The organism is Kutzneria kofuensis (assembly GCF_014203355.1).
In the GTDB taxonomy this organism is placed as follows: domain Bacteria; phylum Actinomycetota; class Actinomycetes; order Mycobacteriales; family Pseudonocardiaceae; genus Kutzneria; species Kutzneria kofuensis.
Window position 1 is genome coordinate 6,463,255 of record NZ_JACHIR010000001.1, and the last position, 112,890, is coordinate 6,576,144.

Annotated in this window: 110 protein-coding genes, 3 rRNA genes and 2 pseudogenes (1 of these 115 only partly in view); 73 read left to right on the forward strand and 42 right to left on the reverse strand. The window is 70.2% G+C overall.

What is annotated here, in order from left to right; all coding sequences use genetic code 11:
• Nucleotides 1-4 precede the first annotated feature (4 nt).
• Nucleotides 5-346: an ArsR/SmtB family transcription factor gene (locus BJ998_RS29925; protein WP_184866688.1), complete on the reverse strand. Its 342-nt coding sequence runs from the start codon at nt 344-346 to the stop codon at nt 5-7.
• Nucleotides 347-594: 248 nt separating this feature from the next.
• Here BJ998_RS29925 and BJ998_RS29930 point away from each other — a divergent pair, with 248 nt between their 5' ends.
• The gene (locus BJ998_RS29930) at nt 595-2,214 is read left to right on the forward strand and encodes a discoidin domain-containing protein (protein WP_184866689.1); all 1,620 of its coding nucleotides are present in this window, start codon (nt 595-597) and stop codon (nt 2,212-2,214) included.
• Nucleotides 2,215-2,312: 98 nt separating this feature from the next.
• Nucleotides 2,313-4,040 carry a lipoxygenase family protein gene (locus BJ998_RS29935; RefSeq protein WP_184866690.1) on the forward strand — a complete coding sequence of 576 codons (1,728 nt, stop codon included), beginning with the start codon at nt 2,313-2,315 and terminating at the stop codon, nt 4,038-4,040.
• A gap of 6 nt (nt 4,041-4,046) precedes the next feature.
• Here BJ998_RS29935 and BJ998_RS29940 read toward each other — a convergent pair whose 3' ends face one another.
• Entirely contained in the window at nt 4,047-4,400 is a 354-nt protein-coding gene (locus BJ998_RS29940) for a YchJ family protein (protein WP_184866691.1), read from the reverse strand.
• Between the two features lie 108 nt (nt 4,401-4,508).
• On the opposite strand from BJ998_RS29940, the gene BJ998_RS29945 reads away from it, so the two are divergent.
• Nucleotides 4,509-4,832, forward strand: a complete 324-nt coding sequence (locus BJ998_RS29945; protein WP_184866692.1) for an ArsR/SmtB family transcription factor — start codon at nt 4,509-4,511, stop codon at nt 4,830-4,832.
• A 2-nt stretch (nt 4,833-4,834) separates the two neighbouring features.
• On the forward strand, nt 4,835-5,305 hold the full coding sequence (locus tag BJ998_RS29950) for an SRPBCC family protein (protein ID WP_184866693.1): 471 nt from the start codon (nt 4,835-4,837) through the stop codon (nt 5,303-5,305).
• Nucleotides 5,306-5,311: 6 nt separating this feature from the next.
• On the opposite strand, the gene sigI is transcribed toward BJ998_RS29950, so the two are convergent.
• A complete protein-coding gene (sigI, locus tag BJ998_RS29955) occupies nt 5,312-6,145 on the reverse strand; it encodes an RNA polymerase sigma factor SigI (protein WP_221338174.1) in 834 nt (277 codons plus the stop codon).
• A gap of 71 nt (nt 6,146-6,216) precedes the next feature.
• On the opposite strand from sigI, the gene BJ998_RS29960 reads away from it, so the two are divergent.
• Nucleotides 6,217-7,044: an NAD(P)H-binding protein gene (locus BJ998_RS29960; protein ID WP_184866694.1), complete on the forward strand. Its 828-nt coding sequence runs from the start codon at nt 6,217-6,219 to the stop codon at nt 7,042-7,044.
• Nucleotides 7,041-7,706: an NAD(P)-dependent oxidoreductase gene (locus BJ998_RS29965; RefSeq protein ID WP_184866695.1), complete on the forward strand. Its 666-nt coding sequence runs from the start codon at nt 7,041-7,043 to the stop codon at nt 7,704-7,706. Before BJ998_RS29960 ends, BJ998_RS29965 begins: the two co-directional genes overlap by 4 nt.
• Here BJ998_RS29965 and BJ998_RS29970 read toward each other — a convergent pair.
• Nucleotides 7,682-9,952, reverse strand: coding sequence for a beta-xylosidase/alpha-l-arabinosidase (locus tag BJ998_RS29970; protein ID WP_184866696.1), 2,271 nt, complete (start codon nt 9,950-9,952; stop codon nt 7,682-7,684). The two genes, BJ998_RS29965 and BJ998_RS29970, sit on opposite strands and share 25 nt — an antisense overlap.
• The gene (locus BJ998_RS29975; protein WP_312890393.1) at nt 9,937-10,944 is read right to left on the reverse strand and encodes a LacI family DNA-binding transcriptional regulator; all 1,008 of its coding nucleotides are present in this window, start codon (nt 10,942-10,944) and stop codon (nt 9,937-9,939) included. The genes BJ998_RS29970 and BJ998_RS29975 overlap by 16 nt, the downstream gene beginning before the upstream one ends.
• Nucleotides 10,945-11,077: 133 nt before the next feature.
• On the opposite strand from BJ998_RS29975, the gene BJ998_RS29980 reads away from it, so the two are divergent.
• The 4 genes from BJ998_RS29980 (at nt 11,078) to BJ998_RS29995 (ending at nt 14,565) form a co-directional block, all read left to right on the forward strand.
• Nucleotides 11,078-12,343: an ABC transporter substrate-binding protein gene (locus tag BJ998_RS29980; RefSeq protein WP_184866698.1), complete on the forward strand. Its 1,266-nt coding sequence runs from the start codon at nt 11,078-11,080 to the stop codon at nt 12,341-12,343.
• Nucleotides 12,340-13,221: a carbohydrate ABC transporter permease gene (locus BJ998_RS29985; protein ID WP_184866699.1), complete on the forward strand. Its 882-nt coding sequence runs from the start codon at nt 12,340-12,342 to the stop codon at nt 13,219-13,221. Before BJ998_RS29980 ends, BJ998_RS29985 begins: the two co-directional genes overlap by 4 nt.
• Entirely contained in the window at nt 13,218-14,093 is an 876-nt protein-coding gene (locus tag BJ998_RS29990) for a carbohydrate ABC transporter permease (RefSeq protein ID WP_184866700.1), read from the forward strand. The genes BJ998_RS29985 and BJ998_RS29990 overlap by 4 nt, the downstream gene beginning before the upstream one ends.
• Nucleotides 14,094-14,169: 76 nt before the next feature.
• Nucleotides 14,170-14,565: a hypothetical protein gene (locus tag BJ998_RS29995; RefSeq protein WP_184866701.1), complete on the forward strand. Its 396-nt coding sequence runs from the start codon at nt 14,170-14,172 to the stop codon at nt 14,563-14,565.
• Between the two features lie 8 nt (nt 14,566-14,573).
• On the opposite strand, the gene BJ998_RS30000 is transcribed toward BJ998_RS29995, so the two are convergent.
• The gene (locus BJ998_RS30000; RefSeq protein WP_184866702.1) at nt 14,574-15,218 is read right to left on the reverse strand and encodes a response regulator transcription factor; all 645 of its coding nucleotides are present in this window, start codon (nt 15,216-15,218) and stop codon (nt 14,574-14,576) included.
• A gap of 1 nt (nt 15,219) precedes the next feature.
• Entirely contained in the window at nt 15,220-16,338 is a 1,119-nt protein-coding gene (locus BJ998_RS30005; protein ID WP_184866703.1) for a sensor histidine kinase, read from the reverse strand.
• Between the two features lie 109 nt (nt 16,339-16,447).
• Here BJ998_RS30005 and BJ998_RS30010 point away from each other — a divergent pair, with 109 nt between their 5' ends.
• Entirely contained in the window at nt 16,448-17,116 is a 669-nt protein-coding gene (locus BJ998_RS30010) for an ABC transporter ATP-binding protein (protein WP_184866704.1), read from the forward strand.
• Nucleotides 17,113-19,446 carry an FtsX-like permease family protein gene (locus tag BJ998_RS30015; RefSeq protein ID WP_184866705.1) on the forward strand — a complete coding sequence of 778 codons (2,334 nt, stop codon included), beginning with the start codon at nt 17,113-17,115 and terminating at the stop codon, nt 19,444-19,446. Before BJ998_RS30010 ends, BJ998_RS30015 begins: the two co-directional genes overlap by 4 nt.
• Before the next feature lie 3 nt (nt 19,447-19,449).
• Here the strand turns inward: BJ998_RS30015 and BJ998_RS30020 are convergent, their stop codons facing one another.
• Nucleotides 19,450-19,812 (reverse strand): hypothetical protein, encoded by a 363-nt coding sequence (locus tag BJ998_RS30020; protein WP_184866706.1) that lies wholly within the window; start codon nt 19,810-19,812, stop codon nt 19,450-19,452.
• Between the two features lie 34 nt (nt 19,813-19,846).
• Here BJ998_RS30020 and BJ998_RS30025 point away from each other — a divergent pair, with 34 nt between their 5' ends.
• Complete coding sequence (locus tag BJ998_RS30025) at nt 19,847-20,269, forward strand: VOC family protein (RefSeq protein WP_184866707.1); 423 nt, start codon at nt 19,847-19,849, stop codon at nt 20,267-20,269.
• Here BJ998_RS30025 and BJ998_RS30030 read toward each other — a convergent pair.
• The 7 genes from BJ998_RS30030 to BJ998_RS30060 all read right to left on the reverse strand — a co-directional run bounded on the left by BJ998_RS30030 (nt 20,266) and on the right by BJ998_RS30060 (nt 27,423).
• A complete protein-coding gene (locus BJ998_RS30030; RefSeq protein WP_184866708.1) occupies nt 20,266-21,606 on the reverse strand; it encodes a protein kinase family protein in 1,341 nt (446 codons plus the stop codon). The genes BJ998_RS30025 and BJ998_RS30030 overlap by 4 nt on opposite strands.
• A 5-nt stretch (nt 21,607-21,611) precedes the next feature.
• Nucleotides 21,612-23,177 (reverse strand): AbeC-like domain-containing protein, encoded by a 1,566-nt coding sequence (locus BJ998_RS30035; protein WP_184866709.1) that lies wholly within the window; start codon nt 23,175-23,177, stop codon nt 21,612-21,614.
• A gap of 19 nt (nt 23,178-23,196) precedes the next feature.
• Nucleotides 23,197-23,868, reverse strand: coding sequence for a vWA domain-containing protein (locus BJ998_RS30040; RefSeq protein WP_221338175.1), 672 nt, complete (start codon nt 23,866-23,868; stop codon nt 23,197-23,199).
• A gap of 12 nt (nt 23,869-23,880) precedes the next feature.
• Nucleotides 23,881-24,888, reverse strand: a complete 1,008-nt coding sequence (locus BJ998_RS30045) for a hypothetical protein (protein ID WP_184866710.1) — start codon at nt 24,886-24,888, stop codon at nt 23,881-23,883.
• Nucleotides 24,885-25,967, reverse strand: coding sequence for a protein phosphatase 2C domain-containing protein (locus BJ998_RS30050; protein WP_184866711.1), 1,083 nt, complete (start codon nt 25,965-25,967; stop codon nt 24,885-24,887). Before BJ998_RS30050 ends, BJ998_RS30045 begins: the two co-directional genes overlap by 4 nt.
• A 212-nt stretch (nt 25,968-26,179) precedes the next feature.
• Nucleotides 26,180-27,004 carry an SGNH/GDSL hydrolase family protein gene (locus BJ998_RS30055; RefSeq protein ID WP_184866712.1) on the reverse strand — a complete coding sequence of 275 codons (825 nt, stop codon included), beginning with the start codon at nt 27,002-27,004 and terminating at the stop codon, nt 26,180-26,182.
• Nucleotides 27,005-27,144: 140 nt separating this feature from the next.
• Nucleotides 27,145-27,423 (reverse strand): hypothetical protein, encoded by a 279-nt coding sequence (locus BJ998_RS30060; protein WP_184866713.1) that lies wholly within the window; start codon nt 27,421-27,423, stop codon nt 27,145-27,147.
• A 43-nt stretch (nt 27,424-27,466) separates the two neighbouring features.
• Here BJ998_RS30060 and BJ998_RS30065 point away from each other — a divergent pair, with 43 nt between their 5' ends.
• Nucleotides 27,467-28,933: a catalase gene (locus BJ998_RS30065; RefSeq protein ID WP_184866714.1), complete on the forward strand. Its 1,467-nt coding sequence runs from the start codon at nt 27,467-27,469 to the stop codon at nt 28,931-28,933.
• On the opposite strand, the gene BJ998_RS30070 is transcribed toward BJ998_RS30065, so the two are convergent.
• The 4 genes from BJ998_RS30070 to BJ998_RS30085 all read right to left on the reverse strand — a co-directional run bounded on the left by BJ998_RS30070 (nt 28,885) and on the right by BJ998_RS30085 (nt 31,936).
• Nucleotides 28,885-29,847, reverse strand: coding sequence for a ketopantoate reductase family protein (locus tag BJ998_RS30070; protein WP_184866715.1), 963 nt, complete (start codon nt 29,845-29,847; stop codon nt 28,885-28,887). The two genes, BJ998_RS30065 and BJ998_RS30070, sit on opposite strands and share 49 nt — an antisense overlap.
• A 77-nt stretch (nt 29,848-29,924) precedes the next feature.
• Nucleotides 29,925-30,401, reverse strand: a complete 477-nt coding sequence (locus tag BJ998_RS30075) for a DM13 domain-containing protein (protein WP_221338176.1) — start codon at nt 30,399-30,401, stop codon at nt 29,925-29,927.
• A 90-nt stretch (nt 30,402-30,491) separates the two neighbouring features.
• The gene (locus tag BJ998_RS30080) at nt 30,492-31,412 is read right to left on the reverse strand and encodes an LLM class flavin-dependent oxidoreductase (protein ID WP_184866716.1); all 921 of its coding nucleotides are present in this window, start codon (nt 31,410-31,412) and stop codon (nt 30,492-30,494) included.
• Nucleotides 31,413-31,489: 77 nt separating this feature from the next.
• On the reverse strand, nt 31,490-31,936 hold the full coding sequence (locus BJ998_RS30085; protein ID WP_312890394.1) for a MarR family winged helix-turn-helix transcriptional regulator: 447 nt from the start codon (nt 31,934-31,936) through the stop codon (nt 31,490-31,492).
• Between the two features lie 154 nt (nt 31,937-32,090).
• On the opposite strand from BJ998_RS30085, the gene BJ998_RS30090 reads away from it, so the two are divergent.
• Genes BJ998_RS30090 through BJ998_RS30110 form a run of 5 tightly spaced genes read left to right on the forward strand, consistent with a single transcriptional unit; the run spans nt 32,091 to nt 35,929 of the window.
• On the forward strand, nt 32,091-33,008 hold the full coding sequence (locus BJ998_RS30090; RefSeq protein ID WP_184866717.1) for an alpha/beta hydrolase: 918 nt from the start codon (nt 32,091-32,093) through the stop codon (nt 33,006-33,008).
• Between the two features lie 13 nt (nt 33,009-33,021).
• The gene (locus BJ998_RS30095; RefSeq protein ID WP_184866718.1) at nt 33,022-33,876 is read left to right on the forward strand and encodes an MBL fold metallo-hydrolase; all 855 of its coding nucleotides are present in this window, start codon (nt 33,022-33,024) and stop codon (nt 33,874-33,876) included.
• Nucleotides 33,873-34,478: a CGNR zinc finger domain-containing protein gene (locus BJ998_RS30100; RefSeq protein ID WP_184866719.1), complete on the forward strand. Its 606-nt coding sequence runs from the start codon at nt 33,873-33,875 to the stop codon at nt 34,476-34,478. Before BJ998_RS30095 ends, BJ998_RS30100 begins: the two co-directional genes overlap by 4 nt.
• A complete protein-coding gene (locus BJ998_RS30105; protein WP_184869234.1) occupies nt 34,475-35,275 on the forward strand; it encodes a thioesterase family protein in 801 nt (266 codons plus the stop codon). The genes BJ998_RS30100 and BJ998_RS30105 overlap by 4 nt, the downstream gene beginning before the upstream one ends.
• A 15-nt stretch (nt 35,276-35,290) precedes the next feature.
• Complete coding sequence (locus tag BJ998_RS30110; RefSeq protein ID WP_184866720.1) at nt 35,291-35,929, forward strand: SDR family NAD(P)-dependent oxidoreductase; 639 nt, start codon at nt 35,291-35,293, stop codon at nt 35,927-35,929.
• 74 nt (nt 35,930-36,003) lie between these two features.
• Here BJ998_RS30110 and BJ998_RS30115 read toward each other — a convergent pair whose 3' ends face one another.
• Complete coding sequence (locus BJ998_RS30115; protein ID WP_221338177.1) at nt 36,004-36,792, reverse strand: Type 1 glutamine amidotransferase-like domain-containing protein; 789 nt, start codon at nt 36,790-36,792, stop codon at nt 36,004-36,006.
• Between the two features lie 70 nt (nt 36,793-36,862).
• On the opposite strand from BJ998_RS30115, the gene BJ998_RS30120 reads away from it, so the two are divergent.
• Nucleotides 36,863-37,435: an HhH-GPD-type base excision DNA repair protein gene (locus BJ998_RS30120; RefSeq protein ID WP_184866721.1), complete on the forward strand. Its 573-nt coding sequence runs from the start codon at nt 36,863-36,865 to the stop codon at nt 37,433-37,435.
• Nucleotides 37,436-37,470: 35 nt separating this feature from the next.
• Here BJ998_RS30120 and BJ998_RS30125 read toward each other — a convergent pair whose 3' ends face one another.
• Nucleotides 37,471-38,211, reverse strand: a complete 741-nt coding sequence (locus BJ998_RS30125) for an SDR family NAD(P)-dependent oxidoreductase (RefSeq protein WP_184866722.1) — start codon at nt 38,209-38,211, stop codon at nt 37,471-37,473.
• Nucleotides 38,208-39,077: an SDR family NAD(P)-dependent oxidoreductase gene (locus BJ998_RS30130; protein WP_184866723.1), complete on the reverse strand. Its 870-nt coding sequence runs from the start codon at nt 39,075-39,077 to the stop codon at nt 38,208-38,210. The genes BJ998_RS30125 and BJ998_RS30130 overlap by 4 nt, the downstream gene beginning before the upstream one ends.
• Before the next feature lie 235 nt (nt 39,078-39,312).
• Here BJ998_RS30130 and BJ998_RS30135 point away from each other — a divergent pair, with 235 nt between their 5' ends.
• Nucleotides 39,313-40,173 (forward strand): DMT family transporter, encoded by an 861-nt coding sequence (locus BJ998_RS30135; RefSeq protein ID WP_184866724.1) that lies wholly within the window; start codon nt 39,313-39,315, stop codon nt 40,171-40,173.
• 3 nt (nt 40,174-40,176) lie between these two features.
• On the opposite strand, the gene BJ998_RS30140 is transcribed toward BJ998_RS30135, so the two are convergent.
• On the reverse strand, nt 40,177-41,058 hold the full coding sequence (locus tag BJ998_RS30140) for a LysR family transcriptional regulator (protein ID WP_184866725.1): 882 nt from the start codon (nt 41,056-41,058) through the stop codon (nt 40,177-40,179).
• An 89-nt stretch (nt 41,059-41,147) separates the two neighbouring features.
• Here BJ998_RS30140 and BJ998_RS30145 point away from each other — a divergent pair, with 89 nt between their 5' ends.
• Both BJ998_RS30145 and BJ998_RS30150 read left to right on the forward strand, forming a co-directional pair.
• On the forward strand, nt 41,148-41,909 hold the full coding sequence (locus BJ998_RS30145; RefSeq protein ID WP_184866726.1) for an alpha/beta fold hydrolase: 762 nt from the start codon (nt 41,148-41,150) through the stop codon (nt 41,907-41,909).
• Between the two features lie 11 nt (nt 41,910-41,920).
• Nucleotides 41,921-42,721 carry an alpha/beta fold hydrolase gene (locus tag BJ998_RS30150; protein WP_184866727.1) on the forward strand — a complete coding sequence of 267 codons (801 nt, stop codon included), beginning with the start codon at nt 41,921-41,923 and terminating at the stop codon, nt 42,719-42,721.
• Here BJ998_RS30150 and rnhA read toward each other — a convergent pair whose 3' ends face one another.
• Complete coding sequence (rnhA, locus tag BJ998_RS30155) at nt 42,722-43,186, reverse strand: ribonuclease HI (RefSeq protein WP_184866728.1); 465 nt, start codon at nt 43,184-43,186, stop codon at nt 42,722-42,724.
• A 33-nt stretch (nt 43,187-43,219) separates the two neighbouring features.
• Between rnhA and BJ998_RS30160 the strand changes: the two genes are divergently transcribed.
• Complete coding sequence (locus BJ998_RS30160; protein ID WP_184866729.1) at nt 43,220-43,834, forward strand: DUF7711 family protein; 615 nt, start codon at nt 43,220-43,222, stop codon at nt 43,832-43,834.
• A 3-nt stretch (nt 43,835-43,837) separates the two neighbouring features.
• On the opposite strand, the gene BJ998_RS30165 is transcribed toward BJ998_RS30160, so the two are convergent.
• A complete protein-coding gene (locus BJ998_RS30165; RefSeq protein WP_184866730.1) occupies nt 43,838-44,461 on the reverse strand; it encodes a TetR/AcrR family transcriptional regulator in 624 nt (207 codons plus the stop codon).
• Between the two features lie 137 nt (nt 44,462-44,598).
• Between BJ998_RS30165 and BJ998_RS30170 the strand changes: the two genes are divergently transcribed.
• From BJ998_RS30170 to BJ998_RS30190, 5 genes are all read left to right on the forward strand, one after another.
• Nucleotides 44,599-45,486, forward strand: a complete 888-nt coding sequence (locus BJ998_RS30170; protein WP_312890578.1) for an MBL fold metallo-hydrolase — start codon at nt 44,599-44,601, stop codon at nt 45,484-45,486.
• Complete coding sequence (locus tag BJ998_RS30175; RefSeq protein ID WP_184866732.1) at nt 45,483-47,000, forward strand: MFS transporter; 1,518 nt, start codon at nt 45,483-45,485, stop codon at nt 46,998-47,000. The genes BJ998_RS30170 and BJ998_RS30175 overlap by 4 nt, the downstream gene beginning before the upstream one ends.
• Nucleotides 47,000-47,947: a fumarylacetoacetate hydrolase family protein gene (locus BJ998_RS30180; RefSeq protein ID WP_184866733.1), complete on the forward strand. Its 948-nt coding sequence runs from the start codon at nt 47,000-47,002 to the stop codon at nt 47,945-47,947. The genes BJ998_RS30175 and BJ998_RS30180 overlap by 1 nt, the downstream gene beginning before the upstream one ends.
• A gap of 130 nt (nt 47,948-48,077) precedes the next feature.
• Complete coding sequence (locus tag BJ998_RS30185; protein WP_184866734.1) at nt 48,078-48,356, forward strand: type II toxin-antitoxin system Phd/YefM family antitoxin; 279 nt, start codon at nt 48,078-48,080, stop codon at nt 48,354-48,356.
• Nucleotides 48,349-48,753, forward strand: coding sequence for a type II toxin-antitoxin system VapC family toxin (locus tag BJ998_RS30190; protein ID WP_312890395.1), 405 nt, complete (start codon nt 48,349-48,351; stop codon nt 48,751-48,753). The genes BJ998_RS30185 and BJ998_RS30190 overlap by 8 nt, the downstream gene beginning before the upstream one ends.
• A 447-nt stretch (nt 48,754-49,200) precedes the next feature.
• Here BJ998_RS30190 and BJ998_RS30195 read toward each other — a convergent pair.
• Nucleotides 49,201-49,392 (reverse strand): annotated as a pseudogene (locus BJ998_RS30195) (MBL fold metallo-hydrolase); the annotation flags it as partial.
• A 62-nt stretch (nt 49,393-49,454) separates the two neighbouring features.
• Between BJ998_RS30195 and BJ998_RS30200 the strand changes: the two are divergent.
• Both BJ998_RS30200 and BJ998_RS30205 read left to right on the forward strand, forming a co-directional pair.
• Nucleotides 49,455-49,724: a type II toxin-antitoxin system Phd/YefM family antitoxin gene (locus BJ998_RS30200; protein WP_184866735.1), complete on the forward strand. Its 270-nt coding sequence runs from the start codon at nt 49,455-49,457 to the stop codon at nt 49,722-49,724.
• Between the two features lie 16 nt (nt 49,725-49,740).
• Nucleotides 49,741-50,175, forward strand: a complete 435-nt coding sequence (locus BJ998_RS30205) for a type II toxin-antitoxin system VapC family toxin (protein WP_246488687.1) — start codon at nt 49,741-49,743, stop codon at nt 50,173-50,175.
• An 18-nt stretch (nt 50,176-50,193) separates the two neighbouring features.
• Here the strand turns inward: BJ998_RS30205 and BJ998_RS30210 are convergent, their stop codons facing one another.
• From BJ998_RS30210 to BJ998_RS30220, 3 genes are all read right to left on the reverse strand, one after another.
• A complete protein-coding gene (locus tag BJ998_RS30210) occupies nt 50,194-51,099 on the reverse strand; it encodes an HIRAN domain-containing protein (protein WP_184866737.1) in 906 nt (301 codons plus the stop codon).
• A 77-nt stretch (nt 51,100-51,176) separates the two neighbouring features.
• Nucleotides 51,177-51,854 carry an MBL fold metallo-hydrolase gene (locus tag BJ998_RS30215; protein ID WP_184866738.1) on the reverse strand — a complete coding sequence of 226 codons (678 nt, stop codon included), beginning with the start codon at nt 51,852-51,854 and terminating at the stop codon, nt 51,177-51,179.
• Nucleotides 51,855-51,923: 69 nt separating this feature from the next.
• Nucleotides 51,924-52,703 (reverse strand): maleylpyruvate isomerase family mycothiol-dependent enzyme, encoded by a 780-nt coding sequence (locus BJ998_RS30220; RefSeq protein WP_184866739.1) that lies wholly within the window; start codon nt 52,701-52,703, stop codon nt 51,924-51,926.
• Nucleotides 52,704-52,895: 192 nt separating this feature from the next.
• Between BJ998_RS30220 and uvrA the strand changes: the two genes are divergently transcribed.
• Complete coding sequence (gene uvrA, locus BJ998_RS30225) at nt 52,896-55,757, forward strand: excinuclease ABC subunit UvrA (protein ID WP_184866740.1); 2,862 nt, start codon at nt 52,896-52,898, stop codon at nt 55,755-55,757.
• Between the two features lie 49 nt (nt 55,758-55,806).
• Here the strand turns inward: uvrA and BJ998_RS30230 are convergent, their stop codons facing one another.
• Nucleotides 55,807-56,646 carry a C1 family peptidase gene (locus tag BJ998_RS30230; protein ID WP_184866741.1) on the reverse strand — a complete coding sequence of 280 codons (840 nt, stop codon included), beginning with the start codon at nt 56,644-56,646 and terminating at the stop codon, nt 55,807-55,809.
• Between the two features lie 94 nt (nt 56,647-56,740).
• A complete protein-coding gene (locus tag BJ998_RS30235) occupies nt 56,741-57,973 on the reverse strand; it encodes a hypothetical protein (protein ID WP_184866742.1) in 1,233 nt (410 codons plus the stop codon).
• 107 nt (nt 57,974-58,080) lie between these two features.
• Here BJ998_RS30235 and BJ998_RS30240 point away from each other — a divergent pair, with 107 nt between their 5' ends.
• From BJ998_RS30240 to BJ998_RS30250, 3 genes are all read left to right on the forward strand, one after another.
• Complete coding sequence (locus BJ998_RS30240) at nt 58,081-58,680, forward strand: hypothetical protein (protein ID WP_184866743.1); 600 nt, start codon at nt 58,081-58,083, stop codon at nt 58,678-58,680.
• Nucleotides 58,681-58,844: 164 nt separating this feature from the next.
• Entirely contained in the window at nt 58,845-59,390 is a 546-nt protein-coding gene (locus tag BJ998_RS30245; RefSeq protein WP_376776013.1) for a sigma-70 family RNA polymerase sigma factor, read from the forward strand.
• On the forward strand, nt 59,387-60,094 hold the full coding sequence (locus BJ998_RS30250) for an anti-sigma factor family protein (protein ID WP_184866745.1): 708 nt from the start codon (nt 59,387-59,389) through the stop codon (nt 60,092-60,094). The genes BJ998_RS30245 and BJ998_RS30250 overlap by 4 nt, the downstream gene beginning before the upstream one ends.
• Before the next feature lie 76 nt (nt 60,095-60,170).
• On the opposite strand, the gene BJ998_RS30255 is transcribed toward BJ998_RS30250, so the two are convergent.
• Entirely contained in the window at nt 60,171-61,751 is a 1,581-nt protein-coding gene (locus BJ998_RS30255; protein ID WP_184866746.1) for an AMP-binding protein, read from the reverse strand.
• Nucleotides 61,752-61,857: 106 nt separating this feature from the next.
• On the opposite strand from BJ998_RS30255, the gene BJ998_RS30260 reads away from it, so the two are divergent.
• On the forward strand, nt 61,858-62,625 hold the full coding sequence (locus BJ998_RS30260) for a dienelactone hydrolase family protein (RefSeq protein WP_184866747.1): 768 nt from the start codon (nt 61,858-61,860) through the stop codon (nt 62,623-62,625).
• Here BJ998_RS30260 and BJ998_RS30265 read toward each other — a convergent pair.
• From BJ998_RS30265 to BJ998_RS30275, 3 genes are read right to left on the reverse strand one after another with little or no spacing between them, the layout of a single operon-like run.
• Nucleotides 62,622-64,022, reverse strand: a complete 1,401-nt coding sequence (locus BJ998_RS30265) for a GntP family permease (RefSeq protein ID WP_184866748.1) — start codon at nt 64,020-64,022, stop codon at nt 62,622-62,624. The two genes, BJ998_RS30260 and BJ998_RS30265, sit on opposite strands and share 4 nt — an antisense overlap.
• On the reverse strand, nt 64,019-65,602 hold the full coding sequence (locus BJ998_RS30270) for an N-acyl-D-amino-acid deacylase family protein (protein ID WP_184866749.1): 1,584 nt from the start codon (nt 65,600-65,602) through the stop codon (nt 64,019-64,021). Before BJ998_RS30270 ends, BJ998_RS30265 begins: the two co-directional genes overlap by 4 nt.
• Nucleotides 65,602-66,867, reverse strand: coding sequence for an amino acid deaminase (locus BJ998_RS30275; protein WP_312890579.1), 1,266 nt, complete (start codon nt 66,865-66,867; stop codon nt 65,602-65,604). The genes BJ998_RS30270 and BJ998_RS30275 overlap by 1 nt, the downstream gene beginning before the upstream one ends.
• A 128-nt stretch (nt 66,868-66,995) precedes the next feature.
• Here BJ998_RS30275 and BJ998_RS30280 point away from each other — a divergent pair, with 128 nt between their 5' ends.
• From BJ998_RS30280 to BJ998_RS30290, 3 genes are read left to right on the forward strand one after another with little or no spacing between them, the layout of a single operon-like run.
• Nucleotides 66,996-67,961, forward strand: coding sequence for a sugar kinase (locus BJ998_RS30280; RefSeq protein WP_184866750.1), 966 nt, complete (start codon nt 66,996-66,998; stop codon nt 67,959-67,961).
• The gene (locus BJ998_RS30285) at nt 67,958-68,722 is read left to right on the forward strand and encodes an IclR family transcriptional regulator (RefSeq protein WP_184866751.1); all 765 of its coding nucleotides are present in this window, start codon (nt 67,958-67,960) and stop codon (nt 68,720-68,722) included. The genes BJ998_RS30280 and BJ998_RS30285 overlap by 4 nt, the downstream gene beginning before the upstream one ends.
• Nucleotides 68,709-69,086 carry a RidA family protein gene (locus BJ998_RS30290; RefSeq protein WP_184866752.1) on the forward strand — a complete coding sequence of 126 codons (378 nt, stop codon included), beginning with the start codon at nt 68,709-68,711 and terminating at the stop codon, nt 69,084-69,086. Before BJ998_RS30285 ends, BJ998_RS30290 begins: the two co-directional genes overlap by 14 nt.
• Nucleotides 69,087-69,123: 37 nt before the next feature.
• On the opposite strand, the gene BJ998_RS30295 is transcribed toward BJ998_RS30290, so the two are convergent.
• On the reverse strand, nt 69,124-69,384 hold the full coding sequence (locus tag BJ998_RS30295) for a hypothetical protein (RefSeq protein WP_312890397.1): 261 nt from the start codon (nt 69,382-69,384) through the stop codon (nt 69,124-69,126).
• A 169-nt stretch (nt 69,385-69,553) separates the two neighbouring features.
• Here BJ998_RS30295 and BJ998_RS30300 point away from each other — a divergent pair, with 169 nt between their 5' ends.
• The 3 genes from BJ998_RS30300 to BJ998_RS30310 are packed head-to-tail and all read left to right on the forward strand — an operon-like array spanning nt 69,554 to nt 72,815.
• Nucleotides 69,554-69,889, forward strand: a complete 336-nt coding sequence (locus tag BJ998_RS30300) for an ArsR/SmtB family transcription factor (RefSeq protein WP_312890398.1) — start codon at nt 69,554-69,556, stop codon at nt 69,887-69,889.
• Between the two features lie 48 nt (nt 69,890-69,937).
• Entirely contained in the window at nt 69,938-71,380 is a 1,443-nt protein-coding gene (locus tag BJ998_RS30305; protein ID WP_184866754.1) for an ABC transporter substrate-binding protein, read from the forward strand.
• A gap of 19 nt (nt 71,381-71,399) precedes the next feature.
• The gene (locus BJ998_RS30310; protein ID WP_184866755.1) at nt 71,400-72,815 is read left to right on the forward strand and encodes an amidase; all 1,416 of its coding nucleotides are present in this window, start codon (nt 71,400-71,402) and stop codon (nt 72,813-72,815) included.
• Nucleotides 72,816-72,923: 108 nt separating this feature from the next.
• Here the strand turns inward: BJ998_RS30310 and BJ998_RS30315 are convergent, their stop codons facing one another.
• A complete protein-coding gene (locus tag BJ998_RS30315) occupies nt 72,924-73,187 on the reverse strand; it encodes a DUF1844 domain-containing protein (protein ID WP_221339323.1) in 264 nt (87 codons plus the stop codon).
• A gap of 315 nt (nt 73,188-73,502) precedes the next feature.
• Here BJ998_RS30315 and infC point away from each other — a divergent pair, with 315 nt between their 5' ends.
• The 6 genes from infC to pheT all read left to right on the forward strand — a co-directional run bounded on the left by infC (nt 73,503) and on the right by pheT (nt 79,296).
• Nucleotides 73,503-74,108 carry a translation initiation factor IF-3 gene (gene infC, locus BJ998_RS30320; RefSeq protein WP_184866757.1) on the forward strand — a complete coding sequence of 202 codons (606 nt, stop codon included), beginning with the start codon at nt 73,503-73,505 and terminating at the stop codon, nt 74,106-74,108.
• A 73-nt stretch (nt 74,109-74,181) separates the two neighbouring features.
• On the forward strand, nt 74,182-74,376 hold the full coding sequence (gene rpmI, locus BJ998_RS30325) for a 50S ribosomal protein L35 (protein ID WP_184866758.1): 195 nt from the start codon (nt 74,182-74,184) through the stop codon (nt 74,374-74,376).
• A gap of 72 nt (nt 74,377-74,448) precedes the next feature.
• Nucleotides 74,449-74,829 (forward strand): 50S ribosomal protein L20, encoded by a 381-nt coding sequence (gene rplT / locus BJ998_RS30330; protein ID WP_184866759.1) that lies wholly within the window; start codon nt 74,449-74,451, stop codon nt 74,827-74,829.
• 32 nt (nt 74,830-74,861) lie between these two features.
• The gene (locus BJ998_RS30335) at nt 74,862-75,674 is read left to right on the forward strand and encodes a TrmH family RNA methyltransferase (protein ID WP_184866760.1); all 813 of its coding nucleotides are present in this window, start codon (nt 74,862-74,864) and stop codon (nt 75,672-75,674) included.
• Nucleotides 75,675-75,748: 74 nt separating this feature from the next.
• On the forward strand, nt 75,749-76,816 hold the full coding sequence (pheS, locus tag BJ998_RS30340) for a phenylalanine--tRNA ligase subunit alpha (RefSeq protein ID WP_184866761.1): 1,068 nt from the start codon (nt 75,749-75,751) through the stop codon (nt 76,814-76,816).
• 5 nt (nt 76,817-76,821) lie between these two features.
• Nucleotides 76,822-79,296 (forward strand): phenylalanine--tRNA ligase subunit beta, encoded by a 2,475-nt coding sequence (gene pheT, locus BJ998_RS30345; RefSeq protein ID WP_184866762.1) that lies wholly within the window; start codon nt 76,822-76,824, stop codon nt 79,294-79,296.
• Between the two features lie 178 nt (nt 79,297-79,474).
• On the opposite strand, the gene BJ998_RS30350 is transcribed toward pheT, so the two are convergent.
• A complete protein-coding gene (locus BJ998_RS30350) occupies nt 79,475-79,870 on the reverse strand; it encodes a VOC family protein (protein WP_184866763.1) in 396 nt (131 codons plus the stop codon).
• A gap of 209 nt (nt 79,871-80,079) precedes the next feature.
• Between BJ998_RS30350 and BJ998_RS30355 the strand changes: the two genes are divergently transcribed.
• The 24 genes and pseudogenes from BJ998_RS30355 (at nt 80,080) to BJ998_RS30465 (ending at nt 106,896) form a co-directional block, all read left to right on the forward strand.
• On the forward strand, nt 80,080-80,796 hold the full coding sequence (locus BJ998_RS30355; RefSeq protein WP_184866764.1) for a Clp protease N-terminal domain-containing protein: 717 nt from the start codon (nt 80,080-80,082) through the stop codon (nt 80,794-80,796).
• Between the two features lie 49 nt (nt 80,797-80,845).
• Nucleotides 80,846-81,793 carry an asparaginase gene (locus BJ998_RS30360; protein ID WP_184866765.1) on the forward strand — a complete coding sequence of 316 codons (948 nt, stop codon included), beginning with the start codon at nt 80,846-80,848 and terminating at the stop codon, nt 81,791-81,793.
• 72 nt (nt 81,794-81,865) lie between these two features.
• The gene (gene argC / locus BJ998_RS30365; RefSeq protein WP_184866766.1) at nt 81,866-82,885 is read left to right on the forward strand and encodes an N-acetyl-gamma-glutamyl-phosphate reductase; all 1,020 of its coding nucleotides are present in this window, start codon (nt 81,866-81,868) and stop codon (nt 82,883-82,885) included.
• Nucleotides 82,882-84,075: a bifunctional glutamate N-acetyltransferase/amino-acid acetyltransferase ArgJ gene (gene argJ, locus BJ998_RS30370; RefSeq protein WP_312890399.1), complete on the forward strand. Its 1,194-nt coding sequence runs from the start codon at nt 82,882-82,884 to the stop codon at nt 84,073-84,075. The genes argC and argJ overlap by 4 nt, the downstream gene beginning before the upstream one ends.
• Nucleotides 84,072-84,965: an acetylglutamate kinase gene (gene argB, locus BJ998_RS30375; RefSeq protein WP_184866767.1), complete on the forward strand. Its 894-nt coding sequence runs from the start codon at nt 84,072-84,074 to the stop codon at nt 84,963-84,965. Before argJ ends, argB begins: the two co-directional genes overlap by 4 nt.
• A 2-nt stretch (nt 84,966-84,967) precedes the next feature.
• Nucleotides 84,968-86,152, forward strand: a complete 1,185-nt coding sequence (locus BJ998_RS30380; RefSeq protein ID WP_184869043.1) for an acetylornithine transaminase — start codon at nt 84,968-84,970, stop codon at nt 86,150-86,152.
• A 4-nt stretch (nt 86,153-86,156) separates the two neighbouring features.
• Nucleotides 86,157-87,074 carry an ornithine carbamoyltransferase gene (argF, locus tag BJ998_RS30385; RefSeq protein ID WP_184866768.1) on the forward strand — a complete coding sequence of 306 codons (918 nt, stop codon included), beginning with the start codon at nt 86,157-86,159 and terminating at the stop codon, nt 87,072-87,074.
• 155 nt (nt 87,075-87,229) lie between these two features.
• Nucleotides 87,230-87,730, forward strand: coding sequence for an arginine repressor (locus BJ998_RS30390; protein WP_184866769.1), 501 nt, complete (start codon nt 87,230-87,232; stop codon nt 87,728-87,730).
• Nucleotides 87,723-88,178 carry an argininosuccinate synthase domain-containing protein gene (locus BJ998_RS30395; RefSeq protein ID WP_184866770.1) on the forward strand — a complete coding sequence of 152 codons (456 nt, stop codon included), beginning with the start codon at nt 87,723-87,725 and terminating at the stop codon, nt 88,176-88,178. The genes BJ998_RS30390 and BJ998_RS30395 overlap by 8 nt, the downstream gene beginning before the upstream one ends.
• Nucleotides 88,179-88,199: 21 nt before the next feature.
• Nucleotides 88,200-89,612, forward strand: a complete 1,413-nt coding sequence (argH, locus tag BJ998_RS30400) for an argininosuccinate lyase (protein WP_312890400.1) — start codon at nt 88,200-88,202, stop codon at nt 89,610-89,612.
• A gap of 21 nt (nt 89,613-89,633) precedes the next feature.
• Nucleotides 89,634-90,242 carry a DNA-3-methyladenine glycosylase gene (locus tag BJ998_RS30405; protein WP_184866771.1) on the forward strand — a complete coding sequence of 203 codons (609 nt, stop codon included), beginning with the start codon at nt 89,634-89,636 and terminating at the stop codon, nt 90,240-90,242.
• A 35-nt stretch (nt 90,243-90,277) separates the two neighbouring features.
• Entirely contained in the window at nt 90,278-91,552 is a 1,275-nt protein-coding gene (tyrS, locus tag BJ998_RS30410) for a tyrosine--tRNA ligase (RefSeq protein WP_184866772.1), read from the forward strand.
• A gap of 448 nt (nt 91,553-92,000) precedes the next feature.
• Nucleotides 92,001-93,517, forward strand: a 16S ribosomal RNA gene (locus BJ998_RS30415).
• Nucleotides 93,518-93,871: 354 nt separating this feature from the next.
• Nucleotides 93,872-96,984, forward strand: a 23S ribosomal RNA gene (locus tag BJ998_RS30420).
• 103 nt (nt 96,985-97,087) lie between these two features.
• Nucleotides 97,088-97,204, forward strand: a 5S ribosomal RNA gene (rrf, locus tag BJ998_RS30425).
• The 16S, 23S and 5S rRNA genes sit together here, the layout of an rRNA operon.
• Nucleotides 97,205-97,350: 146 nt before the next feature.
• A complete protein-coding gene (locus BJ998_RS49260) occupies nt 97,351-99,717 on the forward strand; it encodes a tetratricopeptide repeat protein (protein WP_312890401.1) in 2,367 nt (788 codons plus the stop codon).
• Nucleotides 99,714-100,712 carry an HAD-IIA family hydrolase gene (locus BJ998_RS30435; protein WP_184866773.1) on the forward strand — a complete coding sequence of 333 codons (999 nt, stop codon included), beginning with the start codon at nt 99,714-99,716 and terminating at the stop codon, nt 100,710-100,712. The genes BJ998_RS49260 and BJ998_RS30435 overlap by 4 nt, the downstream gene beginning before the upstream one ends.
• 169 nt (nt 100,713-100,881) lie before the next feature.
• Nucleotides 100,882-101,013, forward strand: a complete 132-nt coding sequence (locus BJ998_RS48705) for a hypothetical protein (protein ID WP_281393008.1) — start codon at nt 100,882-100,884, stop codon at nt 101,011-101,013.
• Nucleotides 101,014-101,017: 4 nt separating this feature from the next.
• The gene (locus BJ998_RS30440; protein ID WP_184866774.1) at nt 101,018-101,824 is read left to right on the forward strand and encodes a TlyA family RNA methyltransferase; all 807 of its coding nucleotides are present in this window, start codon (nt 101,018-101,020) and stop codon (nt 101,822-101,824) included.
• The gene (locus BJ998_RS30445) at nt 101,821-102,732 is read left to right on the forward strand and encodes an NAD kinase (protein ID WP_184866775.1); all 912 of its coding nucleotides are present in this window, start codon (nt 101,821-101,823) and stop codon (nt 102,730-102,732) included. The genes BJ998_RS30440 and BJ998_RS30445 overlap by 4 nt, the downstream gene beginning before the upstream one ends.
• Before the next feature lie 83 nt (nt 102,733-102,815).
• Nucleotides 102,816-104,609: a DNA repair protein RecN gene (recN, locus tag BJ998_RS30450; protein ID WP_184866776.1), complete on the forward strand. Its 1,794-nt coding sequence runs from the start codon at nt 102,816-102,818 to the stop codon at nt 104,607-104,609.
• 22 nt (nt 104,610-104,631) lie between these two features.
• The gene (locus tag BJ998_RS46665) at nt 104,632-104,901 is read left to right on the forward strand and encodes a hypothetical protein (protein WP_221338178.1); all 270 of its coding nucleotides are present in this window, start codon (nt 104,632-104,634) and stop codon (nt 104,899-104,901) included.
• 2 nt (nt 104,902-104,903) lie between these two features.
• Nucleotides 104,904-105,869 carry a LacI family DNA-binding transcriptional regulator gene (locus BJ998_RS30460; RefSeq protein ID WP_184866777.1) on the forward strand — a complete coding sequence of 322 codons (966 nt, stop codon included), beginning with the start codon at nt 104,904-104,906 and terminating at the stop codon, nt 105,867-105,869.
• Nucleotides 105,870-105,988: 119 nt separating this feature from the next.
• Nucleotides 105,989-106,896 (forward strand): annotated as a pseudogene (locus tag BJ998_RS30465) (IS5 family transposase).
• Here the strand turns inward: BJ998_RS30465 and BJ998_RS30470 are convergent.
• The 4 genes from BJ998_RS30470 to BJ998_RS49265 all read right to left on the reverse strand — a co-directional run bounded on the left by BJ998_RS30470 (nt 106,882) and on the right by BJ998_RS49265 (nt 112,053).
• Nucleotides 106,882-107,988, reverse strand: coding sequence for an MFS transporter (locus BJ998_RS30470; RefSeq protein ID WP_184866778.1), 1,107 nt, complete (start codon nt 107,986-107,988; stop codon nt 106,882-106,884). The pseudogene BJ998_RS30465 and the gene BJ998_RS30470 overlap by 15 nt on opposite strands.
• Nucleotides 107,989-108,103: 115 nt before the next feature.
• Nucleotides 108,104-108,616: a winged helix-turn-helix transcriptional regulator gene (locus BJ998_RS30475; protein WP_184866779.1), complete on the reverse strand. Its 513-nt coding sequence runs from the start codon at nt 108,614-108,616 to the stop codon at nt 108,104-108,106.
• A 55-nt stretch (nt 108,617-108,671) separates the two neighbouring features.
• Nucleotides 108,672-109,412, reverse strand: a complete 741-nt coding sequence (locus tag BJ998_RS30480) for a MerR family transcriptional regulator (RefSeq protein WP_184866780.1) — start codon at nt 109,410-109,412, stop codon at nt 108,672-108,674.
• A gap of 61 nt (nt 109,413-109,473) precedes the next feature.
• Entirely contained in the window at nt 109,474-112,053 is a 2,580-nt protein-coding gene (locus BJ998_RS49265) for an AAA family ATPase (RefSeq protein ID WP_184866781.1), read from the reverse strand.
• Between the two features lie 262 nt (nt 112,054-112,315).
• On the opposite strand from BJ998_RS49265, the gene steA reads away from it, so the two are divergent.
• On the forward strand, nt 112,316-112,890 hold the start of the coding sequence (steA, locus tag BJ998_RS30490; protein WP_184866782.1) for a putative cytokinetic ring protein SteA. 610 nt of this gene lie beyond the right edge of the window; 575 of the gene's 1,185 nt are visible here — the first part of the coding sequence; it begins with the start codon at nt 112,316-112,318; its stop codon lies beyond the right edge, outside the window.

Sequence of the window (112,890 nt, forward strand, 5' to 3'; positions counted from 1 at the left end):
CGGTTCACTCTATCGGAGGCTGATGTTTCTGGCGTTTACCCCGGGCGATCTCGGTGGCCAGCGCGTCCAGCGGCTGTCGCCAGAACCGCCGGTAGCGGTCCAGCCAGCCGTCGATCTCCTGCAGCGGGGTCGGGTCCACGGCGTAGAGGCGCCGGGTCCCGTCGGCGCGGACCGTGGTGAAGCCGTTCTCCCGCAGCACGCGCAGGTGCTGTGAGACGCCGGGCTGGGAGATGCCGAACTCCTCCCTGATCACCGCCGTGACCTGGCCCGAGGTCAGTTCCCCGTCGGCGAGCAGCTCCAGGATGCGGCGGCGGACCGGGTCGCCGAGAACGTCGAACGCGTGCACGGTCCGACCATGACACCGCCCACTTATATAACGCAACCCTGGCATAACGCCGGCCTGGGCGTTCTACCTGAGTGGCTTACGTGCCTCCAGGAGGCAAACAAGCCACTCACGTGCCCCGGGTGCTGCTCTGAACGGGTGACGTCGGGGGAATTGTTAGAGAACTTTCCTAACAATATTGACGTGACCCGTCCGCCGGGCGGAGTCTTCCCCCACCCCGCCGCCGCGTCCGCCCTGACCCCGGAGGCACCATGAGTCGGCGCAGGCTCGCCACGTCCGTGGCGACCGCTGTCCTCGTCGTCTTGTCCGCGCTGGCCGCGCTGTTCAGCAGCGTGACCGCGGAGGCGGCGACCACCGATCAGACGTTCCTGACCTTCTACGGCTGGTGGGACAACACCCCGCCGGGCGGCGACATCTCGTATCCGCAGATCCACGACACCGCCGGCGGCGTCGGCAGCTACGACGACCCGATCACGTTCGCCACCGACAGCGGCGAGTACAAGCCCGGCACCAAGGTGTGGGTCCCGCGCGTGCGCAAGTACTTCATCATGGAGGACAGCTGCGAGGAGTGCAGCGCCGACTGGAACGGCAAGGGCCCCAACGGCGGCCCCAAGCTGCACCACATCGACCTGTGGCTGGGCGGCAAGGGCGGCAACGCGATGGACGCCATCGACTGCGAGGACGCCCTCACCCACTACAACTCCGACAACACGCCGACCATGGAGCCGGTGGTGGTCAACCCGCCGTCGAACGAGGACTACGACTCGACGCCGATCTTCAACACCAAGACCGGCGCCTGTTACGGCGGCGCGCAGCCGAACAAGACCGTCGGCTCGTACAAGAACAACTCGACCGGCTCGTGTATCGACGACCCGGGCAACAGCTCGACCAGCGGCACCGCGCTGAAGACCGCCGCCTGCAACGGATCCGCCGAGCAGACGTTCACCTTCCACGGCGCGTTCCTGGTCATCAACAACCTGTGCGCGACGATCTCCGGCAGCACCGTCAAGCTGGGCAAGTGCGACGGCGGGCCGAACAGCCAGCTGTCCATCAACCCGGACGGCACCATCAACGACATCCAGAGCGGCAAGAAGTGCTTCCGCGACTCCGGCGGCTCGCTGACGACCGGCAGCTGCTCCGGCACGGTGAGCAAGTGGACCTTCAGCCCTGCCGGGCAGGCGGGCCTGAACGTCGCGGTGAACCCGGCGTCGGCCTCGGTCAAGGCCGGCGCCTCGACGACCGCCACGGTGGCGGTCACCGGCGGTAAGGGGAATGTGGCGCTGTCGGCGACGGGCGTGCCGGCGGGCGTGACCGTGACATTCGACCCCGCCTCGGTTTCCGGTAGCGGCAACTCCACGATGACCGTGGCGGCGTCGGACACCGCGAAGTCGGGCACGTTCACCGTGGTCGGCACCGTCGGCTCGGAAAGCAAGTCGGCCACGTTCACGCTGACGGTGAGCACCGGCGGCGGCTCGTCCTCGTTGCTCTCGCAGGGAAAGACCGCGACTTCGTCCTCTGTGGAGTCTTCGACGTACGCGGCGGCCAAGGCCTTCGACGGCAACCTGACGTCCACCCGCTGGGCCAGCAAGGAAGGCTCGGATCCGCAGTGGCTGCAGGTCGACCTCGGCGCCACGCACAGCGTCACCGAGGTGAAGCTGACGTGGGAGGCGGCGTACGGCAAGTCGTACACCGTCCAGACCTCCGACGACGGCACGACCTGGACGACGATCTACAGCACCACCACCGGCAACGGCGGAACCGACGACCTCACGGGATTGGCGGGATCCGGCCGGTACGTGCGGATGAACGGCACCGCCCGCGGCACCAGCTACGGCTACTCGCTCTACGAGATGCAGGTCTACGGTTCCTAAGTGCACAGTTGCGTGCCTGATAGTCCTATGTGGGCTCGGGCGCGCGGCAACTCCTGATTTGGTGGCGGTAGCCCCGCGCCAGCCTAGGAGTAACCGCGTTGCCCGAGTACCTCATCTCCCAGCACGACCCGCGCGGCGAGCGGGCCGACCAACTCGCCGCCGCTCGGCGTGAGTACCGCTACACCATGGACTTCGGCTTCCCGGTGTCCTCCACGCTCGGCGCCGAGCACGAGCCGGCGCCGGCCTGGCAGCTCAAGGCGCTGGCCAAGCAGGAGGAGTTGCGGCTGAACCTGCTGCGGCTCAAGCGCCAGGGCAAGTGGAACTTCGTCAACGACCTGCAGCCGCTGGCCCCGCACAAGCTGGCCACCATGGTGCGCGAGGGCGACATGGGCGGCATCGTCGAGTACTTCATGCCGCTGCCCGGCGGCGTCACCGGCGACCACCACGAGAAGACCGTCCAGGCGTTCCGGGACGTGTTCGCCCGGGTCGAGCAGCCGCCGGCGACCGTGGACTTCTCCTCCGACGAGTACTTCGCCGAGGTGATGGTCGCCGGTCCGGACCCGACGCGGCTGGTGCGGATGGACCGCGTGCCGGGGAAGTTCCCGCTGACGTCGGCGCATCTGGGCGAGGACCTGGACCACGCTCTCGCCGCCGGCCGGGTGTACTGGATCGACCACGAGGCGATGTCCGCTTTGGACAACGGCTCGCATCCGCAGTCGCCGAAGTACATGTACTCGCCGATGGTCGCGTTCTGCGTGCCGCGGGGCGGCGGTCCGCTGAAGCCGTTCGCGATCCAATGTGGACAGGATCCCGCCGGCCGCGACATCTACACGCCGGCGGACGGCTACTCGTGGCAGCTGGCGAAGAACTGTGTGCTGGCCGCGCACAACACGTACCACGAGGTGTTGACGCACCTGGGTTTCACGCACCTGATGAGCGAGCCGGTGCTGATCGCGGCGGTGCGGAACCTGGCCGTGAACCACCCGGTGTCGGTGCTGCTGCGGCGGCACTTCGAAGGCACCATGTCCATCAACAAGCTCGCCGTCGAGCTGCTGATCCAGCCCGGTCGGGCGGTCGAGTACCTGATCGGCTCCGACCTGAAGAGCACCTACCCGTGGCTGGCCGAGCACCGGTCCAAGCGCTCGTTCCGGGACAACTACCTGCCGACCAAGCTGGCCTCGTCGGGCACCGACAGCGTGAGCGCGCTGCCGCACCACCCGTACCGGGACGACGGCCTGCTGGTGTGGAACGCGATCTACCGCTGGGTCAGCGACTTCGTCGGCGGCTACTACAAGTCCGATGTGGACGTTCTCGGTGACGTCGAGCTGCAGGCCTGGGCGGCCGAGGTGGCGTCGTCCGAGGGCGGGCAGATCCGGGACTTCGGCGCCACGCCGGGGCAGATCCTCGACCGGAACGACCTCGTCGAGATCCTGACCATGGTCGTGTGGACCGCCGGGCCGCAGCACGCCGCCGTCAACTTCACCCAGGCCGACCACATGGCGTTCCTGCCGGCCAACCCGCTGGCCGGCTACACCGAGGAGCCGAAGGGGCTGGGGCACAGCGAGGCCGACTGGCTGGCCAACCTGCCGCCGCTGGACGTCGCCGTGCAGCAGTTCTGTGTGATGACCTTCCTCGGGTCCGTCCACCACACCGTGCTCGGTGACTACGGCGACGACTTCGCCGACAGTGCGGTTTCCGTTCCGCACAAGCGTTTCCGCTCCGAGCTCGCCGCCGTCGAGGACGAGATCGTCGCGCGCAACCGGCGCCGGTCGCGGCCGTACAGCTACCTGCAGCCGTCACTCATTCCCAACAGCACCAACATCTGAGGTCTCTCAGCCGGCGGCGTCCAGGTAGACCCACTTGCCGTCCTCCCGCACGAAGCGACTGCGCTCGTGCAGGACGCCGCCGGAGTAGTGAGCGTCGAACTCCACGACGCCTTCCTTGTCGAACAGGCCGCCCTTGTCCCTGTCGACGATCGTCAGCCCCGTCCACTCCGTGTCGTCCAGCGTGAGTCGGCGGGGCCTCGTCGTGCTGTGCCACGTGCGCAGCAGGTAGGCCCGGTCGCCGACCGCGAACGCGGCGTAGCGGGAGCGCATCAGCAGCTCCGCCGTCGGCGCGTTGCCCCCTTTGTGGAAGCGCCCACAGCAGTCCTCGTACCGGCCGCCCAGGCCGCATGGACACGTCATAGCGGCATTGTCTTTGCCGCGCGTTCCGCGCGGAGCTCGGCCCCCTTCAAGCCGGGCCGGGGCCACACCCGTTGACATGTGACCAAATGGTCACCTATTCTCGTCGGCGTGACGGAGGACGACGACCGGGTCTTCAAGGCGCTTGCCGACCCGACCCGCCGTTTCCTGCTCGACCTGCTGTTCGTCCGGGACGGTCAGACCCAGTCCGAGCTGGAGTCCGAGCTGGAGATGAGCCGCTTCGGCGTCGCCAAGCACCTCAAGGTGCTGGAGGAGGCCGGGCTCGTCGTCACCCGCCGGGTCGGCCGGGAGAAGCTGCACCACCTCAACGCCGTCCCGATCCGACTGATCCACGACCGCTGGATCGACAAGTACACCGAGCCCCGCCTGGCGGCGCTCACCGAACTCAAGGCGCAGCTCGAATCCGAGGAGTGAACATGGGCGTGCAGGTCAACCGGGTCTTCATCAACGCCAAGCCGCAGCAGGTGTGGGACGCCATCACCAACCCCGAGTTCAACGACAAGTACGCGTACCGCTGCGTCAGCGAGTACGACCTCAGGGTCGGCGGCGCCTTCCGCGCCCTGGCCAACAAGGAGATGCTCGAACACGGCGCCCCCGAGGTCGCCATCGACGGCGAGGTCCTCGAATGCGACCCGCCCCGCCGCCTCGTGCAGACCTGGCACGCCATGTTCAGCCCCGAGATCGCCGCCGAGCCCGCCACCACGCTGACCTGGGAGCTGGAGGAGCAGTACGGCTCCACCCGCCTCACCGTCACCCACGAGACCCCCGACGCGCCGCTCACCGCCGCCATGACCAGCGGCGACATCGCCGACGCCGGCGGCGGCTGGCCGTACCTGCTCAGCGACCTCAAGACCTTCGTGGAGACCGGCGCCCCGATGGGCGGCTGAGGGTCGTCACGGCAGTGCCGCCCCGGGCCGCTGGAAGTCCCGGCCCGGGGCGGCGACGATCTTCGTCACCAGGTCGCCGGTGACGGTGAGGCGGATGACCGCGAACTCGCGGCGGTGCAGGTAGGCGACGAGCAGGGGCGGCGCCGAGACAAGGGTGGCGCGGCCGAGGTAGCGGAGCAGGCCGGCGGCGACGTCGGCGGAGCCGCGGCGCAGGTAGTCGGAACCAGCGAAGGTGCCGGTGCCCCAGACGTCGGGGTGTAGGACCTGGAGCAGGGCGTCGAGGTCGCCGGTGGAACAGGCGGTGATGAAGCGCTCGGTCACGAGCTGGTGGTGGTCGAGGTCGACGGGCTGCCCGGCCCCGGAGGCGGCGATGTGGGAGCGGGCGCGGCGAGCCAGCTGACGGCAGGTGGCGATCGGGCGGCCGAGGGACCGGGCGACGGACTCGAAGGGCGTGCCGAACACGTCGTGCAGGATGAAGGCGACCCGCTCGGCCGGGGGCAGGCGCTGCAGGACGACGAACAGCGCCGTCCGGACCTCGTCGTCGAGGGTGATGCGGTCGGCGGGGTCGACGGGGGCGGAGCCGGCCAGCGGGGTGTGCGATTCGAGCACGGAGCCGGGCAGCTCGCGGCGGGAGTGGGCGGAGCGGAGCTGGTCGAGGCACAGGCGGCTGGTCACCACGGTCAGCCAGCCCCGGTCGTCGTCCACGTCGGGCGTGGCGGACCAGCGCACGAAGGCCTCCTGCACGACGTCCTCGGCCGCGCCGACGTCGCCGAGCATCCGGTACGCCAGGTTCACCAGGTACGGGCGGTTGGCCCGCCACACCTCTCCGAAACCAGTCACGACGAGTACGACGATACGGCGGCGCGGAAAGTGACATGTCACTTTTTGCCCGGCTGGGCCGTCGAGAAGACATGATGCTGGTAACCGGGGCGTCCGGCACGGTCGGCCGCCCACTCGTGGAACTGCTGGTGGCCGCCGGCGTGAAGGTGCGCGCGGTGGCACGGAACCCGGCGGGCCTGCCGGCCGTCGCAGAGGTGGTGGACGAGCCGGTGCTGGAGGGAGTCACCGGCTTGTTCGCCAATCCCCGCGCGATCGGCGACGGCGTCGACGACCTGATCGGGCAGGCGAAGGCGCACGGCGTGCGCCGGGTCGTCGCGCTGTCGGCGGCCAACGTGGACGATGATCCCGACCGACAGCCGTCACGCTTCCGAGGCGACCGGAATCGGGAGGTGGAGCGGGCGGTCACGGGCAGTGGCCTGGACTGGGTGGCGCTGCGGCCGACCACGTTCGCGGCGAACGCGTTCGGGCTGTGGGCGGAGCAGATCCGGCGGGGGGACGCGGTGTACGGCTCCTACGCGGAGGCGACCTGGTCGCCGATCCACGAGCTGGATCTGGCCGAGGTGGCGGTCCGGGCGCTCCTGGACGACGACCTGCTCGGCACGCGGCCCGTGCTGACCGGCCCCGAGTCGCTCACCCAAAGGGAAATGGTGCGGACCGTCGGCGACGCGATCGGCCGCGAGCTCAGCTACGTCGAGATGACGGCGGAAACGGCCCGGGTGGCACTGGTCGCCCGCGGTTTCCCGGACGGGTTCGCCACCGGCCTGCTGGCCATGCAGGCGCGCTCGGTCGGCGTGCCGGCGCTGGTCACCAACGAGGTGCACCGGGTGCTGGGCCGGCCGGCGCTGACCTTCGCCCGCTGGGCGGCCGACAACGCCTACGTCTTCGGGAGGGCGGCATGAAGATCACGGTTTTTGCGGCGACGGGCGGGATCGGCCGGTGTGTGGTGGATCAGGCGCTCGCGGCCGGGCACGAGGTGACGGCGGTGGTGCGGGACCCGGGCAAGGTGCCGTCGACCGTGCGTGCGATCAGGGCCGATCTGTCCGAAGTGGACCCAAACGCACTGGAAGAGGCGGTGTCAGGCGCGGACGCGGTGTTGTCAGGGCTGGGGCCGCGCAACGCGAGGCAGGCGGGGATCACGTCCCAAGGGACGGCGGCGATCGTGGCGGCGATGAAGGCGACGGGGACGCGACGGTTGCTGGTGGTGAGCGCGGCGCCGGTGTCGACGACGCCGTCGCCGGGTCGGCCGAATCCGCCACGGCACGACCCGGCGGAGGGCGTCATCATGCGGAACCTGCTGACGCCCATCGTGAAGCGGGTCCTCCGAGACCACTACGCGGACCTGGCGAAGACGGAGGACATGCTGCGGGCCAGCGGCCTGGACTGGACGTCGGTGCGGCCGCCGCGGCTGACCGACAAGCCGCTGACCGGCCGGTACCGCACGGCGATCGAGCAGAACATCCGGCGCGGGGCGTTCATCCCGCGCGCGGATGTCGCTCACTTCATGCTGGCGTCGATCGACGACCCGGCGACGTTCGGTCACGCGGTGGGCATCGCCACCTGAGTGGGCCGCAGCACGCGGTCGAAGCCGACGTATCGGCGCGAACCGGTGAGGTTCACCGACAGCGTCGACGAGATGTCCGCACTGGACCGTCCGATGCGGAGCTCGACCGCGCCCGGATCGACCTGCCGCCGACCGGAAAGCCCGGTGTAGCAGGTGAGATCGGCGTGCAGCGTGAAATCGACGCGCGTGGTGCCGCCGGGCGGCAGTGTGACGCGGGAATAGGCGATCAGCTGCTGCACCGGGCGGACCACCTCGGCGACCGGATCGTGCAGGTACACCTGGACGACCTCGGTCGCCGGCACGTCGTTGCCGTTGTGCAGGGTCACGGACAGCCGGCACACGCCGTCGGTCGGCCACTCGGGCGGGCACTCGGCGTCCAGCCAGGTCACGGGCGCGTAGCTGAGCCCGTGCCCGAACGGGAACAGCGGCGTCGGGTCGACGCTGCTCACCTCGGTCAGCCGGCCCAGCGTCGGCGCCAGGTAGGTGGACGGCTGGCCGGCGCCGGCGCGCGGGAAGCTGACCGGCAGTCGGCCGGAGGGATCGACCCGCCCGCTGAGCACGTCGGCGAGCGCGGTCGACCCCTCCTCCCCGGGCAGGAAGCCGCACACGATGGCGGCCAGGCGGTCCACCTGCCGGGAGATCTCGTAGGGACGGCCGACGAGCAGCACGAGCACGACCGGCTTGCCGGTGCCGAGCACGGCCTCCAGCAGCTCCTCCTGCCGCCCGGGCAGCCGCAGGTCGGCGACGTCGCAGCCCTCGCCGGACGTGCCGGCGCCGAACATGCCGGTCCGGTCGCCGAGCACGACCACGCAGCAGTCGGCGTCGCGGGCGACCTCGACGGCCTCGGCGATGTCGGCGTCGTCGCCGCCCAGCACCGGGCAGCCCAAGGCGTAGGTGACGTCGTAGTCGCGGCGCAACGCGTCCAGCACGGTCGGCACGGAAATCCCCAGGGGCACATCGGGATGGTGCGCGCCGACGTGCACGGGGAAGGAGTAGCACCCCATCACCGCGTGCGGGTCGTCGGCCCGCGGGCCGACGACGGCGATGCGTGAGCCCGGAGCAAGCGGCAGCGTGTCCTTGTTGTGCAGCAACACGATCGACTGCCGCGCCAGGTCCAGGGCCAAGGTGCGGGACGACTGGGGATCGAGGTCGACCGGGCCGACGGGCTCGGGGGAGTAGTCGTCGTCGAGCAGGCCGAGCTGCCATTTCTGGGTCAGCACCCGGGAGACCGCCCGGTCGATCAGCTCAAGATCCACCTCCCCGGCGTCCACTGCGGCCAGTAGTGGTGCGCCGTAACAGTTCACGGTCGGGAGCTCGACGTCGATGCCGGCCCGCAGCGCGAGGCCGGCCGCTTCCGCCGGCGTGTCGACAACTCCGTGCAGGGTCTGCAGGAACGACACGGCGAAGTAGTCGGCCACCACCGTGCCGGTGAAGCCGTACGACTCGCGAAGGCGGCCGGTCAGCAGGCTTTCGTCGGCGGCGACCGGGATGCCGTCGTTGTCGGTGTACGCGTTCATCACCGACCGGGCCCCGGCCCGCAGCGCCATCTCGAACGGCGGCAGCAGCACGTCCGCCAGCTCGCGCGAACCGATCGACACCGGTCCGAAGTTGCGGCCGGCACGGGAGGACGAGTAGCCGACGAAGTGCTTCAGGGTGGCCACCACCCCGGCCGACTCCAGGCCACGCACGTAAGCGCTGCCGACCGTCCCGACCAGGAACGGGTCCTCGCCGATGGTCTCCTCGACCCGGCCCCACCGCAGGTCCCGCACCACGTCCAGCACCGGCGCCAGCCCCTGGTGCACGCCGAGCGACCGCATGGTGCCGCCGATCGCCGCGCCCACGCGCTCGATGATGTCCGGGTCGAAGGTCGCGCCCCAGCACAGCGGCGACGGGAAGATCGTCGCCTGCCACGCGGTCAGCCCGGTGAGGCACTCCTCGTGCACCATCGCCGGAATGCCGAACCGGTTGGCGGCCATGATCTTGCGCTGGCTGCGGGCCACGGCCCGGGCGCCGAGCGCCGGATCCACCGGACGGGTGCCGAAGGCCCTGGTCAGCTGGCCGATGCCGTGCCGGACGGCGGCGTCGAAGTCGACCGGCTCGACGGCCATGTCGTGCTGGTGCGGCGCGACGGCGCCGGCCTCGTCCACGCCGACCCAGATGCCCTGCAGCTGGGCGATCTTCTCCGCGACGGTCATCCGCGCCAGCAGGTCGCGGACCCGGTCCGGCGGCTCTACCGCGGGGCGCATGTCGACCCCCGCACGACGAGGTGGGTGTCCAGGGTGAGGTGCGTCTTCTCGATCTCCTCGCCGCGCATCAGCTGCACGAGCATCTCGATCGCCTGCCGACCCATGACCTTGATCGGCTGGTCGACGGTGGTCAGCGGCGGCGAGTTCAGCGCCGACTCGGGGATGTTGTCGAAGCCGACCACGGACAGGTCCTCCGGTACCCGCAGGCCCAGCGACCGGGCCGTCTCGACGGTGGCGATCGCCGACACGTCATTGGCCGCGAAAACCGCACTTGGTGGCGTCTCCAGCGACAGAAGCAGCCTTGCCGCCGCCGCGGACACCACGGGGTCGTAGTCGCCGGGCTGCACCAGCGTCTCGTCCACCGGCACGCCGGCGTCGGCCATCGCCTCCCGGAAGCCGCGCTCGCGCAGCCGTGCCGACTGGAGGTCCTCCCGCCCGGTGAGCATGGCGATTCGCCGGTGTCCCAGCGAAAGCAGGTGTTCGACCGCCAGCCGCGCGCCGCGCAGATTGTCGGAGTCGACGGTCGGCAGCCCGGACGGCCCGGTGTGCGGGTCGACGGCCACCACCGGGGCGTCGAAGCGCACGTCGAGCACGCTGGGCGTGACCAGCACGGCCCCGTCGACCAGGGTGCCGGACAGCCGCGACAGGTAGCGTCGCTCCCAGCCGAGCTTGTCGCCGGTTCGGCCGCCGGCGGAGTAGACGACCAGCTCGTAGCCGGTGTCCCGGATCGCGTCAGCGGCGCCCTTGAGCAGCTCGGTGCTGAACGGCTCGATGTCGGCGACCAGGATGCCGATCACGTTGGTCTTGTGGTTGCGCAGGCTCTGCGCCACCAGGCTGGCTTCGTAGCCCAGTTCGGCGATGACCGCGCGGACCCTGGCCATGGTGTCGGCGGACACCCCGTAGCGGTCGTTGATGACCTTGGAGACGGTCGCGACCGACACGCCGGCGCGGGCGGCGACGTCCCGGATGGTGACCCGTGAGCTTGGCTGCACGGGCCCGACGGTACCCGTGTAAAACGTTATCGACAACGATTGACACGAGGTCTCGACCGTCGCAGACTCAGGCACCAATCTGGGCCCGGAAGCCCGGTCCGGTTCGGCCGACGTCGTCAGGAGTGGACCAGTCATGCGAAGGATCCGGCTGATCACGGTCACGATCGCCGCCGCGTTGCTCGCCGCCGCGTGCGGCTCGTCCGGAACCACCGGTTCCGGCGCGCTCACCTGGTGGCACAACGGCACGTCCGACCCGCTCAAGAGCCTGTGGCAGTCGGTGGCCGACGGCTATCACGCCGCGCACCCGGACGTCACGATCTCCATCGATCCGATCCAGAACGAGCAGTTCCAGACCAAGGTGCCGCTGGCGCTGCAGTCCGACTCGCCCCCCGGCGTCTACCAGCAGTGGGGTGGCGGCGGGGAGGCCAGCCAGATCAAGTCCGGCAAGGTGCTCGACCTGACGTCGGCGGTGTCGAGCTGGATCGGCACCCTCGGCAAGGCCGCCGAGGGCTGGCAGGTGGACGGCAAGCAGTACGGCGTGCCCTTCGACCTGCACGTGGTCGGTTTCTGGTACCGCAAGGACCTGTTCGCCAAGGCGCAGATCACCACACCGCCGGCGACCATGGCCGACTTCTACGCCGACATCGACAAGCTGCGCGCCGCCGGTGTCACGCCGGTCGCCATCGGCAGCAAGGACCGCTGGCCGGACGCCTTCTACTGGGACTACTTCGCGGTCCGCGAATGCTCAACGGACGTGGTCAAGCAGTCGATCAAGGCGCAGAAGCTGGACGACCCGTGCTGGCAGAAGGCCGGCGACGACCTCACCGCGCTGCTCGCCAAGAACCCGTTCCAGCAGGGCTTCCTCGGCACCCCGGCCCAGCAGGGCGCCGGCAGTTCGGCCGGCATGGTCGCCAACGGGCAGGCCGCGATGGAGCTGCAGGGCGACTGGGAGCCCGGCACCATGGCCGCCCTGACCGAGGACAAGGACTTCGCCAGCAAGCTCGGCTGGTTCCCGTTCCCGACGATCGAGGGCGGCGCCGGCGACCCGGGCGTCACGCTGGGCGGCGGTGACGGTTTCTCCTGCACCACGGTGGCCCCGCCGTCCTGCCCGGACTTCCTGAAGTACATCGACGGCGCCGAGGTGCAGACGAAGCTGGCCGCCGCCGGCATCGGCCTGCCGGTCAACCCGGACGCCGCTGGCGCCCTGAAGGACCCGACGCTGCGGCAGGTCTTCGACTTCAGCCGCAAGGCGACGTACATCCAGACCTACTTCGACATCGCCCTGCCGACCAACGTCGGGCAGGCGCTCGACGACGCCATCGCCAACTTCGTGGCGGGCAAGGGCACCGCGGCGAGCGTCGCGCAGTCGGTCGGCCAGGCGGCGACGGGGGACAAGTGATCCGCAGGCGGCTGGAACTGGTCCTGCTGCTCGGCCCGGCGCTGCTGCTGTTCGTCGGCTTCGTGTTGGCGCCGATCGTCGTCGCCGCGTACTACAGCCTCTACGAATGGCAGGGGTTCGGCTCGCTGACGGACTTCGTCGGCATCGGCAACTACCGGGACGTGGTGACCGGCGCCGTGTTCCAGGGCGCCGTGGTGCACAACGTCGTGATCGTGGTGCTGTCGCTCGTCGTGCAGCTTCCGGTCAGCGTGGCGCTTGCGCTGCTGCTGAACCGGAAGCTGCGCGGCCGGGGCGCGCTGCGGCTGGTGGTGTTCGCGCCGTACGTGCTGTCCGAGGCGACGACCGCCGTGATCTGGCTGCTCATCCTGCAACCCGGCGGCTTCGTCGACCAGGCTCTGACCTTTCTCGGCCTGCACGGCGCGATCCGCCAGTGGCTGGCCGATCCCAAGGTCGTGCTGCTGACGCTGTTCGTGGTGATCACGTGGAAGTACATCGGCTTCGGCATCATCCTGCTGCTGGCCGGGCTGCAGGGCATTCCCCGTGAGCTGCACGAGGCCGCCGCGCTGGACGGCGCGTCGGCCTGGCAGGCGACCCGGAGCGTGGTGCTTCCCCTGCTGGGGCCCACGATCCGGATCTGGATCTTCCTCAGCGTGATCGGCTCGCTGCAGGTGTTCGACGTCGTGTGGATCATGACCCTGGGCGGGCCGGCCAACGCATCGACGACGATGGCCACCTACCTCATCGACCACGGCTTCAAGCGCTACGAGTTCGGCTACGGCAGCGCGGTCGCGGTCGTCCTGTTCATCATCTGCTTCGCGTTCGCGCTGCTGTACCAGAGGTTCGCGCTGCGCAGGGACACCGAAGGGGCATTGAGGTGACCGTTGCCCACCTCCCGGCCGCATCACCCGCCGCTGTCACCGAGCGGCGTGCCACGGTGAAGCCCGCCACCGTACTCGCCTACCTGGCCGCGATTCTGGTCGTCGGCATCACCGTGGTGCCGCTGCTGTTCGTGGTGGTCGGCGGCTTCCGCACCACCGCGCAGGTCAACGCCGCTCCCGTGGGGTGGCCGAGCCCGTGGGTGATCGACAACTACGTGGCGATCCTCGGGACGTCGGCCTTCTGGCACTTCCTGTGGAACAGCGCGGTGATCGCCGTCATCGCCACCGCGCTGGCGGTCGGGTTGGGCGCGATGGCGGGATTTGCCCTGTCGCGCTACCGGTTCCGCGGCCGGGAGGCGTTGTACGGGCTGTTCACGGTCGGCCTGTTGTTCCCGCTGGCGGTGGCGTCGCTGCCGCTCTACCTGCTGCTGAGGCAGATCGGGTTGCTGGAGAACCCGCTGGGCGTGGCCATTCCGGAGGCGGCCTTCTCGTTGCCGGTGACGATCCTGATCCTGCGGCCGTTCATGCTGGAGATCCCCCAGGAAGTGGAGGACGCGGCCATCCTGGACGGGGCGTCTCGGCTGGGGTTCTTCTGGCGGATCCTGCTGCCGCTGTCGATGCCGGCACTGAGCACGGTGACGGTGCTGGCCTTCGTCACCAGCTGGAACGCCTATCTGTTGCCGCTGCTGGTGTTCAACGACCAGTCGCACTTCACGCTGCCCCTCGGCGTCGCCACCTTCCAGTCCCAGTACTCGCAGGACACGGCCCGGATCCTGGCCTTCACGACGTTGTCGATGGTGCCGGCGCTGGGTGTGTTCGTGCTGGCGGAACGCCGGATCGTCGGCGGGTTGAGCGGCTCGGTGAAGGGATGAGGATCGGCCGAAAGTAAGAGGCGAATCCGTCCGTCGGCAGAGGCGGCCGCGACACTCCAGCCGTGACGATACGGGCATGACGATGAGCCGCCTGATTCCGATGGTCACTCTGGTCGCGGTCGGCGGTGGCCTGCTCGCCGGATGCGGCAACAAGAGCTACACCTACGAGGTCGCGCTCCAGGTCACCGGCCAGGGCTCCGCCGAGGTCACGATCGAGTACCCGACCCAGCCGGGCAACTCCGACAACAAGAAGCCGGACAGCACGCCGAAGAAGACCACCACCATCGAGACCCTGCCGTTCCACCAGAAGGTCCTCGCCGCCGGCCTCGGGCACGTGTCGGTGTCGGCCAAGTCGGCCGACGGCAAGCCGGTCGGCTGCGCCGTCACGATCGAGAAGGACAGCCCGATCACCAGGGACGGCAAGGGCACGGTGCAGTGCGACGCCGACATCACCGAGAGCACCGACAACTGACGTGCGGGTCAGCGGTCGACGATTCCCGACTGCCAGGCCCACATCGCGATCTCGACCCGGTTGCGGGCGGTCAGCTTCGCCTGCACGTTGCCCAGATGCGTCTTCACGGTGCCGACGGAGATGAACAGCCGCCCGGCGATCTCGGTGTTCGTCAACCCCTTGGCCACCAACCGAACGACGTCGAGCTCGCGGGCGGACAGGTCGGCGGCGGGCGGCGGCGCCGACGGGGAACTGAGCTGCCGCAACAACTTCACCGTGATCGCTGGGCTGACGAGGGCCTCGCCGGCGGCGGCCGCGCGGACGGCCTCGACCAGCAGGGCGGCGCCGGAGTCCTTGAGCAGGAAACCGTACGCGCCGCCGCGCAACGCCTGGTACACGTACTCGTCGTCGTCGAAGGTGGTCACCACGACCACCCTCGGCGCGGCGACCCGCCCGGGCTTGGTCAGCTGCCGCAACGCCTGCAGGCCGTCCATCTTCGGCATCCGGATGTCCATCAGCACGACGTCCGGGGAAAGCCGGTCGGCCAGCTCCACCGCGTGCACGCCGTCGACCGCCTCGCCGATGACCTCGATGTCGTTCTCGGCCGCCAGGATCATGGCGATGCCGGCCCGGATCATCGCCTGGTCGTCGGCGATCAGCACCTTGACGGTCACGTCAGTTCCCTCCCACCGGCAGGCTCGCCTCGACCACCCAGCCGCCGGCGGCGCCCGGTCCGGCCTTGATGCTGCCACCCACCGCGGCCACGCGTTCGCCCAGCCCCCGCAGCCCGAAGCCGCCGCGGCCGGCGTGCCGGGCCCGGCCGTCGTCGGCGACCAGCACCCGCACCCATTCCCCGGAACGGGAAATCTCCACCCGCACCTCCCGTGCCGCGTCGGAATGCTTGCGCACGTTGGTCAACGCCTCCATCACCACTCGGTGCACAGTGGACTGCAGCTCGGCCGGCAGCCCGTCGAACTCGCCGTCCAACGACAAGGTCGCGGACGGCCCGAACTCGGTGACGAGCCGTTCGACGTCGGCGATCGTCGCGGGTGGACTGAAATCCGTGCCGGCGTCGGCGTCGCGCAGCAGGCCGACCATGCGCCGCATGGTCGCCATCGCCTCGGTGCCGGCCTGCTCGATCCGTTCCAGCGCGGGCAGCACCAGCTCCGGCTTCTTCTCGGCCATCGCCCGCGCCCCCTGCGCCAGCAGGACGATGCCGGTGACGTGGTGGCCGACGTAGTCGTGCAGGTCGCGGGCGAACTCGGCCCGCTGGGCCAGCCGGATCGCGGCGGCCTGCCGCTCCCGGCTGATCCCGACCAGCCGGGCGGCCAGCCCGGCGGCGATCGACACCACCAGCAGCAGGGACAGCGCCAGCGCGGCGATCACGTTGAGGTCGCTGCTGCGCGGCAGGATCGGCTGCAGCACCACGGCCGCCGCCAGCACCGGCACGGTGACCGCCGCCAGCGCGGTCCGGCCGCGCCAGGCGACCAACGCGATCAGCCAGCACAGCGCGACCGTTGCCGTGAAGGCGAACGGCGCTCGGCGGTCGGCCGTGCCCGCGGTGAGGACCGTGGCGGCGAACGTGGTCATGGCCGGCAGCAGCGCCACGACCGGCAGCGTCACCGGCCCCAGGCCGGGACCGGCCAGCGCGACCAGGCCGGCCAGCATGCCGGAGCCGAGCTGGATCACGCCGAGCGGATCGTCGCGGATGGTGCCGGCCAGGTAGTCGACGGCGCCGAGCGTGAGCAGCAGGGCGGCGCCGGCCAGCCAGCACAGTGCCCACAGGTAGCGCATGTGGGGCAGCGTAGTCATTCCGGCCGGGGCCGCAGGTCGGCCGAAAGTCATAGCCGGACCCGTCCTTGGGCCGAGGCGGCGGGTGGACCGCAGCGGCGAGCCTGGGCGCATGTCAGAAGCGATCACCGCGATGGACCTGGTCAAGGTCTACGGGCAGGGGCCGGCGCAGGTGCGCGCGCTGGACGGCGTGAGCGTCGCGTTCGGCCGGGCCCGGCTGACGGCGATCGTCGGACCATCCGGCTCCGGCAAGTCCACCCTGATGCAGTGCCTCGCCGGCCTCGACACGCCCACGTCCGGACGAGTGCTGCTCGGCGACACCGACCTCACCGCGCTGCCCGACCGCCGGCTGACCCGGCTGCGCCTGGACCGCGTCGGCTTCGTGTTCCAGTCGTTCAACCTGCTGCCGCAGCTGACCGCGCGGGAGAACATCCTGCTGCCGGCCGGCCTGGCCGGTCGCTCGGTGGACAAGGGGCGATTCCGCGACCTGGTGGAGATGCTCGGCATCGGGGACCGGCTGCGGCACCTGCCGTCCGAGCTGTCCGGCGGCCAGCAGCAGCGCGTCGCCATCGCGCGGGCCATGCTCGGCCGGCCCGAGGTGATCTTCGCCGACGAGCCGACCGGCAACCTGGACTCGGCCGCCGGCGAGCAGGTGCTGGAACTGCTGCGCACGGCGGTGCGGGACTTCGGGCAGACGACCGTCATGGTCACGCACGACCAGGTCGCCGCGTCCTATGCGGACCGGATCGTCACTATGGCCGACGGGCGGGTCGCCGCATGAACTTCGTCGCCACTCACCTGCGGGGCGTGCTGCGCAAGCCGGCCCGGCTCGCGCTGACCGGCGTCGCCATCGCCGTCGCGGCCTTCTTCGCCACGGCGGCGATGTTGACCCACGACATCGCCAAGGAGACGGCGTACGCGACGATCACCGCCATTCCGTCCGGTGTGGACGAAGTGGCGGAGCCCGATGGCAGCGAAGCCTCGGCGCAGCTGAACAAGGTCCGGCACGAGCCCGGTGTCGTGGAGGCGACCGGCCGCATGGTGGTGCCGCTGACCGTTGGCGGAAAGCGGATCGTGCTCACCGCCGATCCGGGATCGGGGCCGCTGAGCCGGATCCGCGTCGCCTCGGGCACGTATCCCCAGTCCGCCAACCAGATCGCCGCCTCGACCACATCCGGGCTGAAGATCGGCTCGACCGTGCCGGTGGGCGGGAAGTCGTTGACGGTCACGGCGATCGTCGACGCCCCGTCCGCCGATGGGCCCGCGGCGTACATGACGGACACCAACCTGCTCGCGGTCACGCCGGCTCGGCTCGACCGGATCGACATCAGGGGATCGGCGCCGCTGTGGGGCGCCAAGAGCGCGGACGACGCTCGGGCGGAGGCGATCGCCGGCGTTGACAGCAAGGTGGAGAGGTTGCTGGCGGTGCTGACGGCGTTTGTCGTCGTCGCGGTGATCGCCGCGCTGCTCATGGCCACCTCGACGTTCCGCATCGTGTTCGCGCAGCGGATGCGGCAGACCGCGCTGCTACGGGCGGTCGGCGCGCCGCGGCGGAAGCTGGTGTGGGCCTTCGTCGCCGAGGGGGCGCTGGTCGGGTTCGTCGCCGGTCTCGTCGGCACGGCGGCAGCCATCGGCGCGGGTTTCCTGGTGGCACGACTGCTCGGCGTGAGCGGACCGGGACCGGCGTTGCCGTTCACATCGCTCGTGGTCCTGGCATCGATTCTCGTCGCGCTGCTGGCCGCGGTCACACCGGCGCAGTCCGCCACCAGGATTTCGCCGCTGGAGGCGTTGCGGGTCACCGACACCGAGCGTGATTCGTCGACGGCGAGCCGGCTGCGGGTGGTCACGGGTGTGCTGTTGCTGGCCGCTGCGGGGTTGGTGTCGTACAAGGCCTTCGGCGACGGCATCACCGCCACGTCCCGGCCGGGCGGCGCGGTTCTGCACTTCCTGCTGCTGACCATCGCCAGCGGCACGCTGACCTTCTGTGCCCTCCTGGCGCTGGGGCCGGTGTTGCTACGACCCGTGCTGCGCGGCATCAACGCCGTGCTTGCGCCGCTCGGGCCGACCGTTCGCCTTGCTGTGCAAGGAGTTGGCGGTGCGCCCCGACGTGCGGCGGCCGTGTCGGCGGTGGTCGCGCTGGGAACTGGGCTGCTGACGGGCGTGCTGGTCGGCGGCGAGACCGTGCGCACCTTCAACGATGCCCAGCTCGCGGCGGCGTTCCCGGCCGATGTCGAGGTGAGCGGGCTGACGGAGGACGAGCCGATCCCCGATGCCGTGCTGGCCAGGCTGACCGGCCTGAAGTACCGGGTCGCGCGGGAGGACGTCGTGACCAACGGTTCCCCCACCAACCTGGAGGTGTCCGATGTGGACATCAAGAAGCTGCCGCTGCTCGGCCAGATCCGGACCACGGTGGGCGCTCTGGACGACCTCGGGCCCGGCCGGGCGGCGGTCTCGGCCAAGTACGCCGAGATACTGAAGGTCAAGCTCGGCGACACCATCTCCCTCGGTGACCTGCACATCCGGGTGGCCGCCATCGTCGTGGGGGACCTCATCGCCGGTCACGGGCTGGTGATCGACCACACGGACCTGAGCCGGGCCGGCGTGCCGGAGCGGCCGACGAACGTGCTGCTGACCACGGATTCCCCGCAGAGCTACGGCGACAGCGTCAAGGTCGACGTGCTGTCCCGGTACCGGGACCAGCAGCGTGATCTCGTCGCCTCGCTGGAGATTCTCGCCCTGGCGGTGCTCGCGCTCACGCTCCTGATCGCGATCGTCGGCGTCGGCACGACCGCCGCGCTGTCGGTGGTCGAGCGGCGGCGGGAGTCGGGGATGCTGCGCGCGATCGGCCTGACCCGGCTCGCCCTCGGCGGCATCACCGTGTCGGAAGCCGCGCTGCACGGCGTGATCGGCGTCCTGTTCGGACTGATCATCGGCATCCCGCACGCGTGGCTGGCGGTGCTGTCACTCGGCCTCGGCGCGCCACTCACCGTGCCGGTGCCGACGCTGCTGGGAGCCGGTGCTGGCCTGGTCGTGCTGACGATGACCGCCGGCTTGCTGCCCGCGCGGCGGGCAGCCCGGGAAAGCCCGGTCACGGCGATGCGGGTCGACTGACCCTCACAGGTCGGGCAGCGGGTCCGGCGGCAGCTCGCCGGCCCCGCGCTCCAGGTCGGCGGCGTTGACCACGGCGATGTACTCCTCGTCCAGTTCGTAGCTGAAGCCGCCGAGCGTGAACCGCGCGCCCAGGTGCGTCTCGACCGGGCCGAGCCGGGTCTGCCTCGGGAACTCCGCCTCCAGCGTCTTGGGCACGGTCCGGCTCCAGTGCCCGGTGGACAGCACCTTCAGCGCTTTGTCGCTGACGACGACCAGCACGTACGGCCGCGAGCTCGTCGACAGCACCGCCGGGAAGATGTAGCGGATCTCGTCGTCGGGGTCGAGGAACGTGCGGGCGGCGGCGCGTACTTTCTCGGAGACCGGCATGACGGGAGCGTAGAGCCGTGCCAGGCTGTGTGTCGTGGAAACCGTGCCGAACTTCCGTCAGGTCGTCCTCGACACCACCGACGCCCGCGGGCTGGCCGAGTTCTACCGTCAGCTCCTCGGCCTGCACTACCGGCCGGGCGATGAGCCGCCGGCGGCCGGCGAGCCCGACCCGCTCGGCCGCGACTGGCTGGTGCTGCGCAACCCCGGTGGCGCACAGATCGCGTTCCAGCAGGTGGACGAGCTGCCCGAGGCCACGTGGCCGGAGGGCGAGCACCCGCAGCAGCTGCACCTCGACCTGACCGTGCCGACTGTCGAGGACCTCGCCGCCGTGCACGACAACGCGCTGCGGCTCGGGGCCCGGCTGCTGCTCGACCGGTCGAAGGATCCGCAGGAGCCGCTGTACGTGTACGCCGACCCGTCCGGGCACCCGTTCTGCGTGTTCGTCGCCCCGAACTAGGGACCGGCCACCCTGACGGCCTTGTCCGACGCGGCCATCAGCCACGGCTGCTCGTCGGTGCCCTGCCCGAGGTTCACGTAGAGCGCAATGGCGTGGACCAGATAGCGGTGGTGATGGCCGATGTAGCCGTACTGCTCGGCGTTGTTGAAGGCGTCCCAGGAGGCGTCGCACACGGAGGCCCCGGGGCCGTCGTTCGGGCACTGCACACCCCAGTCGCCGCTGTGCGTGCCGCGCAGGGCGTCGTGCGCGGAGGCGGCCGCCTGGACGTCGGGTAGGGGCGCGACGGCGACCCACACCATGATGTGGTTGCCGGTGTCGAGGTAGCTGCCGCTGATCAGCTTCTCGCAGCCGGCCTTGGCCAGGATGCCGGCGACCTCGTCGGTCTCCCACGGGTTGCCGCAGTCGTTCCGCACGCCGGCGGACCGCAGCGTGTAGGTGACGTCCTTGTCGTCGGTGAACTGGTCGGGCAGCAGGGCGGCGGCGGTGAGCGGGGTGTCGTCGGTGCCGCTCGCGTCGAGCGATGCCGTGTCGGCCGTGGTGGTGGTCGGCTCCTCGGTGGTCGTTGTCGTCGTCTCGGTGGTTGTCGTGGTCTCGGTGGTCGTGTCGGCGATGTACTCGTGGGTGGTGGTCGTGGGGGAGGAGGCCGGCGTCGAGTCGTGGGAGTTGGCCGCGACGATGACGACGATCAGGACCACGGCGATGAGCGTCAGAATGCCGCCGGCCGCGGGGGAGAAAGCCGGCGGACGCGGGGCCGGCGCGGTGGTGGCCGGCTGCTCGTTGGTCGGCTGCGGCGGTTCCAGCGCGGCCAACGCCTCGGGGATGGCCGGCTCGTCGGCGAGGAGCCGGGCGATCAACTCCTCCAGCACGCCCTCCCCGACGGCGAGCCGCAGCGTCTCACCGAGCGCACGGAGATCGCCGGCCGGAGTCGCCTCGGCCACCGGGAAGCCGGCGAGCAGCGCCTCGCCGGTGCCGGCCAACAACACCGTGGCGGCGGAGATGCCCCCGTGCGCCACCCCGGCCGCGTGCACGGAAGCCAAGGCGGACAACAGGTCCCGAGCTACGCGGCCGGCGGCATCCGAGTCCAGCGGCCCGTACGCGTCGACGTCGTCGGCCAGTGAACGGCCCTCGACCAGCCGCGACACCGCCCACGACCGCTCCCCGTCGGTGACTATCTCGTCGGGGAACACCAGATTCGGGTTGGCACGTAAGGAAAGCGGCCAGGAACAAGCCGTGCCGGCGACCTCGGTGAGCATGACGTCGCCGGACGCGCGCCAGCGGCCCGGCCCGAGCACGGCGACGAGCCGGTAGCGACCGCCGACGACCTGGCCCACCTCCACCGGCGTCAGTCCTGGCCGCCGGAGCCGCGGGCCTGGGTCACGCGGTTGAACGTGCGCGCGACGGCGTTGGCGCCGACGGCGATGCTCTTCGCGTCGATCTTGCCCTCGCCGGTGACGTAGATGCCGTTGTTCGTGATCATCGTCGTCCGCTCGACCAGCTCGCTGGTGTCGATGTTGTGGTCGTCCAGGAACCGGGTGAGCGCGTCCATCACCCGCCGCTCCGCCAGCTTCCCGTACATCTCCCGGTCCAGCTGCTGGAAGTAGCGGTGGTACCGGGTGTCGGCCGCCTGCTCGCGCAGGCTCTGCCCGGCGCCGTAGTTGAACGACCGGTCCTGGGTGATCTCCCGCGCCTCCCGGCGCAGCTTGCCCGGCCGGCCCAGGGCGGCCAGCGGCACCGCGACCGTGCGGAAGAAGCCGCCGAACAGGGCCGGCACCGCCTTGATCAGGCTCACCGACGCCACCCGGCTCACCTGGCGCCACGTCGGCCGGCCGAGCAACCGGTCCACCACCAGGTAGTCCTGCCGCATCGGCGGCAGCAGCGAGTAGTTCGCCTCCACGAACAGCATGTCCTTCTGCGGCAACAGGGCGAACCGCAGGAACATCGTCACCACCAGCTGGCCGCTCCAGCCGCCGATGCGCACCACGAGGTACGGCCGCGCCCGGCTCTTGGGGTTCTCCTGCAGCCGGGAGAACAAGGCAGCGTCCACACGGGACACCGGGGCGGCCAGCTCGTCCGGCAGCACCGCCTGCTGCACCTCGGGTTCGAAGCCGTGCAACAGATCCAGCCCGTTGACGAACAGCCGGTCCTCGACCACGATCCCGGGCAGGCCCAGCTGCCGCACGTCGTCGGCGACGAAGTCGTGCACCTCCTGCACGGCGAACGGCACGACCTTCTTGCCCTCCGCGGGTTTGGCCACGTTGAGCGTGAACGACCACTTCTCGGCCGGCTGCCCGTAGCCGACGAACGGCGAGTAGGCGGCGAACACCGTGACATTGCCCCGGTCCCGGGCGCCGATCTCGGCCAGCCGCCGCCGATCGCGCGGGTTGTCCGGCTCGGGGGCCTTCGCCGGATCGAACGTCGTGCGCCCCAGGTGGGCCGCGACCACGCCGTAGTGGGCGACCAGCGACTCCACGAACACCGTGAGCCACGCGCCGAGGCCCAGCGGGATGATCCAGCCGAAGGCCACCAGGGGCGACCGGAGGAACATGATCAGGAAGATCAGCAGGATCAGGCCGAGCAGCCCGTCCCGTAGCAGATGTCGTTGCCGCGCGGCCAGCCCGTACTTGAGCACGGTGACCAGGTCGACACCGGGCGACGAGGCGATGGCGCGGTGCTGCTCGTGCAGGATTCCGCGCAGCGCCTTGTCGTTGAGGCTCGGACTGAGCTGCACCGCCGCGCACAGGTAGCGCGTCGCGTCCCGGGCGAACCCGGCGGTGCCGGCAGGGGCGGACGCGGCGGAGGTCGGGCCGGCGGGGCCCGCCCCGGAGAGGTCGATCACCCGCTTCGCGCCGCAGCGCTCGCACACCAGGAAGTTGCTCGGATTGTCCCAGCCGCACCGCTGGCACGTCATGTCGTCACCTGACCTGTCGTCAGTCCATGTACTCGACGGGAATGGTCCGGTAGCCCTCGGCCACCGTCGGGATCTGCATCTCCTCCGCGCGCGAGGACGCCACCAGCGAGTTCAGCAGGCTGTTGATCGCCTGCGTGAGGGCCTCGTCCTGCCGGGTCCCCTCCTCGGCGTAGAACGCGGCCTTGGTGGCGACCTTGGCCAGCACCTCGCTCTGCACGGTGCCGAAGCCGTAGGTGATCACGTGCGGATGCCGCTTCCAGGCGGGATCCACCAGCTTCTTGAACGCCGCCTCCCAGCCGGGCTCGGTGGGCTGCCCGTCGGTCAGGAAGAACATCGCCGGCCGCAGCACCGCCCGGCCGCGCGCGTTGAGCGCGGCCACGTCGATGTCGATGCGGGCCCGCACCAGGTCGAACGCGGCGCGGTAGTCGGTGTTGCCGCTGCACACCACCTCCGGCATGGCCGGGATCAGCTCCAGGTCGGTCATCTCGATCACCAGCTGCGCCGACGAGGAGAAGGCGATGATCGACATGTGCGCGAACTCGGACACCCGCGGGCTGTCGGCCAGCTTGCGGTGCAACCGGTCCAGCGTCCGGTTGACCATGTCCTGGTACGGCGTCATCGAGTGCGACGCGTCGATGACCAGGTAGGTCGGCAGGCACTTCTGCCGCATCGAGTACGGGACGTCGTCCACCCGGGCCTCCTTCTAGTGCGCGAGAGCGGCGATCACGAAGATCGCCAGGATCAGCAGCAGCACGACCACAACGGCGACCACGCCCTGCCGGGACTCGGCCGGCGTGGGTTCGGCGTCGGGCGGCTGCTCGGGTTCCTTGGGGGCGCTGACGATCGGACGCGGCGGCAGCGCGATCCGTTCCGGCCTGGGCCCGAAACTGACGTACAGGCCGCCGGCGATCACCGTGGCCAGGTCGGACAGCGAGGGCCGGCGCTCGCGGTCCGTGCTGAGCAGGATGTCGAGCAGGACCTCCCGCAGCCCGCGGTTGCCCAGCCCGTCCGAGTCGGCCAAGGCGTTGAGCGCCAACGGAAGTTCCCGTTCGCCGGTGAGGCAGCGGGTGACGAGCAGGGCGACCCGGTAGCGGTCGGTGCAGGCGTCGGCGAGCATCGGCCGCCGGGTCAGCGGATCGTCCCAGTTGGGTTGGAAGATGTTCGGCACGGGGCCCGGCCCGCAGCCGTCGATGTCGATCACGAACACGGAACCGTCGGTGTCGCACCAGAAGGCGTTGGAGTAGGACCAGTCGGAGTAGACGAGCTCGTGCCGCTCCAGCGCCGCCGCGACGTCGACCAGGTTGCGGCAGATGGACAAGCGGTCCGCCCGGGTCGGCACGGTCAGGCCGCGGCGGACGAAGAGGTGGTCGGGCTTGGCCAGCCAGTCGATCTCCCGCCACACGCCGTCGTCGCGCCGGAACCGGTCCGGCGCGGTCGGAATCACGCAGCCCAGCGTCTTCTCGTCGGCGGCGATCCGGGCGACCGGCCACGACGTGGCGTCGCGCAGCAGACCGTCGACGGGTAACGCGATCAGGTCGTCCAGGCGTTTCGCGTCGGCCGCGCCGCCGGGCGTCCGGTAGAGCTTGGCCAGCCAGCCGGGATGATCGTCGAGCGGGTGGATGCCGGTGCTCTGGCCGGCGGCGTCGCTGATCGTCCCGGCGAGCGGCCCGATCTCGTCGAGGGTGACCACCGCGGGCAGGCGCCAGGTCATGGTGACACCCACACCGCCACGGCGGTGCGATCGTCCTGGAAGCTCTCCGCGTCATAGCCGACGTCGTCGATGAAGGCGGTGGAGGAGGGCGGAGTGGCCCAGCTGCGGGCGAAGTACCGGTTGGCCTCGGGCAGGGTGGCCAGCGCGTCGCCGACGCCGTCGGTCACGATGGCGACGACCGAGCCCGTGCCCAGCCGAACGGCCGCCGTGGCAACGGCATGCGGGCCGTCCGGCAGCACGTTGGCGACGACGTTCGACTCCAGGCCGCCGCTGGACCGCTTCCTGTCACCCGCGACGAAGATCCATTCGTTGTCCCGTAACAGCCACACCGACGCGTCGCCGACCCAGGCCACCCACATCTCGCGGTCCCACCCGGCCGGTCCGGCCGGGATGATCGCGGTGACCAGGGCGGTGTAGACGTCGGCATTGCGTAGGTTCCGGGTGGCGGCGGCCTCCGCCATCTGGGCGGCGATGCCGCCGTAGACCTCCAGCCACGCGATGGTGTCGGCCCGATTGAGCCGCTCCCGCAACAGGTTCACGGCCGCGCTGGCCGCCACCGTCGCTCCCAGTTCCGCGAACGCGCTGCTGGACACGCCGTCCGCGACCGCGACGACAAGGTGTTGGCCGGCGTCGTCCCGTCCCAGACGGTAGGCGTCCTGACGGGGCGAGACGGGTTCCTCGCAGCGGTGTCCCGGACCGATCACCGACGCCGCTCGCACGGTCAGGTCGCCCAGCCGCCCCTCGTCCGCCGCGATGCCGGGGTAGACGGCGTGCGGCGACAGCAACCACGGCAGCGCCTGCGCCTTGCTGCCCCGGCCGAACCGGGGCGACACCTGTTCGTTCAGCGGTGGCGGCGGTTCCACCGGCACGGGAACGGGCGGGGGCTCGATGATCGGGGCCGGCGCCGGCTCGGGTTCCTCGCGTGCGCTCCACAGCACTATGCCGCCCAGGACCGCCGCGACCAGGGCGAGCATCCCGACCGCGAGTCGGGTCAGCAGGGACGGTGGGTAGCACAGCTCCAGTACCGCCGCGACGATCACCAGAGCGGCCCACCACACACGGGTAGGTGCCGGGAACACGACAGCACGATAACCACGGGAAACAGCCGCCGTGGTGATGTTCGACCGATTGTTCAACCGATTGGGCGCAGGCAGAACGTCCGGCTATAACACGGAAATCCGGCCCGTTCTCCCGGAAAACAGGGACAGGAGCGTGACCATCCGACCGGGCCGGACGGGATGTCTCGCCGGCCGTCGTGGCGACGCGGTCGCCACGACGGCCGGCGGCGAGATCACCGGCGGCTGAACAGCTTCTCCAACACGGCGCCGGCCATCACGCAGTAGCCGGCCCGGTTCGGGTGGATGTTCGGGCCGACCGGCGGCGGCTGGCACATGAACGTGTCCTGGCAGATCGTGGCCACGTTGCGCGGAATGCCGTTCGCGCCCGGGGTGAAGTCGGTGGTGTGGAAAGCGGTCTCCACGTCCGCCACCGGCACGCCGTACCTGCCGTACGCGGCGGCGAGTACGCCGTTGACCTGCTGCGTCAACGGCACGGACTGGCGGGCCAGCTGCTGCCCGGCCTCGCCCTGCAGGAACGTGGCGAGGAACGGGTCGTACAGGTTGAGGCCGACGAACTCGGCCCGCGGCGCGGCGGCCCGGAGGCGGTCGACGATCACCGGCAGGTTGGCCTGGATCGCCCCGATGCCCTGGGTGACGCAGTTCAGGTCGATTCCGGTCGGCGTCGCGCAGTTCTCCACGTCCGTCGCGCCGATCACGACCGACACCAGCGCGACCTGTCCCTTGTGGGCGGACAGGAAGTTCACCGCGGCGTCCAGTTGCGACTTCGCGCCAGGGTACGCGCACACCCCGCCGTTGATCATGCTGGTGGTGGTCTCGGCCGGGCAGCCGAGTTCGGTCAGCCGCAGGCCGTGCGCGATGTCGCGGTCGAAGCCCTGATCGGTCGGGCGGCTGACGCCCTGGGCGTCCGGCTGGACGCCCACCGACAGCGAATCGCCGAGCGACAGGTAGATCGGGGCGCTGGACGCCGTGGCCGTCGCCCCCGACGCGAGCACCAGCGCGGCGGCCGTCGCCGACGCCAGCAGCCATCTCTTGACCATGAAAACTCCATTCAGCGCAAGTGATGGCGACGCTAGGTGTGGGCCGGACGGCCGGCAAGGAAAGGGACGCAGATGGCAGTTCCCTATGCACGGACGGCCAATCGCAGGGGCTTTGCGGGCACACCTGTTCCGGTGATCCGTCACCGCGTGACGGCGAGCTCCGGGGTCGGGGCCACGGTGTGCACCACCGGCACCGCGAGGGCCGCCAGCGCAACGACTTCCGTGAATGCGAGGCCGCGTTCCATCAGGCCCAACGGGATGATCTCCCACCAGTCGCCGCCGATCGCCGCGCCCTCCGCCTCGCCCCTCCTGCCCCACGGCCCTCGACGCGGTCGCCCCTCCGTAGCCAGCAACCCGGTGCCGCACAACCACGGATCCGGACATCGCGCTGTCCGGATCCGCTCGTTTTCTTGACTCATTCCAGAAAGAGTGGTGGGGTGGCAGGGACCCCAGGGAGGCGTGATGGCTTTCGAAGAGAACACCAAGCCGCTGACGACCGCGGCCGGCGCACCGGTCGCCGACAACCAGAACAGCCTGACGGCCGGACCGCGCGGGCCGATGCTGCTGCAGGACCTGTGGTTCCTGGAGAAACTCGCGCACTTCGACCGGGAGGTGATCCCGGAGCGGCGGATGCACGCGAAGGGCTCGGGCGCGTTCGGCACGTTCCGCGTCACGGGGGACATCACCCGCTACACCAAGGCGGCGCTGTTCGACAAGATCGGCAACGAGTGCGAGGTGTTCCTGCGGTTCTCCACCGTCGCGGGCGAGCGCGGCGCGGCCGACGCGGAGCGAGACATCCGCGGCTTCGCAGTCCGCTTCTACACGCCGGAGGGGAACTGGGACGTCGTCGGCAACAACACGCCGGTCTTCTTCTTCCGCGACCCACTGAAGTTCCCGGACCTCAACCGGGCCGTGAAGCGCGACCCCCGCACCAACCTGCGCGATCCGGAGAACAACTGGGGCTTCTGGGTGAACCTGCCCGAGGCGCTGCACCAGGTCACCATTGTGATGAGCGACCGCGGGATCCCCAGGTCCTACCGGCACATGCACGGCTTCGGCTCGCACACGTTCAGCCTGATCAACGCCGACGGCGAGCGGCACTGGGTGAAGTTCCACTTCCGCACGCGGCAGGGCATCGAGAACCTGACCGACGAGGAGGCGGGCCGGGTCATCGCCGGCGACCGCGAGTCACACCAGCGCGACCTGTACGAGGCGATCGAGCGCGGCGACCATCCCAAGTGGACGCTGTGCGTGCAGGTCATGCCCGAGGCCGACGCGGCCGGCTACCGCTTCCATCCGTTCGACCTGACGAAGGTGTGGAGCAAGAAGGACTATCCGCTGATCGAGGTCGGCGAGTTGACCCTCGACCGCAACCCCGACAACTACTTCGCCGACGTCGAGCAGGCCGCGTTCACGCCGGCCAACCTCGTGCCCGGCATCTCGTTCAGCCCGGACCGGATGCTGCAGGGCCGGCTGTTCTCCTACGGCGACGCCGCGCGCTACCGGCTCGGCGTGAACCACCACCAGATTCCGGTGAACCACCCCCGGGCGGCGGCGCTGGTCAACACCTATCACCGCGACGGCGCGATGCGCGTCGACGGCAACCAGGGCGGCGTGCCCGGCATCGAGCCGAACAACTTCGGCCGTTGGGCCGAGCAGCCCGCCTACGCCGACCCGCCGCAGGCCGTCGGCGCCACCGCCGACCGGTTCGACTTCCGGGCCGACGACGACAACTACTACCAGCAGCCCGGCGACCTGTTCCGCCTGATGACCGGCGACCAGCAGCAGGTGCTGTTCGACAACACCGCCCGTGCCATCAAGGGCGCGCGCCGGGAGACGATCGAGAAGCACATCGCCAACTGCGCCAAGGCCGATCCCGCCTACGGGGACGGCGTCCGCAAGGCGTGCGAGGCGATCGGCGCGCTCTGAGCACCCTCGGCGTGCACGGACAACATGTCGGCGATGGCCCGGTTCGCCGGCGCCGGCACGCCGAGGGCGCGGGCGCGGTCGACGACGTCACCGCTGAGCCACGGGACTTCCAACCGGTTGCCGCGCTCCAGGTCGTGGTGCATCGAGGACGTCATCGTCTCGGCGACCGTGTCCACGAACGCCATCCGGTCCTCGGCGTAGTCGGCCGGTAGCTCGACCCCGGCGGCCCGGGCGACCTGCACGACCTCGTCCATCACGTCGTGCAGGAAAGCCCGGGACCGCGGGTTGGCGCGGATCGGGCCGATCGGCGTGCGGGCCAGGCTGGTGGTGCCGGACAGGCCGACCAGGAACACGAACTTCTCCCAGATCGTGCGCTCGATGTCCGGGCTCACCTCGACGTCGATGCCACTGTCCGCGCAGGCGTTCCGAAACGCCTCGACCCGCGCCGACGGCATGCCGTCGTACTCGCCGAACACCAGTCGCTGCAACGTGTTGGCATGCTTGATCACGCCCGGCTCGGCGATGGTCGCCGCGATGTAGCAGACGCCGCCGAGCACGTGCTCGGGCCCGAGGACCCGGCGCAGGATGTCGTCCTTCACCACGCCGTTCTGGAACGACACCACCGCCGTCCCGGGGCGCAGCAGCGGCCGGATCTGCTCGGCGGCGTGCTCGGTGTCCCACAGCTTCACGCCGAACAGCACCAGGTCGACGGGTTCGAGTTCAGCCGGGTCGTCGGTGGCCACGATCTCGGCCAGGTGCAGATCGCCCAGCGGGCTCTCCACCCGCAACCCCTTGGCACGCAGGGCTTCCAGCTGCGCACCGCGGGCGATGAACGCCACGTCGTGCCCGCCGGCGGCCAGCCTCGCCCCGAAGTAGCCGCCGACCCCGCCCGTGCCCATCACCGCGATCCGCATGTGCCCTCCACTCCCTCCGTACTGCCACCGTAGGCGATGGCGGCCCCGACGACGGCAGGGGCTGCCGGTGCGGCATTTCACGTGCCGAGGCCGGCCACCCCGAAGCCCACCGAGAAGCGTTCGCACCACACCAGGACGCTCTTGTACCGCGAGACGTCGGTCCCCGCCGGCACCTCGTAGACCTCGTTGCCGTTGGTCGCCTTCAACGCCCCCAGATCCAGTTGGCCGTCCCGGCCGAACGTGGAATCCCCGGCGTCCGGCGCCTTGTCCGTCAGCCAGACATGCACCGCCGGGCCGTCGCTCGTGCTGAAGTTCCGCAGCTGCACCACGTACCGGCCGTCCGCGCCCCGCGCCACCTCGGCCTGGCCGCTCGTCGGGTGCGCCAGCGACCGGAACGTGCCCTTCGCCACCGGCGCGTCCGCCAGCTTCTCGTTGATCGTGCTGCTGGTGAACAGTCGCCACGGCTGGAACGCCCACAGCCCCACGCCGACCAGGACGATCACCGCCACCGCCGCAGGAACCACGATCTTGCGCCGTGCCAGGAGCGCACGCATCCAACCACCTCACCCGCCGGGGGCGGCCCCGCCGGCCGGCCCTCTGCCCCTGCAACGACGGCCGGGCGGCGGCATGATCCCGTTCGGACCTTACGAGGCGGTGACGTCCTGTTTGGACGCTTCCCGGACCGCCGGCACGATCTCGTTGGCCCAGCGGCCGAGGGAGAGCGCGTCGGGAGTGCCGCCCTCCGGCGAGAACAGCATGAAGCCCGACGCGCCGTGATCCACGATGGCCGTGGTCAGTTCCTCGATCCACTGCTCGGTGGAACCGCCGATCCAGCGGCCGTCACCGTCGCGGGTGGCGGCCAGCGGCTGGTCGGTGATGCGGCCGGGGAAGTTGAACACGGTGCGGATCTCGCGCGGGTCGCGGCCGGCCTTGACGGCCGCCTCGTCGATTATCGGGCGCGAGCGGCGGTACCGGTCGCTGAGCCAGTCCGCGGCGTGGCCGGGGAGCCAACCGTCGGCGACCCGACCGGTGGCGGCGAGGGACTTGGCCCCGACGGAGCCGGTCCACACCGGCGGCGCCGCGACCGGGGCCGGCTCGATCTGGTCCACGCGGTAGTGCCGGCCGGTGAAGCTGACCGGCTCTCCACCGCCGGACAGCGCCTTGACCAGCGTGATCGCCTCCTCGAACGCGTCCACGGCGTCGCCGGGGGACAGGCGGGGCACGCCCATGTCGGCGATCCGGTCCCACAGCCCGCCCGCGCCCATGCCGAGCACGATGCGGCCGTCGGAGAGCGCCGAGAGCGTCGTCACCGCCCGGGCCAGCATCGGGGCCGGCCTGGTCGGCAGGTTGGTGACGTTGGCAAAGCCCGCCAGGCGTTCCGTGCGGCCGAGGACGTACCCGATCGTGGCGTACGCGTCCAGGCGCTCGGCCAGGTAGGGGTGGTCCGACAGCGAGAAGAGGTCGAGCCCGGCGCGGTCGGCCTCCTGGGCCATCCGCAGCAGTTCCGCCCGCTCGTCGATGCGGCTGTGCGCGCCGAACCCGAAAACAACATCCGTTGAAACCATGACGGCCCCCTCTGGTAGTTCGTGCCACGAACAGTAATAGTTCGTGGCACGAACTTCAATCGCTACGGCGTGACCGCTTACTCCCCGAAGACCGCCGGCACGTCGTTGTTCAGCACGATCCGGCTCAGCAACTCGTCCAGCGCCCCGCGCTCGGTGTCGCTGAAGCCTGCCGGCAGCTCGTCGATGCGGCGGCACGTCTCCGTGTAGAACGTCTCCGCCAGCTCGCTGCCCCGCCGCGTGAGCGAAACCCGGATTCCGCGCGCGTCCTGGGGATCCTGTCCGCGCTGGACCAGGCCGTTGCGTTCCGTGCGGTCCACCAGGCCCGTCAGGCTCGACTTGGCCAGGCCCAACACCGCGCCCAGTTCGCCCATGCCGTACGGCCGTCCCATCAGCACGCACAGCAGTTGCCCCTGTTGGGACGTCAGGCCGTGCTCCCTGGCCGATTCCGCGTACACCGCGTTCACCAGAAACGTCGACCGCACCAGTGCGGGCACCACGCCCAACCGACCGTCATCCCTAGTCACGCCGCCACCCTACAGTTCGTGCGACGAACTTTCCCCGAAGTCGGCATATCCCGAGGGGGAGGGACGCTCCGTGCTTCCGGGTCGACGTGCGAGCGCGGCCGGGGCGCGGCGGCCGGGGTTGTCATGACACTAGCTAACTGCTTACGCTAGTGTCATGACAACGGCACGGCGGACGGACGTCGAGTTCGACGCCCGCGACGACATCACCCTGCGCGGCTGGCTCTACCGGCCCGCCGGCGACGGCCCCTGGCCCGGGGTCGTCATGACCCACGGCTTCGCCGGTGTGAAGGAGGCCTACCTGGAGCCGCTCGCGGAGGCGTTCGCCGACGCGGGCTTCGCCGTGCTGCTCTACGACCACCGCACCTGGGGCGCCAGCGACGGCCTGCCCCGCCACGACCTCGACCCGTGGCGGCAGGTCGAGGACATGCGCACCGCGGTGACGTTCCTGCGCGGCCGGCCCGAGGTCGACCCGGCCCGGATCGGGGTCTGGGGCACGAGTTACAGCGGCGGTCACGCCATCGTGGTCGGCGCGCTGGACCACCGGGTCGCCGCCGTCGTCGCGCAGGCGCCGGCGATCAGCAACTACCAGAGTTCCCTGCGGCGCTCCACCCCCGACCAGGTCGAGGCCCTGCTGGCGGCGATCGACCGCGATCGCACGGCCACCCTGGCCGGGGCCGAGCCCGCGGTCCTGCCGGTCGTCGGCGACGATCCGGCGCGGCCGGCCGCGTTCCGGTCGGCCGAGGCGATCGACTTCTACGGCTCGCCCGAGGTCGCGGCGGCCGGCTGGGTCAACGAGATCACCCTGCGCTCGCTGGACTGGGCCCGCGGCTACGAGCCGGGCGCGTTCATCGGCCGGGTCTCGCCCAAGCCGCTGCTGATGATCGTGGCCACGCGGGACGAGCTGACGCTGACCGATCTCGCGCTCGCCGCCTACGAAAACGCGCTGGAGCCCAAGAAGCTGGTGCTGATCGACGGCGGTCACTTCACCCCGTACGCCCGGCCCGGCCGGGACACCGCCGGCTTCGTCGCCGCCCGCGACGCCGCCGTGGCCTGGTTCGCCGAGCACCTCTGAGCTGGAGCCCACCATGTCTCTCGACTACGAAGTCCTGATCTCCGACCCGATCCCGCAGAGCATCAAGGAGTTGGTGCCCAACGGTGACCGCCGCATGTTCTCGCCGATCTCCAGCACCCTGATCTACGGCTCGGACGACGCCGTGCTGGTGGATCCGCCGCTGACCGTCGACCAGACCGCGGCCATCGGCGACCGGATCGAGCGCAGCGGCAAGCGGCTCACCCACATCTTCGCCACGCACGGCCACGCTGACCACTGGTTCGGCGCCGGCCCGCTCAGCAAGCGCTTTCCCGGGGCCCGGGTCGTCGCGTCCGCCGGCACCATCGCCCAGATGCGTGTGCACGCCGACCCCGACTTCCGGGCCCGCTTCTGGGACCGGCTGTTCCCAGGCCAGCTCCCGGACAGTCCCGTGTCGGCCGAAACCGTGTCGGGCAACCGGTTCCAGCTGGAGGGGCACGACCTCGTGATCGTCGAGGTCGGGCACAGCGACACCGACGACACGTCCGTGCTGCACGTGCCCGACCTCGGCCTGGTCGTCGCCGGGGACGTCATCTACAACGGCGTGCACCAGTACCTCGCCGAGTCGGCCGACGGCGGGCTGGACGCGTGGCTGGCCGCGATCGATCGGGTCGAGCAGCTGGGCGCGCGGCACATCACGGCCGGGCACAAGGACGCCGGTCTGGACGACGACGCCGGCCGGGCGATCGCCGAGACCCGCCGGTACCTGCTCGACGCCCGGGAGCTGCTGGCCGTGCACGCCAGCGCCGAGGACTTCTTCCACGCCATGCTCGAACGCCACCCGTCCCGCCTCAACGCCGGTGCGCTGTGGAATGGTGCGTCGACGCTGTACCGCAGAGGAGGAGCATGACCATCACCACGCAGTGGGCCGCCACCGAACGCATCGAGGGCCTCGTCCCGGCGCCCGGCGGACTGGGGTTCGTGCAGGACTTCCTGAACACCTGTTCGGACGGCATCCCGGCGCCCCGGCACCGGCACGACGACCTCCTGGCGGACCTGGCCTCGGCCCGGAAGTGGTTGGCCGGCGCGGTGTCGTCGCTGGCCGAACACCGCGGGCCGCTGACCGCCCCGCGACTGACCGCGGAGGATCTCGACCCGCTGGTGGCGCTGCGCCGCCAGCTGCGCGGCCTGGTCGTCGGCGAGACCACTGTGGACGGTCTGGCCGGCGCGGCGGTCGTCGAGGTGGCCCCGGGGCCGTCCTTCGCGCTGCGGCCGGCCGGCGACGGCTGGCGCTGGATCGCCGCCGCCGCGCTGGCCGAATGCTTCCTGGCCCAGGAGAACGGCACCTGGCGCCGGCTCAAGGCCTGCCGCAACCCCGTATGCCCGGCCACGTTCTACGACCACACCCGCAACAACAACGGCGTCTGGCACAGCGTGCGATCCTGCGGCAACCCGGCCAACCTCCGGGCCTCGCGGGCCCGCAAACGCGCCGCCGAAGGGATCGACTCGTGACCACCTTCGCCGATGTCACCGCCGTCTCCACCATGGCCCCGTTCGCGTTCACCGTCGACATCAGTCCACGATGGACGATCGCGGGGCACCCCAACGGCGGCTACCTGCTGGCCATGGTCGGCCGCGCCGTCGCCGAGCTCAGCACGCAGCCCCATGTGCTCGCGGCCAGCGCCCACTTCCTGCGCTCGCCCGAGCCCGGGCCGGCCCAGATCCACGTCGAGCCGTTGCGCACCGGCCGGACGACCAGCCAACTGCGCGGCCGGCTGCTGGTCGACGACACGCCGTGCGTGGAGGCCCTGTTCACCATGGGCACGATCGCGCCGACGCCCGGTCCGGCCTGGCAGGACAGCCTGCCCGACCCGGCCATGACCGACCCCGCTGTGGCGATCCGGCTGGGGCCGGTCACCCCGGCCGGCCAGCCAGCCGCGATCATGGCCGAGGCCGAGGTGCGGCTCGATCCCGACTGCCACCGGGCGTTCGCCGGCTCGCCGAGCGGCCGCGGTGAGATCCGAGGCTGGCTCGCCCTGCCCGGCGGCGCGTCCTTCGACCCGGTCTCCCTGCTGTACGCGGTGGACGCGTTTCCGGCCGCCACGTTCGACATCGCCACGACCGGCTGGGTTCCCACCCTGGAACTGACCGCGTACCTGCGGGCTCTGCCGGCGCCGGGACCACTGCGGGTGGTGAACAAGGCCCGGCTGGTCGACGGGCCGTGGGTCGACCAGGCCTGTCACGTCTGGGACAGCACCGGACGGCTGGTGGCGCAGGCCACCCAGCTCGCCGGCGTGCGACTGCCGTGATTCTCACGCCCGCCGGTGATCCACGATCAGCTCCGCGCCGAAGCCCGGTGCGAGCAGCCCGAAGCCGATGCCGACGAGCACGTGTACGCCGCAGAACCGATCCAGCTCGACGTCACCGATCCTGCCTCGGTCACCGCGGCCGCTGCCGAAATCTCCGATGTCACTGTCGTCATCAACAACGCTGGCGCGGCCAACCGCTCCAGCCTGCTCGCTGACGACCTCACTGACGCGCGTGCTCTCTTCGAGACGAACTTCTGGGGCGCGCTCACCGTGACCAACGCATTCGCACCCGCGCTGCGGGCCAACCGCGGGACCGTGCTCAACGTGCTCTCCGTGCTCAGTTGGCTGGCGATCGGTGACGCCTACAGTGCTACGAAGGCCGCGCTCTGGTCGGCCACCAACACCCAACGGATCAAGCTCGCGCCCGACGGCGTGCACGTCGCGGCGCTCCACCTCGGCTACGCCGACACGCCGATGGCCCGTGACGTCGACGCCCCGAAGCTCGCCGCGGACGATGTCGTCCGCGCAGCCTACGACGGCATCGAAACCGGTGAGCTCGAGATCCTCGCCGACGAGATCAGCCGCCAGGTCAAGGCCGGCCTCGCCGGCCCCATCGAAGGCCTTTACCCACAGCTGGACCGAGCCAGCACGTGAACCGGGAGCCGGCTTCACCTGTAAGCACGGCGCTGACAGCTCATGCGGGGCCCGACGTCACGAATGCCGGGCGGCTATGACCCGAACTTCGTCCACTGCCCTTCGGAGACCACCTCGACGGAGCCGTCGATGACCTTGATGGCCGTCTGTTCGTCGATGGCGTAGGCCGGGACGCCGATGTCGGCCGCCCACCGCTCTGCGTCAGCCGGTGTGTTCGTCGGGAAAGCGTTCAGGTGCGGGAAGATCGAGAAGTCGACGACTCCCAGGGTGCGGTCGTCCGGCGCGGCCGGCCACTCCACGAAGTACGCTCCGATCCGGGGCGTCATCACCATGCTTCCGGCACTCACTCCCACCCAGACCAAGTCGGGCAGCGAAAGCAGCAGATCGGCCAGCCCGGACTCCCGCATCCAGTGGCACAGGTACGTCGCGTCGCCGCCGTCGACCAGGAGCACGTCCGCCTCCCGGACCCAGGGAACCCAGCGCTCCGTGCCTATGGTGGGAAGTGCGGTGAGCTCGAGGACACCGAGCGACGCCCAGCCCAGGCCCGAGAAGTGCTGCCACACGGGCTCGGCGGCTACGAATCCCCGCACCGATGTCGGACCGCACATCGGGTGGCCCCACTGTGCTGTCGGGACGCAGAGGGCGTGGCATTCGGAGATCGGCTTACCCAGAAGCTCCACGAGCGCCGAGTGGATGCTCGGGTTCGTGACTCCACCTGACGTAAGCAGGAGCTTCACAGGTGCCTCCAAATTCGCGTGCGGAAGGCGGATGTGCCTGACGACCAAGAGACCGAGCTGGGAATCATCGTAGTTTTGCCACGGTGTCGGCCACACCCCTGCGTCGAACGAGCCCTCGCCGAGCATTCGCCGGGTCCGGGTCCGCGACGCCGCCGTGGACGAGCGATCTCGCCGGGCCGTGTGAGACACTCCGCCGGTGACTCGCAAGTTGTGTCTCGCCCAGGAACCCGAGGCTGACGCCCTGCTCGCCCGCGACTACCTCGCGCTCTTGTTCGGCATGCTACTTGATCAACAGGTGCCGATGGAGAAGGCGTTCAAGGGGCCGAAGCTGATCCTGGACCGGATGGGCGTGTTCGACGTTCACCGGGTCGCCGAGGCCGATCCGGAGGAGTTCGCCGCGCTGGTGTCGACCCCGCCGGCCATCCACCGTTTCCCCGGCTCCATGGCCAAGCGCCTTCAGACCCTGGCCCAGTTCCTGGTCGAGCACTACGACGGCAAGGTGGAGTCGATCTGGAAGCAGGGCAAGCCGGACGGCGCGGAGGTGCTGAAGCGGCTGACGGCGTTGCCCGGCTTCGGTGACCAGAAGGCGCGGATCTTCTTGGCGTTGCTGGGAAAGCAGATGGGTGTGAAGCCCGTGGGTTGGCGCGAGGCCGCTGGTGCGTACGGCGAGGAGGGTTCTCGTCGGAGCGTGGCGGATGTGGTGGACGCGAAGTCGCTGGGCGAGGTGCGGGCGTTCAAGAAGGCGGCGAAGGCAGCGGCCAAGGGCTAGTTCGCGCGAGATCGTTCGTCGTGTCGGCCGGAGGCTCAGGCGAGGAAGCCGCCGTCGACGGCGAGGTGGGCGCCGGTGATGTAGGACGCCTCGTCCGAGAGCAGAAACGCCACCGCGGCGGCGATCTCCTCGCCGGTGCCGATCCGGCCGAGCGGCACGCCACGCTCGGCGACGCGCCGCGTTCCGGCCGGGTCGGCCTCGGTCATCTCCGACTCGATGATGCCCGGCTGCAGCTCGTTGACGCGGATGCCGCGCGACCCGTACTCCTTCGCGGCGGTGCGGGTGAGGCCGCGGATCCCGTGCTTGGCGGTCGAATACTGCACGGCCGGCCCGCCGAGGTCGGCGAAAACGCTGGAAATGTTGACGATCGCGCCGCCGCCGCTGGCCAGCATCGCCGGGATCTCGTACCGCAGGCCGTAGAACAGGCCGTCGAGGTTGATGCTCCGCACCCGCTGCCACTCCTCCAGCGGCAGCTCCCCGGTCGGGATCTGCCGGCCGGCCACGCCGGCATTGTTGACGGCGTAGTGCAGCGCGCCGAAGTGCGAGACCGTCTCGGCGACGGCCCGTTCGACGTCGGCGGCGTCGCCGACGTCGGCGGAGACGGCCAGCGCCCGTCCGCCCGCCTTCTCGATCTCCTCGACGACCTCGTCGAGCTTGTTGGCCCGCCGGCCGACGACCGTGACCGCGGCGCCGCGCCCGGCCAGTAGCACCGCCGTCGCCCGGCCCATCCCGCTGCCGGCGCCGGTCACGATCGCGACCTTGCCCGTGAAACTCATCGCTGTTCTTCGTTCGGGAGCTCGACGGGGTATTCCTGGCTGACGTCGGCGGACCGGCTGACCGCCGCCCACGCGGCCGACTCCGCCAGTTGGCTGCGCGAGTAGCTCTGCGCCATCTCGACGGCGTCGACGCCGAGCAGCAGATGGGACGGGAGGTTCCCGCTCTTGACCACCCGCACCAAGATCTCGCCGGCCCGCTTCGGGTCGCCGGCGGTGAACGCGGGAAGGTCGAGCCCGCGGGCCATGGCGCCGACGGTCGCGGCGTATTCCGGGGCGACGTCGGGGACCTGCATGGACGGGCCGGCCCAGTCGGTGGCGAAGCCGCTCGGCTCCACCACGAGGTACCGGATGCCCAGCGGCCCGGTCTCGGTCGCCAGCACGCGGGTGAGGCCGTCGACCGCGAACTTGGCCGCCTGGTAGGAACCCAGGCCCGGCGTGCCGCCGACGCGGCCGCCGATCGAGGAGAACTGCACGATCGTGCCCGCGCCCTGGGTCTTGAGCAGCGGGATCGCCGCGGTCGAGACGTTGTAGACGCCCCAGAAGTTGGTGTCGAACTGCCGGCGGAAGTCGTCCTCGGGCGTGGTCTCGACCGGGGCGAGGTTGGCGTATCCGGCGTTGTTGACCACGACGTCGATCCGGCCGAACCGGGCGGCCGTCGCGTCGAGCGCGGTGACCGCCGCGGCCCGGTCGGTGACGTCCAGGGCCAGCGGCAGGATGCGGTCGCCGTACTGCCGCACGAGGTCGTCGAGCTGCTCGGGCCTACGCGCCGTCGCGGCGACCTGGTCGCCGGCCTCGAGGGCGGCGACGGTGAGGGCGCGGCCGAAGCCGCGGGAGGAACCGGTGATGAACCAGGTCTGCGTTGCCATACAGTTAGTAGAACGCCGTTGCGTTAATAATGCAACAGCGTTGCGTTATTGTGGGGTATGACACAACGGGTGCGAAGCAACGTATGGTGGTCGGCGTAGTGCCTAGGGTTCCGCCGCCTCGCGGGTCTGGTCCGAGCGGCACCGTCAGTCACGACGGGGCGTGGCTGTTCAGCTGACGGGACAAAAGCCTGGAGGCCTTCCCGGGTCCGCGCGGACCTCGGGGGAAGGCGCTCACGTGAACGGCTTCGCTCTCTCGCTCGTGCTCGTCGCCGCCGTCGTGCACGCCGTCTGGAACCTCGCCGCCAAACAGGTCGGCGACGGCGGTCCGCGGTTCGTCTTCCTGTACTACACGGTGTCCGCCGTCATCTTCGGCCCGGTGGCGGTCGTTCTGCTGTTCGCCGAACGTCCACAGTGGACGTGGTTGCTCGCCGCCCTGGGCACCGCCGTGCTGCACGTCGTCTACGGCATCGTGTTGCAGCGCGGCTACGCCGTCGGCGACCTCTCCGTCGTGTATCCCCTGGCCCGTGGGACCGGCCCGCTGCTGTCCGTGCTGGTGGCCGTGTTGTTCCTCGGCGAACACCCCGGCTGGCCCGGTCTGCTCGGCGCCTTTCTGGTGATCACCGGGGTCCTCGTGATCAGCTCCGGCAAGACCGCCCACGCGACCCCGGGTCGTCGCCGCGCCGGCGTGTTCTACGGCGTCCTCACCGGCGCCGTCATCGCCGCGTACACGCTGTGGGACGCCCATTCCGTCACCGCGCTCGGCATCCCGCCGCTGGCCTACTTCGGCTCGGGCGCGATCTTCCAGAGCCTCCTTCTCGCTCCGTCCGCCCTGCGCGACAAGGCTTCCGTCGCCGCTGTCTGGCAGCGGTACCGCCGCCAGATCCTCACTGTCGGCCTGCTCTCGCCACTCGGCTACCTGTTCGTCCTCTATGCCCTCCGGCTCGCCCCCGTCAGCCTCGTCGCCCCCGCCCGCGAGCTCTCCATCGTCCTCGGCGGTCTCGCCGCCTGGCGGCTGCTCGGCGAGGCCCAGGCCGCCCGCCGCCTCATCGGCTCCCTGGTGGTGCTGGCCGGCATCGCCGCCATCGCCGTCGCGTGAGGCCTAACGCACCGCGTTGCACGCCTCGATCAGCACGCGCAGCCCGGCGCCGGGCGGATCCGGTCGCACCGCAAGGAAGGCGCGCATCACCGGCGCCGGGTTGCGCAGCGGCCGGAACACCACGCCCGGCACCGGTAGCTGTTCGGCCTGCGGGGCGTAGAACACCGTCCAGGACGGCTTGCCGAAGCCGATCGCGGCCAGCGTGTCCTGGTCCGTGGTGAACTCCGGGCCGAACTCGGGCTCGAAGCCGGCCTCCCGACAGGATCGGGTGACGAGGTCGTGGAGGGTCGGGTTTCGTTGCCGTGACGCCAATCGGAGCGGCAACCCGGCCAGCTCGGCCATGTCGATCACGCCCCGCACGGCGAGATCATGCCGGGCCGGCAGCGCGACCATCAGCGGATCCTCCCACAGCGGCAACAACTCCAGTCCCGGCGTTGGCCGCTCGCCGCGCAGCAACGCCGCATCCAGCTCGCCGGACCGCACCCGCCGCAACCGCTCATCGGTCTCCGCGGTGACGAGTTCGAGTGTGGCGTTTCCGCTCAACCGCGCGAACTCCGCGAGGATGATCTCCAGTCGGGCGCCGAGTCCGACACTCGTGCCGAGCCGGACCGTCGTCGCGTGCTCGGCGCGCAGCTCGTCGATCGCGGTGCGGGCCTGGGCCGCTGTCGCCAACATCTGCCGTGCGTGCGGCAGCAGCAGCTTGCCGGCCTCGGTCAGTCGCACGGTCCGGGTGGTGCGGTCGAACAGGTCCATGCCGAGGTCCCGCTCCAGCCGCCGGATCTGCTGGCTGACCGCCGACTGCACGATGTGCAGCCGCTCGGCGGCCCGCCCGAAGTGCAGCTCCTCGGCCACCGTGAGGAAGTAGTGCAGCTGCCTGAGTTCCATGCCGACGCCCTCGATTGATCAGTTTCCGTGATGAGTGTAAGCGTCGATCGCTCGTTGGTCGGGCGGTTCCGACGAGGTTGGCTGGGCCCATGCCGCTACTGGACGTCAACGACATCAAGCTCTTCTACGAGGACGAGGGCACCGGCCCCGGCCTGCTGTTCCTGCACGGCTGGGCCACCAGCGGCCGGGTGTGGGGCGCGCAGCTGCCGGAGTTCGTGCGGACGCACCGCGTCGTCACCCTCGACTGGCGTGGCTGCGGGCGCTCCGACCATCCCGCCCACGGCAACACCCTCGACGGCGTGCTCGACGACCTGGTCGCCGTGATCGACCGGCTCGGTCTCGACCGGCCGACCGTCGTCGGATCGTCGATCGGGGGCACCTTCGCCACCGAGCTCGCGGTCTGCCACCCCGAGTTGATCTCCGCCGCCGTGGCCGTGGACGGGCCCGCGCATTGGCCGTCCACCGGCATGCCGCTGGAGCAGCTGCGACGCGACCTGCGTCAGGACCGCGCCGGCACCATCGCCGGCTGGGTGCCGCACTGGTTCGCTCCGGGCGCCGAGCCGGCGCTGATCGACTGGACCGTGCGGCAGATGCTGGATTCCGGCGTCTACATCGACGAGCAGTTCGACGCCTTCCTGACCTACGACCCTCGCCCCGTGCTGCCCGGGCTGATGGTGCCGATCCACTACATCCACGGCTCGCTGGACACCCAGATCCCCGTCGCCGTCGCTCACGAGTGCGCCGCTGTGACCCCCGGTTCCGCCGTCACCGAGATCCCCGGCGTCGGGCACATGCCGCACCAGGAAGACCCCGACGCCTTCAACGCCGCTTTGCGCAAGTTCCTGAGCTGAAAGGTTCGCTCATGCCTCACGCACCCGTCCGGATCAGCGGCGGCGACGCCGTCGTCGAGTACGACGTCACCGGCGCCGGCCCCGGCGTTGTCCTCGTCCACGGCACCGCCGCCACCCGCTTGCAGTGGCAGGGCCTGACTTCGGCCCTGCAGGACAGATTCACCGTTGTCGCGCCCGACTACTCCGGCTCCGGCGGCACCGTCGACCACGGCGGCCCGCTGCTGCTTTCCGACCTGGCCGACGAGATCGTCGCCGCCGCCGATCACGCCGGCCTGGACTCCTTCCACCTCGTCGGCCATTCCCTCGGCGCCGCCATCGCCACCCACGTCGCCGGCACCCACCCCGACCGCGTGCTGTCCCTGGCCCTGCACGCCGGCTGGGTCCGCACCACTCCCCGAATGGCCGCAGAATTCCTTTACTGGAAGGAACTCCTGGCCGCCGACGTCTCCCTCTTCGCCCGCATGCTGCCCCTCATGGCCTTCGGCCCCCGCTACTGGTCCTCGTCTCCCGACAACGAGGCCCTCGTGCGGGATCTCGCCGCCGCCATCACCCCCGGCGCCCTCCGGCAGATCGACGTCGACACCGCCGTCGACCTCACCCCCGTGCTCGATTCCGTCGTCGCCCCAACCCTCGTGCTGGCCAGCATCCACGACCGTGTCATCGATCCCGCCCAGCAGCAGGCCCTCCTCGCCGGCATCGCCACCTCTCGCTACGCCGAGATCGACGCCGGCCACGGCGCCCCCGCCGAGGACCCGACCGGCTTCATCACCCGCGTCACCGGATTCCTGGACGAGCTGACGGTCGCCGTGTGATCAGCGACTTCCCTTGGCTGCCATCGCTTCCTGCGCTCCCTTGACCGCCAGCCGGTCCGCGCGCTCGTTCTCCGGATGGCCCGCGTGGCCCTTCACCCAGTGCCATTCCACTCGGTGCGGGGCCATCGCGTCGTCCAGCCGCTGCCACAGGTCCGCGTTCTTCACCGGCTCCCGGTTGCTCGTCCGCCAGCCGTTGGTCTTCCACCGCGGCAGCCAGCTCATCACGCCGTTGCGGACGTACGTGCTGTCCGTGTACACCAGCACCGTCGACGGCCGGGTCAGCGTCTCCAGCGCCCGGATCGGCGCCATCAGCTCCATCCGGTTGTTCGTGGTCGGCCCCTCGTCGCCCCCGTAGAGCTCCCGCTCGTGACGGCCGTAGCGCAGCACCGCACCCCAGCCGCCCGGGCCGGGGTTTCCGCTGCACGCGCCGTCCGTGTAGATCTCCACCGCCTGCTCGTCCGCCACGTCCGTGACCCTACTTGTGCGAGGATCGCCGCCGTGAAATGGAGCCGCGGTGTCCACCACCTCGAGGAACTGGCCCGCCGATGCGACACCCCCTCACCTGTGCCGATGCTGCCGGTCGTCGGCCTCTGGGCGTTCGGCGACCTGCTCGGCGAGCCCTGTGACCTCGACCGGGTGCAGGTGGCCGTCGTCGTCGACCTCCCCGCCGCCGACGTTCCGTGGCTCGACATCCCCCAGGGCGGCCAGCACTGGGCTCAGGCCGTGCGCCTCAGGGAACCCCTCGTCCCGTACTGGCGCTCTGCCGCTCTCCCGGTGTGGAACCACCACATTTCCCGTCCCGCCCTCGTCTGGGACGCCGAGTCCGGCATCCGGGAATCCACCCTCGCCGCCCTCCACGACGGCCGCGGCACCGACGTCCGCGCCGACGCTCCCACCCCACCGCAGCTCCGGTTCCAGCTCGACACCGAACTCGCCATCAGCCTCCGCTCCCTGCGTCGCAACCACCGTGCGTACGACGACAAGCGCTGGCGCCCCGGCAAACTCGAGCCCGTCGCCGACTCTCTCTGGCGCGCCACGGACGGCTACCTCGACCTACTGGACGCGATCGCGCCCGCCGAATCCACGCCTGCTGGACCGCGCGACAGCCGATGACGGTTATGCGCTCCCGCGACGAGCAGCCGCAGCAGACGCGATGACCAGTCCGCGCAGCACGAGGGAGGCCATGTCGTCGAGCTGCTCGGCGAGGTCGAAGGGGGCGGGATCGTCGTGCACCCAGCGCAGCACCGTGGAGAAGTACCCGGCGGCGAGTAGCCGGCCCGCGACCGCGGGATCGACCTGAGGCTGCAACTCGCCGATTTGTTGACCTCGTTCGACGGTCTTCGTCAGCTCGGTTTCCAACGCCGGCCCGCGCAACGGGTCGCCGTGCCGCATCGCGGCATCCATGAGGGCGGCGGTCTCGCGGCGGGACTCGACGTTGAGTCGCGCGAGTTCGCGAAGGTAGTGCCGGATCTGGTCGGGTGTGCTGAGGTCGTCGGCCTGCTCGGCGGAGAGCGCGGCAGCGACCTTGATCCGGCGCTGGCGCCCCCACTCCTCGAGGAACGCGGCCTTCGTCTTGTAGTGGTTGAAGACCGTGGCCCGCGCGACGTCGGCCTCGGCAGCGATGTCGTCCATGGTGGTGGCCTCGAAACCACGAGCTACGAACAGGTCGCGAGCGGCTTCGTACAGACGGTCGCTGACGTCCTGGCGTTTCCGATCACGCCGCTTCGGTGCTGAGGCCATGCCCCAGTAGAACACGAGCCTTGACTCTTCTTGTACTCAGGTGCAATCTTGGACTTCAGTTCAAGAATGGACTTGAGTCCAGGAGGTTCCTGGTGGCTTCTTCCGGCGCGCACGTCGATCTCGGACGCGGTTGCCATGTGTGGCTGCCCGAGAGCGGAGGTTGGGGCCACAGCAACTCCGGCCTCGTCGCAGGGACGGGTGAGTCCCTGCTCGTCGACACCTTGTTCGACGTGGCTTCGACATCGCGCCTGCTCACCGCGATGCAGGACGTCGTGGCAACGGCTCCTGTCGAGCGGGTGGTCAACACCCACGGCAACGGCGACCACTGGTTCGGCAATCAGCTCCTGTCCGACCGGGAGATCATCGCGGCGGCGCCCACGGCGGCGGAGATGCGGGCCGTCGGCCCGGCCGAAGTGCGGGCGCTCCTGGCGCAGCAAGGACGGGCGGGTGCGTTCGCACGACGCGTCTTCCGCGGCTTCGACCTGTCCGATGTGGAGCCGGTCTACCCCGCGACGCTCTATGTGGATGAGCTCGACCTCGTTGTCGGCGGCACGGACGTTCGGTTGATCGACGTCGGACCGGCGCACACAGCCGGCGACACGATCGTCCATGTCCCGTCGGCCGGTGTGGTCTACACCGGTGACATCGTTTTCGCCGGTGGCACGCCGATCGTCTGGACCGGCCCGATCGGCAACTGGCTTCGAGCCTGCGACCTGATCTGCGAGCTCGGCGTCTGCACGGTGGTGCCCGGCCACGGGCTGGTCACGACCGTGCGGGCCGTCCGAGCCCAGGCTGCCTACCTGCGATTCGTACAGGAGGAAGCCGCGGCGCGGCACGAGAAGGGCATGACCTTTGTCGAGGCGGCGCAGGACATCGACCTCCGCGAGTACGGCGATCTGCCGGAACACGAACGGTTGGTCGTCAACGTGCACGCGGTCTACCGCGAGCTCGATCCCGACATCCCGGCACTGGAAGGCCCGTCGGCATTCGCGTGCATGGGTGAATTCATGGAGGACTTGGTGTGATCCCCGACGTTGTGGACGAACAACCGACCCGCCTCGCGGCCGGCACACTCGTGGCCGGTTGCTTCGCGGTGTTCCTCGCCCAGACCGGGCTCGTACTGCCGGCCGCGATCAACGGCGTCATCCAGCGAACGCTGCAGCTGTCGGGCGCGGAACTGACGTGGGTGAGCGACGCCTTCCTGGTTCCCATCGCGATGTTCAGCCTGACCTTCGGCGTGCTGGGAGACCGCCACGGACGCAAGAAGGTGCTGCTGGCCGGGTCGCTGCTGACGCTGCTCGGCGCAACGATCGCCGCGGTGGGGGGCACTGCGCTGACGCTGTGGGCCGGCCAGGCAGCGGCGGGTATCGGCGCGGCCGCGCTGTTCCCGTCCTCACTCGCCGTCATCACGGCCGCGACGCCGAACCCCGCCGCCCGCGCCCGCGGCCTGGCCGCCTGGACCACCGCGCTGTCCGCAGGTGCGCTCGTCGCGCCACCATTGTCGGGCGCGGCAGTCGAACTGGGCTCGTTCCACTGGGCGTTCGGTGCCGTCGCAGTTCTCTCCGGCATCTGCACGATCACGAACTTCGCGCTGGTGAAGGAGTCCAGCCGGCCGGACGGCCGATCGTTGGACTGGCCCGGCCAGATCACCGTCGCCGCCGCGCTGCTGGCTCTGCTGTTCGGGATGATCGAAGGACCGGAGCTGGGCTGGACCTCACCACCGGTGATCGCCGCGTTCGTGCTCTTCATCGTGCTCCTGACAGCGTTCGTCGCCATCGAGAACCGCAGCGCGCAACCGATGCTCCGGCTGTCGCTGTTCCGCATCCCGGCGTTCAGCGGTGCCGCGATCGTGGCCGTGGTCGGCATGTTCGGGTTTCTGGGCGGCGCCTACGCGTTGAGCATCAGGCTCGGTGTCATCCAGCACCAGACGCCGCTGCAGGCGGCGGGCCCGTTCCTGGTGATCCAGGGCGTGACGCCGTTCATCTGGCCGCTGCTGGTCCGGCTGCTGCACCGCGTCGGTCCGCGGATCATGCTCGTCTCCGGGCTGCTCGCGATCGCCGCCGGCTGGATCTGGCTCGGCGCGCTGCCGATCGCGGGCTCCACCCTGGTCACCATGCTGCCGGCGCTGCTCGCTGTGGGGCTGGGATTCGGCCTGCTCGTCTCCGCCATCACCGCCGCCGCGGTCAACGTCGTGCCGGTCCAGCTCACCGGTATGGCCAGCGCGACCGCGAGCGTGGTGCGCGACCTCGGGCAGACGTTCGGTCCGGCCTTGATCGGCACCATCGTGCTGAGCCAGGCGGCCGATGCGCTGGCGCCACGACTGGCCGGTCGGCCCGGACCCGCGAATGCCGTGCTCGAGTCAGGCGGCCCGCTCGCCGTCGCCACAGCGGATCTCGGGCCTGCGTCGGTCTTTGCCAGACAGGCACTGGAGCACGGGTACGCCATCGGCTCCATCGTCAGCGCGGTGGTGTGCGTGTGCGCGGCGTTCGTGGCCCTCGTGATGGTCCGGGCCGGCGCAGGTCCGGAGGTGCGCCACTGATGAAGCTCGCGACATTTCACCAGGACGGTGTCTCCCGCGTCGGGTTGGTGACGGATCAGGGCCTGCACCCGGTGCCCTGGGCCGCGACCCTGCTCGAACTGATCGAGCGAGAAGCGGTTGTGCAAGCCGCTGACGCCGCGCTGGGAGAGCGTCCGCTTCCGCTGGATTCGGTGCGGCTGCTGCCGCCGCTGCAGCCGTCGGCCATCCGCGACTTCGTCACGTTCGAACGTCACGTGGAAGGCATCGCGCGACGGTTCGGCGACGAAGTGGGGCCGGAGTGGTACGAGGCGCCCACCTTCTACTTCACCAATCCGCACTCGCTGATCGGCCCGTTCGACGACGTGCGGATTCCGCCGGGAAGCGAGGTGTTCGACTTCGAGTTGGAGGTGGCGGCCGTCGTCGGGCGCGCGGGCAGTGACCTCACTCCGGAGGCGGCGCGTGGGCACATCATCGGCTACACCGTTCTCAACGACTGGTCGGCCCGCGATCTCCAGGCCCGGGAGATGCGGGTCAAGCTCGGCCCGGCCAAGGGCAAGGACAGCGCGAGCACACTCGGCCCGTGGCTGGTCACCGCGGACGAACTGGAGACCCGGCGTGACGCGGAGGGATTCCTCGACCTCACCATGGTCGTGGCCCGCAACGGCATCGAGGTCGGACGGGACTCGCTGGCGAACATGGCGTGGACGTTCGAGGAGATGGTCGCCTACGCCTCACGCGGCACCACGGTGCGACCTGGCGACGTTCTCGGTTCCGGCACCTGTGGTTCCGGCTGCCTCGCCGAACTGTGGGGGCGGTACGGCACTGAAGGCCTGCCACCGCTGAGACCCGGCGACGTGATCACCATGACCGTCGACGAACTGGGAACGATCAGCAACAAGGTCGTGCCGGGCCGCGATCCGGTCCACATCCCAGCCGCGCGGGCCAAGTGCCAGGGGCCACGCCACTGAAGGCCGCCGGCCGTACCGCTCCGTGTCAGGTCCACTTCGGACGATGAGCGTGAGTGGGGTCGTCCACGTGCGATCACCACAACGGTGAACTATGTAGCCCGTTGTGCTACGCCGGGCTACACTGGTGCGCGTGAAGGTGATCACCCAGCGGGAGTTTCGCAACAACTCCGCTGCCGTCATGGACGCGGTGGAGGCGGGCGAGACGTACCACGTCACGCGCAATGGCGTTGAGGTCGCGGAGCTGCGTCCCATCGCACGCAGGCGGCGCCTGACCGCCGAGGAGTTGGTCGAGCGGCACCGGAAGCTGCCACATGTCGACTACGCGCGCATGCGGCAGGAGGCGGACGACTTCTTCGGCGCTGAGGACCGTGTCGGTGATGACGATGTGTGGGAGCGTGGTCGTGGCTGAGCGTCACGAGTCCGGCGTGCTGGACACCTGCACCTACATCGAACTCGCCACGCTCGATTCAGCGGTGCTGCCGGCAGTGCCCGAGATCACGGCGATCACGATGGCCGAGCTGCATCAGGGCGTCGCGATGGCCAAGGACGCTGCGACGCGGGCGGCGAGGACCGAGCTCCTGGGCGCGGCCATCGTCGAGTTCGATCCGCTGCCTTTCGATGCCGAGGCCGCGACGCGGTACGGCACCTTGGTCGCGCTGACCCTGGAGGTGAAACGTGACCCGAAGCCGCGCCGCATCGACCTGATGATCGCGGCCATCGCGTCCGCCCGGGGGCTGCCGCTCTACACGCGCAACGAAGCCGACTTCAAGGGCCTGGAAGACATGGTCGAGGTCGTGGCCGTGTGAGTCAGCGGCGGGCGCCTTGGGCATCACGCTGCTGCTGACGCCGGACGGCTGCCATGGTGTCCGGCGGCAACAGGCCCCCAGCCGGTGCTGCCGCGTAACAGGACAATGCCGCCAGCGCGCGGCCAGCCGTACGCAAACCAGGTGTCCTGGCGGTACCCCGTGGCAAGCCACACGATTTCGGCTTTCGAACCTCGCCGCGCCGGCTGGTACACGTTGACGACCTGGGCAAGTCCGGCATCCGGCACGGTGTGCGCCTGGGACTGGATCTGGGCCCAACGCTGGCACAGCATGAGGTCGCGCCGCCGTTGTCGCCGTTTGACAAGACACCATATATCCGAACGGGCACCATGAGTCGGCGCTTTTCGCGACTTCTTCCGCGTGAATCGCGGACCTCCACAAAGCGGATGGGGCCGCCCGATTGCTCGGACGACCCCATCGAGAACCGCCTCACCAGCCGCGGGAGCGCCATTCTTCGAGGTGCGGCTTCTGCTCGCCCAGAGTCGAGTCGTCGCCGTGGCCCGGGTAGAACCACGTGTCGTCCGGCAGCACGTCGAACAATCGCGTCTGCACATCGTTGATCAGCGACGTGAAGTTCTCCGGCGACGTCGTCTTGCCGACGCAGCCGGGGAACAGTGAATCACAGCAGCGGTGAACATGCTACTGGGTAGCACCGTGTGGCACACCCGCGTACGATCAGTGCCATGTCGCTCCAACCCGAGATCACCCAGCGTGACCTGCGCAGCCGGTCCAAGGAGATCATGGACGCGGTCGAGCACGGGCAGTCGTTCACGGTCACCCGCGACGGCCACCGGATCGGGGAGTTGATCCCGCTGCGTCGCCGACGGAGGTTCGTCCCTCGGCAGGAGTTCGCCGCCATGTCGCGCAACGCGCCCAGCGTCGACATCGAGACCTTCCGGGCTGACCAGGACGCCACAGTCGATCACGAAGTGGACAGCGCGTATGACCGGTGAGTCTTACTCACAGGGATTGCTTGACACGAACATCGTGATCCTGCGCAAGTGGATCGACCCGAGCGAACTGCCCGACGAGATGGCGATCAGCGCGATCACGCTGGCCGAGCTGTCTGCCGGTCCGCACGAGGTTCGTGGCAACAGCGAGCAGAGCGCGTACGACGAGCACGCGGAGCGCGCGCGTCGACTGGAAATTCTCCAACGGGTGGAGAACGAGTTCGATCCGATCCCGTTCGACGCCGAAGCCGCGCGGATCTACGGCCGCGTCGCCGCCGCCGTGATCGGAGCCGGACGTAAGCCGCGGGGCCGGTTCGCGGATTTGATGATCGCGTCGATCGCGATCGCCGAGGGTCTGCCGCTGTTCACGACGAACCCGAAGGACTTCGTCGGCCTTGACGAGCTGCTGACGATCGTGCCGGTCGACCGCCCCGAGTTGCCGCGTCACGGCTGAGATCAAGCGGCGCACCCACTATTTTGCCGCTCGGGGCAGGCGCAACTCGACCTGTATGCCCTTGTCGCTTCGAAGGGTCGTCGCCTCGCAGGTGACGAGTAGGCCGCGGTCCAGCAGGGGAGCCACGACGTCGATGTACCGCTGGGTCATCGCGTACGTGAGCTGTCCGACTCGTTGGCCGTCGAGCCGGACTTCGATCGCGGATTCGCCCTTGTACTTGCCGCCCTGAATCGTGCAGAGGTCGAGTGAGGCAATCACTTCGCGAGGACGGGTCGGACTGTTCGGGCGATAGTGGGAAAGCGCCTGCTGGTGGTCTTCCTCCTTGGTGACGGTGCACGTCCAGTCATTGCGAAGGAGCACCGATCCGGCGGTCCCCTTGGCGATGGGATCGAGCGTCCCTGTCGCCGCGCCGATATCCGCGGGTGTGCCCAGGAGTAGATAGATGCCGTACAGCTTGGCGCCGCCGCCAGCGATCCTGGCCGCGCAGGTGCCGAGTTTGCCCTGCTTGCGCAAGGCGAGAAGATCCGGCTGGTACCTCGCGGCGACGTCCCGGGGCAGGTATCCCACCTTCACCGTGCGGTTGCCGGTCACCACATCGACGCGGACCGCTTTTCGGTCCCAGGTGTTCTCGGGCTCGGGGATGAGCGCCGCAGTCACCTTGATGTGCTGCGCCTCTGTGTTCCCGGCGGCCTGGCCGTGCGCGACGATGTGGAGTGCCTGCTGGTAATGGGATTCACCGACCACTCTCAAGTGCCCGGTCGCCGGCAACGGCACCGGCGCGAGGCTGATGTTCGAGTACCTCGGCGCTTCGGCGTGGCTGGTGATCGAGTTCCGTGGCTGGAGGACCACCCGCTGAACTGTCGCCGACATTTCCCGCCGGCCGGCTGGGGCCGACGCGGTCCGCTTGCGGGTGAACGGCCACATCTCACGCCTCCGATGTTCCGGCTGACCTCGGTCAGCCGGAACATCGGCTCAGACGGACGGACCGTTAGGGGTCCTGCTTACCAACCCCTGGCACGCCATTCGTCGAGGTGGGGCTTCTGCTCACCGAGGGTGGAGTCGTCGCCGTGGCCCGGGTAGAACCACGTGTCGTCCGGCAGCACGTCGAACAGCCGCGACTTCACGTCGTTGATCAGCGACGTGAAGTTCTCAGGCGAGGTCGTCTTGCCCACACCGCCCGGGAAGAGGGAGTCGCCGGTGAACAGGTGGGGGTGGCCGGCGGGGTCGCGGTAGAGGACGGCGATGGAGCCGGGGGTGTGGCCGCGGAGGTGGATGATCTCCAGGGTGGACTCGCCGACCTCGAGGGTGTCGCCGTGCTCGACGAGGAAGTCGGGCGGCACGGGCAGCGGCTCGGCGTCGAGGGGGTGGGCGGCGGTGTTGGCGCCGTTGGCCCCGGCGACGGCCCCGAGGGCCTGCCAGTGGTCGGGGTGCTGGTGGGTGGTGACGACGGTCTTCAGCCGCGGCCGCTCCGGGTCGTGGCCGAGCAGGTCGGCGAGCCGGTCGGGCTCGTTGGCGGCGTCGATCAGCAGCGCGTCGCCGCTACGCCGGCACACCAGCAGATAGGCGTTGTTGTCCATCGGCCCGACCGAGATCTTGGTGATGGTCAGGGCGTCCAGCGTCCGCCGCGCGGCCGGCCCGTTGGGCTCGACATGTCCCGTGTACTCCTCGACAACGTCCACGCCACCGAACTTAGTCGCTCGGCCACCGTCCCTCCATGGCGGCCGAGCGTTCACACGATGGGGTGGAGTTCACAGCCAGGAGGGCAACGCGGGCACGTCACCGCTGACGCCGGAGGCCCCACGGCCGGTCACCCAGGCGAGGGCCCCGCCGATACTGCCGGTGACGTTGTGCACCTCACCGTCGCCGGCGAGGTCCCAGCTGCGGCCACCCGCGGTCAGGTGCACGGACGGGCGCGAATCAGCCAGGCGGTAGTAGCCCAGCGCGTCGCCGATGAGGCGTTCGGCCAGGTCAGCGGGCACATCGGCGAAGTCGACGCCCATGTCCAGGTCGACCATGTGCACCCAGAGCTCGCTGACCCGCTTCCACGGCACCTGGCAGGCCCGGACCAGCCGGCCGCCGGTCATGGCCACCTCGGCCTGCCAGGCGCTGTCACCCAAACCGGTGGCAGCGGCGGCGAACCGGCCACAGGCGGCGACGATGTCCTGCTCGAGCAGCCACAGCGACCGCGGCGCGCCCTCGTCGATGTCGGTGTCCCGGTCGGCCCGGCTGGCGTACATGGGGTGCTCGACGCCGGTCCGGGCCCAGGTCAGGAGGTTGACGAGGGCGTCGGCGTTGCGGGCGAGATGGGTCAGCACATGTCCCCGCGTCCACCCGGGCAGCGCGCTCGCGCCCCGGGCGGCGGCATCGTCCATCGCCGCGACGACCTGCAGCAGTCTGCCGGTCGCCTGTTCCACCGCGGCCAGGCCGGCGGCGGCCTCGCGGACCGCCTCGGACTGCTGCACCCGTTGCGGCGGCACGGTGACCCCGGTGGTTTCGGACGTGTGCGTGGCGGAGGTATTACTGACCATCAGCTCATCCCGACGTCGCGGCGTGATCAGATACCTAACCCAGCGTACGGCCCCCCATCGCTCACCGGTAGTGCCCTGGACCTGCGGATCTCGCCCCTCGACGCAAATTGTCAGACCCTCGGCATAACATGGGTGCTCGACCACACTTTCGATCTTTACCGTCCGCCCGTCCTTGCCTGAAGAGGGGAACCAGTGGCTGACCGCCTCGTCGTCCGCGGCGCCCGGGAGCACAACCTGCGCGGCGTCGACCTCGACCTGCCCCGCGACAGCATGATCGTGTTCACCGGCCTGTCCGGCTCGGGCAAGTCGAGCCTGGCCTTCGACACGATCTTCGCCGAGGGCCAGCGGCGCTACGTCGAGTCGCTGTCGGCCTACGCCCGGCAGTTCCTCGGCCAGATGGACAAGCCCGACGTCGACTTCATCGAGGGCCTCTCGCCCGCGGTCTCCATCGACCAGAAGTCCACCAACCGCAACCCGCGGTCCACCGTCGGCACGATCACCGAGGTCTACGACTACCTGCGCCTGCTCTACGCCCGCGCGGGCAAGCCGCACTGCCCGGTCTGCGGCGAGGCGATCACCAAGCAGACCCCGCAGCAGATCGTCGACCAGGTGCTGGCCATGCCGGCCAACACCAAGTTCCAGGTGCTGGCCCCGATCGTGCGCGGCCGCAAGGGCGAGTTCGTCGACCTGTTCTCCAACCTGCAGTCCCAGGGCTACGCCCGCGCCCTCGTCGACGGCGCGGTGCACCTGCTGTCGGACGAGCCGCCGAAGCTGAAGAAGCAGGAGAAGCACCACATCTCCGTGGTGATCGACCGGCTCACCGTGAAGCCGTCGTCCAAGCAGCGCCTCACCGACTCCGTCGAAACCGCGCTGCGCCTCGCCGACGGCCTGGTGGTGCTGGACTTCGTCGACCTCCCTGAGGACGACCCGCAGCGCGAGCGCCGCTTCTCCGAGCGCCTGGCCTGCCCGAACGCGCACCCGCTGGCGATCGAGGACCTGGAGCCCCGCTCCTTCTCGTTCAACTCCCCGTACGGCGCCTGCCAGGTCTGCACGGGTATCGGCACCCGCAAGGAGGTCGACCCGGAGCTGGTCGTCCCGGACGACGAGCTGTCGCTGGGCGAGGGCGCGATCGCGCCGTGGCAGGGCGGCCAGTCCGCGGACTACTTCATCCGCCTGCTGGAGTCGCTGTCCACCACCATCGGCTTCCGCATGGACACGCCGTGGCGGCAGCTGCCGGCCAAGGTGCAGAAGGCCGTGCTGCACGGCATCGACGAGCAGGTGCACGTCCGCTACCGCAACCGCTACGGACGTGAGCGTTCCTACTACGCGAACTTCGAGGGCGTCATCCCGTTCCTGGAGCGCCGTCAGGAGCAGACCGAGTCGGAGTTCATGCGGGAGAAGTACGAGGGCTACATGCGGGAGGTGCCCTGCCCCGCCTGCCAGGGCACGCGCCTCAAGCCGGAGATCCTCGCCGTCACGCTCTCCCACAAGACGCAGGGCGACCGCTCCATCGCCGAGGTGTGCGCGCTCAGCGTCGCCGAGTGCTCGAAGTTCCTGGACGGCCTGACGCTGGGCAAGCGCGAGAAGATGATCGCCGGCGCGGTGCTCAAGGAGGTGCAGGCCCGGCTGCGCTTCCTGCTCGACGTCGGCCTGGACTACCTGTCGCTGGACCGGGCCGCGGGCACGCTGTCCGGCGGCGAGGCGCAGCGCATCCGGCTGGCCACGCAGATCGGCTCGGGCCTGGTCGGCGTGCTCTACGTGCTGGACGAGCCGTCGATCGGCCTGCACCAGCGGGACAACCACCGGCTGATCGAGACCCTGACCCGGCTGCGGGACCTGGGCAACACGCTGATCGTCGTCGAGCACGACGAGGACACGATCCGCGCCGCCGACTGGGTCGTGGACATCGGCCCGGGCGCGGGCGAGCACGGCGGCCAGGTGGTGCACAGCGGCACGTACAAGCAGTTGCTGTCCAACAAGCAGTCCATGACGGGCGCGTACCTGGCCGGCCGCAAGGAGATCGCCACGCCGGCGATCCGCCGCCCGGTGGACAAGAAGCGGCAGCTGACCGTGGTCGGCGCCCGCGAGCACAACCTGCGCGGCATCGACGTGTCGTTCCCGCTGGGCTGCCTGGTCTCGGTGACGGGTGTCTCCGGCTCCGGAAAGTCCACTCTGGTCAACGACATCCTGGCCACGGTGCTGGCGAACAAGCTCAACGGCGCCCGCCAGGTGCCGGGCCGGCACACCCGGATCAAGGGCCTGGACCAGGTGGACAAGCTGGTTCAGGTGGACCAGTCGCCGATCGGCCGCACCCCGCGGTCCAACCCGGCGACCTACACCGGCGTGTTCGACAACATCCGCAAGCTGTTCGCCTCCACCACCGAGGCGAAGGTGCGCGGCTACCAGCCGGGCCGGTTCTCCTTCAACGTCAAGGGCGGCCGCTGCGAGGCGTGCGCCGGCGACGGCACGATCAAGATCGAGATGAACTTCCTGCCGGACGTCTACGTGCCGTGCGAGGTGTGCAAGGGGGCCCGGTACAACCGGGAGACCCTGGAGGTGCACTACAAGGGCAAGACCATCGCCGAGGTGCTGGACATGCCGATCGAGGAGGCGGCCGAGTTCTTCGAGCCGATCACCGCGATCCACCGCCACCTCAAGACGCTGGTCGACGTCGGCCTCGGCTACGTGCGGCTGGGGCAGCCGGCGCCGACGCTGTCCGGCGGCGAGGCGCAGCGCGTGAAGCTGGCCAGCGAGCTGCAGAAGCGCTCCACCGGCAAGACGGTGTACATCCTCGACGAGCCGACCACCGGCCTGCACTTCGAGGACATCCGCAAGCTGCTGGGCGTCATCTCGGGCCTGGTCGACAAGGGCAACACGGTGATCGTGATCGAGCACAACTTCGACGTGATCAAGACGTCGGACTGGATCATCGACATGGGCCCGGAGGGCGGCTCCGGCGGCGGCACGGTGATCGCCGAGGGCACGCCGGAGGACATCGCCGAGGTGGAGAACAGCTACACCGCGGAATTCCTGCGGGACGTGCTGAAGAACTGAGCATGAATCGGGGCCCCGGCGAAACCGGGGCCCCGATTCCTTCAGTCACTCACTGAACCAGCTTGCCGACCGCGTTGGCCTCCTCGACCTGCCGCGAGAGGTAGTTCCAGGACAGGTTGATGAAACCGCCGTCGCCCCAGTTGGTGCCCCACGAGTTCTGCACGCGGACGCCGTTGCTGTCGTAGCCGATGATGGTGATCTCGTGCCCGCCCAGGTACTGGTCGCCCTGGACCGGGTAGTAGCTGTAGTCGGTCGCCTGCTGGCGGGAGATCCGCTCGAAGCTCTCGTACACGGGGATGGAGATCGCCACCGGCAGGCCCTGCGAGATGGCCTGCTGCACGCCGGCCTTGATGCCGCTGCCGGTGCTGATCGGCGTGTAGCCGGACAGCTTCCAGTTCGCGGCGTTGGCGCGCTCGCTGGAGTCGGGCTGGGTGGTGTAGTCGTAGTTGCCCTGCCAGTAGTGGTCCATCGTGTCGACGCCCTGCGAGGTCAGGATGTCGAACGTGTCCGAGGGCGTGCTGCCCTGGTCGTTGCCGCGGGCGAGCTGCGCGTAGGTGTACATCGGGGCCTGCGGGTGGCCGCTGATGCCCTGCTCGTTCTCCAGGATGCTCATCGCCGTGTAGTCGATCGCCCACGACACGCAGGAGCCGACCTGGCCCTGGTCGCCGGGAGTGACGGTGTACTGGGCGAGTGAGGCGCTGGTCGGCGCGAGCGGAGTGGCCCGCACGGCGAGGGCGTCGTGGTGGGCGGCCCGGTGCTGGGACGGCAGCGCGCCGTAGACCCGGTGCAGGGGGTGGGCCGGGGCGGCGGTGGCCATCGGGGCGACCATGGCGCCGACCGTGCCGGCGACGGCGAGCGCGATGGCGACGCGCGAGAGCGTGTTGCTCATGGACTGTCCTTTTCAGATCAGGTGCAGGGAGATCTGGAAAGGCAAAACTAAGTGTGAGCAACACTCGTGAAGTAGGTACTTTCGTCTGGTGGGGTTAACTGTTAATCGTTCGCCGATCAACGATTCCCAGCGCCGCGGCGATCACGGCCGCGGCGCACAACAGAGGGACCGTCACGTGTCCGTCGCCGAAAAGTACCCCACCCTGCTGGCCGCCAAACGTGACGGTCGACCAGAGAATGATTTCCGCACCCGCGGTGACCGCCACGGCGAGCAACGGTCCGAACACGACCTGTGTCGACGAGTGTTTGACCAGCGCCGGAAGGGCCGCGGCGGCAACGCATGCGAGCGCCGCGAACACCAGCCCCGGTGCCGAACCGCCCACGAAGGCCGAAACCAGGCACAGTGCGGCGGCGATGAAGGCCCGGAACGGCAACAGAGACAGACCGCACCCCACCACCACGCCGACTGCCGCGAACGGCCAAGCGACGCCGCCGCCGAGCGGCAGGCCGATGCCCAGCACCACACATGCGGCGGCCGCCAACCACGCCAGCGACCGCCAGCCGAGCAGGCTGCCCAGGATCACGGCGGCCGCCGCGAACGCGAAGCCGATGAGGCCCAGGGTTTCCTGGGGTGAGATGCCTTGCAGGAGAAGGGGGAGCAGCGCCAGGAGCGAGGCCAGGGTGCCGATCACCAGCGGACGAAGCTCCACAATGGAGCGAACGGGCCGAGCGGCCGGAAGCGCGGCGACGAGGCGGGGTTTCCCACCGGGCTGCGGGCGGTCGGTCGCGCCGGGTTTCGGATGATCGGTCGTGCGGGGCTGCGGACTGGGCTTCGGGCGTCCGCTCACCGGCCGACGCACGGTCGCCGCCAACAACCCGCCCACCGCGCCGACGGCGAGGAGCCAGTGCGCGCCGGGTAAGTACCCGCCGACCACGTAGCCGCCGACGGCGAACCCGGCCAGCGCGGGCAGCCCCACGTCCTGCGCCCCGGCCAGCACCGCCAGCAGGGTCAGGATCCGTACCGCGGTGGCCACGACCACCAGCGGCAGCCGCAGGCCGGCGGGCGGGTCGAGGGCGGCGACGAGCAGGGCGATGTCCACGGGAGCGGTCACCACGAGCAGATCCGGCCAGCGGTGGCCGAATCCGAGGCCGGCTCCGGTGGCGCCGACGACGGCGACCAGCACCAGCAGGGCGTCCAGCCACGTGGCGCCGGCCCCCAGCCGGCCGCCGGCGTAGACGACCAGTTCGCTCTGCTGGCCACCGTCGGCGGCGGCCCCGGCGGTGGCCAGCAGGAGCGCGGCGATCGGGAGCAGGTTCGGCCTCGTCACGGGGTGCACCGTAGGGGGTCGGCGAAAAAAGTTCCCCCGTTACCTGAACCAGTCAGACATCGCTGCCGTGTTCTGGGGTGTCCACGTCGACCGAAGGAGCACCCGCCATGAACCGGACCCGCGTTCTCGTGCTGGCAACGTCGGCGGCATTCGGTCTGGCCACGGTCGTCGCCTGCGGTGGCAACGCGACGCAGTCGGCCGGCGGCCCGCCCGCCCAGCCGACGACCCAGCAGCAGACCGACCCGAACCAGGTGAAGCTGACCGCCACCACGGTCGGCCAGCTGGGCCAGGTCGTCACGGACGCCGCCGGCATGACGCTGTACCGGTTCGAAGGGGACTCCTCGAACCCGCCGGCCTCCCACTGCAACGACAAGTGCGCCAAGGACTGGCCGCCGGCGCTGGCCACGTCCAGCACGGCGACGCTGGACGGCATCGACCAGTCGCTGGTCGGCGTCATCCTGCGCGCCGACGGCACCAAGCAGCTGACCATCAACGGCTGGGCGGTGTACCGCTACGCCAAGGACGCCGCGCCCGGCGACGCGAAGGGCCAGGGCGTGATGCAGAAGTGGTACGCGATCACGCCGCAGGGCAAGAAGGCCGCCGGCGCCCCGGTGACCGGCGCCGGCGGGACCCAGCCGACCAGTAGTACGAAACAGCAGTCCCCGACCACCAGCATCGACCCAGGTGCCGGCGGTTACGGCTACTGAGACCACCCACCAGCTCTGTCCGAAAGTGCAATGAGATGCAGCTGCTCGCAGTCTCGTCGACGCCAGGGTGGTTCACCGGCCCGACCCGAACTGTCGCCGGTCCGATCGATCTGGTACCCAATACCGCGAATCGACGGCAGCAACGTGGAGGTACGCGGGTGGGGATCGCAGAACGCTGGTCGCGCAGGGGAGGGAGGCAAGCCGGCGACGAGGCGCTGATCCGATCCCTGTACGAGGAACACGGTCGGAGTCTGCTCGCCTACGCGACGCGACTGACCGGCGACCGGGCCGCCGCCGAGGACGTCGTGCAGGAAACCCTGGTGCGGGCGTGGAAGCACGCCGACGACATGGTCAACCAGAAGGGCTCGGTGCGCGGCTGGCTGCTCACCGTGGCCCGCAACATCATCACCGACCGGGCGCGGGCCCGCGCGGTCCGCCCGACGGAGGTCGCCGAGACCCCGACGGCGCCGCCGATCCAGCGCGACCACGCCCAGTCGGTCGTCGACTCCATGGCCGTGCTCTCGGCGTTGAACACCCTTTCGGCCGAGCACCGGGACGTGCTCGTCGAGATCTACTACCGTGGTAAGTCGGTGACGGAGGCGGCGTCGACGCTGGGCCTGCCGCCGGGCACCGTGAAATCCAGATCGCACTACGCGTTGAAAGCACTGCGCACGGCGATGGCCGAGCAGCCGGCGGAGGTGACCCGATGACCGCTCCCGAGCACGACAAGGCGCTCGTCGGCGCGTATGTCCTGGGTGTCCTCTCGCCCGAGGAGATCACCGCGACCGAGACGCATCTGGAGACCTGCCCGGTGTGCCGCCGCGAGCTGGACGAGTTGCGGCTGCTGCACGACGAACTCGGCGAGGTGCCGCCGGAGGCGTTCCTCGACGGTCCGCCCGAGGGCGGCGACCTGCTGCTGCAGCGGACGCTGCGTGAGGTGCGCGGCATCTCGTCCCGCCAGCGTGTGTGGGGCGGCTCGCTGGCCGCCGCCGGCCTGGTCGCGGTGGTGGCGCTCAGCGTCGGCGCCGGCGTGTTCGTCGGCAACCAGACCGCTCCCGGCAACACCGGCGGTGTGGCCGCGCCGACCGCCAGCCCGCTGCCGTCGGGCACGAAGCACGCGGCCAACGTCGACCCGGTCACCGGGGCGCACCTGGCCGCGACCGTGATCCCGGCCAATGGCTGGGTCAAGCTGCAGGTGCAGGCCAGCGACATCGCCCCCGGCCAGCGCTGCAAGCTGATGGTCACCTCCAAGGAGGGCCGGCAGGAGCAGTTCGGCGGCTGGCTGGTCGGCGCCAACGCCACGCCCGGCAAGGCCATCACCCTGGACGGCACGGCGCTGATGTCGATCAACGACGTGGCCTCGGTGTCGGTGGTCAACGACCAGGGCCAGGTCCTCGTCAAGGCCCCCGTCTAGCCCGTTTGTCAAGCCCTTGGTGTTCGGAAAGGACCATTCCTGACGTCCAACGTCAGGAATGGTCCTTTCACAGCGGTCAGGGGGTTGATTCGAGGCGGTTGCGGATGACCTTGCCGGTGGCGGTGCGGGGGAGCCGGGGCACGATCACCACGTCGCGGGGGACCTTGTGCCGGGCGAGGCTGACCCGGACGAACTCCCGCAGCTCGGTGGGGTCGAGGTTGGCGCCGGGCGTCGGCACGACGAAGGCCCGGAGTCGCTGCCCGAACTGGTGGTCGGCGACGCCGATGACGGCGGCGTCGCGGACCTGGTAGTGGGTCATCAGCAGGTTCTCCACCTCGGCGGGGAAGACGTTCTCCCCGCCGGAGATGATCATGTCGTCCTCGCGGCCGTCGATGAACAGCCGGCCGGCCTCGTCGAAGTGCCCGAGGTCGCCGGTGTCGACGAGCCCGTCCACCTCGTCGCGGACGGTTCGGCCGGTGGACCGCAGGGAGCTGCCGACGAGGATCCGCCCGACCTTGCCGGCCCCGGTGATCTCGCGGTTGTCCACGTCGTAGAGCCGGACCGTGCTGTTGCGCGGGCTGAGGCCGACGGTGCCGGGCGCGGCCCGCAGGTCCTCGGGCGTGGCGACGGTGGCGACGGCGACCTCGGTGGTGCCGTAGAAGTTGTAGAGCACGTCGCCGAGCCGCTCCATGGTCAGCGTGGCCAGCGACGGCGCGAGCGCGGAGCCGGAGCAGAACAGCACCCGCAGCGCGGCCAGGTCGTAGCCGGACAGCTCACGCTCGCCGAGCTCCATGATCCGCTGCAGCATCGTCGGCACGACCACGAGCGTGCTGCACCGGTAGCGGTCGACGGCGGCCATGGTCTGCCGCGCGTCGAACCGCCGCCGCACCACCATGGTCGAGCCGAGGCCGAGCGCCAGCACCACGTGCAGGAAGCCGATGCCGTGGAAGATCGGGGCGGCGATGAACGTGGATTCGCCGGCCCGCAACGGGATCCGGTCGAGGAAGTCGGCGGCGGCCAGCCCGGAGCGGATCTTGCGCGGCGCGGCCTTGGGCGCGCCGGTGGTGCCGCTGGTCAGCAGGACCACTTTGGACACGTCACGGGGCCGCCGCAGCCGACCCTTCGGGGCGTCGGCGATGAGCTCGTCCAGCGTCGGCACGCCCGCGCCGGGCTCGTCCCGCCACGCCACGAACCGTTTCACCGCGGGATCCAGCTCCTGCAGCACTTCGGTGAACTCCTGGTCGTACACCAGCACGGTCACGCGTTCGCGGCGGATCAGCGCGGCCAGCTGCGGCGCGGCCAGGCCGGTGCCGAGCAGGATCGTGGTGACGCCGAGCTTTCCGCACGCCAGGATCGTCTCGATCGGACCGCGGTGGTCCCGGCACAGCACGGCGACCACGCTTTCCGACCCGATCTCCTTGGCCCGCAAGGACTTCGCCAGCGCGCTGGACCGCTGCTCCAGCTCGGCGAAGGTGACCTCGCCGCGGTCGTCGACGATGCCGGCGACCTCCGGCCGCCGTCGCGCGGCGAGCTTGGCCGCGCCGACGACCGCGCCCCAGTGCCGCACGTCGGACAGCGCCCGCCTGCTGCGCACCGCGTGCGCCGGACTGATCATGCCGGCCCTGGCCAGCACCCTGACGTCGTGCAGCCCGCTCATATAGGACAGTTAACGCAGCGGAAGCCTGGTCGGTTCAGCCGAACGGCGGTCGAGAAAAGAATTCCATTCTGCTATACTGGATAAAACGTGGTCTAGCATTCGGGCCGTGTGTTACGAACCCGATGCCGAGCCGCCCATCCCCGATCTCCTGGAAATCCCCGTGACCGTCTCGCGGGAGCCGATCAGATCCGCGGATGGCGCGGCGGTGAGCGCTTTCCACGCCATTCCCGAGCAGCGCACCGGGCCGGCCGTGCTGCTGTTGCCGGACAATCTCGGCCTGCGCGGGTTCTACGAGCAGCTGGCCGTCAGGCTGGCCCAACGCGGCCATGCCACCATCGCCATCGACTACTTCGCCCGCTCCGCGCCCGACGCACCGCTGATGCAACGGCTCGGCGAACTGCGCCGGGACACGCTGTTCGCCGATTTCGACGCGGCCATAGCGAAGCTTGGAGCAAACGTCGTGTCGTTGGGATTCTGTCTCGGCGGCCGATTCGCGTTCCAGACCGCGGCCGAGCGATTCGGCCTCTCCGGGGCGATCGGTTTCTACGGCGCCGTGCAGCCGATCCGGGACGCCCCCGGCCCGACGCAGCTGGCGCACACCTTCACCGCCCCGATCCTGGCCATCTTCGGCGGCGCCGACGAGGGCATCCCGCCGGAGTTGGTCGACGGGTTCGACCAGGCCCTGACGGCCGCCGGGGTGGAGCACGAGATCGTGACCTATCCCGGTGCGCCGCACGGGTTCTTCGACGCCGGCGTCGACGGGTTCGACCAGGAGTCCGCCGACGCCTGGCGGCGGGTGGAGCGGTTCCTGGACGAACGCGCCGGGCATCGAGCGGGAATCCCGATGCCCGGCGCCACGTCGAGGCCGTCCTAGACGAACACGCTGATCAGCGCGGCCATCCCGAAGCCGACCAGTGACAGCACCGTCTCCAGCACGGTCCAGCTGGCCAGGGTCTCCTTGACCGGGATGCCGAAGTACCGGGACACGATCCAGAACCCGCCGTCGTTGACGTGCGAGGCGATGATCGAGCCGGCGGCGATGGACATCGCGATCAGGGCGGTGTGCGGCTGCGAGTAGTGCAGCTCGGGCAGCAGCGGCGCGATGATGCCGCCGGTGGTGACGATGGCGACCGTCGCCGAGCCCTGGGCCAGCCGCAGGCCGCAGCTGATCACGTACACGAGCACGATCACCGGCAGCCCGGCCGCCCGCAGCGACCCGGCCAACGCCGTGCCGACGCCGGTCGCGGACAGGATCGCGCCGAAGAAGCCACCCGCGCCGACGACGAGCAGGATCATCGCGACCGGCCGCAGCGAGGCGGCGGACAGCTCCGCGGCCTGCGCCTTGGTCATGCCGCGCCGGTAGCCGAGCAGCCAGAACGCCAGCAGCACGGCGATGGTCAGGGCGATGCCGGGCGTGCCGAGGAAGGCGAAGATGTTCAGCGCCACCGAGTCCTTGGGCAGCAGGATGCTGCCGAAGGTGCCGCACAGGATGAGCACCAGCGGGATGCCGATGATGGCGCCGACCAGGCCCAGCGACGGCGGCGTGCGGTCGCGGTTGCCGCTGTCCTCGGCCGCCTTCTGCGCGGCGGCCAGCATCTCCTCGGGCACCGGCAGGTTGATCCGCTTGCCGATCCACGTGGAGAACAGGATGCCGCCGACGAACCAGGCGGGGATGCCGCAGGCCAGGCCCATCAGGATCATCCAGCCCAGGTCGATGTGCAGCAGGCCGGCGATGGCGACCGGGCCGGGGTGCGGCGGCAGGAACGCGTGCGTGATGGACAGGCCGGCGATCAGCGGCAGCGCGTACAGCACGATGGACCGGCCGCCGCGCTTGGCCGCCACGTACACCAGCGGCGCCAGCACGAAGATGCCGATGTCGAAGAACACCGGGATGCCGAAGACCAGGCCGGACAGGCCCATCGCCAGCGGCGCCCGCTTGTCGCCGAACGCGCGCAGCAGGCTGCCGGTGAGCACCTCGGCGCCGCCGGAGGCCTCCAGGATGGAGCCGAGCAGCGTGCCCAGGCCGATGATCAGCGCGACGTGCCCGAGGATGCCGCCGAATCCGGTCTCCAGCAACGACTTCGAGCTGGACTGGGCCGATCCGACGATGGCCGACACCGGCAGCCCGGCGCCCAGCGCCACCAGCAGGCCGGCGACCACGAGCGCGATGAACGGCTCGGTCTTGAACCGGATGATCAACAACAGCAGCACGGCGATGCCGACGGCGGCGAGCAGCAGGAGCCCGCCGGTCGAGTGTTGCAGCCAGGTCATCGTGATCCTCTCCGCAGGGAACCCCCGGGCGCGGCGCCGGTGGGCCGGTCGTCGTCGATCACGGGCACCCCGTTGACCAGCACGTACGGCAGCCCCTGGGCGCGCTGCCGCGGCTGGTCGAAGGTGGCCGTGTCGGCGACCCGTTCGGGGTCGAACAGCACGAGGTCGGCCGCGAACCCTTCGCGGACCAGTCCCCGGTCGGTCAACCCCAGGCGGCGCGCCGGACGTCCGGTCAGGTGCGCCACGCACTCCTCCATCCCCAGTACCCCCAGCTCACGCACGTACCGGCCGAGGTAGCGGGGGAAGGTGCCCCACGCCCTCGGGTGCGGCCGGTCGCCGACGAGCAGGCCGTCGCTGCCGCCGGTGTGCGTGCGGTGCCGCATGATCGCGCGCACGTTGTCCTCGTGGCCCACGTGCATCAGGCACGAGGTGCCCAGCCGCTCGTCGACCAGCACGTCGAAGTACAGCTCGGCCGGCGGAACGCCCAGCGCCGCAGCGGATTCGGCGACGCTGCGGCCGACCAGGTGCGCGTTGTGCCCGCCCCGCACGCCGTTGATCTCGATGGAGCGCCAGTCGATCGGCACGCCGTGGTTGCCGTCCGAGCCGGTCTGTTCCATCTCGGCCCGGATCCGCTCCCGCGTGTCCACATCGGACAATCGTGCCATGGCCGCGTCCGGCCCGCCCGCGCTCACCCAGCTCGGCAGCAGCGCCGACAGGTAGGTCGCGCCCGGCAGGTACGGATACGTGTCCAGCGTGACGTCCGCGCCGGCCTCGATCGCCTCGTCCAGCAGTGTCAGCAACTCGCCGGCACGACCCTCGTTCACCGGGAAGTTCATGGTGGCGTGCGCGAGGTGCAGCGGGCAGCCGGAGCGCCGCGACACGTCGACCATCTCCGCGTACGCCTCCAGCGCGCCGGCTCCGTAGCTGCGGTGATGCGGGCTGTAGTAGCCGCCGCGCGCGCCGACGACCCGGCACAGCTCGACCAGTTCCCCGGTGTCGGCGTACATCCCGGGCGTGTAGGTGAGACCCGATGACAGCCCGAACGCGCCCTCGGACAACGCATCGTCCACTGTGGACCTCATCGCGTCCATCTCGGACTCGGTGGCCGGCCGGTCGTCCCAGCCGACGTGCAGCATCCGCACGGTTCCCTGCGGCACCAGGTAGGCCGCGTTCACGGCGATGCCCTGGTCCAGCCGGTCCAGGTACTCGCCGACGGAGCGCCAGTTCCAGTCGAACCCGGGCGGGTCGTCGTTCCAGCCGGCCAGCTGCTTGCGCAGCGTCGCCAGCACCTCGTCGTTGACCGGAGCGTAGGAAAGCCCGTCCTGGCCGAGGACTTCGCACGTGACGCCCTGCGACACCTTGGCCAGGTGATCCGGATTGGCCAGCACCTGCAGGTCCGAGTGCGAGTGCATGTCGATGAACCCGGGGCACAGCACCAGACCCGTGGCGTCGATCACCCGCCCGCCGGTCAGCCCGGTCCCGATCTCCGCGATCCGCCCGTCGGCGACGCCCACGTCCGCGACCCGCCCGGGCGCGCCCGTTCCGTCGACGACCGTGGCCCCACGGAACACGATGTCCATCAGAAGAACGTCCTGACCAGGTCGACCACCCGCGTGCCGTCGACCACCGGCAGCAGCTGCCACTTGTCGAACACCGTGCACGGATGAGAGAGCCCGCACCGCACCCACTCGCCGACCTCGACCTGTTGGGAGCCCAGCCGCAGGTACGCGTGCTGGTCGTTCAACGCGCTGATCGACGCGCCGTGAAGGTCCTCGGTGGACCCGTCGAGGTGCCGAACCTGTTGCGGCTCCGGCAGTTCCTGGTCGTACGAAACGTCTCGCCGACCCATGGTGAGCAGCGCCAGCCCCGGCTCCGGGTGCGAGGTGACCTGGGACCAGGCGTGCATCGCCGGCCGGAACGGCTCGCCGCCGGGGAGCCGGTGCTTGCGGGAGAACGGCGACATCCGCCGGTACAGGCCGTCGTCGTGGATCAGGTACGAGCCGCTGCGCAGCACGCCCAACACCGGCAGCCCGTCCGGCCACGGCTTGGTCAACCCCTCGGCGACCTGGTCGAAGTAGGCGCTGCCGCCGGCGGTCGCGATCACCTGCTCGACGCCGTCGAAATGCCCGTCGGCGGCGAGCCGGGTGATCAGCTCGCGCAGCCGGGACATGTACGTGTCGATCTTGGCGAGTTCCTCGTCCTCGGTGCCGTGCGCCAAGGCTCCCTCGTAGCCGCCGGCCCCGACCAGCCGCAGCACCGGGCTCTTGCGCACCGCCTCGGCGATCTCGACGGCGTCCTCCAGCGACCGCACGCCGGTCCGCCCGGCCGGTCCGCCGAGTTCCAGCAGCACGTCCACCGGCCGTGTCAACGTCTCGGTCATCCGGGCCACGCCCTCGACGGAGTCGACCCAGCAGGTGAACTCGAACGACGGATCCCGGTCCAGCTCGTCGGCCAGCCAGCGCAGCGCGAACGGGTCGACGAGCTGGTTGGCCATCAGGATCCGGGACACGCCGAACGCCCGGTACACCCGCAGCTGGCTGATGTTCGCCGTGGTCAGGCCCCACGCGCCGTGCTCGAACTGGCGCTGGAACAGCTGCGGGGCCATGGTCGTCTTGCCGTGCGGGGCCAGCGCCAACCCGACCGAGTCGCACCACTGGGCCATCACGCGGATGTTGTGCTCCAGCGCCGGCTCGTCCAGCACCACCAGCGGGCCGACGAAGCCGCCCTCGAACAGGTCGGCCCCGACCAACTCGCCGAGCGTCGAGCCGTGGGCCGACGCCGGCATGCCCTTGAACCGCCAGTCGATCGTCTCCGAGCGCAACGCGGCGACCGCGTCGGCGTTGATCGAACTCACTGCTGCACCCCGTTCCCGGTGTTGCAAGATATGCAACGGTAGTTGCGCAATGTGATTCGTTGGTGTGTAGCATTCCGGGCAGCCGCCGTCAACGAACCCGAACTCCGGAGGGGGTGCCGATGGAACGCCAAGAGGTCGTCTGCCTCGGTGAGTCCATGGCGTTGTTCGTGCCGGCGCAACCCGGGCCGGTGCACGAGGCGCGGGACTGGACGCTCAGCGTCGGCGGCGCGGAGTCCAACGTGGCCAGTCACCTCGCCCGGGCGGGTTTCCACGCCCGCTGGGTCAGCGCCCTGGGCGACGACTCGCTCGGCCGGGCGGTGCGCGACCGCATCGCCGGTGTCGGCGTGGACGTCACCGACGTGCGGACCGATCCGGCGCGCCCCACCGGTTTGTACGTCAAGGAGGCCAGCGCCGACGGCAGCCCCGTGCGCTACTACCGGCGCGGCTCCGCCGCCTCCGGCATGGGCCCCGAGCTGTTGGCCGCGTTGGACGTGAGCAAGACCGCCTTGCTTCACATCAGCGGTATCACGGCCGCCCTGTCGTCGACCTGCCTCGACCTGCTGTGGGCCGTGCTGGCGCTGCCGATCCGGGTGTCGTTCGACGTCAACTGGCGGCCGGCGCTGTGGACCGAGCTGGACAAGGGCGTGCTGCGGGAACTGGCCGACCGGGCCGACATCGTCTTCGTCGGCGACGACGAGGCGAAGGCCGTCTGGGGCGTCGAGGAACCGGCGGAGATCCGGGCGCTGCTGCCGAATCCGGCCGAGATCGTGGTCAAGCACGGCCCCCGCGGCGCCACCCTGCTCACCGGTGATGAAGAGATCTTCGAGTCGGCGTTGAAGGTCGACGTCGTCGAACCGGTCGGCGCCGGCGACGCGTTCGCGGCCGGCTTCCTCGCCGCCGACCTGAACGGCGAATCCGTGCGTCGACGGCTCCGGCGCGGCCATCTCACCGCCGCCGGCGTGCTGCTCACCGCCGAGGACCTGGGCGAGCCGCTGCCCGAGCCGATCGTGGCCAAGCTGCTCGACGCCGACGCCGCCACCTGGTCCGGCGCCCACGTGACAGCCGGGGGAGTGATCCTTCCGTGAGTCAGAGCCTGGACCGCGCGCTGACCCTGCTGCGGGCCATGGCCGACGGCCGCAAGACGCTCGACGAGCTCGCCGCCGTGATCGACGTGCACAAGTCGACCGTGCTGCGGCTGCTCCGGACCCTGGAGGAACACCGGTTCGTGCAACGCGAAGGCGTCCGGCACTACCGGCTCGGCACCGCGCTGTTCGACCTCGCCAACAAGGCCCTGGACGACCTCGACGTGCGGCGGGCGGCCGAGCCCGCGCTGCGGGAGCTCAACCTGGAGACCGGCCACACCGTGCACCTCGCCAGCTACGAGGACGGCGAGGTCGTCTACATCGACAAGTACGACAGCACTCATCCGGTGCGGATGTACTCCCGCATCGGCCGGCGCGCGCCGCTGCACTGCACCGCCGTCGCCAAGGTGCTGCTGGCCGAACGCCCGGAGGCGCGGCAGATCGCCGCCACCATGGAGTATCCGCGGCTGACCGCCAACACGATCACCTCGCCCGCGGAGTACCTGGCGGAGCTGGAACTCGTGCGGCAGCGCGGGTACGCCGTCGACAACTCCGAGCACGAGGACTTCATCCACTGCATCGCCGCGCCGATCCGGGGGCAGCGCGGGCAGGTCATCGCCGCGGTGTCGCTGTCGGTGCCCAAGGTTTTCCTCGACTACGAGGGGCTCATCGCCCTCGTGCCGCGGTTGCTCGCGACCGCGGCCGCCGCCTCGTCCGAGTGCGGCTGGACTGGAGACGAAAGGATGGCCGGTGGCCAAGGTTGAGATCAGGACGTCCGACGCGCCCACCCCGGTGGCCGCGTTCTCCCAGGGGGTCCGCAAGGGCAACCTGCTTCAGGTCGCCGGGCAGGTCGCGTTCGACGCCGACGGCAAGATCGTCGCCGACACCGTCGCCGAGCAGACCCGGCAGGCGCTGCGCAACGTCAACGCCGTCCTGGCCGCCGCCGGGGCCAGCATGGACGACGTGATCATGCTGCGGGTGTACCTCACCGACACCGCGCACTTCGCCGAGATGAACCAGGCCTACGGCGAGTTCGTCAGCGAGCCCTACCCGGCCCGCACCACCGTCTACGTCGGCCTCCCCGCCGGCCTTCTGGTGGAGATCGACGCGCTGGCGGTCGTGGACTGACATTGTCGGGTGGGCTCCCTCGGAGCCCACCCGCGGGTCAGGCGATCCACAGCAGGTCGGTGCCGTTGACCTGCTGCGTGTCGCCCTCGGCGGGGGACAGCAGGATGCAGGTCACGCAGGGCATGCCCTTGTGGCCGTCGAGCAGCTCGGCCTGGCCGGGCGCGATCGTCTGGCCGCAGTAGGCGTGCAGCATCTTGGGCATGGTGCCGGCGAGCGGCACCGGGAACAGGTGGCAGCAGCGTTCCCGCTCGCCCCTCGCGAACTCCGGGCGCAGTCGCGCCATGAAGATCTCGGGCATCGCGTTCCTCCCCTGGCGGCGGTCTCGGAAGCGGCGGTACCGTCTACCTTGTAGTCGGTAAGCGCTTTCCAGCAAGCGGTTCGGCGAAACCTTGGCCGGAACGTCACCGATGAACTCCCGGCGGCGTTCAGCCGTAAGGCCTTGGTGTCGGGACGATCGGGGAGGGTGCGTGCACGAAAGGGACAGGGAGTCGGCGACGTTCGGCGCGCTGGCGGACCCGAGCCGGCGGGCGGTGCTGCGGCTGCTGTCCGAACACGCGGAGTTGACGGCGTCGGAGATCGCGGCGGCCTTCCACCACATCGGCCGCACCGCGGTGTCGACCCATCTGCGCATCCTTCGCCAGGCCGGACTCGTGCAGGAACGCAGGCAGGGGCGCTTTCGGCTGTACTCGCTGAGGACCCGGCCGGTCGAGGACGCGGTGGACGTCCTGTCCCGACTGGTGACCACGCACAGTCACCAGCCACACCATCGGGTGGAGCAAGCGGTGCCGCTGACCGGCGGATGATCATCGCCGGTACGCTCGCGCGACCTGGCCCTTGTCCCGGGAGCGCGCATGGCCGACGTCCTGTTCACCGCTGAGGTGACGGTGCCGGCATCCCGGGAGGCCGCCTACGCCTCCTTCGGCGGCGGCCGCTGGGCCGACTGGACCTTCGACGCCCGTGTCGACGAACTCCGCCCCGGCCTGGCCGTCCGGGTCGCCTTCCCCGTCGGCGGCATGCCGCTGGCCGGCGTCGCCCGCGTCCACCGCGTGCTGCCGGCCCAGCGCATCGTGCTGCGGCACGAGACGCCGTGGCGCGGGCGAGTGATCATCGACTTCGAGCCGGACGGCGCCGGCACCCGGGTCCGCCTCGTGACGTCGATCGAGGACGGCAGCATCGCGCCGCTGGCCCGGCTGCTCGGCAGCGACCTCGCCGACGACCCCGACGAGCAGGTGGTCCGGATCGGCCTGCTCACCAGCTACCGCGGCAGCGCCGGCGTGTTCGGGCCGGCGGTGGAGAACTGCGCGCGGCTGGCCGTCGACGAGATCAACGCCGACGACGGCGTGAACGGCAGGCCGCTGCGGCTGGTCGTCGGCGACGACGCCACCAGCCCGGCCACCGGCCTGGTCGAGCTCAAGCGGCTGCACCTGCGGCACCACGTGGACATGGTGATCGCCGTGCACACCTCGGCGACCCTGGACGCCGTCCGCCCGTACGCGCGACGCGTCGGGCTGCCGTACTTCTACACGCCGGTCAACGAGGGCGGGAAGCCGGCGGGCCGGCTGTTCCGCTGGGGCGAGGTGCCGGGGGAGCAGCTGCGCCAGGCCGTGCCGGCGATGATGCGCGAGCACGGCGGCAAGGGCTGGTACGTGATCGGCAACGACTACGTGTGGCCGCGGGCCGTCGGCGCCTGCGCCCGCCGCACCGTCGAGTCCGAGGGCGGCCGGCTGCTCGGCGAGCGCTACGTCCCGCTGAGCACCAGTGACTTCGCCGAGGTGCTGGAGTCGATCGAGGATTCCGGCGCGGAGCTCGTCGTCAACAGTCTTGTCGGCGGGGACGCCGCCGCGTTCGAACGCCAGCTGCACGCCGCTGGCCTACGCCAGAAGGTGCGCAGCTTCGGGGCGCTGCTGGACGAGGCCACCCGTGATCACATCGGCGACGAGGCCGCCGCCGGCATGTGGTCGGTGCTCGGCTACTTCATGGACCTGCCCACGCCGGAGAACCGGGAGTTCATCGGCCGCTACCGGGCGGCTTACGGGCCGGCCGCGCCGCCGGTCTCCAGCGTCACCGAATCCGTGTACGAGGGCATCCACCTCTACGCCCGCACCGCCAAGGCCGCCGGCACGATCGAGCCCGCCTCCCTGGTCGGCGCCCTGCCCGGGGTCAGCTTCACGGGGCCGCGCGGCGAGGTCAGCGTGACCCCCAGCGGCCGGCTGCGGCAGCCGCTGTACCTGGCCGAGGCGGTGACCGGCGGGTTCCGGATCCTGGCCGAGCAGGGACTTGCCGGGACCGACTGACACCACTTTGATCACTGGCATGAGCCATTCGCGCCTCGAATGGGCGCAGCCGTTCGTCACCGCGGCGGTGGACGCCGTCCGCGCCGCCGACGTCCCGGCGGACGCCGTCGAGCCGTGGCAGCTGGGCCTGGTCGCCGCCGCCTGCGCCATCCACGACGGCGCACTGACGCCGTTGGAACTGGTGGAGTCGTGCCTGGCCCGGATCGCGGACACCGAGCCAGCAGTGCACGCCTTCGTCTCCGTCGCCGAGGACGCCCGGGCCAAGGCCGCCGCCCTGACCGGCCGGCGCCCCGAGACCGTGCTGCACGGCGTTCCCGTCGCGGTGAAGGACCTCATCGACGTCGCCGGCACGGTCACCGCCGCCGGCACCACCGTGTTCACCGAGCCGGCGGCCGAAGACGCCACCGTGGTCACGCGGATCGGCGCGGCCGGCGGCATCGTCATCGGCAAGACCCACACCCACGAGATCGCGTACGGCGTCTCCACGCCGCAGTCCCGGAACCCTTGGGACACCTCGAAGATGACCTCCGGCTCCTCCGGCGGCTCCGCCGCCGCGCTGGCCGCCGGCCAGGTCCCCGCCGCCCTCGGCACCGACACCGGCGGCTCGCTCCGGCTGCCGTCGGCGTTCTGCGGCACCACCGCCATCAAGCCCACCCACGGTCTGCTGCCGGTTGCCGGCATCCGCCCGCTGGCCTGGTCACACGACGTCGTCGGCCCCATGACCCGAGACGCTCGCGACGCCCTGCTCCTGCTGCGGGTGCTCAGCGGCCAAGCCGTCGGCGACCCGCTGGTGACCGTCGGCCGGCTGCCGTCCGTCGCCGGCCTCCGCGTCGGCATCCCCGACGACGCGTTCCTCGCCGGTGCCCGGCCCGAGGTCCTCGCCGCCATGGACGCCGTCGCCGACGTACTTGCCGACCTCGGCGCCACCACGGTGCCGGTGACCCTGCCCAGCCTCGCGGTGTTCGGCGCCGTCTCGTCCGTGCTGGTCTTCCGGGAGGCCGCCGAGAGCTACCGGGAGCACCTCGCCGGCGAGCCCTTCAGCCACGGCATCCAGGCGTTCCTGGAGGCCGGGCAGCACGCCCCCGCCGAGGACTACGTGATGGCCCGGCGGGTGCGCCGGCGGCTGATCGAGCAGGTCACGGGGGTCCTCGCCACCGTCGACGTGCTGCTCATGCCGACGTCGCCGGTGCCCGACCTGCCGCACGGCGCCGAGTCGGTCGACGGCGTGCCGCTGATCCCCGTGCTGACCCCGTTCACCCTGCCGGCCAGCGTCACCGGCCTGCCGGCCGTCGCCTTCCCCGCCGGCGCCACCGACGCCGGCATGCCCATCGGCGTCCAGCTCATGGGCCCCGCCCACAGCGAGACCCTCCTCGCCGCCACCGCCCACGCCTACCAGCAGGCCACCCCCTGGCACCTCCGCCGCCCGCCCCTATAACCCCAGTCGCCAAATCTGCCAAGCCCCAGATGCTCGGAACGGACCATTCCTCAACTCGGAGTTGAGGAATGGTCCGTTCCGAACTTCGGTTCGGGGCGGGGCCGCCGGTCAGTAGACGGGGCCGGTGTACTTCTCGCCGGGGCCCTGGCCGGGCTCGTCGGGGACGGCCGAGCCCTCGCGGAACGCCCGCTGCACGGCCTGCAGGCCGTCCCGCAACGGGCCGGCGTGCGGGCCGAGGTACTCGGCGGACGCGGTGATCAGGCCGGCCAGGGCGGTGATCAGCCGACGGGCCTCGTCCAGGTCGCGGTGCGGGCTGGACTCGGGCTCGGTGTCGGCGAGGCCGAGCCGCTCGGCGGCGGCCGACAGCAGCATCACCGCCGCCCGGCTGATGATCTCCACGCTGGGCACGGCGGCCAGCTCCCGCAGCTGGGGGCCGTCGATTTCGGGCAGTTCCGTCACGTCTGCTACCCTTACACGTGCGACCAGCCCCCGTATGTGCGGGGGCGGCAAGTGGAGCCCCGCTCCCACCCGAGCCGCCAACAGGCAGCCGGGTCCGGTCCTCCGGACGAAAGTACCGGAGCAGCTCGACGCACGGCGTCGGGCGATCGGAAGGAAGCGGGCCCCGCATGTCACCGACATGTGGGGCCGTTGTCGTTCCTGGCGCACGAAGGCAAGTGAAGGACGTGCATGACAGCTCCCTCTAGTCGAGACCGTGGTGGCCCCACCTCCGCTCCCGAGGCACGCATCAACGAACGCATCCGGGTGCCCGAGGTCCGGCTCGTCGGACCGAACGGTGAACAGGTGGGCATCGTCCGCATCGAGGACGCCCTCCGGCTCGCCGTGGAAGCGGATCTGGACCTCGTCGAGGTCGCACCGCAGGCCCGCCCGCCGGTCTGCAAGCTCATGGACTACGGCAAGTACAAGTACGAGAGCGCGCAGAAGGCCCGCGAGTCGCGGCGCAACCAGCAGCTCACGGTGATCAAGGAGCAGAAGCTCCGGCCGAAGATCGACCCGCACGACTACGAGACGAAGAAGAACCACGTGGTTCGCTTCCTCGAGCACGGGCACAAGGTCAAGGTCACCATCATGTTCCGCGGCCGCGAGCAGTCCCGGCCGGAGCTCGGCTTCCGGCTGCTGCAGCGGCTGGCCGAGGACGTGAACGAGCTGGGCTTCGTGGAGTCCAGCGCCAAGCAGGACGGCCGCAACATGATCATGGTGTTGGCGCCGCACAAGACCAGCAAGACCCGGCCAGTCAAGACGGCCACCCCGGAGACCGGCTCCGAGCAGGAGTGATACCCGGGAACCCCCGAGGTACGACGACGCACCGCCGCCCGATCCGGGCGGCGGTACGACAACGAGGACGACAATGCCCAAGAACAAGACGCACAGCGGCATCTCCAAGCGCGTGAAGGTGACCGGCAGCGGCAAGCTGGTGCGTGAGAAGACCGGCAAGCGGCACCTGCTGGAGAAGAAGCCCAGCTCGCTGACCCGCCGCTACGCGGGCATCCAGGAGGTCGCCAAGAGCGACGTCCCGCGCATGAAGAAGATGCTCGGCCTCTGACGCGAGCGCTGTAGCCCTACGAAGACCCCCGGGGTGCCCCGAACACCCCCTTGAGATTGACAGGATGAACCAGTGGCACGCGTCAAGCGGGCGGTCAACGCCCAGAAGAAGCGCCGCACGACCCTGGAGCTCGCCAGCGGCTACCGCGGGCAGCGCTCCCGGCTGTACCGCAAGGCCAAGGAGCAGGTGCTCCACTCGCTCAACTACGCCTACCGGGACCGTCGTGCCCGCAAGGGTGACTTCCGGCAGCTGTGGATCACGCGTATCAACGCGGCCGCGCGCCAGAACGGCATGACCTACAACCGCTTCATCCAGGGCCTCAAGGTCGCGGGTGTCGAGGTGGACCGCAAGATCCTGGCCGAGCTCGCGGTCAACGACGCCGACGCGTTCGCCGCGCTGGTCGAGCTGGCCCGCAAGAACGTGCCGGCCCAGACCCCGGTGAGCCAGGGCTGAGCAAGGCGTTCGCCACGCGACCCGGGGCCGGCGTGTTCACCGAGCGCACGCCCCGGGTCGCCGCGGCACGGCAGCTGACCAGGCGCGCCGGCCGCGACCGGGACCGCCGCTTCCTCGCCGAGGGCGCGCAGGCCGTGCGCGAGGCGCTGGCCTGGGCCCGGGCGGGTCACGGCCGGGTGCACGAGGTGTTCACCACCGCGGTCGCCGCCCAGCGCAACGCCGAGCTGCTCGACCGGGCCCTGGACCAGGGCATTCCGGTGAGCGAGGTGACCGACAAGGCCGCTGACGGACTGTCCGAGACCGTGTCACCGCAAGGCCTCGTCGCCGTCTGCGACCTCGTGGACCAGTCGCTCTCCGACGCGTTGCGGGCCGCGCCGATGTTGGTGGCCGTGCTGGTCGGGGTCTCCGACCCGGGCAACGCCGGCACGGTGCTGCGGGTGGCCGACGCCGCCGGCGCCGACGCGGTGCTGCTGGCCGGCGACACCGTCGACCCGCACAACGGCAAGTGCGTGCGCGCCTCCACCGGCAGCCTGTTCCACCTCCCGGTGGCCCGCTCGCGTGACACGAAGGCGGTCTTGGCGGCGTGTCGCGAAGCGGGGTTGCGCCTCGTGGCGGCCGACGGCTACGCGGAGCACGACCTGGACCAGGCCGAACGGGCCGGCCAGCTGGCCGGCCCGACGGCGTGGGTGTTCGGCAGCGAGGCCCACGGCCTGCCCGACGAGCTGCTGTCCGAGACCGACACCGCGCTGCGGGTGCCGATCCACGGACAGGCGGAGAGCCTTAACCTCGCCACCGCCGCTGCCGTCTGTCTCTACACCTCGGCCCGGGTGCAGCGCTCCGCCTGAAATCGTTTCAGTCCGACCCTCTAGGATCGGTCTGTTCACCACCCGCATGAAGCCCCAGGAGTTGTCAGGCGACCATGTCCGGAGTCAACGATCCTTTCGACCCCAAGCAGGTCGCGGCACTCGCGCCGGAGACGCTGAAGGCCGCGGTCGAGCAGGCGCACGAGGCGTTCGCCGAGGCGGCCGACCTCGACCAGCTGGCCGCGGCGAAGCCCGCGCACCTCGGCGACCGGTCGCCGCTGCTGACCGCTCGGCGGGAGATCGGCGCGCTGCCCCCGGCCGCCCGGTCCGAGGCGGGCAAGCGGGTCAACGAGGCGCAGAACGAGATCAAGGCCGCCTTCGACGCGCGCAGGGCCGAGCTGGAGGCCGCGCGGGCCGAGCAGGTGCTGGCCACCGAGCGGGTGGACGTGTCGCTGCCGTGGGACCGCGTGGCCCGCGGCGCCCGGCACCCGCTGACCACGCTGTCCGAGCGCATCGGCGACGTGTTCGTCGGCATGGGCTACGAGATCGCCGAGGGCCCCGAGCTCGAGACCGAGTGGTTCAACTTCGACGCGCTGAACTTCGGCAAGGACCACCCGGCGCGCACCATGCAGGACACCTTCTACGTCGCGCCGGAGAACTCCGGGCTGGTGCTGCGCACGCACACCTCCCCGGTGCAGATCCGCTCGCTGCTCGACCGTGAGCTGCCGGTCTACGTGGTCTGCCCCGGCCGGACCTACCGCACCGACGCCCTGGACGCCACCCACACCCCGGTGTTCCACCAGGTCGAGGGCCTGGTCGTGGACAAGGGCATCACCATGGCGCACCTGAAGGGCACGCTGGACGCGTTCGCCCGCGCGATGTTCGGCGCCGACTCCAAGACCCGGCTGCGGCCCTCCTTCTTCCCGTTCACCGAGCCGTCCGCCGAGGTGGACGTGTGGTTCCCGCAGAAGAAGGGCGGGGCCGGCTGGGTGGAGTGGGGCGGCTGCGGCATGGTCAACCCCAACGTGCTGCGCGCCACCGGCGTGGACCCGGACGTCTACTCGGGCTTCGCGTTCGGCATGGGCCTCGAGCGCACGCTGCAGTTCCGCAACGGCATCCCCGACATGCGCGACATGGTCGAGGGCGATGTCCGCTTCACCTTGCCCTTCGGAACGGAGTTCTGAGTCCCGTGCGCATTCCTGTCAGCTGGCTCGCCGAGCACCTGCCGCTGCCCGAGGAGACCACGCCCGAGGACGTGGCCGAGGCGCTGGTCCGCATCGGCCACGAGGTCGAGGCCGTGGAGCGGCTCGCCACTGTCACCGGGCCGCTCGTGGTCGGCCTGGTGGTGGAGATCGAGGAGCTCACCGAGTTCAAGAAGCCGATCCGGTACTGCCGGGTCGAGGTGGACGAGGACCAGATCCAGGGCATCGTCTGCGGCGCCCGCAACTTCGTCGAGGGCGACCTGGTCGTGGTGGCCCTGCCCGGCGCGGTGCTGCCCGGCGACTTCCAGATCGCCGCGCGCAAGACGTACGGCAGGGTCAGCGAGGGCATGATCTGCTCCGTCAAGGAGTTGGGCCTGGGCGACGACCACAGCGGCATCCTGGTGCTGCCGCCCGGCACCGCCACCCCCGGCGACGACGCCAAGGAGATCCTCGACCTCGACGACGCCGTGCTGGAGCTGGCGATCACCCCGGACCGCGGTTACGCGCTGTCCGTCCGCGGCCTCGGCCGCGACCTGGCCTGCGCCTTCGACCTGCCGTTCGGCGACCCGGTTCCCGCGGTTCCGCCCGCCGACACCGACGGGTGGCCGGTGGAGGTGCAGGACGAGCAGGGCTGCCCGCGCTTCGTCGCGCGCCGGATCACCGGCGTGGACCCGACCGCGCCGACCCCGTTCTGGATGCGCCGCCGGCTGATGCTGGCCGGCATCCGGTCCATCTCGCTGCCGGTCGACATCACCAACTACGTGATGTTGGAGACCGGCCAGCCGCTGCACGCCTTCGACGCCAGCAAGCTGCGCGGCACGCTGGTCGTGCGGCGGGCGCGGGAGGGCGAGAAGCTCCGCACGCTGGACGACGTCGAGCGCACGCTGTCCACCGACGACATCATCATCTGCGACGACAGCGGCCCGGTGTCGCTGGCCGGCGTGATGGGCGGCGCGTCCACCGAGGTCGGCGACACCAGCACCGACATCCTGCTGGAGGCCGCCAACTGGGAGCCGGCGTCGATCGCGCGCACGGCCCGCCGGCACAAGCTGCCCAGCGAGGCGTCCCGCCGCTTCGAGCGCGCCGTCGACCCGGCGGTCGCCGCGGCCGCGCTGGAGCGCGCCGCCAAGCTGCTCGACGAGTTCGGCGACGGCAGCATCCACCCGGGCCGCACCGACGTCGGCAACCCGATCCTGCCGTCCCCGGTGTCGATGCCCATCGACCTGCCCGACCGCGTCGCCGGCGTGCCCTACGCCCGCGGCGTCACCGCGCGGCGGCTCGGCCAGATCGGCTGCGGCGTCGAGGTCACCACCAGCGACGACGGCCGCACGTTTGTCATCGCCACCCCGCCGCCGTGGCGGCCGGACCTCACCCAGCCCGCCGACCTGGTCGAGGAGGTGCTGCGGCTGGAGGGGTACCACACCATCCCGTCCGAGCTGCCGCTCGCGCCGCCCGGACGGGGGCTGACCGAGGCGCAGCGCCGCCGCCGGGCCGCGTCCCGGGCGCTGGCCGAGGCCGGCTACGCCGAGGTGCTGCCGTTCCCGTTCGTCGCGTCGACCACCTGGGACGACTTCGGCCTGGACGAGGACGACACGCGGCGCAACACCGTGAAGGTGCTCAACCCGCTCGAGGCCGACCACCCCGAGCTGGCCACCACGCTGCTGCCCAACATGCTGGACACGTTGCGCCGCAACGTTTCCCGTGGCCAGCGGGACCTGGCTCTGTTCCACATCGGACAGGTCGTGCTGCCCAAGGCCCAGCAGACCCCGGTGCCGTCGGTCGGCGTCGAGGGGCGTCCGTCCGAAGAGGACCTGGGCAAGCTGGAGGCGTCGCTGCCGAACCAGCCGCTGCATGCCGCCGTGGTGCTGGCCGGGCAGCGTGAGCAGGCCGGCTGGTGGGGCAAGGGCCGCGAGGCCTCGTGGGCCGACGCCGTCGAGGCCGCTCGGACCGTCGCGCACGCCTGGGGCGTCGAACTCACCGTCGTCGCCTCGGACCTCGCGCCGTGGCACCCCGGCCGCTGCGCCGAGCTGCGCGTCGGCGGCTGGCCCGTCGGCCACGCCGGCGAGCTGCACCCCACGGTCGTCGAGAAGCTCGGGCTGCCCAAGCGGACCTGCGCCATGGAGATCGACATCGACGCGCTGCCGCTGGCCGACCGCCGTCCCGTGCCGGTGATCTCGCCGTACCCGCCGGTGCTGCTGGACGTGGCGCTGGTCGTCGACTCCGAGGTTCCCGTCGCCGACGTCGCCTCCGCGCTGCGGGCCGGTGGCGGCGAGCTGCTCGAGGACCTGCGGCTGTTCGACGTCTACACCGGCGAGCAGCTCGGCGAGGGCAAGCGGTCGCTGGCCTACGCCCTGCGATTCCGCGCCCCCGACCGGACTCTCACCGTCGAGGAGGCCACCGCCGCCCGCGACGCCGCTGTCGCCTCCGCCGGCGAACAGCACGGGGCTGCGCTGCGCGCCTGAGGTTGTTCGGTGCGGCCGGCGTTGTTCGCCGGCCGCACCGGTTCGAACGGCCGGAGCGGCATGGCCGTCGTCGCCGGAGCCTCCATCCTGCAGACCGTCAACGCCCCCTACGCCACCACATGAAGGTCGGAAAGCCCCGTTCCTCCACTCCGAGTAGAGGAACGGCGCTTTCCCAAACTCACTCGTCGCCCATGGCGGCGCGCTCGGCGGCGCTGCGTTCCACGCAGAACTCGTTGCCCTCGGGGTCGGCGAGCTGGGCCCAGCCCCGGCCGTCGGGCCGGCGCATGTCGAGCACCATGGTCGCGCCGAGGGCGAGGATGCGCTCCACCTCCTCGTCGCGCGGGCGGTCCGGCTGCAGGTCGAGGTGCAGCCGGTTCTTCACGGCCTTGCCCTCGGGCACGCGGAGGAACAGGATGCCTGGGCCGTCGCCCGGCGGCAGCAGCAACGCCTCGTCGTCCTCGGGGGCGACGCCGTTGTCGGGATGCTGCTCGTAGCCGGTGACCGCGGCCCAGAAGTTGGCCATGGCGACGGGATCCGCGCAGTCGACGGTGACATTGTGCAAACGGGACGTCATGGGGCGAACCTAGCGACTACACGTGCGCCGCACGCACGAATTGACAGCGGCCGTTGTCCTTCGCCGGCAACCCGACGAGCTCGGCCCGCGGCAGCCGAGCCCTTCCCACCTCAGGCCTCGTCGATCGCTTCCGGCGACCGGTTGAATGTAACCCCTAGCGGGGGTATACATGGGGTTAGCAACGGGATCCGGGAAGGGGAGTCATCGTGATGCCCAAGATCAACGTGTATCTGCCCGACGAGCTGGCCGAGGCGGTCCGGGAATCCGGGGTGCCGGTGTCGGCGATCTGCCAGCGGGCGCTGGAGACCTCGGTGAAGCGGGTGACGGCGATCCGGTCGGCCACCATCGGCGACCTCGGCGGCGAGGATCCGACCGGCAAGCTGCCGCACTTCACGGAGCGGGCCAGGGCCACCGTGAAGATCGCGATCGAGCAGGCCAGGAGCGACGGCTCGGCGCTGGTCGGCACGGAGCACCTGCTGCACGGAATCATCCGCGAGGGCAACAACATGGCGCTCAAGGTGCTGGCGGCGACGGAGATCGATCCGCAGAAGCTGCTCGAAGACCTGCCGGAGCCGACGACCGGCGATCACCCGGCGGACAGGTTCAGCGGCCCGCTGGCCAACGCCTTCGAGCTGGCTGTGACCGAGGCGATCACCATGGGCCACAACTACATCGGCTGCGAGCACCTGCTGCTGGGACTGGTCGCGGAGCAGGACGGAACGGGCGGCCAGGCGCTGCGAGCGGCGGGGGCGGAGCTGCGCTCGACCCGGGGCGCGGTCGCGGCGGCGCTGGCGGGCTTCGTGCACCACCGCGACCAGAAAACGCCCGGCGACCCGGCGGCGGCCGTGGCAGCGCTGGTGGGCAAGCAGCTCAAGCCGCTGCTGGACCGCCTCGACCGGCTGGAGCGACACGTGGGACTGGAGTGAGAATGCTCCTCGTCGTGGTGATCGCAACGCTGATCGTGTGGGGGATCGTATGAGCAACAAGGTGCTGTTGATCGCCACCGGCGACACGATCGCCCAACGGCCGGGCGTGTCCCAGGTCGCCACGGGCAAGGACCTGCTGACGCACGTGGGCCCGGTGGCGGCGGAGGTGGTCGTCGAGGACATGCTCGCCGAGCCGAGCTGGGACACCTCGGTGACGACGATGCTCGCCATCGCCCGCCGGGCCCACGCGGCGCTCACCGAGCACGGCTTCGACGGCGTTGTCGTCACCCACGGCGTCGACAACCTGGAGGAAGCCGCCTACCTGACCGATCTGCTGGTCGGGCCGGCCGCGGCGCTCGGCGGCATCGTGTTCACAGGGGCGACGAGATACCTCGACGACCTGTCCAGCGACGGCCCCCGCAACCTGTCGTCGGCGCTCGCCGTCGCCGCCGATCCGGCCGTGCGAGGCGCCGGCGTCCTGGTCTGCTTCGACGACGAACTGCACGCCGCCCGCTGGGCCCGGCTCGCCGATCCGACCCGGCCGGCGGCGTTCACCTCCGCACCGTATCCACGCCTCGGTGCGGTAGTTGACGGCAAGGCCGCCTTGGTTGCGTCCCCGCCGCCGCTGCACCAGCGCCCGCCGAGCGAGCCGGAGAGCGACGTCGCGGTGATCAGGGCGTACTCCGGGATGACGGCCGCCATGGTGAACGCCGTTGTCGACGCCGGGGCCCGAGGCATCGTCATCGAGGGCTCCGGCGCCGGCAACGTGCCGATCGAGCTGTTCGCCACGATCATGGAGCTGACCCACTGGGAGATCCCAGTGGTGATCGTGCCGAGGGTGCCGGTGATCGGCCGTGGCACGACCGGCGCGGAGTTGGCCGAGAAGGCGGGCGCGATCCTCGCCCCGGGCATGACCGCCGGGCACGCCCGGGTGGCGCTGATGGTCGCGCTGGGTCACGGCGGCGTCCGGGCGGCCCGCGAGATGTTCCGACGCTGACCGGACCGCCCGCCGCCCGTGCGCGGGCTCACACGGTTGAGTAAATACACATCCTCCTGCATACTCATTCGCATGACGGTACGGGTCGCTGTCGCGGGTGCGAGCGGGTACGCGGGTGGTGAGCTGCTGCGGCTGCTCCTCGGTCACCCGGACGTGGAGATCGGGGCGTTGACCGCGGGCGGCAACGCCGGCACGCCGTTGAGCCAGCACCAGCCGCACCTGGTCCCGCTGGCCGACCGTGTCCTCCAGGACACCACCGCCGCCGAGCTGGCCGGCCACGACGTCGTCTTCCTCGCCCTCCCGCACGGCAAGTCGGCCGAGCTGGCGGCCCAGCTCGGCGACGACGTGCTGGTCATCGACTGCGGCGCGGACCACCGGCTGACCGACGCGGCGGACTGGGAGCGCTGGTACGGGGGAGAGCACGCCGGCTCCTGGCCGTACGGCATGCCGGAGCTGCCGGGCGCGCGGGAGAACCTGCGCGACGTCAAGCGCGTGGCGGTCCCGGGCTGCTTCCCGACGGCCGCCTCCATCGCCCTGGCCCCCGCGTTCGCGGCCGGCATCGTCGAGCCGGACGTGGTCGTGGTCGCGGCCACAGGCACCTCGGGTGCGGGCAAGTCGCTCAAGCCGAACCTGCTCGGCTCCGAGGTGATGGGCGCGGCCAGCGCGTACAACGTCGGCGGCAGGCACCGGCACACCCCGGAGATCGCCCAGAACCTCGGCAAGATCGCCGGCACCAGGGTCGCCGTCTCCTTCACGCCCGTGCTGGTGCCGATGCCGCGCGGCATTCTCGCCACCTGCACGGCCCCGCTGAAGTCCACCGTGGACGTGCGAGCCGTGTACGAGAAGGCCTACGCCGACGAGCCGTTTCTGCACCTGCTGCCCGAGGGTGTGTGGCCGACCACCGCGGCCACGCTGGGCTCCAACGCGCTGCACGTGCAGGCGGTCGCCGACCCCGACACCAACCGGCTGGTCGTGGTGGCCGCCGTCGACAACCTGACCAAGGGCACGGCGGGCGCCGCCGTGCAGTCCATGAACCTGGCCCTCGGGCTGCCCGAGACCACCGGCCTTTCCACCGTGGGAGTCGCCCCGTGACCACTTCGCAGATCGCCGTGACCCGCACGTCGGGCGTCACCACGCCGGCCGGGTTCCGCGCCGCGGGGGTGGCCGCGGGCATCAAGGCGTCCGGCGCGCCGGATCTGACGCTGGTGGTCAACGACGGCCCGCAGGACGCGGCCGCCGCGGTGTTCACCACCAACAAGGTCAAGGCCGCCCCGGTGCTGTGGTCGCAGCAGGCCGTCAGCGACAACCGGCTGCGCGCGGTCGTGCTCAACTCCGGCGGCGCAAACGCTTGCACCGGCCCGGAAGGCTTCCAGGACACGCACAAGACGGCCGAGAAAGTCGCTGAGGTGCTGCGGATCAGCGCGGTGGACGTCGCCGTGTGCTCGACCGGCCTGATCGGCGAGCGGCTGCCGATGGACGCCGTGCTGTCCGGAGTGGACAAAGCCGCGCAAGTGCTTGCCGACACGGAGAAAGCCGGCCTGGACGCCGCGACCGCCGTGCTGACCACGGACACCCACCCCAAGCAGTCGGCGCTGACCCACCCGACCGGCTTCGCCATCGGTGGCTTCGTCAAGGGCGCCGGCATGCTCGCGCCGAACATGGCGACCATGCTGTCCGTGATCACCACCGACGCCGTGATCACCCCGCAGCAGCTGGACGAGATCCTCAAGGCCACCACCAAGGTCACCTATGACCGCCTCGACGTGGACGGCTGCACCTCCACCAACGACACCGTGCTGGTGCTGGCCTCCGGCGCGTCCGGTGTGCAGCCATCGAAGGAGGACTTCGCCGAGGCGCTGCACGCCGTCTGCCACGACCTGGTCCGGCAGCTCCAGGGGGACGCCGAGGGCGTCACCAAGGAGATCAGCGTGACGGTCCAGGGCGCGGCCAGCGAGGACGACGCCGTCGCCGTGGCCCGCACGGTCGCCCGGGACAGCCTGGTCAAGACCGCTTTCTTCGGCTCCGACCCGAACTGGGGCCGGATCATGATGGCCCTGGGCAACGCCCCTGCGCAGATCGAGGCCGACAAGATCGACGTCACGTTGAACGGGGTGCTGGTCTGCCAGGCCGGCGGCCGCGCAGCCGACCGCGAGGGCGCCGACCTGTCCGGCCGCGACATCGAGGTGCTGATCGACTTGCACCTCGGCGAGGCCGCCGCGACCGTGCTCACCACGGACCTTTCCCACGACTACGTCGAAGAGAACAGCGCTTACTCCTCATGACCGATGTGACCAAGGCGGAAGCGGCCGTCAAGGCCGAGGTGCTCGTCGAGGCGCTGCCGTGGCTGCAGCGCTTCCACGGCAAGGTCGTGGTGGTGAAGTACGGCGGCAACGCCATGATCGACGAGAACCTCAAGCGCGCCTTCGCCCAGGACATGGTGTTCCTGCGGCTGGCCGGCATCCAGCCGGTCGTGGTGCACGGCGGCGGCCCGCAGATCAGCGCCATGCTCAAGCGGCTGGGCATCGAGGGCGAGTTCGTCGGCGGCCTGCGCGTCACCTCGCCGGAGACCATGGACGTGGTCCGGATGGTGCTGGTCGGCCAGGTCGGGCGGGAGCTCGTCGGCCTGATCAACGCGCACGGCCCTTACGCCGTAGGCATTTCCGGCGAGGACGCGCAGCTGTTCACCGCCGAGCGGCGGGCCGCCGTCGTCGACGGCGAGGCCGTGGACATCGGCCTGGTCGGCGACGTCGTCACCGTCGACCCGGAGTCGGTGCTGGACCTGATCCGCGCCGGTCGGATCCCGGTCGTGTCGACGGTCGCGCCGGACGTGGACGGCGTGGTGCACAACGTGAACGCGGACACGGCCGCGTCGGCTTTGGCCGTTGCGCTGGGCGCGGAGAAGCTGGTGGTGCTGACCGACGTCGAGGGCCTGTACACGGACTGGCCGGACCGCTCGTCGTTGGTGCACAAGATCGGGGCGGACCGGCTGGAGGAGCTGATGCCCGCTCTCACCAGCGGCATGGTGCCGAAGATGGAGGCGTGTCTTCGAGCGGTGCGCGGCGGGGTGCCGGCCGCGCACGTGATCGACGGCAGGCTTGCGCATTCGGTGCTGTTGGAAGTCTTCACCAGCAAGGGTGTCGGGACCATGGTGCTACCAGACGAGGAGGCGTGACAGTGACCATCTTGTCCAATGAGGACAGCCGGAGCCGTTGGCAGTCGGCGTTGATGGACAACTACGGCACCCCCCAGCTGGCGCTGGTCCGAGGCGACGGCCCGTACGTGTGGGACGCCGACGACAACCGCTACCTCGACCTGTACACCGGCATCGCCGTGAACGCCCTCGGCCACGCCCACCCGGCCGTGGTGCAGGCCGTCACCGAGCAGGTCGGCAAGCTCGGCCACACCTCCAACATGTTCGTCAACCAGCCGGCGCTGGAGCTGGCCGAGGAGCTGGTGAGCCTGGTCGGGCAGCCGGCCAAGGTGGTGTTCACCAACTCCGGCGCCGAGGCCAACGAGGCCGCGTTCAAGCTGGCCCGGCTGACCGGCCGCAGCAAGATCGTCGCTTTCGACGGCGCGTTCCACGGCCGCACCATGGGCGCGCTGTCGCTGACCGGGCAGCCCGCCAAGCGCACCCCGTTCGAGCCGCTGACGCCGGGCGTCGTGCACATCCCGTTCGGCGACGTCGCCGCGCTGGAGTCCGTTGTGGACGGTGACACCGCCGCCGTGTTCGTCGAGCCGATCCTGGGCGAGGGCGGCGTCCTGCCCGCGCCGGACGGTTTCCTGCAGGCCGCCAGGGAAATCACCGCCAAGGCCGGCGCGCTGCTCGTGCTCGACGAAGTGCAGACCGGCATCGGCCGCTGCGGCAGCTGGTTCCTGTACCAGCAGACCGGCATCGTGCCGGACGTGATCACGCTGGCCAAGGGCCTCGGCGGCGGCCTGCCGCTCGGGGCGTGCATCGGCATCGGCGCGGCCGCCGAGCTGTTCAAGCCCGGCCACCACGGCACCACCTTCGGCGGCAACCCGATCTCCTGCGCCGCCGGGCTCGCCGTGCTGCGCACCATCGCCGCCGACGGCCTGTGCGAGCACGCCGCCGTGCTGGGCAAGGACATCGCCGCCCGCGTCGAGCAGCTGCACCACCCGCTCGTCGCCGGCGTGCGCGGCGCCGGGCTGCTGCTGGCCATCACCCTGAACAAGCCCGTCTCCGCCGGCGTGGCCAAGGCCGCGCAGGCCGGCGGCTACCTCATCAACAGCGTCCAGCCGGACTCCATCCGGCTGGCCCCGCCGCTCGTGCTCGCCGAGAGCGACGCGCATGACTTCGTCGCCGCACTGCCCGCCTTCCTCGACAGTTCGGAGTCCTGAAACCATGCCCAGGCACTTCCTCCGCGACGACGACCTCAGCCCGGCCGAGCAGCTCGAAGTGCTCGACCTCGCCGACCGGCTCAAGGCCGAGCCGCTGGCGCACCAGCCGCTCAAGGGCAAGTCGGTGGCGGCGATCTTCGAGAAGAACTCCACCCGCACCCGGCTGTCGTTCGACGTGGGCATCGCCCAGCTCGGCGGGCACTCCATCATGATCGACGGCCGCGCCATGCAGCTCGGGCGCGAGGAGACCATCGAGGACACCTCGCGGGTGCTGTCCCGCTACGTCGACGCCGTCGTGTGGCGGACGTTCGCCCAGAAGCGCATGGACGCCATGGCCTCCGCGTCGCGCATCCCAGTGATCAACGCATTGACCGACGAGTTCCACCCCTGCCAGGTCCTCGCCGACCTCCAGACCATCCGGGAACGCCACGGCAAGCTCGCCGGCCTGACCCTGACCTATCTCGGCGACGGTGCCAACAACATGGCCCACTCCCTGCTGCTCGGCGGCGTCAACGCCGGCCTGCATGTCCGTGTCGCCTCTCCCGAGGGCTTCCAGCCCGCCCCCGACATCCTCCGCGACGCCCAGAAGCTCGCCGCCGAAACCGGCGGCAGCGCCGCCGCCGTGGTCGATCCGCACGAGGCCGTCGACGGCTCCGACGTGCTCGTCACCGACACCTGGACCTCCATGGGCCAGGAGAACGACGGCAAGGACCGCGTCGGCCCCTTCCGCCCCTTGCAGGTCAACCACGAGCTGCTGGGCCGCGCCGCCCCCGGCGCCATCGTCCTGCACTGCCTGCCCGCGCACCGCGGCTGGGAGATCACCGACGAGGTGCTCGACGGCCCGTCGAGCGCCGTGTGGGACGAGGCCGAGAACCGCCTCCACGCCCAGAAGGCCCTGCTGGCCTGGCTCCTGACCCGCTGACCCCCCGCGAGTCCCGCTTAGCGTCACACCGAATGTCGGTTTCGGGCAGAACTGAGCCTCAAGGCTCAGTTCTGCCCGTTTCGTACATTCGGTGTGACGGAGAGCGGGACTCGCGGGGGTTGAGTAATTTTCCAGAGTCGTGCATACTCATGCGTATGAGTTCGCCGACCACCCGCGCCGCTCGCCAAGGCCGGATCGTCGAGCTGGTGGCGCAGCGGGCGGTGCGCAGCCAGTCCGAGCTGGCGAAGCTGCTGGCGGCGGAGGGCATCGAGACCACACAGGCCACCCTCTCCCGCGACCTCGACGAGCTGGGCGCGGTCAAGCTCCGCGGCGCCGACGGCGGGGCGCCGGTGTATGTCATCCCCGAGGACGGCAGCCCGGTCCGCGGCGTCGAGGGCGGCATCTCGAGGCTCACCCGACTGCTGGGGGAGCTGTTGGTGTCCGCCGACTCCTCCGGCAACCTCGCGGTCCTGCGCACCCCGCCCGGCGCGGCGCACTTCCTGGCCAGCGCCTTGGACCGGGCGGCGCTGCACATCGTGGTCGGCACGATCGCCGGCGACGACACGATCTTCGTGGTGGCGCGCGAGCCGCTGACCGGCGCGGAGCTGGCGGAGCGCTTCACGGCTCTGGCGGCGGGGACACCCGATCATGAATGAGGCGGAGTTCTGCCTGCGGGCGGTGCAGGCCAACGCCCTGGTCCCGGCCCACGCGAACGAGGTGTGGTGCCCGGCGACCGCGTTCGTCGGCTCCGACGCCGACCAGGTCGTGATCACATTCGACCAGGGCGTGCCGGTGGCGATCGACGGCGAGACGGTGACGATGCTGCAGGCCGTGCAGGAGCTGAACTGGCGCGTCGGCGGCCGCCACCAGCCGGGTGCCAGGACCTTGATCGCCGCGCACCGGAAGCTCGAGGCCGTCACCATCGAACCGGACCTGCTCGCGTTCAAGCGCCGGATCGAGCGCCGCTGGGCCGAACTCGTCGAAGACGGCCAGTGGGCCGCACCGCTCAGGGAGGCGCTGGACGCCTTCATCACGACGTCTCAGGAGCAGGTCACCGGCGAGGTGCGCCTGGACCTGCGCGACCGGCTCAGCCCGGCCGCCTGACACACCAACAGAGGAGAGGCAGTGAGCAAGCTCTGGGGCGGGCGGTTCGCCAGCGGCCCGGCCGACGCCATGGCCGCGCTGAGCCTGTCGACGCACTTCGACTGGCAGCTCGCCACGTACGACATCGCCGGATCGCGGGCGCACGCCCGCGCCCTGCACCGCGCCGGCCTGCTCACCGACGACGAGCTGACCCGCATGATCGAGGCGCTCGACGTGCTGGAGGCCGACGTCGTCTCGGGGGCCTTCACCCCGGTCGTCGCCGACGAGGACGTGCACACGGCGCTGGAACGCGGCCTGATGGACCGCGCCGGCGCCGAGCTGGGCGGCAAGCTGCGCGCGGGCCGCTCCCGCAACGACCAGATCGCCACCCTGTTCCGGATGTGGCTGCGTGACGCCGCACGGCGCGTCGCCGACGGCACGCTCGACGTCGTCGATGCCCTCGTGGACCAGGCCAAGCGCCACCCCGACGCGGTCATGCCCGGCCGGACGCACCTCCAGCACGCACAGCCCGTGCTGCTGGCCCATCACCTGCTCGCGCACGTGCAGTCGCTGCTGCGGGACGTCGACCGCCTGCGCGACTGGGACGCCCGCACCGCCGTCTCCCCGTACGGCTCGGGCGCGCTGGCCGGCTCGTCGCTCGGCCTGGACCCGGTGGCCGTCGCCACCGAGCTGGGCTTCCCGGAGTCGGTGGACAACTCCATCGACGGCACCGCGTCCCGCGACTTCGCCGCCGAGATCGCGTTCTGCCTGGCCATGCTGGGCGTGAACCTGTCGCGGATCGCCGAAGAGGTGATCATCTGGACCACCGCCGAGTTCGGCTACGCCGTGCTGGACGACGCGTGGGCCACCGGCAGCTCGATCATGCCGCAGAAGAAGAACCCGGACGTCGCCGAGCTGACCCGGGGCAAGTCCGGCCGGCTGATCGGCAACCTCACCGGCCTGCTGGCCACGCTCAAGGCGCAGCCGCTGGCGTACAACCGGGACCTGCAGGAGGACAAGGAGCCGGTGTTCGACTCGGTGGCGCAGCTGGAGCTGCTGCTGCCGGCGATCGCCGGAATGCTCGGAACCCTCACGTTCGACACCGCGCGCATGGCCGCCTTGGCGCCGGCCGGCTTCACGCTGGCCACCGACATCGCCGAGTGGCTGGTCCGCCAGGGCGTGCCGTTCCGCGTGGCGCACGAGGCCGCCGGCGAGTGCGTGCGACTGGCCGAGGCCCGCGGCGTCGGCCTGGACGAGCTCACGGACGCCGAGTTCGCCAAGGTCTCCGAGCACCTGACCCCGCAGGTCAGGGCGGTGCTCACGGTCGAGGGCTCGATCGCCTCCCGGGACGGCCGCGGCGGCACCGCGCCGAGCCGGGTCGCCGAGCAACTGGTCCGAGTGGGTGAACGGGTGGCGGCTGCACGTGGCTGGTCGGCAACCAACCCCCGCCCGTAGGGTTGTCGTCTTGTGACAACAATGCGCCGCCAGTTCACTGAGCAGGAGCTTGCCGTCGACCCCGTCGACGCCGCGAAGCTCCTGCTCGGCAGCGTGTTGGAGGCCGACACCGCGGACGGCCCGGTGGGCCTCCGGCTGGTCGAGGTGGAGGCCTACCGCGGCGGCGACGACCCGGCGTCGCACTGCTACCGCGGCCGAACGGCCCGGAACGACGTCATGTTCGGTCCCGCCGGCTTCCTCTACGTCTACTTCGTCTACGGCATGCACTACTGCGCCAACATCGTGTGCCTGACCGACGGGGTGCCCGGCGCCGTGCTGATGCGCGCCGGCGAGGTCGTCACCGGCCTGGAGATCGCCCGCAAGCTGCGGCCCAGCGCCCGCAGCGACGCCGAGCTGGCCAAGGGACCGGCCCGCCTGACCAGCACGTTGTCGCTCACGCGCGAGGACAACGGCGTCAACCTCCTGGCGCCGGACTCGCCGGTGCGACTGCTCGCCGGCGATCCCGTGCCGCTGGAGTCCATCCACGCGGGTCCGCGCGTCGGCGTCGCCACCGCGATGGACCGGCCGTGGCGCTTCTGGATCGACTCGCCGGCCGTCAGCACGTACCGCCGGGGTGGCAAGAGGCGCTGACAACTGCTTTGCCCTGGTACGGGATGATGGATCCCGTGAGTGAGCACATCCTCGACGAGCTGTCCTGGCGCGGCCTGACCGCGCAGTCCACCGATCTCGACGCGCTGCGCCGTGACCTGTCGGCGGGCCCGCTCACGCTCTATTGCGGCTTCGACCCGACCGCGCCCAGCCTGCACGCCGGCAACCTGATCCCGCTGCTGGGCCTGCACCGGTTCCAGCGCGCCGGGCATCGCCCGATCGTGCTCGCCGGCGGCGCCACCGGCATGATCGGCGACCCCCGTGACCAGGGTGAACGGGTGCTGAACTCGCTGGACGTGGTGGCGGAGTGGGCGGTGCGGATCCGCGGCCAGTTGGAGCGCTTCGTCGACTTCGACGACTCGCCGACCGGCGCGCTCGTGGTCAACAACCTGGACTGGACCGGCCCGACCTCGGTGTTGGAGTTCCTGCGCGACGTCGGCAAGCACTTCTCGATCAACTCCATGCTGTCCCGGGAGACGGTCAAGCAGCGCCTGGCCGGCGACGGCATGTCGTTCACCGAGTTCAGCTACCTGCTGCTGCAGTCCAACGACTACCTGGAGCTGTTCCGGCGGCACGGCTGCACGCTGCAGATCGGCGGCTCCGACCAGTGGAGCAACATCGTCGGCGGCGTCGACCTGATCCGGCGGGTGGAGCAGAAGTCGGTGCACGCCTTCACGATGCCGCTGGTCACCGACGCCGAGGGCCGCAAGTTCGGCAAGTCCACCGGCGGCGGCAGCGTGTGGCTGGACCCCGCGATGACCTCGCCGTACTCGTGGTTCCAGTACTTCCTCAACGTCAGCGACGAGACCGCGCTGAACTACCTGCGGATCTTCACCTTCCTGGACCGCGAGGAGCTGGCCGGCATCGAGCAGGAGACGGCGGAGCGGCCGCACCTGCGCGCCGCGCAGCGCCGGCTGGCCGAGGCGCTGACCACGCTGGTGCACGGGGAGAAGGAGACGCAGCAGGTCACCGCGGCCAGCCAGGCGCTGTTCGGCCGGGGCGAGCTGCGGGAGCTGGAGCTGTCCACGCTCACCGGGGCGATGGCGGAGGTGCCGACCGGCGAGGTGCGTCTCGCGGATGGGCCGACCATCGTCGACCTGCTCGTTTCCGCTGGCCTGGCCGACAGTCGGGGCGCCGCGCGGCGCACGGTCAAGGAGGGTGGCGCCTACGTGAACAACACGAAGGTGGCCGATGAGGAGTGGAAGCCGGGACGTGAGGACCTGCTGCACGGGCGGTGGCTTGTGCTGCGACGTGGCAAGCGCCACACTGCTGGTGTCGAGGTCCTCGACTAGCGTGGACGTCGGCCGGGCGGAAGGCCGCTGAGCAGGGACTTCCGCTCTGCCGATGCGGTTGCGGGCGCGATTTGACTTCTCGTTCCCCACCGCGTAACTTTCTCTCTGTCAGCGCAACACGGACTCGCCCCGGACCGCCAGGGACTCCCCGGCAGGGACGGTGAGGACGAGCCTGACGATCCGGGACGAACCCAGCGAGTCGCCTCCAACGGGGGCCGATTTGCTTGGGGAGAACGGACCGGCTAAGCTTCAAACACAGCAAAACGGAAACACCAAAGCCCCCGATCGAGGCTTGAAAGAGTCGAGTGACGGTGTGCGTGTGTTCTTTGAGAACTCAACAGCGTACTGTAATAGCCAGTAACAATGAATAACCCCTTAGTGGGTTCCTTTGAGATGGTTATAACTGGTTTGATTGCCAGTTTGTACTAGTCTCGATCAAACACAATCCTTATTGGAGAGTTTGATCCTGGCTCAGGACGAACGCTGGCGGCGTGCTTAACACATGCAAGTCGAGCGGTAAGGCCCTTCGGGGTACACGAGCGGCGAACGGGTGAGTAACACGTGGGCAACCTGCCCTGCACTCTGGGATAAGCCCGGGAAACTGGGTCTAATACCGGATATGACCACTACAGGCATCTGTGGTGGTGGAAAGTTCCGGCGGTGCAGGATGGGCCCGCGGCCTATCAGCTTGTTGGTGGGGTAGTGGCCTACCAAGGCGACGACGGGTAGCCGGCCTGAGAGGGCGACCGGCCACACTGGGACTGAGACACGGCCCAGACTCCTACGGGAGGCAGCAGTGGGGAATATTGCGCAATGGGCGAAAGCCTGACGCAGCGACGCCGCGTGAGGGATGACGGCCTTCGGGTTGTAAACCTCTTTCAGCAGGGACGAAGCGCAAGTGACGGTACCTGCAGAAGAAGCACCGGCTAACTACGTGCCAGCAGCCGCGGTAATACGTAGGGTGCGAGCGTTGTCCGGAATTATTGGGCGTAAAGAGCTCGTAGGCGGTTTGTCGCGTCGACTGTGAAAACCTACAGCTTAACTGTGGGCTTGCAGTCGATACGGGCAGACTTGAGTTCGGTAGGGGAGACTGGAATTCCTGGTGTAGCGGTGAAATGCGCAGATATCAGGAGGAACACCGGTGGCGAAGGCGGGTCTCTGGGCCGATACTGACGCTGAGGAGCGAAAGCGTGGGGAGCGAACAGGATTAGATACCCTGGTAGTCCACGCCGTAAACGGTGGGAACTAGGTGTGGGGGGCTTCCACGTCCTCCGTGCCGTAGCTAACGCATTAAGTTCCCCGCCTGGGGAGTACGGCCGCAAGGCTAAAACTCAAAGGAATTGACGGGGGCCCGCACAAGCGGCGGAGCATGTGGATTAATTCGATGCAACGCGAAGAACCTTACCTGGGCTTGACATGCACTGGAAACCAGTAGAGATATTGGCCCCCTTGTGGCCGGTGTACAGGTGGTGCATGGCTGTCGTCAGCTCGTGTCGTGAGATGTTGGGTTAAGTCCCGCAACGAGCGCAACCCTCGTTCCATGTTGCCAGCGCGTAATGGCGGGGACTCATGGGAGACTGCCGGGGTCAACTCGGAGGAAGGTGGGGATGACGTCAAGTCATCATGCCCCTTATGTCCAGGGCTTCACACATGCTACAATGGCCGGTACAAAGGGCTGCTAAGCCGTGAGGTGGAGCGAATCCCAGAAAGCCGGTCTCAGTTCGGATCGGGGTCTGCAACTCGACCCCGTGAAGTCGGAGTCGCTAGTAATCGCAGATCAGCAACGCTGCGGTGAATACGTTCCCGGGCCTTGTACACACCGCCCGTCACGTCACGAAAGTCGGTAACACCCGAAGCCCGTGGCCCAACCCGTAAGGGAGGGAGCGGTCGAAGGTGGGACTGGCGATTGGGACGAAGTCGTAACAAGGTAGCCGTACCGGAAGGTGCGGCTGGATCACCTCCTTTCTAAGGAGCACCCAACACGAGGCCTGTGGCCGAGTGGAGGATCACTTACTGGAGCGACCGTCTTCAGAGTGATTGCTCATAGATGTGGATGCTGGCTAGATGCAACAGAGCTGGTTGGCCGGCTCGTTAGTACTGCTCTTTGGAGCGTGGAACGCGATGCTGTGCGGGCTGGTTGGGGTTGTCAGTACGCTGTTGGGTCCTGAGGGAACACGCGAAAGCGGTGTTGCTTCGAACCACAGGGTTCGGCCCGAGTTCAAACCGGCCACACGGAGTGTGTGGAGCTAGGTGGCTCGTGAATGGGTTGGACTTCCTGGTTGTTCTTTGAGAACTACACAGTGGATGCGAGCATCTTTGTGGCAAGTTATGAAGAGCACACGGTGGATGTCTTGGCACCAGGAGCCGATGAAGGACGTAGGAGGCTGCGAAAAGCCTCGGGGAGCTGCCAACCGAGCTGTGATCCGAGGGTGTCCGAATGGGGAAACCCGGCCTCAGTCATGTGGGGTCACCCGCGCCTGAATATATAGGGTGTGTGGAGGGAACGTGGGGAAGTGAAACATCTCAGTACCCACAGGAAGAGAAAACAACCGTGATTCCGTGAGTAGTGGCGAGCGAAAGCGGATGAGGCTAAACCATGGACGTGTGATACCTGGCAGGGGTTGCGTTTGTGGGGTCGTGGGATATTGCTTGTCTGGGCTGCTGACCAGGCGGGAAGTCAGAAAACAGTGTGTTAGTGGAATCAGTTTGGGAAACTGGACCGTAGAGGGTGATAGTCCCGTACGCGAAAACATGCTGTCTTCCTTGCAATGCTCCCAAGTAGCAGCGAGCTCGTGGAATTTGCTGTGAATCTGGCGGGACCACCCGCTAAGCCTAAATACTCCCTGGTGACCGATAGCGGACTAGTACCGTGAGGGAAAGATGAAAAGTACCCCGGGAGGGGAGTGAAAGAGTACCTGAAACCGTGTGCTTACAATCCGTCAGAGCCTCCTTTGCAGGGGTGATGGCGTGCCTTTTGAAGAATGAGCCTGCGAGTTAGTGGTACGTGGCGAGGTTAACCTGTGTGGGGTAGCCGTAGCGAAAGCGAGTCCGAATAGGGCGTTTTAGTCGCGTGCTCTAGACCCGAAGCGGGGTGATCTAGCCATGGCCAGGGTGAAGCGCGGGTAAGACCGTGTGGAGGCCCGAACCCACCAGGGTTGAAAACCTGGGGGATGAGCTGTGGTTAGGGGTGAAAGGCCAATCAAACTCCGTGATAGCTGGTTCTCCCCGAAATGCATTTAGGTGCAGCGTCGCGTGTTTCGTGGTGGGGGTAGAGCACTGGATGGCCTAGGGGGCCTACAAGCTTACTGAAGTCAACCAAACTCCGAATACCATTACGTGAGAGCGTGGCAGTGAGACTGCGGGCGATAAGGTTCGTAGTCGAGAGGGAAACAGCCCAGAACACCAGCTAAGGCCCCAAAGTGTGTGCTAAGTGGGAAAGGATGTGGGGTCGCCCAGACAACCAGGAGGTTGGCTTAGAAGCAGCCACCCTTTAAAGAGTGCGTAATAGCTCACTGGTCAAGTGGTCCTGCGCCGACAATGTAGCGGGGCTTAAGCACACCGCCGAAGCTGTGTCATTCGCACATGTGATCCGCGTCAGCTTGCTGGCGTGCAGTCGTGTGGATGGGTAGGGGAGCGTCGTGTGGGGGATGAAGCGGCAGGGGAACCTAGCCGTGGACTCTACGCGAGTGAGAATGCAGGCATGAGTAGCGAATGACGAGTGAGAAACTCGTCCGCCGGATGACCAAGGGTTCCTGGGCCAGGCTAATCCGCCCAGGGTAAGTCGGGACCTAAGGCGAGGCCGACAGGCGTAGTCGATGGACAACGGGTTGATATTCCCGTACCCGTGTAAACGCGTCCATGGTGAGGCTAGTGATGCTAACCGCCCGCGAGCCGCTGAGTCTTCGGATGAGGTGGGGAGTGCGCGGGATCCGATCTAGTAGTAGTCAAGCGATGGGGTGACGCAGGAAGGTAGCTCCGCCAGTGAGTGGTAGTACTGGTGTAAGCGTGTAGGCTGTCAGGGTAGGCAAATCCGTCCTGATGTGTGGCTGAGACGTGATGCGTAGCCGATTGAGGCGAAGTAGAGTGATCCTATGCTGTCGAGAAAAGCCTCTAGCGAGTGTTTATGCGGCCCGTACCCCAAACCGACACAGGTGGTCAGGTAGAGAATACCGAGGCGTTCGGGTGAACTGTGGTTAAGGAACTCGGCAAAATGCCCCCGTAACTTCGGGAGAAGGGGGGCCGAGGGACTTGAAGCCCCTTGCGGGCTAGGGTTTTTCGGCCGCAGAGAGCAGCGAGAAGCGACTGTTTACTAAAAACACAGGTCCATGCGAAGTCGTAAGACGATGTATATGGACTGACGCCTGCCCGGTGCTGGAACGTTAAGGGGACCGGTTAGTCTTTCGGGGCGAAGCTGAGAACTTAAGCGCCAGTAAACGGCGGTGGTAACTATAACCATCCTAAGGTAGCGAAATTCCTTGTCGGGTAAGTTCCGACCTGCACGAATGGCGTAACGACTTCTCGACTGTCTCAACCACAGGCCCGGTGAAATTGCATTACGAGTAAAGATGCTCGTTACGCGCGGCAGGACGGAAAGACCCCGGGACCTTTACTATAGCTTGGTATTGGTGCTCGGTTCGGCTTGTGTAGGATAGGTGGGAGACTGTGAAGCTGGCACGCCAGTGCTGGTGGAGTCGTCGTTGAAATACCACTCTGGTCGTTCTGGGTGTCTAACCTCGGACCGTGATCCGGTTCAGGGACAGTGCCTGGTGGGTAGTTTAACTGGGGCGGTTGCCTCCCAAAGGGTAACGGAGGCGCTCAAAGGTTCCCTCAGCCTGGTTGGCAATCAGGTGTTGAGTGCAAGTGCACAAGGGGGCTTGACTGTGAGACTGACGGGTCGAGCAGGGACGAAAGTCGGAACTAGTGATCCGGCCATGGCTTGTGGAAGCGTGGTCGCTCAACGGATAAAAGGTACCCCGGGGATAACAGGCTGATCTTGCCCAAGAGTCCATATCGACGGCATGGTTTGGCACCTCGATGTCGGCTCGTCGCATCCTGGGGCTGGAGTAGGTCCCAAGGGTTGGGCTGTTCGCCCATTAAAGCGGTACGCGAGCTGGGTTTAGAACGTCGTGAGACAGTTCGGTCCCTATCCGCCGTGCGCGTTGGAGATTTGAGGAAGGCTGTCCCTAGTACGAGAGGACCGGGATGGACGGACCTCTGGTGTGCCAGTTGTCCCGCCAGGGGCATGGCTGGTTGGCTACGTTCGGGAGAGATAACCGCTGAAAGCATCTAAGCGGGAAGCTTGTTCCAAGATGAGATCTCCTACCTCCTTGAGAGGGTAAGGCCTCCTATAGACGATGGGGTTGATAGGCCAGAGATGGAAGCTCGGTAACGGGTGGAGTTGACTGGTACTAATAGGCCGAGGGCTTGTTTACAAAGACGCTTCGCATCCACTGTGTGGTTCTGAAGGAACCAACCAGCGAGGGCTGGGGCCTGTGATGGGTTCTGGGTCTTGGCTGTGGGATTCTTTCATAGTGTTTCGGTGGTGTTGGCGGAGGGGAAACGCCCGGTCCCATTCCGAACCCGGAAGCTAAGCCCTCCTGCGCCGATGGTACTGCACTCGTGAGGGTGTGGGAGAGTAGGACGCCGCCGAACTTAACTTGGGAGGCCCCTGGTTGCGGTAACGCGATCAGGGGCCTTCCGCTATGTCTGGAGTGCCTCCCGAGGAGGCACCCCGAGGGTTGACACGACTACCGTGTCCCCAGGGCCGCATGTTGGCCCGTCGTGTCTAGGAGGTTGTTGTGTCCAGGTTCGGGCAGCGTCCCGGCGATCGTGAGCGCGGTCAGGGCGACCGTCAGCAGCGCACCGGCGGCTATGGATCAAGTGAAGGCCGGGGGCAGCAGCGCGGCGCCGATCGCGGCGAGCGGCGGTCGTACGGCGACCGTCAGCAGGGCGCGCCCCGCCAGGACCGCGGTAACTGGTCCCGCGACAACAACGACCGGGGCGGCAATCGCGGCGCCGGCGGTGGCTACCGCGACCGCAACAGCGACCAGCGTGGCGGTGGCGACCGTCCACGTTGGAACAGCGACCGGGACAGCAACCAGCGCTCGGGCGGCGGCTACCGCTCCGACCGCGCCGGCTCCGGCGACCGCCCGCGCTTCAACGACCGCAACGACCAGCGCGGCGGCGACCGTCCGCGCTATGGCGACCGCGACCAGCAGCGCAGTGGCGACCGGCCCCGCTACGGCGACCGGGACAACCAGCGCCCGCGCTTCAACAATGACCGTGGCGGCGACCGTCCGCGCTACGACAACGACCGTCCTCGCCACGGGGATCGGGACCAGCAGCGTGGTGGCGGGGATCGGCCGCGCTTCAACGACCGTGGCGACCAGCGCGGCGGCGACCGTCCGCGTTACGGCGACCGCGACCAGCAGCGCAGTGGCGACCGGCCCCGCTACGGGGATCGGGACCAGCAGCGCAGTGGCGACCGGCCCCGCTACGGGGATCGGGACCAGCAGCGGGGCGGTGGCGATCGTCCGCGCTTCGGGGACCGGGACAACCAGCGTCCCCGTTTCAACAACGACCGCGGTGGCGACCGTCCTCGGTACAACGACCGGGACAGCGAGCGCCCGCGCTACAACAACCGCGACGCCGGCGACCGGCCGCGGTTCAACGACCGCAACGACCAGCGGGGCGGCGACCGTCCACGTTGGAACAGCGACCGGGACAGCAACCAGCGTTCCGGCGGCGGCTACCGCTCGGACCGTGCCGGCTCGGGTGACCGTCCGCGCTTCAACGACCGCAACGACCAGCGGGGCGGCGACCGTCCGCGCTGGAACAGCGACCGGGACAACAACCAGCGCTCGGGCGGCGGCTACCGCTCCGACCGTGCCGGCTCCGGCGACCGCCCGCGGTCCAACGACCGCGGTGGCGACCGTCCCCGGTACAACGACCGCGTCAACGACCGGGACCGGGACGACCTGCGCGACGGCACGAGCAGCCGGCCGCAGCGGCCGTCGAAGTTCCAGGACCGCAACAGCGACCGTCCGAAGCGGTTCGAGCAGGACCGCACCGGTGACCGGCCGAAGCGGTTCGACGGCGAGCGCAAGCCGCGTGCCGGCCAGACCCGACGCGAGCAGCGGCACGAGCGTCCGCGCCAGTTCGACGAGCGGCCGCCGCTGCGCGCGGTCGAGGACGAGCCGGTCGAGGAGCTCGAGATCGTCGAGCAGGCCGAGGCCGTAGAGGCAGCGGTCGCCGCCGAGGTGGCTCAGGCCGAGACCGCGGAAGCCGCAGCCGAGACGGCCGCCGACGAGGCCGCCGAAACAGGGACCGAGGAGGCCGTCGCCGAGGACCGGGACGAGCCGGAAGCCGAGGCGCAGCAGCAACACGACGAGGTGCCGCAGGCGCAGCGGCAGGACGAGTCGCAGGGGCCGGACCGCGGCGAGCGGGAGCAGCCGCGGCAGGGCAACTCCGGGGCGCCGGAGCTGCCGGAGGGCGCTGTCTTCTCCGCGCTCGACGCCGAGGCGCGCATGGAGCTGCGCAGCCTGCCGAAGGCGCTCGCCGAGGTCGTGGGCGCGCACCTCGTCGCCGCCGGCATGCTGGTGGACGACGAGCCGGAGGAGGCGCTCGCGCACGCCCGGTTCGCCCGGGCCAAGGCGGCCCGGGTCGGTCTGGTGCGCGAGGCCGCCGGCCTGACGGCGTACCACGCGGGCGAGTGGGCGGAGGCGCTGTCCGAGCTGCGCGCGGCCCGGCGCATGAGTGCCGGCCCCGGCCACCTGGCCGTGATGGCGGACTGCGAACGTGCCCTCGGCCGCCCCGAGCGGGCGCTGGACCTGGCCAAGGAGGCCGACGCCCAGCAGCTGACCAAGGCCGAGCAGGTCGAGCTGCGCATCGTCGCCGCCGGCGCGCGGCGCGACATGGGCCAGCTGGAGGCGGCGGTCGTCGCGCTGCAGGGCGAGGACCTCGACCCGGCCAAGCACGAGCCGTGGAGCGCCCGCCTGTTCTACGCCTACGCGGACAACCTCGCGGCCGTCGGCCGCACCGAGGAGGCCATCCGCTGGTTCATGCAGGCCGCCGAGTACGACGAGGACGAGGAGACCGACGCCTCGGAGCGCGCGGTCGAGCTGAGCGAGGGCGACCTGGCCCAGGTCGGCGAGGAGCGGGAGTGACCGAACCGGATCTGCTCGCCGCCTACGACGCCCTGCTGCTCGATCTCGACGGCACCGTCTACCGCGGCGGCGAGGCCGTGCCGGGCGCGGTCGAGGCGATCAAGGCGAGCCGGGATCGCGGCGTCGGCATCCGGTACGTCACCAACAACGCCTCGCGCAAGCCGGCGAGCGTCGCCGCGCACCTGAACGAGCTGGGTTTCCAGGCCGCCGACGAGGAGGTCAGCACCAGCTCCCAGGCTGGCGCGGCGGTGCTGGCCGAGCGTCTCGACCAGGGTGCCCTGGTGCTGATCCTCGGCACGCAGGCGTTGGCCGACGAGGTGACGGCCGTCGGCCTGACGACGACCCGGGAGTTCACTCCCGAGGTCGCCGCCGTCGTGCAGGGGCACTCCCCCGACACGGGCTGGCGCGAGCTCTGCGAGGCGGCGCTGGCCATCCGCAACGGCGCGCTCTGGGTGGCGTGCAACGTCGACGCGACGTTGCCGACCGAGCGGGGTTTAATGCCCGGCAACGGATCCATGGTCGCCGCCCTGCGTGCGGCCACCGATGTGGAACCCGTCGTCGCCGGCAAGCCGGCGCGGCCGCTGATGGACCAGGCGATCCGCTCCGCCGGCGCGCGCAAGCCGCTCGTCGTCGGCGACCGCCTGGACACCGACATCGCCGGCGCCAGTGCCGCCGAGCTGGACGCGCTGCTGGTGCTCACCGGCGTCGCCACCCCGGCGCAGGTGCTCGAAGCGCCGGCCGGACTGCGTCCCCGCTACGTGTCCGCCGACCTGTCCGGCCTGCTCGTGCCGGTGTCCGAGGTGGAGATCGGCAAGCAGCCCGACTGGGACGTGCAGGTCGACGGCGACACGCTCACCGTCAGCGGTTCCGGCGACGCGCTGGCCCTGCTGCGCGGCCTGTGCGCGGCCTGGTGGCAGGCCGGCGGCGGCCCGGTGACCGTTCATGCCGGCGATGAGGCCTCGATGACCGCCTTGGCCGAGCTGAATATCGGCTAGCGTTATCCAGAGACACGCGAGTTACTCCATCCAGGAGCCAGAGATGACCCAGCCGCCAGTTCCGGGTCCGCCGCCGACCACTGGGCGCAGTGTGTCCGCCGGACCGCGCGGACCACTGTGGCCGGCCGACAACAGCGGGGGGCCGGCCCCCCACACCCCCGGCTCACCTATGGCGACCATCGAGTATGCCGTCGCCAGGCTGGCGGAACTCGACACGCTCGACGTCGCCGAGCACCCGGCGCGGTTCGAGGCGGTCCACGCCACGCTGACCGACGCGCTGTCGGCCATCGACGGGTTCTGACACCGTGACCCGCAGGGCGCGGCTCGACGCGGAACTGGTCCGTCGCGGACTGGCCAGGTCCCGCGCGCACGCATCGGAACTGGTCGCCAACGGCCGGGTGACCGTGCGTGGCACCGTGGCGACGAAGGCGGCGACCGCCATCGAGGCGGACACGCCCGTCATCGTGCGTGAGGACGACGACGACCCGAACTGGGCGTCCCGCGGCGCGTACAAGCTGGTCGGCGCGCTCGACGCGTTCGACATCGAGGTCGACGGCCGCCGCTGCCTGGACGCCGGCGCGTCCACCGGCGGCTTCACCGACGTGCTGCTGCGCCGCGGCGCGCGCGAGGTGGTCGCCGCCGACGTGGGCCGCGGCCTGCTGCTGTGGCGGCTGCAGACCGACGACCGGGTCGTCGTGCTGGACAAGACCAACGTGCGTGCGTTGAACCCGGAGTTGACCGGTGGCGTCGTCGATCTCGTGGTCGCCGATCTCTCCTTCATCTCGCTCGGCCTGGTGCTGCCCGCCCTGCTGTCCTGCACGGCCGAGGACGGCGACATCGTGCCGATGGTCAAGCCGCAGTTCCAGGTGGGCAAGGACAACGTCGGTCCCGGCGGGGTGGTGCGCGGCTCGCGGCTGCGCGCGCAGGCCGTGCTCGGCGTCGTCGGCGAGGCCGCCGAGCTGGGGCTGCGCCTGCACGGTGTGGTCGCCAGCCCGCTGCCCGGCCCGTCCGGCAACGTCGAGTACTTCGTGTGGTTGCGGCGCGGCGAGCCGCTGCCGGCCGAGCAGGCCGAGGAGCTGGTCGCCACCGCGGTCCGGGAGGGGCCGAAATGACGCAGCTCAACGTGAACGGCGACCGGGAGATCCTGCTGGTCGTGAAGACGGGCCGGCAGACCAACCTGCGGCTGGCCGAGAAGGTCGCCGGGCGCTTCGCCGAGGCCGGCATCCGGCTGCGCGTCGTCGAGGACGAGGCCGCCGACCTGGACCGCTCCTGCTACGCCGAGGTGGCGCCGGCCAGCACCGCGGCCGTCGGCACCGAGCTGGTGTTCGCCCTCGGCGGCGACGGCACGCTGCTGCGGGCCGCCGAGCTGGCCCGTCCGTTCGGCACGCCGGTGCTGGGCGTCAACCTGGGCCGGGTCGGCTTCCTGGTCGAGGCCGAGATGGACGACCTGGACGAGGCCGTGCAGCGGGTGATCGACCGCAGCTACCACGTCGAGGAGCGGATGACGCTGGACGTGGCGGCGACCGTGCAGGGCGAGGTCATCGCCCACACCTGGGCGCTCAACGAGGCCAGTGTGGAGAAGAGCAGCCGGGAGCGGGTGCTGGACGTGGTCGTCGAGGTCGACGGCCGCCCGGTCTCCGCATTCGGCTGCGACGGTGTGTTGTGCGCCACACCGACCGGCTCGACGGCGTACGCGTTCTCCGCGGGCGGCCCCGTGGTGTGGCCGGACCTGGATGCGCTGCTGGTGGTGCCGAGCAACGCGCACGCGCTGTTCGCCCGCCCGTTCGTGGTGTCGCCGACCTCGGTGGTGGCCTTCGAGATCGACCCGCACGGGCACCCCGCGGTGCTGTGCTGCGACGGCCGCCGGCTGGTCGAGCTGCCCGCCGGCACCCGCGTGGAGGTGGCGCACTCCAGCACCCCGGTCAAGCTGGTGCGGCTGAAGCAGGACCCGTTCTCGGACCGCCTTGTCAACAAGTTCGCGTTGCCGGTGCAGGGATGGCGCGGCCCGGTTCTCGACTGACCAGCCCGTTCGGGCTGGCGGCGCTGACCGGTTTGGCGCGCCCCGGTCGTGGAACGTCAGGGGTTGGCACTAGTGTTCGACCTGTGCTGATCGAGATGCGTATCCAGGGTCTGGGCGTGATCGATGAGGCCAGCATCGAACTCCACCGGGGTTTGACGGTGGTCACGGGCGAGACCGGCGCCGGCAAGACGATGGTGGTCACGGGCCTGCACCTGCTCAGCGGTGGGCGGGCCGAGGCGTCGCGCGTGCGCACCGGGGTGGAGCGCGCCGTGGTCGAGGGTCGCTTCCACACGCCGCCGGGCAGCCCGGCGGCGGAGGTCGCGGCGAACGCGGGCGCCGACCCGGACGAGGACGGCAGCCTGATCGCGGTGCGCACGGTCAGCACCGACGGCCGGTCCCGCGCGCACCTGGGCGGCCGGTCGGTGCCGGTCGGGGTGCTCGCGGAGCTGTCCGAGCAGCTGATCGCCGTGCACGGGCAGAACGACCAGCTGCGGCTGACCCGGCCCGCCGAGCAGCGCGGTGTGCTGGACCGGTTCGCGGGCGAGGCGGTCGCCGAGCCGCTGGGCCGGTACCGGGAGCTGCGCGAGCAGTGGGTCGCGGTGTCCAACGAGCTGGTCGAGCGCACGGAGAAGTCGCGGGAGATGGCCCGCGAGGCCGATCTGCTCAAGCACGGCCTGGCCGAGATCGCCGCCGTCGACCCGAAGCCGGGCGAGGACGAGGAGCTGCACGCCGAGGCGCGGCGGCTCGCGGACGTGGACCAGCTTCGTGAGGCGGCGTCCGGCGCCCAGTTCTCGTTGAGCGGGGCCGCGGACGCGGAGGTCGAGGCTGTCGGCGCGCTGGGCATGATCGCCGAGGCGCGGCGCCGGTTCTCCTCGACCGAGGACCCGAAGCTGCGGGACCTGGAGCCCCGGCTGGCCGAGGCGTCGGTGCTGCTCACGGACGTGGCGACCGAGCTCGTCGGCTACCTGGAGTCGTTGGACGCCGACCCGGCGCGGCTGGAGCAGGTGCTGGCGCGGCAGCAGGAGTTGAAGCAGCTGACCCGCAAGTACGCGGCCGACATCGACGGCGTGCTGGAGTGGGCGCGCGTGTCGCAGGAGCGGCTGGAAGGGCTGGACACGTCCGAGGAGGCGCTGGCCGAGCTGGCGCGCCGCCGGGACGAGCTGGCCGGGCAGCTGGCCGAGGCGGCCAAGGAGGTCAGCGCCGAGCGCGCGGCCGCGGCCGAGGACCTGGGCAAGGCCGTCACCGAGGAGCTCGGCGGCCTGGCCATGGCGCACGCCACCGTGGAGGTCGCGGTGCTGCCGCGGGTCGCGGAGGCCGACGATCCGGTGGCGCTGACCATTGACGGCGAGCGCCTGCACGCCGGCCGTGAGGGCGTCGACGACGTGGAGTTGCGGCTGATCGCGCACCCTGGGGCGCCGGCGCTGCCGGTGAACAAGGGTGCGTCCGGTGGCGAGCTGTCGCGGGTGATGCTGGCGCTGGAGGTCGTGCTGTCGCACGCCGACCCGGTGCCGACGCTGGTGTTCGACGAGGTGGACGCCGGTGTCGGCGGCCGCGCCGCGGTCGAGGTCGGCCGCCGGCTGGCCCGGCTGGCCCGCAGCCACCAGGTGATCGTCGTGACGCACCTGCCGCAGGTGGCCGCCTACGCGGACCGGCACATGGTGGTGAGCAAGGTCGCCGAGGGCGGGCTGACCAGCAGCGGCGTGCGGGTGCTGGACGAGTCGGAGCGGGTGGTGGAGCTGGCCCGCATGCTCGCCGGCCTGGACTTCACCTACACCGGTCGGGCGCATGCCGAGGAGTTGCTGGACGCCGCCCGCACCGACAAGAAGGCGGACGAGCCGGCGCGCAAGACGCGGAAGCGGGCCGCCGCCAAGAAGTAGCGCCGGTCATGGAGGGGGAGACATGGGGACCGCCGACGACCTGGTCGCGCTCTCGGACTTCGCATGGGAGCGCCTGCGCAACCGGATGGCCGGGCTGATGGACGCTGTGCCCGCGCCGCCCGTTCCGGGCAGGGCTCGGGGCCTCGCTCTCTCCTGCGTCGGCGGCGGCTCGCGCGGCGGTTTCTACGCCAGCGACACGCGGCGGTCGTTTGTGCTGCACATCCTGGACGAGCTCATCCATCACGGCGCCGAGGCCGCGTTGCTGCGGGACCTCTACGGCCACCGGGCCTGACCGTGCGCCGGCCGACGCTGGAGGACGTCGCCCGCCTGGCGGGCGTGTCCCGGTCGACCGTGTCCCGGGTGATCAACCGGCAGCCCGGCGTCGCCCCGTCGCATCGGCGGCTGGTGCAGGAGGCCATCGTCGAACTCGGCTACCGGCCGCATCTCGGCGCCCGGGCGCTCGCGTCCGGCCGGGCGGACACCGTCGACCTGGTGATCGTCGACGACGATCCGGACGCGTTGAGCGCCAACCCGCACTACGCGCGGGTCATCGCCGGCGCGGTGAAGGCGTTGGCGAGCAACGACATCAGGCTCCAGATCCGGCTCGTCCCCGCGTCGGGAGCGGTTGGGGCGGGCGGGCTGAAGCTGGGCGCGCTGCTGGTCAACGTGCGGCCCGAGCTGGCGCAGCAGCTGCGGCGTGGCTACGGCTGGGTGGTGTCGATGGGCCGGTCGGCGCCGCGGGTGGCGTCCATCGAGCCCGACAACGCCGACGGCGGGCGGCTCGCCGTCGACCACCTCTACCGGGACGGACGGCGTCGGATCGCCGTGATCGGCGGCCCCGAAAGCAACCCTTGTGCCGTTGACCGCCGCGAAGGCGGCCTTCGTTCCATCCGAGAGGCCGGCCTGGAACCGGTTGTGGGCCAAGGGGACTTCACCCTGGCCACCGCCGAGCGCGTGACCCGCCGGCTGATCGACGAACATCCCGATGTCGACGCCGTGTTCGCCGCCTGCGACATGACCGCCGCCGGTGCGCTGCGGGCGTTGACCGCCGCCGGCCGCCGCGTGCCCGACGACGTCGCCGTTGTCGGCTTCGACGACGGGGTCATTGCGGCGTCGGCGGGTCTGACCTCCGTGCGGCAAACCGTCGAGGAGAACGCCGCCTCGGCGACGCGGATGGTGTTAGCCCGCGACGGCGGCCGGGTCTTCGTGCCGGTCAGCCTGACGGTTCGGCAGAGCAGCGGACAGCACGGCGACGCCTAGGTCGTGTTTCAAAGGTCAGGGGCCATACAGATGATCACGTCGGCGTGTCGGTGATCAGATAAGGGAGGTCTCCGGTAGACGGGTTAGCGACCAAGCAAACCTGAAACACCGGAGACCTCGTGCCCAGCGTAGCGGCCACGGGGCGGTTCGATCTGACCGACGCGCAGTGGGCGGTGCTGCAACCGCTGCTGCCCGTCGGTGTGAAGCCGGGCCGCCCGCCGAAATGGACCAAGCGACAACTCATCGACGGGATCCGCTGGCGGGTCCGGGTCGGCGCGCCGTGGCGGGACGTGCCGCCGGTCTACGGTCCTTGGCAGACCGTGTACGGGTTGTTCCGCCGCTGGCAGCGGGCCGGGATCTGGCAGCGCATCCTGACCGTGTTGCAGACCCACGCCGACGCCGCGGGGCTGATCAGTTGGGATGTGAGCGTGGATTCCACGATCGCGCGGGCGCATCAGCATGCGGCGGGTGCGCGGAAAAGGGGGATCTGCAGGTCGAACCGCCGAGTAGCGAGACGGGCGGTGTCGAGCTGGACGATCACGGGCTGGGCCGGTCCCGGGGCGGGTGGACCACCAAGCTGCACCTGGCCTGCGAGCAGCGGCGTAAGCCGTTGGCGCTGGTGGTGACCGCGGGCCAGCGTGGGGACAGCCCGCAGTTCACGGTGGTGCTCGGGCAGATTCGGGTGCCCCGGCTGGGGGCGGGACGGGCGCGGTGTCGGCCGGATCGGGTGTTAGCGGACAAGGCCTACAGCTCGCGGGCGAACCGGGGTTATCTGCGTCGGCGTGGGATCAAGGCGACCATCGCCCAGCCTCGTGACCAGGCCGCCCACCGCCGTGCCAAGGGGTCACGGGGTGGGCGGCCGCCGGCGTTTGATGCGGAGGTCTACAAGCAGCGTCATGCCGTGGAGTGCGGGATCAGCCTGCTCAAACAGCATCGGGCGGTGGCCACGCGCTATGACAAGCTGGCTGTGCGATATCAGGCCACGGTCACCATCGCAGCGATCAACGTCTGGCTACGCCGCATCTGAAACACGACCTAGCCCGCCGACCGCCATCGCCGCGCCGACCCAGCTCGTCGCCGTGTAGCCATCGGCCGTCACGGCGAGCCCCGCGAGGTAGGCGCCGGAGGCGTTGCCGAGGTTGAACGCCGCCACCGCCGCCGACGACGCCTGCGTCGTACCGCCGCCCGTGGCGATCACGCGACTGGTGAACGCCGGCACCGTCGCGAACGCGACCACGCCAAGCGCGAACAACGTGACGACTGAGGGCAGCGCCGCGAAGACGAGCAGCAGCGCGGTCAATGCCAGCAGCAGCACGATGATCGTGCCCATCAACCGCCAGTCCGCCGCCCTTGCCCCCAGCCAGTTGCCGAGCACCAGGCCGACGCCGAACACGATCAGCAGCCACGACAGGTCAGCCGGCGCGTAACCGGCCAGCGTTGTCATGATCGGCGCGATGAACGTGTACGGCGCATACACCGCGCCGAAACCCAGTGCCGTCATCGCCAGTGCCAGCCACAGTTGCGGTCGTCGGAACACCGCCGTGTCATTGCTCGACGCGAGGGCGCGCATTGGTGGCGCCAGCGCCGCGATTCCCGCCATGCCGGCAACCCCGAGGCCCGCCACCGCCCAGAACGTGACGCGCCATCCCCAGTGCTGGCCGATGAAGGTGCCCATCGGCACGCCGACCACTGTGGACAGTGTCAGCCCCGTGAACATCGCCGCGATCGCCCGCGCCCGGCGTTGCGCACCCGCCATCTCCGCCGCCGCCAGCGAGCCCACGCCCAGGAACGCCCCGTGACACAGCGCCGCCAGCACCCGTCCGAGCAGCATCACGCCAAACCCCTGCGCCACCGCCGACGTCACGTTGCCCGCCACGAACAACACCAGCAGCCCCAGCAGCGCCTGCTTCCTCGGCAGCCGCGACACCGCCACCGTGACAAGCGGCGCGCCGATCACCACCCCCATGGCATACCCGGACACCAGCAGGCCGGCGCTCGGGATGCTGACTCCGAGGTCGGTCGCCAACTCGGGCAGCAACCCGGCGATCACGAACTCCGTCGTGCCGATCGCGAACGCGCTCACCGCCAGCGCCGCCAGCGCCGGCCCCGTCTTCGTCATGATCGGGACTGCACACCCGAGAGCGCTCCCAGCTCAATGGGTGTTCAGGGAGGAGAGGGGGAGAAGCCGGCGCGGGGTGGCGACAGTTGGCTCCAGCGCGGGCGACGGTGGGGAGCTAGCCGACAATCGGCTCCAGCAGCCGGCGTGGCTGGGCCAGGGCACGCGTGACAACATCGGCGTCGGGGCCTGCGGGCGCGGCGCCGGGGCCGGGTGCCACCACATAATCCCGCACAGCCAAGGCTTTCCCGCACTCCACGCACACACCGGCGGCGTCAACGTCACCGTTGTCCGCGAAGTGCCGGAAGTGACGGCGGGGGCCGTTGGGGGCGTAGTGCTGGTCGCCCCAAGCCACGAGGGAACGCAGCACGGGCCAGAGGGTGATTCCCTTGTCGGTCAAGCGATAGTGCTCACGACGACCGGTGCCGGGGGACTTGGACAGGACGCCGGACTGCACGAGCAGGGCGAGGCGTTCGGACAGGATGGCGCGAGGGATGCTCAGGTGCGCGGCGAAGTCGGCGAAGCGCTGCACGCCGTAGAAGGCGTCGCGGACGATGAGCAGCGTCCAGCGCTCGCCGACGATCTCCAGGGTCCGCGCCAGGGAGCAGTCCTCGCCGGTGTAGGTAGCCACGAGGACAAGGCTACGCCCGCTAGGTTCGGAATCCGAACCTAGCGGGCGTCGGCAACTACAGGTTCCGCTCGGCGTAGACCTTCATCGCGTCACGGACGAGCTCGGCGGTGCCGGCGCCGTGCCGGTCGTAGTTCTGGGTGAAGCGGGGGTCCGCCACGTACATCTCGCCCAGGCCGATGAAATACGGCTTGGTGACGTTCGCCGCGGCCCCGAGCCACTCGTGCAGGCGCTTGGTGATCGCCTGCACGACATCGCTGTCGGCGGCGAGCCCGGCCTGGTGCGCCCGGCCGAAATCGGCGGCGATGTCCAGCTGCCGCTGCTGGTGGCCCCGCTTCTCCTCCTCGCTGAGCGAGGTCCACCACTGGTCGCTCCTGTCGTAGGCGTCCTTGCCCCAGCGCTCGATCACCTCCTCCTTGTACTGGGTGTGATCGAACCCGTCGAATACCTCCTCGGCCATCAGCTGCTGGCCCCCTTCCGTCTTCTCCAACGTCGTCCGCACCGAAGCGATCTGGCGGGTGATCCGCTGCCGCTCCTGCTCCAGCAGGTCGAGATGGGTGCGCAACGCGGCCGCGGTGTCCCGCTGGCCGGCCAGCACCTCGGCGATGGCGGGCAGCCCCAGCCCCAGCTCCCGCAGCAGCAGGATCCGCTGCAACCGGACGAGCGCGTCCTGGTCGTAGTAGCGGTAGCCGTTGCTGCCGACGCGACTGGGCCTGAGCAGCCCGATCTCGCCGTAGTGGCGCAGGGTCCGGCTGGTGGTGCCGGCCGAGCGGGCGATGTCCTGGATCGACCACTCCACCGCTGCCCTCCTGATCTCGTTCGGTGTGAAAACCACGGTAGAAGTTGACGTAACGTCAGAGTCAATGGCTTTGGGTCTCGGCGCGCGGCAACAGGCCGAGCGCCTGGGCCCGGAGCACGCTGGTGAGCCGGTCGCCCGTGCCGAGCTTCCGGTAGGCGTTCTCCAGGTGCTTCTGGACGGTCCCGGTCGCGATGCCCAGCCGCCGGGCGATGGCCTCGGCGGTGAGCGACTCGGCGGCCAGCGCGAGCACGGTGAGCTCGCGCGGCGTCAGCAGGACCCGCACGGCCGGCTCCAACCGGCCCGCCATGCGTTCGAACAGCGCCGCCCCGCAGGCGCGGAACAGCGAGTTGGCCAGGTCGCCCTCGTGCCGTGCGGCCTTGGCCCGGCCGGCGGCGGCCAGCGCGCCGGCGGCGACGAGGCGGGCCCGGCCCGAGTCCACCCGGTCACCCATGTGAGCGAACTTCTCGGCCGCCGCGAGCGCGTGCTCGGCGGCCTCCGACGGGGAACCGGCCCGCAGCGGGTGGGCCCGGGCCAACCCGGCGAAGGCCAGCGGCAGCTGCCGGCCGAGCGTGCCGGCCACCTTCTGCGCCAGCTCCGCGTAGACCATCGCCTCCTCGGGACGGCCACATTCCGCCTCGGCGGCGGCCAACAGCTCCAGGTAACTCACCCGGGTGACGGGTTCGAAGCCGGACAGCTGGTCGTCGCCGCCGGCCCGGCGGAGCAGCTCGACCGCCCCGGCCGGGTCGCCGGCGTACAGCTTGGCCTGGGCCAGCATCCCGTGCGCTACGCCGGAGAACCAGTCGCGCACCGGTCCGGCCAGCCGGACCGCCTCGGTCCCCAGCCGGACGCCCTCGGTCGGATCACCCAGCCAGGTGACGATCCACGCCTGCTGAGCCAAGGCCATGGTGCGGAGCTCGTCGCTGCGGGTCAGCAGCGCGGCCTCGGCGGCGTCGTCGAAGCACGCCGCCGCCTCGTGCAGCTGGCCGAGCAGCCCGTACGCGGTGCCCTGGCCGATCCGCAGGTACGTCACCAGATGGTTCTGACCGGTGGCGCGGGCCAGCTGCAGGCCGCGTGCGAGGTGCCGGAGGGCGCCGTCGAGCCGTTCGTACACGAGCTCGTTCCAGCCGAGGAACAGCACGGCGTCCAGGTGCCGGGCAAGATCGTTGTCCAGCAACGAGTCCACCATCGTGGTCGACTCGTCCAGCAGGCCGAGCACCTCGTCGTCCATCACACCCTTGATGTACGCGTGCTGCACGCAGCCGCCGGTGGTCGCGGCGAGCAGCGGGGCGTCGCCGACCCGGCGCGCGGTCGCCAGCGCCTCCCGCGCCCAGTCGCGGACCTCGGCGAAGTTGCCACCGACCAGCCCGCCGGCCGCCAGCTCCAGCTTGAGCACCGCGGCCGCCGCGCTGTCCGGATCGGACAGTCCGTTCAGCTCACCCAGTACCAACGCATGCGCCTCGGCGTGTCGGCCGAGCAGCCGCTCGATCTGTGCGCAGAAGCCGACCACCTGGGCCCGCGGCACCGCCGGCTCGGCCGGCAGCAGGCGCAGCGCCGCGCCCAGCCAGTGCGCCGCCGTGGACGGAGCAGTGTTCATATATGCGACGGCTGCTTCTACAAGCACGTCGATGGCGGCCTTGTCGCCGTGCACGGCCGACTGTTCCACGTGATGTGCCCGGACGGTCGCCGGCGCCTTGCGCGCCGCCAGCGCGGCGGCGGTGCGGGCGTGCGCGGAGAACCGCCAGCCGCTGCCGATTCCTTGGTATACCACGCTTCGGAGCAGCGGGTGCCGGTAGCGCACGCCGCCCGAGGTCCCCAGTGGACGAAGAAGATCGCGTTCGGTGAGCCGGTCCAGCGCGGCGAGGGTCTCCGCCAGCGAGAGGTCCGCGGCGGCGGCGACCAACGTCGGCTCGGCCACATCGGCGACGACCGCAACCGCTCGCGCCACCTGAAGGTCGATGTGGCCGAGAGTGGCCAGTTCCGCCGCCAGGGCCCCGTGACCGTCCGCGTCCGGGTGACGGGCAAGCGCTTCCAGATACAGCGGGTTGCCGGCGGCGGCGGCGTACCGGGCCCGATCGAGATCGTCGCCGAACAGCTCCCGCGCCTCGGCGAACGTCAGCGCGCCCAGTTCGATCTCCTCGACGCCGTCGGAAAGTGCGGCCGACAGCCGCGGCGGCGCCTGCCGCGGCCGGTACGCCGCGACGATCACGACTCGGGCCCGCGGCGGGTGTCGGACCAGGTGGTCCAGCAGTTCGAGGGACGCGTCGTCGGCCCAGTGCACATCGTCCAGCAGCAGCGCCAGGCCCGCCGGGGCGGCCAGCTCGACCAGCCGGGAGCGGATCGCGCGGTGCACGCGGTAGCGCTCGACATCGATGGGATCGTGGATGTCCACCGTGGACGAACTGTCGCCCGAAAGCACGCCGAAAGGAACATGGCGCTCGAACTCGCTCGCGCGCCCGGCCACCACCGGCACGCCGGCGTCACGGGCGACTGCCGCGAACTCCGCCAGCAGCCGGGTCTTGCCCAGGCCCGGCCCGCCGGTCACGCCGACGAACCGCGCGGCGCCGGGACGGGGGTCGAACAGCTTGCCCCGCAACAGATCCAGTTCGCGTCGACGGCCCACGAACGGCGTCCCGATCACCACGGGAAAGACGCTATCGCCGACCGTCCACTCTGGTACCGCTGGAAAGAGTGATCATGAAACGGCCATTGAGTCCAATGTGGCTGACCTGCGCGGCAACCGAATGTGAGCGTTCTCCCGATCCGGTTCTGTCAGGCGCTGTCCGTTGCTGTGCGTGCAACTTGCGTTCGGCCAAGGTGAAGACTCACCCGTACCGGTTGACCTGCGGGCACCAGTGCGGCGTGGCGAACGGGTCAACCCGTTGGGCTGAGTGACCATCGAGGGCATGAAGCTCACCGGACTGCTGTCGCGGACACAGGAAGTGCTGCCAGGCGTCACCGGTGTCGCCAGGGTGGACCGACGCACCGACGACCTGCTGCGCAGGATCGGGCCCGGCGACATCGCCGTGCTCGACGCGCTCGACCTCGACCGCCGCACCGCGGAGGCGCTGATCGCGGCCGAGGTGGTCGGCGTGGTCAACGCGTCGCCCTCGATCTCCGGGCGGTTCCCCAACCTCGGCCCCGAGGCGCTGCTGCACGCCGGCATCCCGCTCATCGACGACGTCGGCTCCGGCGTGCTGAGCACGATCAAGGACGGCACCAAGCTGCGGCTGCACGAGGGCGTCGTCTTCCACAACGAGCGGGAGCTGGCCCGCGGCGTCGAGCAGACCCCGGAGTCGGTGGCCGACCAGCTGATCGAGGCCAAGGCCGGGATGTCGGCCCAGCTGGAGGCGTTCTCCGCCAACACGATCGAGTTCCTGCGCCGGGAACGCGGCCTGGTGCTCGACGGCCACGGCGTGCCCGAGCTGTACGTGCCGATGCGCGGTCGGCAGGTCCTGGTGGTCGCCCCCGGCTACGGCCA

What these genes read in the sequence shown, in the direction of transcription:
- BJ998_RS29930 (WP_184866689.1), top strand. Translation starts at nt 595, where the DNA reads ATGAGTCGGCGCAGGCTCGCCACGTCCGTGGCGACCGCTGTCCTCGTC.
- BJ998_RS29940 (WP_184866691.1), bottom strand. Translation starts at nt 4,400, where the DNA reads ATGACGTGTCCATGCGGCCTGGGCGGCCGGTACGAGGACTGCTGTGGG.
- BJ998_RS29950 (WP_184866693.1), top strand. Translation starts at nt 4,835, where the DNA reads ATGGGCGTGCAGGTCAACCGGGTCTTCATCAACGCCAAGCCGCAGCAG.
- BJ998_RS29960 (WP_184866694.1), top strand. Translation starts at nt 6,217, where the DNA reads ATGATGCTGGTAACCGGGGCGTCCGGCACGGTCGGCCGCCCACTCGTG.
- BJ998_RS29965 (WP_184866695.1), top strand. Translation starts at nt 7,041, where the DNA reads ATGAAGATCACGGTTTTTGCGGCGACGGGCGGGATCGGCCGGTGTGTG.
- BJ998_RS29970 (WP_184866696.1), bottom strand. Translation starts at nt 9,952, where the DNA reads ATGCGCCCCGCGGTAGAGCCGCCGGACCGGGTCCGCGACCTGCTGGCG.
- BJ998_RS29980 (WP_184866698.1), top strand. Translation starts at nt 11,078, where the DNA reads ATGCGAAGGATCCGGCTGATCACGGTCACGATCGCCGCCGCGTTGCTC.
- BJ998_RS29995 (WP_184866701.1), top strand. Translation starts at nt 14,170, where the DNA reads ATGACGATGAGCCGCCTGATTCCGATGGTCACTCTGGTCGCGGTCGGC.
- BJ998_RS30005 (WP_184866703.1), bottom strand. Translation starts at nt 16,338, where the DNA reads ATGCGCTACCTGTGGGCACTGTGCTGGCTGGCCGGCGCCGCCCTGCTG.
- BJ998_RS30010 (WP_184866704.1), top strand. Translation starts at nt 16,448, where the DNA reads ATGTCAGAAGCGATCACCGCGATGGACCTGGTCAAGGTCTACGGGCAG.
- BJ998_RS30015 (WP_184866705.1), top strand. Translation starts at nt 17,113, where the DNA reads ATGAACTTCGTCGCCACTCACCTGCGGGGCGTGCTGCGCAAGCCGGCC.
- BJ998_RS30020 (WP_184866706.1), bottom strand. Translation starts at nt 19,812, where the DNA reads ATGCCGGTCTCCGAGAAAGTACGCGCCGCCGCCCGCACGTTCCTCGAC.
- BJ998_RS30035 (WP_184866709.1), bottom strand. Translation starts at nt 23,177, where the DNA reads ATGACGTGCCAGCGGTGCGGCTGGGACAATCCGAGCAACTTCCTGGTG.
- BJ998_RS30045 (WP_184866710.1), bottom strand. Translation starts at nt 24,888, where the DNA reads ATGACCTGGCGCCTGCCCGCGGTGGTCACCCTCGACGAGATCGGGCCG.
- BJ998_RS30055 (WP_184866712.1), bottom strand. Translation starts at nt 27,004, where the DNA reads ATGGTCAAGAGATGGCTGCTGGCGTCGGCGACGGCCGCCGCGCTGGTG.
- BJ998_RS30060 (WP_184866713.1), bottom strand. Translation starts at nt 27,423, where the DNA reads ATGAGTCAAGAAAACGAGCGGATCCGGACAGCGCGATGTCCGGATCCG.
- BJ998_RS30065 (WP_184866714.1), top strand. Translation starts at nt 27,467, where the DNA reads ATGGCTTTCGAAGAGAACACCAAGCCGCTGACGACCGCGGCCGGCGCA.
- BJ998_RS30070 (WP_184866715.1), bottom strand. Translation starts at nt 29,847, where the DNA reads ATGCGGATCGCGGTGATGGGCACGGGCGGGGTCGGCGGCTACTTCGGG.
- BJ998_RS30075 (WP_221338176.1), bottom strand. Translation starts at nt 30,401, where the DNA reads ATGCGTGCGCTCCTGGCACGGCGCAAGATCGTGGTTCCTGCGGCGGTG.
- BJ998_RS30080 (WP_184866716.1), bottom strand. Translation starts at nt 31,412, where the DNA reads ATGGTTTCAACGGATGTTGTTTTCGGGTTCGGCGCGCACAGCCGCATC.
- BJ998_RS30090 (WP_184866717.1), top strand. Translation starts at nt 32,091, where the DNA reads ATGACAACGGCACGGCGGACGGACGTCGAGTTCGACGCCCGCGACGAC.
- BJ998_RS30095 (WP_184866718.1), top strand. Translation starts at nt 33,022, where the DNA reads ATGTCTCTCGACTACGAAGTCCTGATCTCCGACCCGATCCCGCAGAGC.
- BJ998_RS30100 (WP_184866719.1), top strand. Translation starts at nt 33,873, where the DNA reads ATGACCATCACCACGCAGTGGGCCGCCACCGAACGCATCGAGGGCCTC.
- BJ998_RS30115 (WP_221338177.1), bottom strand. Translation starts at nt 36,792, where the DNA reads ATGCTCGGCGAGGGCTCGTTCGACGCAGGGGTGTGGCCGACACCGTGG.
- BJ998_RS30125 (WP_184866722.1), bottom strand. Translation starts at nt 38,211, where the DNA reads ATGAGTTTCACGGGCAAGGTCGCGATCGTGACCGGCGCCGGCAGCGGG.
- BJ998_RS30130 (WP_184866723.1), bottom strand. Translation starts at nt 39,077, where the DNA reads ATGGCAACGCAGACCTGGTTCATCACCGGTTCCTCCCGCGGCTTCGGC.
- BJ998_RS30140 (WP_184866725.1), bottom strand. Translation starts at nt 41,058, where the DNA reads ATGGAACTCAGGCAGCTGCACTACTTCCTCACGGTGGCCGAGGAGCTG.
- BJ998_RS30145 (WP_184866726.1), top strand. Translation starts at nt 41,148, where the DNA reads ATGCCGCTACTGGACGTCAACGACATCAAGCTCTTCTACGAGGACGAG.
- BJ998_RS30150 (WP_184866727.1), top strand. Translation starts at nt 41,921, where the DNA reads ATGCCTCACGCACCCGTCCGGATCAGCGGCGGCGACGCCGTCGTCGAG.
- BJ998_RS30165 (WP_184866730.1), bottom strand. Translation starts at nt 44,461, where the DNA reads ATGGCCTCAGCACCGAAGCGGCGTGATCGGAAACGCCAGGACGTCAGC.
- BJ998_RS30180 (WP_184866733.1), top strand. Translation starts at nt 47,000, where the DNA reads ATGAAGCTCGCGACATTTCACCAGGACGGTGTCTCCCGCGTCGGGTTG.
- BJ998_RS30200 (WP_184866735.1), top strand. Translation starts at nt 49,455, where the DNA reads ATGTCGCTCCAACCCGAGATCACCCAGCGTGACCTGCGCAGCCGGTCC.
- BJ998_RS30210 (WP_184866737.1), bottom strand. Translation starts at nt 51,099, where the DNA reads ATGTGGCCGTTCACCCGCAAGCGGACCGCGTCGGCCCCAGCCGGCCGG.
- BJ998_RS30220 (WP_184866739.1), bottom strand. Translation starts at nt 52,703, where the DNA reads ATGGTCAGTAATACCTCCGCCACGCACACGTCCGAAACCACCGGGGTC.
- BJ998_RS30230 (WP_184866741.1), bottom strand. Translation starts at nt 56,646, where the DNA reads ATGAGCAACACGCTCTCGCGCGTCGCCATCGCGCTCGCCGTCGCCGGC.
- BJ998_RS30240 (WP_184866743.1), top strand. Translation starts at nt 58,081, where the DNA reads ATGAACCGGACCCGCGTTCTCGTGCTGGCAACGTCGGCGGCATTCGGT.
- BJ998_RS30250 (WP_184866745.1), top strand. Translation starts at nt 59,387, where the DNA reads ATGACCGCTCCCGAGCACGACAAGGCGCTCGTCGGCGCGTATGTCCTG.
- BJ998_RS30255 (WP_184866746.1), bottom strand. Translation starts at nt 61,751, where the DNA reads ATGAGCGGGCTGCACGACGTCAGGGTGCTGGCCAGGGCCGGCATGATC.
- BJ998_RS30265 (WP_184866748.1), bottom strand. Translation starts at nt 64,022, where the DNA reads ATGACCTGGCTGCAACACTCGACCGGCGGGCTCCTGCTGCTCGCCGCC.
- BJ998_RS30270 (WP_184866749.1), bottom strand. Translation starts at nt 65,602, where the DNA reads ATGGACATCGTGTTCCGTGGGGCCACGGTCGTCGACGGAACGGGCGCG.
- BJ998_RS30280 (WP_184866750.1), top strand. Translation starts at nt 66,996, where the DNA reads ATGGAACGCCAAGAGGTCGTCTGCCTCGGTGAGTCCATGGCGTTGTTC.
- BJ998_RS30295 (WP_312890397.1), bottom strand. Translation starts at nt 69,384, where the DNA reads ATGCCCGAGATCTTCATGGCGCGACTGCGCCCGGAGTTCGCGAGGGGC.
- BJ998_RS30305 (WP_184866754.1), top strand. Translation starts at nt 69,938, where the DNA reads ATGGCCGACGTCCTGTTCACCGCTGAGGTGACGGTGCCGGCATCCCGG.
- BJ998_RS30310 (WP_184866755.1), top strand. Translation starts at nt 71,400, where the DNA reads ATGAGCCATTCGCGCCTCGAATGGGCGCAGCCGTTCGTCACCGCGGCG.
- BJ998_RS30315 (WP_221339323.1), bottom strand. Translation starts at nt 73,187, where the DNA reads ATGCTGCTGTCGGCCGCCGCCGAGCGGCTCGGCCTCGCCGACACCGAG.
- infC (WP_184866757.1), top strand. Translation starts at nt 73,503, where the DNA reads ATGACAGCTCCCTCTAGTCGAGACCGTGGTGGCCCCACCTCCGCTCCC.
- rpmI (WP_184866758.1), top strand. Translation starts at nt 74,182, where the DNA reads ATGCCCAAGAACAAGACGCACAGCGGCATCTCCAAGCGCGTGAAGGTG.
- pheS (WP_184866761.1), top strand. Translation starts at nt 75,749, where the DNA reads ATGTCCGGAGTCAACGATCCTTTCGACCCCAAGCAGGTCGCGGCACTC.
- BJ998_RS30350 (WP_184866763.1), bottom strand. Translation starts at nt 79,870, where the DNA reads ATGACGTCCCGTTTGCACAATGTCACCGTCGACTGCGCGGATCCCGTC.
- BJ998_RS30355 (WP_184866764.1), top strand. Translation starts at nt 80,080, where the DNA reads ATGCCCAAGATCAACGTGTATCTGCCCGACGAGCTGGCCGAGGCGGTC.
- BJ998_RS30360 (WP_184866765.1), top strand. Translation starts at nt 80,846, where the DNA reads ATGAGCAACAAGGTGCTGTTGATCGCCACCGGCGACACGATCGCCCAA.
- argC (WP_184866766.1), top strand. Translation starts at nt 81,866, where the DNA reads ATGACGGTACGGGTCGCTGTCGCGGGTGCGAGCGGGTACGCGGGTGGT.
- argB (WP_184866767.1), top strand. Translation starts at nt 84,072, where the DNA reads ATGACCGATGTGACCAAGGCGGAAGCGGCCGTCAAGGCCGAGGTGCTC.
- argF (WP_184866768.1), top strand. Translation starts at nt 86,157, where the DNA reads ATGCCCAGGCACTTCCTCCGCGACGACGACCTCAGCCCGGCCGAGCAG.
- BJ998_RS30390 (WP_184866769.1), top strand. Translation starts at nt 87,230, where the DNA reads ATGAGTTCGCCGACCACCCGCGCCGCTCGCCAAGGCCGGATCGTCGAG.
- BJ998_RS30395 (WP_184866770.1), top strand. Translation starts at nt 87,723, where the DNA reads ATGAATGAGGCGGAGTTCTGCCTGCGGGCGGTGCAGGCCAACGCCCTG.
- BJ998_RS30405 (WP_184866771.1), top strand. Translation starts at nt 89,634, where the DNA reads ATGCGCCGCCAGTTCACTGAGCAGGAGCTTGCCGTCGACCCCGTCGAC.
- BJ998_RS48705 (WP_281393008.1), top strand. Translation starts at nt 100,882, where the DNA reads ATGGCGACCATCGAGTATGCCGTCGCCAGGCTGGCGGAACTCGACACG.
- BJ998_RS30445 (WP_184866775.1), top strand. Translation starts at nt 101,821, where the DNA reads ATGACGCAGCTCAACGTGAACGGCGACCGGGAGATCCTGCTGGTCGTG.
- BJ998_RS46665 (WP_221338178.1), top strand. Translation starts at nt 104,632, where the DNA reads ATGGGGACCGCCGACGACCTGGTCGCGCTCTCGGACTTCGCATGGGAG.
- BJ998_RS30470 (WP_184866778.1), bottom strand. Translation starts at nt 107,988, where the DNA reads ATGACGAAGACGGGGCCGGCGCTGGCGGCGCTGGCGGTGAGCGCGTTC.